Below are 114,985 nucleotides of genomic sequence, written 5' to 3' on the forward strand. Positions count from 1 at the left end.
GCGCCGCCTGCGTCGAGGTCGCCTTTGCGCCGAAGACCGTCCACGTACGCGACTCGAAGGACAGGCAGAGCCCTCAGCTCAGCTTCCGGCCGCAGGGGTGGGCAGCGTTCATCTCTTACGCCACCGATCACTGACGAGAGTCTCCGGCCTGCCCGGGGAAACGTGCGGGGAGAGAGGGAATGCCCGGCCGCGGTCCCCGGTTGACGATCTCCGTACGCGATCGACGACTGGGGGGCTGTGCGCATGGCGCAGGACGTACGGGGAACGGTGGCCGACGGATTCGAGGGTGTGCGGGAGGAGTTCGCCGCGTTTCTCGGTGAGGAACGGGACTCGCCCGAGGCGCAGTTGGCGGTGTACCACCACGGGCGCCGGGTGGTGGATCTGTGGGCGGGGGAAGGCGTCGACGGCTCCTCGCTCACCAGTGTGTACTCCCTCACCAAGGGTGCCGCGCATCTGGTGGTGGCGTTGCTCGTGCAGGACGGCGTCCTCGACCTGGACCGGGAGGTGGCCGCCCACTGGCCGGAGTTCGCGGCGGAGGGAAAGGGTGCGCTGACGCTGCGTCAGCTCATGTCGCACCAGGCCGGACTCGTGGGTGTGGACGGCGGGTTCAGCATCGATGAGCTGGCCGACGACCGGGCGATGGCGGCCCGGCTGGCCGGGCAGAAGCCGTGGTGGGAGCCCGGGACCGCGTACGGGTACCACGCCTTCGTGATCGGCGCGCTCACCGGTGAGGTGGTGCGGCGGGCGACCGGCCGGTCGGTCCGGCAGTGGTACGAGGAGCGGGTGCGCGCGCCGTACGGGCTCGACTTCTACGCCGGGTTCCCCGAGGCGCTGGAGCCGCGGTGGCGCGAGGTGCTGCCGCTGGTGCCCACGCCCGAGGAGGCGGAGCAGCTGGCGGCGCGTGCCGTGGCACCGGACAGTGTCCCCGGGATCGCGTTCAACGCGCACGCCCCCGAGCCGACCGATCTGGTCGCCTTCGGCAACAGCCGCCGGGTCCGGGCGCTCGGTCCGATGTCCTCCGGCGGGGTGGGCAACGCGCGCGGCGTCGCCCGCATGTACGCGGCGGCCATCAGCACGGTGGACGGCAGGGCGCCACTGCTCACCCCGGCGACGGCGGCGGAGTTCGCGCGGCTGCAGAAGCCGGGGACCGACCTGGTCACCGGCGGCGAGGACGCCATCGGCCTCGGTTTCGAACGCCCGTCCGCGGTGTTCCCCTTCCTGGACCCCGGTGCCTTCGGGCACAGCGGTGCCACCGGCTCGCTGGGCTTCGCCGACCCGGCGACCGGGATCGCGTACGCCTACACGCGGCGGCGCTTCGCCTTCCCCACGCCGGGGCAGGGCGCCTCGCCCGAGAACGGCCGTCTGGCCCAGTCCGTCCTGCGGGCCGCCGTCCGCGTGTGACACGGTGCTGAGGAGGCACGCGGCGCGGGAAGGGACGGCGGGCGTGGGTGATCTCTTTCTCGTCCGGCACGGGGAGACCGAGTGGTCGCGGTCCGGGCGGCACACCGGCCGGACGGACGTGCCGCTCACCGAGCGGGGGCGCCAGGAGGCGCGGCGGCTGGTGCCGCTGATCCGCTCGCACCGGATCGGCGCCGCGTTCGTCAGCCCGCTCCAGCGGGCCCGGGAGACGGCCGAACTGATCGGGATCACGGACGCCCGTGTCGACCCGGACCTGCGGGAGTGGGACTACGGCGGCTACGAGGGCGTCACGACCCCCGAGATCCAGCGCACCCGGCCCGGCTGGTTCCTGTTCACCGACGGGGTGGCGCCGGGGCCGCCGGAGCATCCCGGGGAGAGCGTGGAGCAGGTCGGGGAGCGCGCCGACCGGATGCTGGCCAAGGTGGACGCCGCGTTCGCCAACACCGAGGGGGTCGTGCTGCTGGTGGCCCACGGGCACTTCCTGCGGGTGCTCACCGCCCGGCGCCTGGGTCTGCCCCCGTCCTCGGGCGCGCTGTTCCAGCTGGCCACGGGCACGCTGTGCCGGCTGGGCACGGAACACGACCGGCCGGTGGTCGCGGGCTGGAACATCCGCCCGCCCGCGCCGTCCTGAGCGCGGCCGGGGGCGTTGTCAGACCCGGGTCGTAGTCTTCGAGTGGGCCTGGAGCGCGGTCTTCACGGTCCGCTCGATCAGGCCGTCCGGGTGACTCGGGGAGGGAGGGCGCCGTGGCACGACCGCCGACCGCCGCGCAGCGCCGCGTCATCGACACCGCCGATCCGGTGACCGGCCGGCTGCGGGGCACGGACGCGCAGCTCGCGGCGCTGGTGAAGCGCGGGCTGGCCTTCCGGCATCCGCGTCCGCCGCACGACCACTTCCTGACCCCGGCCGGGCACCGGACTCGGCAGCCGCAGCCCGCGCCCGCGGACCGTGCCGAGGCGGTGGCGCAGCCCTCCCCCGCCGGTGTGTTCTCCGCCCGGACCGGCGGCGAGGACGAGCCGGCGGCAGACGACCGTGCGGCGCGGAGCCGTGAGGTGCACAGCGCGTGGCAGGGGCTGCTGGAGCTGCGCCGGATGACCAATGCGGACGGTGCGGTGGAGCGGCCGTGCGGCTGGGAGCGCGCGCATCTGGTGCGGGCCGCCGCGCTGGCCCTGGAGGCGGCCGGGCACCGTCCGGCCGGGCCCGCGGCCGGCGGCTACCGGGTGCGGGAGACGCCGCAGCCGGAGGCGGTCGCCGTGTACGCGCCGGACGCGGAGTTCCTGCGGGGCTGCGCGCTCACGCTGGAGCGTGCGGGGTGGCAGGCCGGGGAGTGCACCGAGCCGCGGACCCGGGTGCGGTACCTGCTGGCGTCCCCGCGCCGTGCGTGAGGGGCGTGAGCGGCCGTGACGGGGTGACCGGGGAGGCCGGCGTGACCGGCCGGCGTGCCAGGATCGGGGGGTCGGATCATGACAGGCGTGATGGGTGAGAAGAGGTTGCAGTGAGCGAGCCGTTTTCCGTCCCGGTGACCGTCCGGGGGTACGAGACCGACGTACAGGGGCACCTCAACCAGGCGGTCTACCTCAACTACGCGGAGCACGCCCGCTGGTCGCTGCTGCAGGCGGCGGGGATCAGCCAGGCCGGCCTGATCGCCGGCGGGGTGGGGCCGGTGACGCTGGAGACGACCATCAGCTACAAGCGGGAACTGCTCGCCGGTGAGGAGGTCCAGGTGACCTGCGCCTTCGAGTGGGGCGAGGGGAAGACCTTCCGGATACGCCAGAGCGTCCGCAAGGCGGACGGCACGGTGGCCGCCGAGATCACCGCGGTCGGCGGGCTGCTGGACCTGAAGGCGCGCAGGCTGGTCCCCGACCCGCAGGGGCGCTTCAAGGAACTCGCCGCGGACCCGGCGCTGTTCGGGCTCTGACGCGTCGCGCGTCGCGCCCGGGAGGTGCGCGCCCGGCGCCCGCGCAGAGGGGCCCGAGCGGTGCACGCCGCAGGGGCGAGCGCGGCGGACGCCTGGAGGGGCAGGGCACGGGCAGGCCTGCCGGTGCCGTACCCCTCCGGGGCGCCGCCGTCAGTGTGCGGCGGCCGGGTGGGCCGCCTCCGCGAGGTCCGTGCCCGCCTCCATCGGGTGGGTGACGTCCTCCGCGTCGCGGCCCTTGCCGATGTGGTTGAAGAGCAGGTTCAGCAGGACGGCCACCACGCAGCCGGTGGAGATGCCCGAGTCCAGGACGATGCGGGCCGTCTCGGGGAAGGCGTGGTAGAACTCCGGGGCGGTGATCGGGATGATGCCGGCGGCCAGCGACACGGCGACGATCAGGACGTTGTTGTCCTTGTCGAGACCGGCCCGGACCAGGGTCTGGATGCCGCTCGCGGCGACCGAGCCGAACAGCACCACGCCCGCGCCGCCGAGCACCGGGCGCGGCACGACGGCGATGAGGGAGGCGGCCGTCGGGCACAGGCCCATCAGGACCAGGAAGCCGCCGCCGGCCGCGACCACGTAGCGGCTGCGGATACGGGTCATGGCGACCAGGCCGATGTTCTGTGCGAAGGCGCTGCACATGAAGCCGTTGAACAGGGGGCTGAGGGCGGAGCCGAGGGTGTCGGCGCGCAGGCCGGCGGCGATGGTCTTCTCGTCGGCCGGGCGTTCGACGATCTCACCGAGCGCGAGCATGTCCGCGGTGGACTCGGTCATGCAGACCACCATCACCACGCACATGGACAGGATCGCGGCGAGCTGGAACTGCGGGCCGCCGAAGTGGAACGGGGTGGGGAAGCCGACGACCTGGGCGTCGGCGACCGGGCTGAAGTCCGTGGCGCCGAACGGTATCGCTATGACGGTGCCCGCCACCAGGCCGATCAGCACGGCGATCTGTTTGACGAAGCCGCGGGTGAAGCGGCGCAGCAGCAGGACCAGGGCCAGGGTGATGCCGGCCAGGGTCAGGTTGGTCGCGGACCCGTAGTCGTGGGCGGCCGGATTCGGGCCCTGGGCCCAGCCGAAGGCGACGGGGAGCAGGGAGACGCCGATGAGGGTGATCACGCTGCCGGTGACGACCGGCGGGAAGAAGCGGATGGCCTTGCAGAACAGGGGGGCGAAGAGGAAGCCGAGGAGTCCGGCGACGATCACGGCGCCGAAGATGACCGGCAGCGCGTCGGACTTGTCCTTGGTGGAGGCGACGATCGCGGTCATCGGGGCGACACCGGCGAAGGTGACGCCGTTGACGAAGGGCAGCCGGGCGCCGATCTTCCAGATGCCGAGGGTCTGCAGGAAGGTGGCGAGGCCGGCGGTGAACAGGCAGGCGCCGGTGAGGAAGGTGAGGTCGGAGGCGGACAGGCCGATGGCCGCGCCGACGATCAGGGGTGGGGCGACGACACCCGCGTACATGGCGGCCACGTGCTGCAGGCCGCTGGTCGCCATCTTGAGGGCGGGAAGTTTCTCGTCGACTGGGTGGACCAGTTTCTCGTCGACGGGCTGTGCGGTCACGGCGGCTCCTCCGGTCGGTTTTCACGTCGGCTCTGACGTGGGTGTCAAGGAGGTGGTGCGTGGTGCGGTGGTCGTGCGGGACCGTGGCGGGCCCCGGGGAGGGGTCCTGGGCGGGCCTTTGACGCGGGCAGCCCTGGCCGGGCCCTCGACGGGGCCCGGGAAGTGAACGGATACCGTTCCGGGGCGTGCGCGTCCACGCACGCCCCGGAGCGGCCACCGCGGACCCCGCTCGGGTCCACGGCTACCGGCCGGGAGCCGTCCCTCCCGGCCGGAGTTCTTCCTGCGGGTCGCCGCCGCGCCCGGCCGCGGTCGGCGCGGTGCGGCGAGCGCAGCGGCGCTCGGCCGCGGCCCGCTCAGCCCTGGGCGGCGATCCGCGCCAGGCGCCGGGCCTCCTCGCGGGTGGAGTGGGCGATGGCGTCCTCGTCGGCGTGCAGCAGGCGGCCGTCCTCGACGATCTGCCGGCCGTTGACGAAGGACGCCGTGACCGGTGCCGCCGCGCCGAAGACCAGCGCGGTCACCGGGTCGGCGATGGAGGCGTGGGCGAGGGTGTCCAGCTTCCACAGCACGAGGTCGGCGAGCTTGCCGGCCTCCAGCGAGCCGGTCTGCTCGGCCCGGCCCAGCACCTGGGCGCCGCCGTACGTGCCCAGGCGCAGCGCCTGGCGGGCGTTGAGGGCCGCCTCGCGGTGCGCGCCGAGGCGGTTGATCAGCAGGGCGTTGCGCAGTTCGGTGTGGAGTTCGCCGGACTCGTTGGAGGCGGTGCCGTCGACGCCGAGGCCGACCGGGACGCCCGCCTTGAGCATGTCGGGGACCCGGGCGATGCCGGCGGCGAGGCGGGCGTTGGAGGACGGGCAGTGCGCGACGCCGGTCCTGGTCCGGCCGAAGGCCTCGATGTCGGAGTCGTTCATGTGGACGCAGTGCGCCATCCACACGTCCTCGCCGAGCCAGCCCGTCGACTCGAAGTAGTCGGTGGGGCCCATGCCGAACAGCTCGTGGCAGAACTTCTCCTCCTCCACGGTCTCCGAGCCGTGGGTGTGCATCCGCACGCCGAGCCGGCGGGCCAGCTCGGCGCCCTGGCGCAGCAGTTCGGTGGAGACGGAGAAGGGTGAGCAGGGGGCGACGGCCACCTGCGTCATGGCGTCGAAGGAGGCGTCGTGGTGCTTCTTGACGGTCTCCTCGGTGGCGGCGAGCGCGCCCTCCAGGGTCTCGACGGCGAAGTCCGGCGGCAGTCCGCCGTCCTTCTCGCTGCGGTCCATCGAGCCGCGGGCCAGCGTGAAGCGGACGCCCATCTCGGAGGCGGCCCGGATGATCGCGCCGGACAGGTCGCCGGAGCCCTGCGGATGGACGTAGTGGTGGTCCATGGCGGTGGTGACACCGCCGCGGGCCATCATCGCGAGCGACCCCTGGGCCGCCGCGTACACCATCTCCTCGTCGATGCGCGCCCAGGTGGGGTAGAGCGCGACGAGCCAGTCGAACAGGTTGTGGTCGGTGGCCAGGCCCCGGGTGATCCACTGGTAGAAGTGGTGGTGGGTGTTGACCAGACCGGGCGTGACCAGGTGGCCGCCGGCGTCGATGCGGCGCGCCACGTTCTCCAGGCCCGCGGGGGCCCGGCCGGCGCCGATGGACTCGATCCTGTTCCCGGCGATGACGAGGTGACCGGACGCGTACTCGGTGTCGTCCGCGTCGACGGTCGCGATCGCACAGTTCTCGATGACGATGCGCTGGGCTGCCGATGGTGCCATGGCGCTTCCTTGTCTGTCAGTGGCGGCCCGTGGACGGGGAGTCCACGGGGAGGGCACGGCAGGACCCTAGGAGGATTTGAGTGCCGGAGCCGTGCGGCCCCGGGTGCCGAGATGGTGGAAGAACAGGTTGAGCAGGACCGCGACGATCGCTCCGGCGCTGATGCCGGAGCCGAGGACGGTCTGTGCCCAGGCCGGGAACTCCTCGTAGAAGGTGGGGGCGGCGAGCGGGATGATGCCCGCGCCGAGGGCGACGGCCACCAGGATGATGTTGGAGCTGTCGTCGAGTCCGGCCTCGGAGAGCGTGCGGATGCCGCTGACCGCGATCGAGCCGAACAGGACGATGCCCGCGCCGCCGAGGACCGGCATGGGGACCAGGGAGACGACCGCGCCGAGCACCGGGAAGGCGCCGAGGACGAGGAGGGCGCCGCCGGCGACCGCGACGACGTAGCGGCTGCGGACCCGGGTCAGCGAGACGACGCCGACGTTCTGTGCGAAGGCGGAGGTGGGGAAGCCGCCGAAGACGGGGCCGAGCAGGGTGGCGATGCCGTCGGTGCGCAGGCCGCGGGTGATGATGCGGGCGTCGGCGCGGCGGTCGCAGATCTCGCCGAGGGCGAGCATGCCGGCGCTGGACTCGGTCATCAGCACCAGCATCACGATGCACAGCGACAGGATGGCCGCGGGCTGGAAGACGGGGGCGCCGAAGGCGAACGGGGTGGGCAGTGCCGCGACGGGCGCCGAGGTGATGCCGCTGAAGTCGGCCATGCCGAACGGGATGGCGACCAAGGTGCCGACCAGCAGGCCGAAGAGCAGGGCGACTTGCTTGACGAAGCCCTTGCCGAAGCGCTGGATCAGCAGGATGACGACGAGGGTGAACGCGGCGAGGCCGAGGTTCTTCATGGCGCCGAAGTCGGCGGCGCTCTTGTCGCCGCCCTGGGCCCAGCCGACCGGCACGGGCATCAGCGTGACGCCGATGAGGGTGATCACCACGCCGGTGACCAGCGGCGGGAAGAACCTGAGCAGCCGTCCGAAGAACGGACCGACGGCCAGGCAGAAGACGCCGGCGACCATCACCGCGCCGTAGATGGCGGGGAGTTGGTGCCCCTTGGAGTTGGTCTCGGCGATCGCGAGGATGGGCGCGATGCCGGCGGAGGAGGCGGCGTTCACGAACGGCAGGCGGTTGCCGACGAGACCCTTGACGCCGATGGTCTGCAGGATGGTGGCCACGCCGGCGATGAGCAGCGAGGCGGCGATCAGCCGGGTGCGGGCCGCGATGTCGAGGCCGCAGGCCTGGCCGATGATGAGCGGAGGAGTGACAACGCCCGCGTACATGGCGGCGATGTGCTGGAGAGCGGCGGGGACGAGCCGCGAGGGGTGGAGCTTCTCGTCCACCGGGTGCACGGACGTGACGGCGTCCTCGGTGTGCACCGGCGGGGTGGAACAGGAGCCCTTCGCCGGCTCCGTTGCAGGCTGTGCCATGGTGTTCCCTCCGGTGTGGCGCACCACCGGCCCGGGTGGCAGGGCCGGTGGTGCGCGTCCCGCGTCAGAGGTTGGTCATGTCGACCGGGATGAGTTGCTCGGCGCCGTCGCGCAGGATGGTGGCCTCGATCAGGCCGTAGGGCCGGTCGGCGGCGTAGTAGACGGCGCCGTCCTTGGCCTCGTTGTCGATCCCGAAGGGCGACAGGTCCGAGCGGAAGTGGTGCTTGTTGGGCATCGAGAAGCGGATCTCGTCGACCTCGTCGCGGGAGTTCAGCACCCGCACACCCATCTCGAAGAGGGTCTGCTGGAGCGAGTACGAGTAGGTCTCGGCGAACGCCTGGAGCGCGTGCTTGCGCACTCCGCTGTACGAACGGTCCCAGTCCGGGGCGTGCGAGTCGATGCCGTCCCAGTTGTGCCGCCACCAGGTGGAGACGGTGGTGGCGAGGATGCGGTCGTGGTCCTCCTGGAGGGTGGTGTACTTGTCCTTGAGGAACCCGAAGAACTCGGAGTTGGTGGAGTTCAGGACGGTGAGGTCCTTGAATCCGGAGAGCACCTGGATGCCGTGGCCGTCGTAGGTGATCTGCGCGACGCGGGTCTCCTGGCCCTTGCGGACGAAGGAGTGGGCGATCTCGTCCGAGCCGACGAAGCGGGCGCCGCCCTTCGAGGTCTCGATCCGCTCCCAGGAGTACTCCTCGATGCGGATGCGGGCCCGGTGGATGGGCTCGTTGTTGTCCACGAAGTGACGGGCGAGCTTGACGCCGAGGTCCTCGGCGCTCTGGATGCCGTGCTCCTTGGCGAAGGCGAACACCGTGTTCTTGGTGGTGTCGGTGGGCAGGACGTTCGCGTTCGAACCGCTGCGGTGGACCTCCTCCATGTCGCCGGAGAGGGCGACGGAGACGTTCAGGTCCTTGATGTGGTGCGTGTCGCCGTCACGCGTGATCTTGACGACTCGGTTCTCGGCCTTGCCGTACTGGTTCTGTCCCAGGACGAAACGGGTCATGGTGTCGGTCAGCTCCCTCGGTAAACGGAGTAGCCGAACGGGTTGAGCAGCAGCGGAACGTGGTAGTGCTCGCCGGGCACCACCGCGAAGGCGATGGTGACCTCGGGGAAGAACACGGGCCGGCCGTTCTCGCTGTCCCGGAGCGCGGGGGCGTCCTGCTGGGCCGCGGCTTGTTTCTTGGCGAAGTACGTCTCGGTCTCGAACACGAGCCGTACGTGGGTGGTCCCCTCCGGCAGTGCCGGGAGGTCCTTGCACCGCCCGTCCGCGTCGGTCGCGGAGCCGCCGAGCGTCTGCCAGTCCGCTTGCCCGCCCGAGCGGGCGGAGAGCTGGACGGCGACGCCCTCGGCGGGGCGGCCGGCACTGGTGTCCAGGATGTGCGTGGACACTGAGGCGGTGGTCTCGGTGCTCATGGTTTCCTCTTCGGGCGTCTTCGAGCAGGTGCTCAGGCGTCTTCGAGCAGGCGCGCGAGCCGGATGCGGTTGATCTTCCCCAGCTCGGTGCGGACGATCTCCCGTTCCTGCTCCGGCGTGTTGCCGATCCGCTCCTTGACCGCGTCCCGCATCTGCTCGCCGGTCCGGCCGGTGGCGCAGATGAGGAACACGTGGCCGAACTTCTCCTGGTAGGCCAGGTTCAGTTCGAGCATGTCCGCCTTGAGGTCCTCGGAGGCTCCGGCCATGCCGCTCTGTTCGCGGGCGGAGGCCGGGTCACCGGGCCTGGGCCGGCCGATCGGCGGGTGGCCGGCCATGGCCTGTGCGAGGTCCGCCGCCGTCAGTTCGGCCATGGCGGCGTCACTGGCGGTGTAGAGGTCCTCGGCACGGGCGTAGGGTCGGGCGGCGAGCAGCCGCTCGGCCCAGGCGGTGGAGGCGCATGCCTCCAGGAGCGCGGAGCGGGCCGCGGCATCCGGGAGGGTGTTGAAGCGGGCGAGGCCCGACGGCGTGGAAGTCGTGGTCACGGGAGCCTCCGTGGCCGTTGAACGGCCTGTGTGCTGAACGGGCTGCGGATAGCTAACGCCCTCCGAAACATCACGTCAACAGTTTGTTGAAAATTCTGGGGAAACCCTGGAACACCCTGTCCGCGCCGCTCCCGCTGCGGGTGTTTCAGCCTTCCTTCTCCCGGTTGAGGTAGTTGTAGACGGTGAAGCGGCTCACGCCCAGCGCGCTCGCCACGGTCTCCACGCCGTGCCGCACGGAGAAGGCGCCGCGCGCCTCCAGGATCCGTACGACCTCCTGCTTGGCCCTGCGGTCCAGGTCCGCGAGCGGCATGCCCTTGCGGCGCTCCATGGCGGCCAGGATGTGGTCGAGGGAGTCGGCGAGCTGGGGCAGGCGCACCCCGACGGCGTCCACCCCGTCCCAGGCGAGCACGATGTCGTCGGGTCCGGCCTCGTCCGGCGGGAGCAGTTCGCCGCCGATCGCGTCGACCAGCGGTTTCACTGCCGCGATGAACGGCTCCTGACCGGTCACCTATCACCCTCCCCGATCACGTTGACCTGGAGCGAGATCCGGGTGGCACCGGCCTGCAGGCTCCTGCGCAGCAGGGTGTCCACGGCGGTCAGGACGGCGTCGGCGGCGCCTTCGGCGGTGTTGCCGAACGGGCCGACGTCCACCGCGTCCAGTTCGGCGGCCTCGACGACCTCGCGGGCGACCAGCGCGTGCGCGGGTGCCTCGTCGAGGTCGAAGGGTTCGGTCGTGAACTCCACTCTCAATCGCACGCGCTCAACCTAACGCGCAAGGCCGGTTTTCGGGCAGGTTCCGGCGGCCCGTACGCCGCCGGCGGGCGGTCCCCCTTGACAAGGCGCGACACCCGACGGCACTCTTCCATTACGCAGAAACGAACTTCCGTCATACGGAATAGCGACACGGAAGGGAGCGCGACCCCGATGGGATTCGCAGACCAGCGCTTCAACGTCAACCTGTCGATCCTCTTCACGGAACTCCCGCTCCTGGAGCGTCCCGCGGCCGCCGCCGCGGCCGGCTTCACCGCGGTCGAGCTGTGGTGGCCCTGGATCGACACCCCCACCCCCGAGCAGTCCGAACTCGACGCGCTGAAGAAGGCGATCGAGGACGCGGGCGTCCGGCTCACCGGGCTGAACTTCTACGCCGGCAAGCTGCCGGGCCCCGACCGCGGCGCCCTGTCGGTCCCCGGTGAGGAGTCCGAGCGGTTCCGCACCAACATCGACGTGGCCGTCGCCTTCGCCGACTCGCTCGGCTGCAAGGCGCTCAACGCGCTGTACGGCAACCGCGTCGAGGGCGTGGAGGCGGCCGAGCAGGACGCCCTCGCCCTGGAGAACCTGGTCCTCGCGGCCCGTGCCGCCGACCGGATCGGCGCGATCGTCCTGATCGAGGCGCTGAACAAGCCCGAGTCGCCGCTGTGCCCGCTGGTGAGCGCGCCCGCCGCGATCGAGGTCGTGGACAAGGTGAACGAGGCCACCGGCCTCGGCAACGCCAAGTTCCTCATGGACCTGTACCACCTGTCCATGAACGGCGAGGACCTGCCGCGGGTGATCGAGCAGTACGCCGCGAAGACCGGCCACGTGCAGATCGCCGACAACCCCGGCCGCGGCGCCCCCGGCACCGGCTCCCTCCCGCTGGAGGAGCTGCTCGACCAGCTGAAGAAGGCCGGTTACGAGGGCTGGGTGGGCCTGGAGTACAAGCCGGGCGACCGGCCCAGCGCCGAGGCCTTCGACTGGCTGCCGGCCGGGGCCCGCGCGGCCCGCTGACCCTCACCCGTACCGAAGAGCTTTCCAGAGAGGCATCCCTGTCATGAGCAACCTCCCCAAGATCGCGTGGGTCGGCCTCGGCATCATGGGCTCGCCCATGTCCGAGAACCTGATCAAGGCGGGTTACCAGGTCACCGGCTTCACCCTGGAGCAGGAGAAGCTGGACCGGCTGTCCGCCGCCGGCGGCACCGCGGCCGGCTCGATCGCCGAGGCCGTCGGGGACGCCGACGTCGTCATCACGATGGTGCCCGCCTCCCCCCAGGTCGAGGCCATCGCCTACGGCCCGGACGGCATCCTGGAGAACGCGAAGCCGGGCGCGCTGCTGATCGACATGTCCTCGATCACCCCGCAGACCTCGATCGACCTGGCGAAGGCCGCGAAGGACAAGGGCATCCGCGTCCTGGACGCCCCGGTCTCCGGCGGCGAGGCCGGCGCCGTCGAGGCCGTACTGTCGATCATGGTCGGCGGCGAGCAGGCCGACTTCGACCAGGCCAAGCCGATCTTCGACGCGCTCGGCAAGACCATCGTGCTGTGCGGTCCGCACGGCTCGGGCCAGACCGTGAAGGCCGCCAACCAGCTCATCGTCGCCGTGAACATCCAGGCGTGCGCCGAGGCCGTGGTCTTCCTGGAGAAGTCCGGTGTGAACCTCCAGGCCGCCCTGGACGTCCTCAACGGCGGCCTGGCCGGCTCCACCGTGCTGACCCGCAAGAAGGACAACTTCCTGAACCGGGACTTCAAGCCGGGCTTCCGCATCGACCTGCACCACAAGGACATGGGCATCGTCACCGACGCCGCCCGCAACGTCGGCGCGGCCCTGCCGGTCGGCGCCGTGGTCGCCCAGCTGGTCGCCTCGCTGCGCGCCCAGGGCGACGGCGGCCTGGACCACTCGGCCCTGCTGCGGGCCGTGGAGCGCCTGTCCGGCGCCCAGGTCTGACCGCCCGGCCGACCGGTCCCACAGCTCCGGGGGACGCCGCCGCCGACACCTGTCCTGTCGCGCCCAGGCGGCGGCGTCCACCCGGTCCCGGTCCCGGCAGCAGCCCCGATCAGGAATTCAACAAACTGTTGACGTCCCGATCGCCCAAACCTAGGCTCCACAAAGCGGAAACAAGTTTCCGCTGCCCCCGCATGGAAGGTCCACGATGTCGCAGCGCGTGCTCACGACAGAGTCCGGCGCCCCGGTCGCCGACAACCAGAACTCCGCCTCCGCCGGCGTCGGCGGCCCGCTCCTCCTCCAGGACCAGCACCTCCTGGAGAAGCTGGCGCGCTTCAACCGCGAGCGCATCCCGGAGCGCGTGGTGCACGCCCGCGGGTCGGGCGCCTACGGCCACTTCGAGGTGACCGACGACGTCACCGGCTTCACCCACGCCGACTTCCTGAACACGGTCGGCAAGCGCACCGAGGTGTTCGTGCGCTTCTCCACCGTGGCCGGCAACCTCGGCGCCGCGGACGCGGTGCGCGACCCGCGCGGTTTCGCGGTGAAGTTCTACACCGAGGAGGGCAACTACGACCTCGTCGGCAACAACACCCCGGTGTTCTTCATCAAGGACCCGATCAAGTTCCCCGACTTCATCCACTCGCAGAAGCGCGACCCGTTCACCGGCAGGACCGAGCAGGACAACGTCTGGGACTTCTGGGCCAACTCCCCCGAGGCCACGCACCAGGTGACCTGGGTGATGGGTGACCGCGGCATCCCGGCGTCCTACCGCCACATGGACGGCTTCGGCTCGCACACCTACCAGTGGACGAACGCCAAGAGCGAGGGCTTCTTCGTCAAGTACCACTTCAAGACGGACCAGGGCATCCGCTGCCTGACCAACGAGCAGGCCGCCGAGCTGGCGGGCAGCGACGCGGACTCGCACCAGACCGACCTGCTCCAGGCGATCGAGCGCGGGGTGCACCCCTCCTGGACGCTGTACGTGCAGATCATGCCGGCGGCCGAGGCGGCGGACTACCGCTTCAACCCGTTCGACGTGACCAAGGTGTGGCCGCACCGGGACTACCCGCTCCAGCGCGTGGGCCGCATGGTGCTGGACCGCAACCCGGACAACGTGTTCGCCGAGGTCGAGCAGGCCGCGTTCTCCCCGAACAACTTCGTGCCGGGCATCGGTCCGTCGCCGGACAAGATGCTCCAGGGCCGCATGTTCGCCTACGCGGACGCCCACCGCTACCGCCTGGGCGTCAACCACACCCAGCTCGCGGTGAACGCCCCGAAGGCGGTGCCGGGCGGCGCGAACAACTACGGCCGCGACGGCTTCATGGCGTCCAACGCCCAGGGCCGTGACGCCAAGAACTACGAGCCGAACTCCTACGACGGCCCGGTCGAGACCGGCCGCCCGCTGTCGGCCCCGCTGCCGGTCTCCGGCCACACCGGCACCCACGAGGCGCCGCTGCACACCAAGGACGACGACTTCTTCCAGGCGGGCGAGCTGTACCGCGTCATGTCGGAGGAGGAGAAGGAGCGTCTGGTCGCGACCATCGCCGGCGGCCTCTCGCAGGTCTCCCGCAACGACGTGGTCGAGAAGAACCTGGCCCACTTCCACGCCGCCGACCCGGACTACGGCAAGCGGGTGGAGGCGGCGGTCCGCGCCCTGCGCGAGGACTGACACGAGCGGCGTCCGGTGTCCTGACGGGGAGGTCGGGACCCGGACGCGTACGCCCCGCGCGGGCGTCGGACGACTCGGATGAGGGGTGGTCGGCCGACGGCCGTGCGGTCAGGGCGAGGACCGCGGTGGGGGTCCCCCGTGTCCGGGCGAGGCCCGGAACCCGGGGGAGTGCGAGCCAGTGCGGTGGTGAAGGTCCCGGGACCCGTCTTCTCGACCAGAGGGAAGACCTTCCGGACCGTCGCACCCACCGCGGTCCCAGCCAAGAACCCGCCTCGCCGACGGCGAGGCCCCCGAACTCCGTCCGGCGGCGCGAATGTCCTGTCGCGCCCAGTCTCGCGTCGTCGGACGGGATCCACCACCGAACACCCTCACCGGCCGGACGGCGCCGGATGCGGACGGTCCCGCATCCGGCGCCGTCCGGCTCCACGCGTTGCGGGGACACGGTACGGGCCGCCTCCGCGGGCCCCGCGCGTCCGGTGCCGTCCGCCTCCGCCGCCCTCCGCCGCCGGGCCGGCGCCGGCGCCGCGGGGTTCCGCCCGTCCGGCACGCGCCGGCAGCGGGGCCCCGGGGTGCGGTGCGGGCCCGCCCGCAGGACTCTGGTGGCATGGAGCACAGCACCCGGCATCCGCACATCGTCGTGCACTCCCCCGCGCTGGACGGTTCCCGGCGCGTCACCGAGGACGACGTGACCCTCGGGCTCGCCTCCCACCTGGACGACGTCGTCGAGATCCTCCGGCTGGCCGACCTGGACCGCATCGAGGTCGAGGAGAGCGACCTGATCGAGTGGCAGGGCGGCGGCCCGGACGACTGGCCCGGCCTGTCGGAGCACGGGGAGGCCTGAGCACCCGCGGCGGCGGGGCGCCCCGGTGAGGCCCCCGCCCGCGTGATCGGCCCCCGCCCGCGTACGGCACGAGGCGTAGGGCCGCTACGGCATGCTCAAATCAAGCTCTGAACCCTGCCCCCGCCTGCATGGGGCACCCCCGCGGGCGGGCACAGTGCCTGACGCGGGGCCCGCCGGCACGGGGGCGGCGGGCACCGTGCGGGACAGCGGGGGCATCGATGGACAGCACGGGAGCGCACCGGCCGGAGCCGCACGAGGTCGCCTGTCTGCGGGGCGGGCCGAGGGCCGCCGTCACGGTCGCCGTCCTCACCCTGCGCCTGCGCGGCGCGGTGGGACCGGCCTGGGGCGGCGCACTGCTGCGCACGACGGGACCGCTCGGCGGTCCGGGAGCGGACCGCGGCGCCGATGCCGACCCTCCGCTGCTGCCGGCCGTGCACGAGGCGCTCCGCACTCCCGCGAGCCTGCGGGACCTGATGGTGCGCGAGGGCGTCGCCCTCGCTCTGATCGACCTGCGGTACGACCTCACGGTGGCCGGGCTGACCCGGATCCGCCTGCCCGGCCGGACCCGGGCCGGGCGGCGCGCCCTGAGATCCCTGCGGGAGCGGCACCCGCTGCCCGAAGGTCCCGAAGGGCTCTCGTCCGAGGACCGGCTGCTCGCGGTGGCCCTGTACGGCGACCGGGCGCTGGCCCGGCTCATGCCCCGCTTCGCGCACGAGGGCGGCCTCACCGGCCGTCGCGGCAGACCCGTCCGGCGGGAGCACGGATCCTCCTGGGACGGCGGCGCGGGCGGCTTCGGCTGCGGCACCGAGTGAGGGCGCGGGTACGGTGAAGGGGCGGCCCTCCCTCCCGGGCGGGCCGCCCCTGTACCGCGGACGGCGGTCGCCTGCCGGCGGACCGCCGGCAGTGGACCGTCAGGCCTTCAGGGCCTTGATGGCCGTCGGTGCGTGGCCGGGCTCGGTGGCCAGTTCCTCGAACTCGACGACGTTGCCGATGTCGTTCGTGCCGGACATCGAGATGTTGGTGACGCGCTCCAGGATCGCCTCGACGACGACCGGGACCCGGAACTCGGCGGCCAGCTTCTTGGCCTCCTCGAAGGCGGCGCCCAGCTCGTTCGGGTCGGTGACCCGGATCGCCTTGCAGCCCAGGCCCTCGGCGACCTTGACGTGGTCGACGCCGTAGACGCCCAGCTCGGGCGAGTTGATGTTCTCGAACTCCAGCTTGACCTGGAAGTCCATGTCGAACCCGCGCTGCGCCTGACGGATCAGGCCCAGGTAGGAGTTGTTCACCAGGACGTGCACGTAGGGGATCCTGTGCTGCGCGCCGACGGCCAGCTCCTCCAGCATGAACTGGAAGTCGTAGTCGCCGGACAGGGCGACGACCGGGGACTCCGGGTCGGCCTTGGCGACGCCGAGGGCGGCCGGGATGGTCCAGCCGAGCGGGCCGGCCTGGCCGCAGTTGATCCAGTGCCGCGGCCGGTAGACGTGCAGCATCTGCGCGCCGGCGATCTGGGAGAGGCCGATGGTGGAGACGTAGCGGGTCTCCGGGCCGAAGGCCTTGTTCATCTCCTCGTAGACGCGCTGCGGCTTGATCGGGATGTCGTCGAAGTGCGTACGGCGCTGGAGCGTGGCCTTCTTCTCCTGCGCGGCGGCGGCCCAGGCGGAGCGGTCGGGGAGCCTGCCGGCCGCCTTCAGCTCCTTGGCGACCTCGACGAACAGCTCCAGCGCGGCCTTGGCGTCGGAGGCGATGCCGTAGTCGGGGGCGAAGATCTTGCCGATCTGGGTGGGCTCGACGTCGACGTGGACGAACGTGCGGCCGGCCGTGTAGACGTCCAGCTTGCCGGTGTGGCGGTTGGCCCACCGGTTGCCGATGCCGAGGACGAAGTCGGACTCCAGGAAGGTCGCGTTGCCGTAGCGGTGCGAGGTCTGCAGGCCGACCATGCCGGCGTTCAGCTCGTGGTCGTCGGGCAGGATGCCCCAGCCCATCAGGGTGGGCACGACCGGGGTGCCGGTCAGCTCGGCGAACTCCACCAGGAGGTCGGCGGCGTCGGCGTTGATGACACCGCCGCCCGCCACGATCAGCGGCCGCTCGGAGGCGTTCAGCAGCGTGATCGCCTTCTCGGCCTGGGCGCGGGTGGCGGCCGGCTTGTAGACCGGCAGCGGCTCGTAGGTCTCCGGGTCGAACTCGATCTCCGTCATCTGGACGTCGATCGGCAGGTCGATCAGGACCGGGCCGGGGCGGCCGGAGCGCATCAGGTGGAAGGCCTGCTGGAAGACGCCGGGGACCTGCGCGGCCTCCAGGACGGTGACCGCCATCTTGGTCACCGGCTTGGCGATGGAGGCGATGTCGACGGCCTGGAAGTCCTCCTTGTGGATCACGGCGGTCGGGGCCTGGCCCGTGATGCACAGGATCGGGATGGAGTCGCCGATGGCCGAGTACAGGCCGGTGATCATGTCGGTGCCGGCCGGCCCCGAAGTGCCGATGCAGACGCCGATGTTGCCCGGGTGCGTGCGCGTGTAGCCCTCGGCCATGTGCGAGGCGCCCTCGACGTGGCGGGCGAGCGTGTGGCCGATGCCTCCGGAGGCCTTGAGCGCCGCGTAGAAGGGGTTGATCGCCGCGCCCGGCACACCGAACGCGTCGGTGACGCCCTCGCGCTTGAGGATCTCAACTGCCGCGCGGGCAGCGGTCATACGAGCCATCGAGTACTCCTGCTTCGGCTGTCTTCTGCTGTCTCGGCTGCCGGATTCGCACTCCGTCGCGCCCCGCGGTGAGCTTCTTCCGTACTTCCGTATAGCGGAAAGTAGTTTCTACGATCTGGAAGCAATGTAAGGGGGTGCCCGGAGGCCGTCAAGGGAGCCGGACGGGGAAGGCCGCCGGAGGGCATGCGGGAGCGCCCGCCGGACGCGGTGCGCGGCGGGTCGTCGAGGGAGCGGCCGGACAGGGACCGGCGTCAGGAGGGTCTGGTAGGCGTGCCGTACAGGGGCAGGCCGGGCGACGGTCGCCACGCGCCCGGCCTGCCCCTTTCGGTCCCGCCCCACACGGCGGGACACACGTCGGGCCCGGTCGGAACCGGGTGTCAGGAAACTTTCCTAACAGAAAAGGAATACTGAAGCTGACCATGTCCCGTCAAGGGAAACGACGGGATGCCGGCGGGATCGGGCGGGACCGTTGACAGGCGTGCGCGGCGGGGCGTACGTATTCCGTCGGCGGCCTGGCGCGGACGTTCCGAACCCGACGCGCTCACCCCTCCGTCCCCGACGGACCCGGGTGCCCCGGCCGTCCGCGGTCCCATGCCGCTTCCCGCCTGTTGCCGCACGCGCACGTCCCGCGACGCGCCCCACACCGCGTCGCGCCGGACGGGCCTGCTGCAAGTCGCCCAGGCGCTGCTCACCTCTGTGTTCGAGGGCACCAACGCGCCCTTCCTCAAGGAGATCAGCATGACGCCTACCCCACCTCCGAGGCCTCCTGCGCGCCCCGGCCGCCGCACCCGGCGGACCGCCGTCGCCGCCGGGACGAGCATCGCGCTGGCCTTGCTCGGCCTGACCGCCGCGGCCGGCACCGCCCCCACCACCGCCCAGGCGGAACCGTCCGCCGCCGTGCCCGCGACCTTCACCGCGAGCGGGGTCCCGAAGTTCGACCACGTCGTGGTGGTCATGGAGGAGAACAAGTTCTACGAGGACGTGATCGGCAGCTCCCAGGCGCCGTACATCAACTCCCTCGCCAAGCAGGGCGCCTCCTTCTCCGACTTCCACGGTGTCGTCCACCCCAGCCAGGGCAACTACGTGGCGCTGTTCTCCGGTTCCACGCACGGGATCAAGGACGACGACTGCCCGCACGACTACTCCTCCGACAACCTCGGCAACCAGCTCCTCACGCACGGACGCACGTTCACCGGCTACTCCGAGGGCCTGCCCGCCGACGGCTCGAAGGACTGCGGGGACGACGGCGACAGCGGGTACGCGCGCAAGCACAACGGCTGGGTCGACTTCAAGAACGTCCCGGCCTCGTCCAACCTGCGCATGAGCCGCTTCCCGACGGACTACTCCAAGCTGCCGGACGTGGCGTTCGTGACGCCCGACCTGACGAACGACATGCACGACGGCACCGTGCGCCAGGGCGACGACTGGCTGCGCAAGAACCTGGACGGCTACGTCCAGTGGGCCAGGACCCACAACAGCGCGCTGGTGCTGACCTGGGACGAGGACGACAGCGACGACGACGTCAACCACATCCCCACCCTGGTCGTCGGCGCCCACGTCAAGCAGGGGTACAAGTCCAAGGACCGCGGCGACCTCTACTCGCTGCTGCGCACCCTGGAGGACATGCACGGGCTGCCGGCCCTGGGCGAGGCGGCCTCGCGCCGGCCGCTCACCGGCCTCTGGGACGACGGCGGCTCCACACCGCCCGGCTCCTCGGACGACCTCGCGCTGAACCGGCCCGTCAAGACCTCGTCCGCCGAGAGCAGTTCCCTGTCCGGGGCGAAGGCCGTGGACGGCGACCCGGCCACCCGCTGGGCCAGCAAGGAGGGGACCGACCCGCAGTGGATCCAGGTCGACCTGGGCGCCGACACCGACATCAACCGGGTGAAGCTCACCTGGGAGGACGCCTACGCCAAGGCGTACACGGTGCAGACCTCCCAGGACGGCTCCTCCTGGTCCACCGTGTACTCCACGTCGGCCGGTGACGGCGGCACCGACGACCTCACGGTGAGCGGGCACGGCCGGTACGTGCGCGTGAACGGCACCAAGCGCGGTACGTCGTACGGGTATTCGCTGTACGGCTTCGAGGTGTACGGCAAGGCGAGCACCTCCACCCCGCCGCCGGCGGAGTCCGGCGCCGACCTCACCGACCCGGCCAAGAAGGAGATCGCGATGGAGCTGGTCTCCAGCGCGGAGAACTCCTCCCTGGACTGGAAGGCCCAGTACACCTACATCGAGGACATCGGCGACGGCCGCGGCTACACGGGCGGCATCGTCGGCTTCTGCTCGGGCACCGGCGACATGCTCGACCTCGTCGAGCACTACACGGACCTGAAACCGGACAACGTCCTAGCCCCGTACCTGCCCGCGCTGCGCAAGGTGAACGGCAGCGACTCGCACTCCGGGCTCGGCTCGTCGTTCGTCTCCGCCTGGCACACCGCGGCCAAGGACGCCCTCTTCCGGCAGGCGCAGGACGACGAGCGCGACCGGGTCTACTTCGACCCGGCCGTCGCCGCGGCCAAGGCCGACGGGCTCCAGGCGCTGGGGCAGTTCGCGTACTACGACGCGATCGTGATGCACGGCCCCGGCGACGACGCCACCAGCTTCGGCGGCATCCGCGCGACCGCGCTGCGGCACGCGAAGCCGCCGTCCCTGGGCGGCGACGAGACGGCGTACCTCAACGCCTTCCTGGACGCCCGGGTGGCGGCCATGAAGACCGAGGAGGCGCACAGCGACACCAGCAGGGTCGACACCGAGCAGCGCGTCTTTCTGAAGGACGGCAACCTGCGCCTCGACCCGCCGCTGCGCTGGAAGGTCTACGGCGACCCGTACGAGATCGACGGCTGACCCGGCCGCCCGCAGGGCCCGCCGGCCACCGCGCCGGCGGGCCCCTGACCGCGCGAGACCCCCCACCACGGGCCAGGCCCCGAGAGGACACCCCCCGCCATGTACATCTCATCGAGCCGGGCGGCGACCCCGCGCTCCCCCGCCCCCGGAACCGGCTCCGGCCACGATCCCCGCGCCGCCGACCCACCAGCCCCCGCCGCCCCGCAGGCACCCCCGGGTGCGGGGCGCCGGGCGCGCGCGACGGCCCGGGTCTCCCCCACCGTGCTCGCGCTCGGCTCGGTCAGCCTGGTCACCGACGTCTCCTCCGAGATGATCACCGCCGTGCTGCCGATGTACGTCGTCTTCACGCTGGGCCTGAGCCCCTTGCAGTTCGGCGCGCTCAACGGCATGTACGTCGGCGTGACCGCCCTGGTCCGGCTGGCCGGCGGGCACGCGGCGGACCGCTGGCAGCGCCGCAAACTGGTGGCGGGCAGCGGCTACGCCCTCTCCGCGGTGTGCAAGCTGGGCCTGCTGGCGGCGGGCTCCTCGGTGCCGGTGCTGGGCGCGGTGATCGCCGCCGACCGCACCGGCAAGGGGCTGCGCACCGGCCCGCGCGACGCGCTGATCTCCCTGAGCAGCACACCGGCGACACTGGGCCGCTCCTTCGGCGTGCACCGCGCGCTCGACACCGCGGGCGCCTTCCTCGGCCCGCTGGTGGCGTTCGCCCTGCTGCTGGCCACGCCGGGCCGCTACGACACCGTGTTCGTGGTGAGCTTCGGCATCGCCGTCCTCGGGGTGCTGATGCTCGCCCTGCTGGTCCAGGAGCGGCGGGCGCCGGTGACGTCCGGGGAGCCCGAGCGCCGGGCCGGCCTGCGCGACGTGCTCGCGCTGCTGCGCCACCGCGCCTATCTGCGGGTGGGGCTGGCCGCGGTGCTGCTGTCCGCGGTGGTGATCGGCGACTCGTTCGTCTACCTGCTCCTCCAGGAGCGCCTGGGCGTGCCCGAGCAGTACTTCCCGCTGCTGCCGCTGGGCACGGCGGGCGGCTATCTGCTGCTCGCGGTGCCGGTGGGGCGGCTGGCCGACCGGGCCGGGCGGCTGCGGGTCTTCGCCGCCGGCCACCTCGCCCTGCTGACGGGCTGTCTGCTGCTGTTCCTGCCGTGGTCGGGACCGGCGCCGGTCGTCGTCGTGCTGGCGCTGCACGGGGTGTTCTACGCGGCGACGGACGGCGTGCTGATGGCTGCCGTGGGACCGCTGGTGCCCGAACGGCTGCGGGCCGGCGGCCTGTCCCTGATCCAGACCGCCCAGTCGGTGGCCGCGCTGGCCTCCTCGGTGCTGTTCGGGGCGTGCTGGACGCTGTGGGGGCTGCGGACGGCACTGGCCGCCGCGCTGGCCGCGCTGGCGGTGGCGAGCGTGCTCGCGGTGTGGATCCTGCCCTGGCGCGCCGAGCGGCCGGGCCCGGTGACGGCGGACGAGCGCGCGGAGGTCACCGGATGAGCACCAGGGCGAGGCTGCTGGCCGTCGTCGCCGCCGTGCTGCTGGTGGCGGGCGCGAGCACCGGGTACGTGTGGCACGTGCGCGGCGGCGCGGGCCCGGGCACCGCGGGCGGCGCGGTCCGGCTCGACGCGGCCGGGCGGATCCTGTTCCGCAACACCGCGCCGGGCGCCGGGTTCGGCAAGGTGGCGACGGTGCCGCTGGACCGGCCGGGCGCCGGCCGCACGGTCGGCGCCACGCGCTGCGACCGCGTCTACGCGGCGCACGGCACGGGTGTGTGCCTGCAGCGCACCGGTCCCGTCCCGGGCACCTACGTCACGGTGCTCGACCGCGAGCTGCGCCGGGTCCGCCGGGTGCGCACCGAGGGCTTCCCCAACCGGGCCCGGGTGTCGGCGGACGGGCGGATGCTGTCGTGGACGATGTTCGTGCGGGGCGACTCCTACCTGCGCGACGACTTCTCCACCCGTACCGGCGTGCTGGACACCCGCACCGGCCGGCTGACCGGCGACATCGAGCGGATCCCGCTGACCCTGGACGGCCGCCCCTACCAGGCCGCCGACGTCAACTACTGGGGGGTGACGTTCGCGCGGGACGACAGCACCTTCTACGCCACGGTGCGCACCGCCGGCCGCACCTACCTGGTGCGGGGCGACTACCGGAAGTGGACGGCGCGCACCCTGCGGGAGAACGCCGAGTGCCCGTCGCTGTCGCCGGACGGGACCCGGCTGGTGTTCAAGAAGCGGGTCAACGCCGGCAGCGGACGCCCGTGGCGGCTGTACGCGCTCGACCTGGCCACGATGCGCGAGACACCGCTCGCCGAGGCCCGCAGCGTCGACGACCAGGCGGCCTGGCTCGACGCGCGGACCGTGATGTACGCGCTGCCCCGGCACGGCGGCGGCTGGGACGTGTGGTCCGTCCCGGCCGACGGGAGCGGGGCGCCGCGCCTGCTCATCCGTGACGCGAGTTCTCCGGCGGTGCTGCCGCGCTGACGGCGGCGGGGGCGGTGTCCGGTGCCGGGCCGGTGCCGCCCCCGCTGTGGCCGCGGCGCAGTTCGACCTTGCGCACCTTGCCGGAGACCGTCATCGGGAAGGAGTCCAGGACGCTCAGCCGGCTGGGGATCTTGTAGTGCGCCAGCCGGTCCCGGCAGAAGGACCGCACCTCGTCAAGGGTCGGCGGGTCGTCCTCGTCGAGCGGGATGACGCAGGCGAGGACCTCCTCGCCGTACCGCTCGTGCGGCACGCCGACGACCTGGACGTCGCGGATCTTGGGGTGGCCGTACAGGAACTCCTCGATCTCGCGCGGGTAGATGTTCTCGCCGCCGCGGATGATCATGTCCTTGATGCGGCCGGCGATCTCCACGTACCCGTCCTCGCGCATCACGGCGAGGTCGCCGGTGTGCATCCAGCGGCCGGGGTCGACGGCCTCGGCGGTCCGCTCGGGCTCCTCCCAGTAGCCGAGCATGACGCTGTAGCCGCGGGTGCACAGTTCGCCCGCGGTGCCGCGCGGGAGGGTGACGCCGGTGGCCGGGTCGACGACCTTCACCTCCAGGTGCGGCAGCACCCGGCCGACCGTGGCGGTGCGGTGTTCGAGGTCGTCGTCCACGCGGGTCTGCAGGGACACCGGGGAGGTCTCGGTCATGCCGTAGCAGATGGAGACCTCGGCCATGTGCATCTCGGCGACCACCCGTTTCATCACCTCGACCGGGCAGGGGGAGCCCGCCATGATGCCGGTGCGCAGGGTGGAGAGGTCGTACCCGGCGAAGCCGGGGAGGCCGAGTTCGGCGATGAACATGGTCGGGACGCCGTACAGCGACGTGCAGCGTTCCCGCTGGACGGCGGCGAGGGTGGCCTCCGGGTCGAAGGACGCCGCCGGGACGACGATGCACGCGCCGTGCGAGGTGGCCGCGAGGTTGCCCATCACCATGCCGAAGCAGTGGTAGAAGGGCACGGGCACGCAGATGCGGTCCTGCTCGGTGTAGGCGACCAGTTCCCCCACGAAATAACCGTTGTTGAGGATGTTGTGGTGGGAGAGGGTGGCGCCCTTGGGGAAGCCGGTGGTGCCCGAGGTGTACTGGATGTTGATGGGGTCGTCGCAGGACAGCTCCGCCTCCCGCGCCCGCAGTTCGTCCGCGTGGCCGGGTGTGCCGCCGGCGATCAGCTCGTCCCAGGTCGGGTCGCCGATGTAGACGGTCCGGGTCAGCAGCGGGCAGTTGCCCCGAACCTGTTCGACCATCGCCCGGTAGTCGCTGCTCCTGTGCCGCGCGGAGGCGAAGAGCAGGCGTACGCCGGCCTGTTTCAGGACGTACTCGGCCTCGTGGGTGCGGTAGGCGGGGTTGATGTTGACCATGACGGCGCCCACCCGGGCGGTGGCGTACTGGACCAGGACCCACTCGGCGCAGTTCACGGCCCAGATGCCGACCCGGTCGCCCTTGGCCACGCCGGTCGCCAGCAGCGCGTGCGCCAGCCGTTCGACGTCGGCGGCGAACTCGGCGTACGTCCAGCGGCGGCCCGAGGGCACGTCGACGAGTGCCTCGCGATCGGGCCAGGCGGTGACGGTCCGGGCCAGGTTCGCACCGATGGTGTCGCCCAGCAGGGCCGTGCCGCCGGTCCCGTGGCTGTACGAGAGTGCCGGACTCACCGGAAGTCCTCCTCGCGGTACTCGTGGTCGGAACCCTGGGCCGTGGCCTCGCGCAGTTCGATGCGGCGGATCTTGCCGGAGACCGTCTTGGGCAGGTCGCCGAACTCCAGGCGGCGCAGCCGCTTGTAGGGGGCGAGGACCCGGCGGGAGTGCTCGAAGAGGACCTCGGCGGTGCCGGGTCCGGGCTCCCAGCCCTCGGCCAGCACGACGTACGCCTTCGGTACGGCCAGGCGCAGTTCGTCGGGGGCGGGCACGACGGCCGCCTCGGCCACCGCCTCGTGCTCCAGCAGCGCGCTCTCCAGCTCGAACGGACTGATCTTGTAGTCGGAGGCCTTGAAGACGTCGTCGGAACGCCCGATGTAGGTGAGATAGCCGTCCGCGTCGCGGGAGGCGACGTCGCCCGTGCGGTAGTAACCGCCCGCCATCGCCTCGGCGGTGCGGTCGGGGTCGCCGTGGTAGCCGGCCATCAGGCCGACGGGCCGGGCGGAGAGGTCGAGCGCGACCTCTCCCTCGTCGGCGCCCGGCGCGCCGGAGACCGGGTCGAGCAGTTCGACGCGGAAGCCGGGGCTGGGCCGTCCCATGGAGCCGGTCTTGAGCGGCTGGCCGGGGCTGTTGGAGACCTGCACGGCCGTCTCGGTCTGCCCGAACCCGTCGCGGACGGTGACCCCCCAGGCCCGCCGGACCTGCTCGATGACCTCGGGGTTGAGCGGCTCGCCGGCGGCCACGGCCTCGCGGGGCGGGGTGCCCAGCAGGCTCAGGTCGGCCTGGATGAGCATGCGCCACACGGTCGGCGGGGCGCAGAAGGTGGTGACGCCGGCCCGGTCCATCTCGGCCATCAGACGGGCGGCGTCGAAGCGGGTGTAGTTGTGGATGAAGACGGTCGCCTCCGCGTTCCACGGGGCGAACAGGTTGGACCAGGCGTGCTTGGCCCAGCCCGGCGAGGAGATGTTCAGGTGCACGTCGCCGGGCTTCAGGCCGATCCAGTACATGGTCGCCAGGTGCCCGATCGGGTACGAGGTGTGGGTGTGCTCGACCAGCTTGGGACGGGCGGTGGTGCCGGAGGTGAAGTAGAGCATCAGCGGGTCGTCGGCGAGGGTGGGGCCGTCGGGGAGGAACTCCGCCGGGGCCGCGTGGACGTCCTCGTAGGGCTCCCAGCCCTCCTCGGGCAACCCGCCGACCGAGATGCGAGTGTAGGCGCCGGGCACGTCGGCGAACTTGGCGGTGTCCTGGGCGCGCACGACGACGTGCTTGACCCGGCCGCGCTCCACGCGGTCGCGCAGGTCGGCGGGGCCGAGCAGCGGGGTGGCGGGGATGACGACCGCCCGCAGCTTCATCGCGGCGAGCGCGGTCTCCCACAGTTCGGCCTGGTTGCCGAGCATCACCAGGACCCGGTCCTCGGCCGCGACGCCGCGCGAGCGCAGCCAGTTCGCGGCGCGGTCGGAGCGCTCGGACATCTCGGCGAAGGAGACGCGGACCTCGCTGCCGTCCTCCTCCACGATGTGCAGGGCGGTGCGGTCGTTGTTCTCGGCGATGACGTCGAACCAGTCCAGCGCCCAGTTGAAGTGCCCGGGGCGGGGCCACCGGAACCCGGCACAGGCCGTGGCGTAGTCCTCACGGTGTTCCAGCAGGAAGTCCCGTGCCCCGCGGAAGGTCTCCGTCGCCGTCGTCATCTGTCCTCCATGTGCGGTCCGGCATCCGGACCATTGCCGTGCGGCTCCGCTCCATCGTGTAATCCGTGATGCAGGTCTCACTACCCCCGAACGGGGGTGTGGTGAGCGCGGGACCGTGACGAAGGGGCGAGCGGGTGACGGCACAGGCGTCCGGGGCGGCGGAGATCAGGGGAGCGCTGGTGGCGCTGCGGCGGGCGACGGGTCTGCCGGTCGCCTTCGGCGGCCTGGTCGAGCCGGGACGGCCGCGGGTGCGGATCAGCGAGCTGACCGGCACGGCGACGCCCGCGCTCAGCGCGCTCGCGGTGACCGCCGGCAACGGGCTCGGCGGCCGGGCGGTGGCGCTGGCCCGCCCGTGCGCGGTGACGGACTACTCGCTGTCCCGGCAGATCAGTCACGAGTACGACACGGCGGTGGCCGCGGAGGGACTGCGCTCGGTCCTCGCGGTACCGGTGGTGGTACGGCGCCGGGTGCGGGGCGTGCTGTACGGCGCCCTGCGGACCGCCCAGCCGCTCGGTGACCGCACGCTGAACGCTGCGGTGGCGGCGGCCCGCGACGTGGAGCAGGCGCTGCTCGTACGGGAGGAGGCCCGCGAACTGCTGGCGGCGGCCGCCGCACCGGAGGCCGAGACCGAGGGCGCGCAGACCGCCGGGCCCGGCTGGGCGCAGGTGCGCGAGGCGCACGCGGCGCTGCGCGCCCTGGCCCCGCGGATCACGGACCCCGCCCTGCGCGCCGAACTGCTGCAGGCGTGCGGCCTGCTGACCGCGGCGCCCGCTCCTCGGCCGGGCGTGCGCCTGGCTCCCCGGGAGGTCGACGTCCTCGCCTGCGTGGCCGCGGGCGCGACGAACGCGGCCACCGCCGCCCGTCTCGGCCTCGGCACGGAGACGGTCAAGGCCTACCTCCGCTCGGCCATGCGCAGGCTCGGCGCCCACACCCGGGGCGAGGCGGTGGCGGCGGCCCGCCGGGCGGGGGTGCTGCCTTAGAGCTGCGAACAAGAGAGGGTTCCGATCAGCGGGCGGTGTCCGGTGCGTGCGATCGCCAGGCGCCGGGAGGCCCTGGTAGCGCCGCTACAAGGGCCTCCCGGCAACACGGCGAGGGCGCGTGCCGGGCGCCGCCCGCCGGGGCCCGCTTCTGTCCGCAGCTCTCAGGAGCGGGCCTTGTCCTGTCGCGGGGCGGTGGGGGACGCTGCCGCCCGCGGCAGCGTCCGGGTGCCGGCCGCGGCGGGGACGGGGCGGGGGCTTGTCGGGCCGGACGGTCCGTGGTGGGAGTACCGTCGGCCGGGTGGCCGGGGTACCGTCGGAGGGCTGTGCGTGCGGGGTGCGTATTCGATCGGCGCCGCTTTGAATTCCGTCATGCTTCGGCTGCTGTTATTTCCCTCACGACGCCGACAGACCGGAATTCATCGGCCGGTTGCCTAGAATTTGGCCCGGACACGACACACGAGGGGAGCGGTGACCGTGCTACGGGACTTCAAGGGCCCTGCGGGCTGCCGCTCCGAGCTGGTCATCGGCCGGGAGGAGCCGTCCGCGGCGGCGCGCGAGCAGCTCGGCCGCGGCGGCAGTGTGCTGCTGCACGGACCGGCCGGAATAGGAAAGTCGACCGTGCTGCGGGCATTGGCGGCGGAATACGCCCCCGCGGCCCGCACGGTGTTGCGCTGCTCCGCCACCGAGTCCGAATCCCATCTGCCGTTCCTGGCCCTCGCCGACCTCTTCGGACTGGTCCTTCCGGAGGTGGCCGGCGAACTGCCCGCCGCCCAGCGCACCGCCCTGGAGTCGGCGCTCACCGGCCGCGGCGAGTCCACCCTCCAGCGCGACGGTCTCGCCCTGCGCCTCGCCGTGCTCTCCACGCTGCGCGCGCTCGCCGCCCGCGGCCCGGTGCTGATCGTCGCCGACGACCTGCAGTGGCTGGACCCGGCCAGCGCGGAACTGCTCGGCTTCGCCGCGCGCCGCCTGGCCGGCACCCCGGTGCGGATGCTGTGCGCCGTGCGCACCGAGGACGAGGACTACGGCCGTCATCTGCGCTCCCCCGCTCTCGGCGTCGCCCGAGCGGGGGGACCCCCCTGCCCGCCCGACACCCTCTCGGTGCGCCTCGGTCCGCTCTCGCGCGCCCAGGTCTCGGCCCTGCTCGACCACCGCGGCCACACCGGCCTGCCGCGCTCCACGGTCCGTGAGATCCACCGCACCAGCGGCGGCAACCCGCTGTTCGCGCTGGAACTGGGCCGGGCGCTGGCCGAGAGCCCGGCCCGGCCCCGGCCGGGCGAGCCGCTGCCGGTGCCGACGTCGCTGCGCGCCCTGGTGCTCAGCCGGCTGGAGATGCTGTCCGAGGAGGCCCGCCGGACCCTGCTCGTCGCCAGCGCGGGCGCCCGCCCCACCCCGGCGCTGCTGCACGCCGCCGGCCGGGAGAACGCCGAGGCCGAGTGCGCGCAGGCCGCCCGGCTCGGGCTGCTGGCGACCGAGCCCGAGGGACCCGCCGTACGGTTCGCGCACCCCCTCATCTCGGCCGCGCTGTACGCCGAGGCGCCCGCCGGGGAGCGGCGTGCCGCGCACGCGGCACTGTCCACCGCGGCCTCCGACCCCATCGAACGCGCCCGTCACCTGGCCCTGTCCACCACGGGCACCGATCCGGGCGTGGCCGCCCGCCTCGCCGGGGCCGCCGCCCTGGCCCGCGACCGCGGAGCGCCGTCGGTGGCCGCCTCGCTCGGGCTGCTCGCCGCCCGGCACACCCCGGCGGACGGCGAACCGGGGCCCGACGAGCGGCGGTTGCTCGCCGCCGAGGACGCCATCACGGCCGGCGAGGTGGACCTCGCCCGGGACATCGCGCGGGACGTGCTGACCCGGGCCACCGTGCCCGCCCAGCGGGTGCGGGCGTGGATGGTGGTGATCGAGGCCGCCGGGCAGGCCCTCGGCGAGGTGGACGCGGTCTTCCCGCAGGCGCTGGCCGACGCCGGGGACGACCCCGGGCTGCTCGCCCTGGTCCACTACCAGCTGGCCTGGCGCGGGCTGGTCGTCGAGGGCGACTTCGGCGTGGCCCGCGAGGAGGCCGCGCACGCCGCGGAGCTGGCCGCGCGCGGCGGGGACCGGCGTACCGAGCTGATGGCGCTGGCGTTCCGGGCCTCCACCGAGACGCTGATGGGGCACCCCGACGCGCCCTCGACCATCCGGCGCGCGATGAAGGAGCCCCAGGACCCGTACGTCGCCTGCCACCACAACGGCGTCGGCGCGGCCCGCTACCGCTGGCTGCTGATGAGCGACCGGCTCACCGAGGCGCGCGCCACCATCACGGCGCTGCTGCGCGAGGTGCGGCGGCGCGGCATGGTCGAGAGCGAGGTGCACTTCCTGCGGCTGCTCGCCGAGACCGAACTGCGCGCCGGGCACTGCGGGCGCGCCCTGGACCTGGCCCGGGAGAGCCTGCGGCTGGCCCGGGACACGGGGATCGGCGAGGGCGCCTCGGCCATGCTGGCCTGCTTCGCGGAGGCCTCCGGCGGGGACACCGGCCGGGCGCTGGCGCTGGCCGGTGAGGCGGTCCGGCTCGCCGAGGAGGACGGCGACCAGATGTACCTCTCGCGTGCCCTGGCGGCCCTCGGGTACGCGCAGTTCGTGTCCGGGGACGCGCAGGCCGCCGTGGCGACGCTGCGCCGGGTGCGGGAGCTGGAGACGCAGCTCGGCATCACCGACCCGGCGCGCGGGCGCTGGCACGGCGACCTGGCGGAGGCGCTGGTGCTCGTCGGCGAGCCGGGCGAGGCGCAGCAGGTCGTCGACACGGCCCGTGAACACGCGCTGCGGCTGGGCCGCGAGAGTGTGCTGGCCGTCCTGGACCGGGCCGAGGCGCTGGTGGTGGCGGCCCGCGGCGACACCGAGGCCGCCGTCGACCGGCTGACGTCGGCACAGGACCGGCTCGCCGGGCTGGGCAACGGCCTGGAGGAGGCGCGGGCCGCCTTCGCGCTGGCCCGGCTGCGCGCGCCGCGGCCGGGCCCGACGTCGTACGACGAGGCGGCGCGGCTCTTCAGGCGCTGCCGGGCGCTGCCGTGGCTGCGCCGGGTGGACGCGGCGGCGCTCGCCCGTCCGGCGCAGCCGGAGCCGGAAGTGGTCCCCGCGGTCCTGGACGGGCTGGCCGCGATGGAGCGTCAGGTCGCGGCGCTGGTCATGGAGGGCGCCACCAACCGGGAGATCGGGGCGCGGCTGTTCATCAGCGTCAAGACGGTGGAGGCGACCCTGACCCGGGTCTACCGCAAGCTGGGGATCCGTTCGCGGGTCGACATCGTCCGATTGGCGGCCGGCCGGCGCGCGAAGTGAGCGCGGCCCGGGTTGACTGACCGGGTGGATCTCCGTGCGGGTGGCTGCCGTGGCCGGTGCGTCGTCGCGAACCGACGGGAGACGACGGCACCGGTCGCTCCCGCCCGGCCCACGACCGCGCCCGCCGCCCCCGCCCGACTCGCGACCGCACGGGGTGCCTTCGTGGCCGCACGGGTCGCCACCACCGCGGCCGCGGCCGCACGGGTCGCCACCACCGCGGCCGCGGCCGCACGGCTCGCGACCGCACGGCTCGCCGCCGCCCGGCCTCGCACCGCACGGGGCGCCGTCGTGGCCGCACGGGTCACCCCCTCCGCGACCCCGGCCGCTGCGGACGCGCCCGCCCGGCTCCCGGCCCCGCGGTTCGCCCCCGCCCGGCTCGCCCCCGCGTTCCCGCGGGGCGTCGCCACCCGCCCTCCGGCCTCGGCCGCCGCCCCCGCCCGGCTGCCGTCCGTACCGGCCGCCCCCGCTGCCGCGTCCGCCGCCCCCGCCCGGCTCCCGGCCCCGCGTGTCGCTTTCGCCCCTTCCCGTTCGCGGGTTCCGGGCGGGCGGGGGTGCCCGGTGGGCGTGCCGTGGGTGCCGGGGGGCGGGCGGGCGTCCGCTGCCCACGGTCCGCCAGGGGCGGGCCTGGCGCCCGCAGATGGCGGGCCGTACGGGGCGTGTGCCGGGGGTCACCGAGGGTTTTCCCTGCGCGGGCGCCCTAGGGGGTTCCCTCATTGGGGGCGGGCGGGGTGGGTCCTAGCGTGAGGGACGTGCCGCTCGCCCGGGCACGTGGGAGTCCGAGCACCGGTTCCCGTACCGACCGGCTCAGCCCCCCCCCAGCCCGCGCGATCCCCCACCGGCCAGCCCACGAGGAGACGCATGTTCGGCCTCACCCGCGCCAGACCCGGCCGTCGCGGACGGACCGCCGCCGCACTGTCGGCCGGCGCCGCGACCGCGCTGCTCACCGCGCCCTGCGCCCACGCCGCCGACCGGCCCGGCACCGGCGTACCGGAGTCCGTCGTCGGCGGTACGCCGACCACGACGAGCGCGTACCCCTTCGTCGTCCAGCTCACCGACACCACCGGCAACCAGTTCTGCGGCGGCACGCTCGTGGCCGCCCGGAAGGTGGTCACCGCGGCGCACTGCGTGTCCGGCGAGACCACCGGCGGCGTGCGGGTCGTCGGGGGCCGCACCTACCTCGACGGCACCGACGGGACGGTCAGCGAGGTCAGCGGCATCTGGGTCGACCCGGACTACACGGACGCGGCGAGCGGCGACGACGTGGCCGTCCTGACGCTGGCGACCGCGATGCCGTACGCCCCGGCGAAGTACGTCTCCCCCGCCGACACCGGTGCGTACGCGGCCGGGACCACGGCACGCGTCCTCGGCTGGGGCACCACCGCCGAAAGCGGCAGCCCCTCCAACCAGTTGCGGACCGCGACCGTACCGGTCGTGTCCGACAGCGGCTGCGCGGGCGCCTACGGCTCCGACTTCGTCGCGAGCGACATGGTTTGCGCCGGATACGAATCCGGCGGCACAGACACCTGCCAGGGCGACAGCGGCGGTCCCCTGCTAGTCGGGGGCGTCCTGGCAGGGATCACTTCCTGGGGCGACGGCTGCGCCGAGGCGGGCCGTCCGGGTGTGTACACACGGCTGACCACCTTCTCGGACCTGGTCACGGCGCAGGTCGGCTCCTGAGTCCCCCCGGGGGTTCCCCCGGGGCGCGTGCCGGGGGGCGTTGCGGGCCACCACGAGCGGCCCGCAGCGCCCCCTTTCCACCCGGCGCGGCCCGCTGCCTGTCGGCGGCGAGCCTCCCGGCCGTGCCCACCCCGGCTGCCCCGGCTGCCGGCGGGGACCTCACCCTGCGCGGCCGGCGCTCTCCTACGGGTTCGCCGACCAGCCCGTCCAGCGCCGGACGGACAGCGCGACCACCGCGCCGTCGGGGGGCCGGCCGGTGTACTGCGGGTACTTGCGGCGCAGCAGCGCCAGCGCCTCCTCACGCTCCCGCCGCCGGCCGGCGTCCGCCGGCTCGTCCGGGCGGCCGGCCGGCAGGATGCGCGCGCGGCAGTCGGCGCGGGCCCACCACAGCCGGGTCCAGTCCTCGTCGTACGCGTCGGCCAGCAGGCACACCCAGGGGTGGGCGGCCATGTTGCGCAGCCGCTTCAGGCGGGTGGTGCTCTTCGGTTTGCGGTCGACGGCGGTCACGATCGTGCCGCCGTCCGGGACGGCGAACACCACGGGCACCAGGTGCGGCCGGCCGGCCGGATCCACCGTGGCCAGCCGCGCCACGCGCGCGGCGGCGAACCGCCGCCGGGCCTCCTCGGCGTCCATCCGCGGCACCTCGGCGCCTCCTTCCCCGGCACGTGAGCGCGTCCGCGGGCCGGGTACCCCCTCCCCGCCGTGCCGGACCCACAATGGGCGGCAGGGCCGGAAGGACACCGACGAAGGGAGACGCATGCCGGGGCTCGCGGTTCCGCTGTGGGACGTGGCCAATGGACAGGGCCTGCGCCAGCTCGCCGAGCTGGGGCTGGCGCTGCTGCTGTCGAGCCTGATCGGCTGGGAGCGGGAGGCCCACCAGAAGAGCGCGGGACTGCGGACCCACACCCTGGTCGGCGTCGCCAGCGCGCTGATGATGGAGGTGTCGCAGCACGGCTTCACCAACGTGCTGGGCCTGGACCACGTGTCCTTCGACCCGTCCCGGGTGGCCGCCCAGATCGTCTCCGGCATCGGCTTCATCGGCGGCGGTCTGATCTTCGTACGGCGGGACGCGGTGCGCGGACTGACCACCGCCGCCACCATCTGGCTGACCTGCGCCGTCGGCATGGCCTGCGGGGGCGGGCTGCCGATCCTGGCGCTCGCCACGACCGTGCTGCACTTCCTCGTCGTACGCGGCTACCCCCGGCTCTCGGGCCGGCTCACCCCGGGCCCGGTGCCGGCCACCGTCGAGGTGCGCCTGACGTATCTGACGGGCCGGGGCCTGCTGCCGCGGCTGATGGAGGCGTGCACCAGCCGGGGCTTTCGCATCCTGGAGGTGAAGGCCGACCGGCTGCCGGGCCGCACCGACGCCGCGGCCCGGGTCCTGCTGCGCCTGGAGGGCACCGCCGACGCCGGACGGCTGGCCTCGGAACTGTTCCACGACGACGGCGTGGTGGACGTCGAACTGAGCCTCGGCACGGCCGAGGAGGAACAGGACGCGTAGACCGGCGCGGCCGGACGGGCGGTGCATGGGGGCGGGGCGGGCGGGCACTCGGGGGGCACTGTGCATCAGGGACACCACGGGGCACGCGTGCTGCTCACCGGCTGGTTCAGCTTCCCGGACGGGGAGGCGACCGCCGGGGACGTGCTGGCACTGCACCGGGCCGAGGACGTGCTGCGCCGGGCAGGACTGGCGTACGACGTCGCCTGGAGCCCCGGCTTCCGGCCGGACGCCCTGCATCTGGACGACGTGGTGCCCAGACGGTACGGGCAGCTGGTGTTCGTGTGCGGGCCGCTGCACGGGCCCCAGGTGGAGGAGCTGCACCGGCGGTTCGCGCACTGCGTGCGGATCGCGGTGGGCACCTCGGTGCTCGACCCGGGCAGCCCGGCCGTCACCGGCTTCCACCGCGTACTGCCGCGCGACGCGCCCGCCACCGCTCCCGCCCTTGACCTCGCGGCCGGCGCCCCCGCCCGGCCGGCGCGGCCCGTGGTCGGGGTGGTCCTGACGCACGGGCAGCACGAGTACGGGCCCGCGCGCCGGCACGACGCGGTCGCCGGGGCGGTGACGTCCTGGCTGCACGGCAAGGACTGCGCCCGGCTGGAGCTGGAGACCCGGCTCGACACGCACGACTGGCGGCTGTGCGCCACCCCCGCCCAACTGGAGTCCGTGCTCCTGCGCCTGGACCTCGTCGTCACCGACCGGCTGCACGGCATGGTGCTCGCGCTGCGCGCCGGCACACCCGCGCTGGCCGTGGACCCGGTCGCCGGGGGCGCGAAGGTGAGCGCCCAGGCACGCGCCTGCGGCTGGCCCGCGCTGGTGCCGGCCGAGCACCTGGAGCGGTCCGGGACGGGTGAGCTGGACCGGTGGTGGGGCTGGTGCCTGACCTCGGGCCGGGTGGCCGCCCGGCAGATACGCGACGACTGGGCCGCTGGGACCGGGCGGGACGCGGCCCGGGAGCTGACGGCGGCGCTGGGGGCGGCGGGAGCCTCTCCGGCGGCGGGAGCGGCGGGGGCCACCTCGGCTCAGGCTGCGGGGACAGCGGGGGCGGCCGGGACGGCGGGAGCGGCGGGGGCCTCCTCGGCGGAGGAGGCGTCGGGGGCGGTGCGCCGGGGCCGGACCGGAGCGCCCGGCACCAGCCCGTCCCAGGCGCCGTACGGGCGCTCGGCCGGTGCCCGGCGCGATTAGGCCGAGGGGCGGCCGGGCACCCGGAACGGGACGCGGCAGGCAGCTCGGTCCCCGTAGGAGCAACAGTGTCGACAAATAGACTTCCCGAACACGAACAGCGGATCCTGGACGAGATAGAACGCGCACTGAGCCGTGACCGCCGGCTCGTCCGGCGGCTGAGTTCCACCCGGCGCCGCAGGCGCCCCGACCCCGCCAGGGTGGCGGCCTACGCCCCGCGGACGTGGACCGTCGTCCTGCTGCTGGCGGTCGCCGTCGCGCTGCTGACGGCCGGTGCCGCCACCGCCGAGCCGGGGGTGATCTGGGCGTTCGCCGCGGTGTGGCCCATGGCGCTGTTCGCCGCGCTGCGGCTGTGGTGCGGGCGCTCCCGCTCCGTCTGAGGCGCGTGGCGGCGCGGGCGGGGAACCTCGCGCGAGGGCCGTGGGACGCCCTGGGACGGCGCGGGCCACGGGAAGCCCTGGTCAGGCGGGGCGGGCGGAGGCCGAGGTGAGCAGGCGCAGCGCTTCGTGGGACGGGCTGCCGGCCTCGGCGGTGAGGACCATGAGCCGCTGCCCCGAGCCGTCCGGGCTGTCCCAGGTGTCGCAGTCGAGGGTGAGGTCACCGGCCAGGTGGTGCCGGTAGTGCTTGGTGCCGTAGCCCGCGGTGATCACCCGGTGCTCGGCCCACCAGGTGCGGAAGTCGGCGTCGGCGGCGGAGAGGTCGGCGACGAGCCGGGCGAGTTCGGGGTCGTCGGGCCCGCCGCCCATGCGCAGGGCGGCGACGGCGTCGCGGGCGTCGTGCCGCCACTCCCGGTGCAGGGCGCGGACCACGGGGTCGGTGAACAGCAGGCGCACGTAGTTGCGCCGGTCGGGCGGCACCCGCGAGAAGTCGGTGAACAGGGCCGCCGCCGCCGCGTTCCAGGCCAGGACGTCCAGCCGGTCGCCCAGGACGACGGCGGGGGTGGCGGTGAGCTGGGCGAGCAGGCGCCGCATGGCGGGCCGCATGCGCTGGGCCGGGCGCGGCCCGCGCGGCCGGGCGTCGGCTTTCCCCGCGAGCCGGTACAGGTAGGTCTGCTGGTCGTCGTCCAGGCGCAGCGCGCGGGCCACGGCGGCGAGCACGGAGACGGAGGCGGGGACGCGGCCCTGTTCGAGCCGCGTGTAGTAGTCGACGCTGATCGCGGCGATCCGGGCGACCTCCTCCCGGCGCAGCCCCGCCACCTTGCGGCGCGAGTCGGTCCCGGGCAGTCCGAAGTCGTCCGGGGCCAGTTCGGCCCGTCGGGCCTTCAGGAACGCCCCGAGTGCTCGGGGGTCGGATGCCGCGGTCATGGCACCCATTGTCGCGCATGCGCACCGGTGCGCGGGGAGCGGCGGTGCGCGCGGGCGGGGCCGGGCACACGCGACGCGCGCACGCGCGTGACTGCGGGTACGCACGGCCGCTCGTGCGCGGGCTAATGAGCACCTACGCGACCTACGCGTGGATTGCCGGCATCTACCTGCGGGCTTCGGATGTAAGCGCGTGGCTGCGGGTGCGCGTAGCGGCGGGCGCGCACGGCCGCTCGTGCGCGGTTGTGAGCACCTACGCGCGGGCTGCCGGCATCTACGTGCGGGCTTCTTCGGGCGTACGCGTGTGGCTGCGAGTGCGTACGCCCCGGCTGCGGGCTCGTACGCGCGGGCTGCGGGGGCGTGCGGCCCCACGCGCGGCGGGCGAGGGCCGGGTGCGTGCGGCCCTCGCCTCGACGGGCGGGCGCGTCCGTCTCCCGCGCGTAGGCGGGTGTTCGCCGTGCGCATCACCCCGTGTAACGGCGGGCCTTCGAGCGGCGCTGGCCGGCCTCCAGGAGCCGCAGCCGTGCCTCCACCTCGGGCGGGAGCACCCGCCGCTCGCGCACGATCCAGGGCAGGGCGCCGGCCGCCTCGGCGAAGGCGTGCAGGGACGTGGTGTCGCGCGGCACCGTGCGGGCCAGGTACAGGGTGCGGCGCAGGGCGGGCCCCAGCGGCCTGCGCAGCCAGGTGAACCACAGGGTGTTGCGGATGCCGTCCCGGCGGCGGCGCGTGGAGTCCCTTACCGCCGACGGGTGGTGATGGATCGTCAGCTCCTCGGCGTAGGTCAGCCACCAGCCGTCCGCCGCGAGGTCGGCGGCGAGCAGTTCCTCCTCGCCGCCGAGCCACAGCCGGGGGTGGAAGCCGCCCGCGCGGCGGAACGCGTCGGTGCGCAGCACGGTCGCCGCGGCGAGGAAGGAGCCGAGCGCCGGGCCGGGCAGCCAGCGGGGGCCGGGGAGGGGCGAGTTGCGCAGTTCCTCGACGATCGGGTCCTCGGTGCCGTCCGGTTCGACGACGATGCGGGCGGTGACCGAGCCGAGTGCCGCGTGCCGGTCGAGCAGGTCGGCGGCGCCGGCGAGCGCGCCCGGCGCCCACCAGGAGTCGTCGTCGCAGAAGGCCACGTAGGGGGTGCGGACCCGGCGCACGGCCAGGTTGCGGCCGACGGCGCCGAGGTTGCGGCCGGGGCTCAGCAGCCGTACCTGCGGGTGGTGGCGGGCCACGGCGGCGGAGGTGCCGTCGGTGGAGCCGTTGTCGGTGACGATCACCTCGGGGCGTTCGGGGAGTTCGGCGAGCCGGTCGAGGGTGCGCAGCAGTTCGGGGCGGCGGTTGTGGGTGATGACCACGACGGTGGTGCGGGGATCGGTCACGGGGTGTCTCCCTGGTCCGGGCGGGACGGCCGGGGGACCGGTTCCGCGTCCAGCAGCCGGGCGGCGCGCTCGACGTACGGCGGCAGGGGGCGACGGGCGCGAACGGCGCCGGGCAGCCGGGCCAGGGCCTCGCGCAGGGCGCGCCGGGCGTGGGGGTCGTGGCGGGCGTCGGCGGCCAGCGCGCGGGTGCGGGCGAGGGCGTACGGGAGCGGGCGGCGCAGCCAGGCGGTGAGGAGTTCGTTGCGGCGCACGACGGCGGGGCGGTCGGTTCGCGGGGCGGGGTCCGGGTGGTGGTGAGCGACCACCTCGGGGCAGTGGGTGACGCCCCAGCCGCGGGCGGCGAGGTCGTAGGCGAGCAGGGTCTCCTCGGCGCCGAAGAACAGCAGCGGGTGGAAGCCGCCGGCGTCGAGGTAGGCGGTGCGGCGGGTGACGGCGGCGCACGCGAGGAAGCCGAGGACCTGGGTGCCGGGCAGGTCGGTGGCCGGGCCCAGCGGGGAGTCGGCGAGCACCTTGTCGAGCGGGTCGGGTTCCTCCTCGGGGCCGACCAGGGTGCGGGCGGCGAGCAGGCCGAGCCGGGGGTGGCGGTCGAGGAGCCGTGCCGCCTCGGCCAGCGCGCCCGGCTCCCACCAGGAGTCGTCGTCGCTGAAGGCCACGTAGGGGGTGCGCAGGGCGCGGACGCCGTGGGTGCGGGCCGGGGCGCCCCGGTTGGAGGGCAGCGCCAGGACCCGTACCTGCGGGAACTCGCGGGCGAGCAGGGCCCGGGTGCCGTCGGTGGAGGCGTTGTCGGCGACGACGATATCGGGGTGCTCGGGCAGGGCCAGCAGGTGCCGGAGGGTCACGGCGAGGCGCGCGGAGCGGTTGCGGGTGGCGATGACCACCCCGACGGGCCCGTGCTCGGATGCGTGTGCGTGTGCCATGGTGCCGGCCGTCCTTCGTCAGTGCGACGGCTCGGGGAGCGCGTCGAGGGCGTCCAGTGCCTCTTGGGTGGTGATCCTCAGCAGCGCCGGGTCGGGGCGGCGGCCGTGCGGGTCGCCCTCCGGGCCGTGCCACAGGGCGCGGTGGCGGGGGTCGTCGGGGGGCGGCCCCCAGCGGCTGGGCGGGACCGGGCCGCACAGGGTCACCGAGGGGGTGGCGTGGGCCACGGCGAGGTGGGCGATGCCGGTGTCGCCGCTGAGGACGGCGCGGGCGCCCGCGACCAGCGCGGAGAACCGGCCGAGGGGCAGGCCGCCGCCGAACACGTCCGTGTCGGGCAGCCCGGCGCGTTTGGCGAGCGTGGCGACGAGGTCGCCCTCGTCCGGTCCGCCGGTGACGACGACCCGGTGGCCGCGGGCGCGCAGCGCTCGCGCGACGCGGGCGAACCGGTCGACGGGCCACCGCCGTGCGGGGGATCCGGCGCCGGGGTGCACGACGACCGCGCCGGGGGCCGGGCCGGGGCCGGCGGGGCGGGGCAGCCGCAGGTCGGCGGGGTCGGCCGGCACGCCGTACCAGCGCAGCAGCCGGCACCAGCGGTCCCGCTCGTGCTCGCCGGCGTACCAGGGCGGCCCCTCGACGTCCGGGGTCCCGGGGTGCGCGAACGCGAACAGGCGCCGGGGGCCCAGGGCGGCGAGCAGCCGGTGGCTGGGCGGCCCGTTGCCGTGCAGGTCGGCGGCGACGTCCGGGGGCGGTCCGGTCCAGGCGAGGGTGTCCGGTACGGCCCGCCCGGGCGCGGCGGCCGGCAGCAGCCGGTCGACGGCGCCCGTCGCCTCGACGAGGGGCCGCAGCTCCTCCGGCGCGGCGAGCACGGTCTCGTGCGCCGGGAATGCCCGCCGCAGCGCGCGCAGGGCGGGCACCCCGGCAAGCAGATCACCGAGCCCGAGGGCACGCAGGACCAGGAGGCGGGGGGTGTCCCCTCCCCCGGGGCCGCCGGGGCCGGTCACCGGGCTCCCTCCGCCGCCCTGGCCATCAGGGCTGTCGAGGAGCGGCCGTCGAGGTAGGGCAGCAGGACGGCCTGGCCGCCCCACTCCTGGAGGAGGGCCGCCTCGGGGAGGTCGGCGCCGGCGTAGTCGCCGCCCTTGACCCAGACGTCGGGGCGGAGTTCGGCGAGGAGCCGTTCGGGGGTGTTCTCGTCGAACACGGCCACGGCGTCGACGCAGGCCAGGGCGCGCAGGACGCGCAGCCGGTCGGCGAGCGGGTTGACGGGCCGGCCGTCGCCCTTGCGGCGGCGTACGGAGGCGTCGGAGTTGACGCAGACGACGAGGCAGTCGCCGATCCGCCGGGCGGCCTGGAGCAGCCCGACGTGCCCGGCGTGCAGCAGGTCGAAGCAGCCGCCCGCGGCGACGACGGTGCCGCCGGTGGCGCGGACCCGGGCGATCAGGCCGGCGGGGTCGTCGCCCGATGGCACGGCGCCCGCGGGGTGCGCGGTGCCGGGCAGGCCGCCGGCCCCGCCGGCGCCGACGAAGGCGCTCGCCGCGGTGACGGCGCCCTCCACGGCCTCCCCGACGAGCGCGCCGTCCGCGAGCAGTCCGGCCGCCGTGGCGGCGAACCGGTCCCCCGCGCCGCACGCGTCGCCGTGATGGGCGGCGGTGACCGGCACCAGGAGCGGGTGTTCGCCGTACGACAACAGGGCGCCGCGGGCGCCGAGGGTGACCGCGACGGCGGCGACCCGCCAGTGCCGTACCAGCGCGGACGCCTCGTGGGCGACGGTGCGCAGTTCGCCGACGCCGGGGCCGCCGCCGGCCTGCGGTCCTCCCGTCTCCCCGGCCGCCTCGCGCAGGGCTCCCGCGAAGGTGCGGGCCTCCGAGCGGGCCGGGGTGGCCAGACGGGTGCCCGGGACCGGCGGACCGCCGCGCGGGTGCGGGTCCCAGACGACCGGGGGCCGCCTGAGCAGTTCGGGCCGCAGGGCGTCGGCGGCGCCCCGGCCGTAGTCGGAGACGAGGACGGCGGACGCGGCGGCGAGCACCGCGCGGGCCTCCTCGGTGGCCTCCAGGGTGCGGCCGCTGCCGTGGTCGAGGCGGACCACCGGGCGGCCCTGGGCGAGGACGCGGGTCTTCTCGGGCACCTCGCCGGTCATGGGGAGCGGGACGAGGGTCAGCCACGGTTCCAGGAGGCGGCGCAGTTCCCGCCCGGCCGGTCCGTCGTCCAGGCCGGCGACGAGGGTGACGTCACGGCCGTCGCGGGCGGCGAGGTACGCGGTGAGGGCGGCGCCGCCCGGCCGTACCCGTTCCGCGCAGTCCGCGACGACGGGTACCGGCGCGTCGGGTGCGAGCCGGTCGGCGTGTCCGGTGAGGTCGCGGTCGAGCAGAGCGTCACCGACCACGACCAGGGGTGCCTTGCCCGTCATGTCACCTCCCGCCCCGTTCGGGGGCGTCCCGTTCGAGGGCCGCGTCGAACGCGGCGCAGATCATGTGCACGGCGACCAGGTGCAGTTCCTGCACGGTGGCCGTGGAGGCACCGGCCGCGCACAGCGCCTCGTCGCTGCCCGCGCTCAGCGGGTTGGGCGCCGGACCGGTGAGCGCCCACACCCGCAGGCCCGCGGCGCGGCCCGCGGCGGCGGCCGAGAGCAGGTTGGCGCTGGCGCCGCTGGTGGAGAGCAGCACGAGGACGTCGCCGGGCCGGCCGTGGGCGCGCACCTGGCGGGCGAACACCTCGTCGACGCCGTAGTCGTTGGCGATGGCGGTGGTGCTGGAGGTGTCGGCGTGCAGGGCGATCGCCGAGTACGGCGGGCGGTCGTCGCGGTAGCGGCCGACGAGTTCGGCGGTCAGGTGCTGGGCCTGGGCGGCGCTGCCGCCGTTGCCCGCGGCGAGCAGCCGTCCCCCGCCGCCGAGGACGGCGGCGAGCCGTTCGCCCCAGCGCTGGGTGATGTGCGCACAGCCGCGGAACTGTCCGAGGGCGACGAGGAGTTCGTCGCAGTGTCCGAGGACGGACGGTGTTCCGACACTCATGGGGTCACCTCCGGGTACGGGAAGCCGGTGCGGGGAAGACCGTGTCCATCACACGGTCTCCGTCTCGACGTTCATCACGCGACCTCCGTCTTGACCTCGTGGTCGGCGGTGACCCGCCGGTAGACCTGTTCGGCGCCGTCGGCCACGCGCCGCCAGGTGAAGCGGCTGAGCACGCGTTCGCGGCCGGCGCTGCCGTAGCGGCGGCGGGTGCGCTCACTGCCGAGCAGGTCGCGTACGGCGGCGGCGACCGCCGCGGTGTCGCCCTGGGGGACGAGCCGGCCGGTGCGTTCGTCGGCGACGGAGTCGCGGTGGCCGCCCACGTCGGTGGCGACGACGGGCACGGCGCACGCCATCGCCTCCAGCGGGACGATCCCGAACGGTTCGTACGCCGGGGTGCACAGCACCAGGTCGGCGCTGCGCATCAGCGCGGGCATCCGGGCCGGGTCGACGGCGCCGAGCAGCCGGACCCGGTCGCCGACGCCTTCGCGGGCGGCCAGGTCGAGGAGCCGCCGGGCCTCGGGGTCGGTGTGCAGCAGGGCGGGCGGCGGGCCGCCGGCGAGCAGGAGTTCGGTGTCGGGGATCCGGGTGAGGGCGCGGATCGCCTGGTCGTAGCCCTTGCGGCGGACCAGCCGGCCGCAGGAGAGCAGCCGGTGCCGGTGGGTGCGGGCCGGGGCGGGCGCGGTGGCGGGGTCCGCGGCGGGGTGGAAGTGGGCGGAGTCGACGCCGCAGGGGACGACGGAGACGCGGTTCGGGGAGATGCCCATGGCGGCGAGTTCGTGGACCTCGTCGGAGCAGGTGGCCAGCACCCGGTCGCAGGTGCGGCCGATCTGCCGTTCGATGCCGATGCGTTCGAGCGGGCTGGTGTCCTCGCGGCCCTGGTGGCGGCGCTTGACGGTGCCCAGGGCGTGGAAGGTCTGGATGACGGGGACGCCGTGCGGGCCCGCGCCGAGCAGGGAGGCCATGCCGGACATCCAGAAGTGCGCGTGCACCACGTCGGGCCGCTCGTGGCGCCAGACGCGCGCCAGATGGGCACCGAAGGACGGCATGTGCGCGAAGAGGGCGTCCTTGGGGATGACTTCGGGCGGCCCGGCCGGTACGTGCTCGACGACGGCGCCGCCGGGCAGCGGCACCCGGTCGGGCAGGTCCGGGTCGTCGCGCCGGGTGTGGACGGTGACGTCGTGTCCGCGGCGCGCCAGTTCCTCGGTGAGGCGGGCGACGTACACGTTCTGGCCACCGGCGTCGACCCCGCCGAGCGCGGCGAGCGGGCTCGCGTGCTCGGACACCATGGCGATCCTCATCGGGTGACCTCCTTCAGCAGCCGCTCCCAGTCGTCCAGGAAGCGGGTCAGTCCGTAGCGGGCGAGCGCGGCGGAGCGCGCCGCCTCGCCGGCCGCGCGGGCGTGCGACGGGTCGGCGACGAAGTCCCGTACGGCGTCGGTGAGTACGTCGATCCGGTTGGAGACCACCCCGGCGCCGGGCGGCACCGCCTCGGTGACCTCGGTGGTGGCGAGGGCGACCACGGGCATGCCCAGGTGCATCGCCTCCAGCAGGGACAGCCCGAGGGAGGTCCAGCGCACCGGGTGGAGGTAGAGGCGGCGCCGGGCCATCTCCCGGTGCAGTTCGCGCTGGACGAGTTCGTGGGTGCGGCACCGGCCGGGCGGCAGGCCGAGGTGGGCGGCGAGGGCGTCGGTCCGCATGCCGAAGACGTCCAGCGGGGCGGCGTGCGCGAAGGCGGGCAGCAGGTCGGTGCCGGTGGTGCGGCCGCGCCGGACGGGTTCGTTGACGACGACGGCGGCGTGCGGGACCTCGCCGGTCCACAGCGGGCCGGGGTCGACGATGCCGTGTTCGACGACGGCGGTCTCGGCGCGGCCCGCGTCCCACATCAGCCGGTTGAAGTGGGTGACGTGGACGAGCGGGATGCCGGCGGGCAGGTCGGCGACGGGATGCCGGGTGTCGGGCACGTCGCCGTCGGGGGCGTTGTGCTCCAGGTAGACCATCGGCGGGGTGCGGCCGAGCCAGCGCCGTACGAGGTCGTACTCGTGGGGGCGCTGGAGGACCACGAGGTCGATGCCGGCGTCCCGCAGCCGCTCGGGCGCGAGTTCGACGACGGAGTCGGGCCAGTCGAAGGTGCGGGCGCGGCCGAGACCGTCGGGGCCGCGGTCGGGGGTGACGGGGACGACGTAGGTGTGCGGGCCCTGGACGAACGCGGTGGTCCAGGAGCCGTGCACGTGCCAGATGAGGATCCTCACGGCTTCATCACCTTCTCCACGGCGGCGAGCACGTCGGTGGCGGTCACCGACTCCAGGCAGGGGTGGCCGGGCACCGGACAGGTGCGGGCGCGGCTGCCGGCGCACGGGGCGTCCTGGTCGCCGAGCAGGACGTACGGGACGCCGTAGGGCCGCCAGCGTCCGGCGGGCACCACCGGGGCGAACAGGGAGACGACGGGGGTGCCGACGGCGGCGGCGAGGTGGGCGGGGCCCGTGTTGCCGGTGACGACCGCGCGGGCCCGGGCCAGGACGCCGGAGAGTTCGGCGGCCCCGGTGCGGCCGCCGAGGTCGAGGCCGTGGCGGCCGGCCACGTGCGCGGTCAGGTCCTTCTCTCCCCCGCCCCCGGTGACGACCACGCGGTGGCCGGCGGCCGTGAGTTCCCGTACGGCCTGCGCGCAGCGCTCGGGGCTCCAGGCGCGGGCGGGGACGCTCGCCCCCGGGTGCAGGACGACGTACGGCCCGCCGCCGGTGAGGTGGGCCGTCGCGGGCGGGGGCAGGACGCGCAGCCGTCCGTCGTCGGGGGGCGGGAACCCCGCGGCCCCGGCGAGGTCGAGGGCGGCCTCGGCCTCGTGGGCGTGCGGGCGGCGGCGGTGGCGTACGTCGAGCAGGGAGCCCGGGTAGTCCACGCTGTCGGCGGCGATGTGCCGTACGCCGGCCAGCCGCAGCAGCAGCGCGGTGGGCAGCGGGGACTGGTGGAAGGAGGTGAGGACGAGCGCGGTGTCGGCGTCGATGGCGTCGAGCAGCTTCTCGATCTCGGCGCGGTCGACGGGCGGCGGCTCGAAGCCGGCCCAGGGCGCGTCCCACACGAGGATCTCGTCGACCCCGGGCAGCAGCCGCGCGGCGGGTTCGCCGCGCGGCCCGCACAGCAGGGTGACCCGCTCGGCCCGGGCGGCGACGGCCCGCACGGCGGGCCCGGCGAGCAGCACGTCGCCGAAGCTGTCGAGGCGGGTGACGATCGCCTTCATCGCGGCCACCGCCCCGGGTCCGCGCCGGCGGGGGCGGCGGGGCCCTCGCCGGCCGGGGCTCCCGCCGGCGGGAACGGGCCGGCCGGGGCCTGGGCCAGGAGGGAGCGGACGGCTGTCAGGAGGCCGGGGGCCACGTTTCCGGCGGCGGCAATCTCCTCGGGGCGGGTGACCGGGGTGGGGACGAGGATGGCGCGGGCGCCCGCGCGGCGGGCGGCCTCCACGTCGCTGCCGATGTCGCCGATGACCACGATCGCGGCGGGCTCGGCGCACAGCTGTCCGGCCGCCCGGAGGATCAGGCCGGGTTCCGGCTTGCGGCAGCGGCAGCCGTCGCCGGGGCCGTGCGGGCAGACGGCCCACACGTCGAACGGGCCGAGGAGTTCGTCGACGCGGTCGTGGACGCGGCGGACGTCGGCGGCGGTGATCAGGCCGCGGGCCACGCCCGACTGGTTGGTGACGACACCGGTGGCGATGCCGTGCTGCCGCAGCAGCCGCACCGCCTCGCGGGCGCCCTCGACCGGGCGGACCCGGGCGGGGTCGCCGTTGTAGGGGACGTCCTCGACGAGGGTGCCGTCGCGGTCGAAGAGCACGGCCCGGAGCGGCTTCACGGGGCCACCTCCGGCCAGGCGGGCGCCGCCCGGTGGCGCCACCGTCCGCTGAGCCAGTGCCAGGTGGCGGCGGGCGGGATGAGGACGCTGGTGACGGCCATGGTGGTCACCTCGTCCCGGGTGCGCGGCCCGGGGACGATCCGCGCCCGGGCGAACTCGGCGGTGCCCGCCGCCCAGCCGAGCGCGGCCAGCGCGGCGAGCCGGGGCCGGCCGGCCGCGGCGAGGACGCAGGCGGCGGCGCCCGCGGCGGTGACGGCGAGGTGGGTGCGGATGCGTCCGCGCGGGGCGACCGCCTTGTGCCACCAGTCGGGCCCGTGCAGGCGCAGCATCAGCGCGTCGTCGGCGTTGCCGCGCTGGGCGCGCAGCGACACCCAGCGGTCGGCGGGGCGCACGGGGTGGCGGGTGGTGCGGCGGCCCTGGCGGATGCGCCATCCGGCGTCGAGGACGCGCAGCGCGAGGTCGGCGTCCTCGCGGAAGGCGCGCCGGAAGCGTTCGTCGAAACCGGCGACCTGCTTGAGGGCGTCGGTGCGGTAGGCCATGTCGGCGGTGATCCAGCGGGCCCGTGCCAGTCCGGCGGTGCCGCGCTCCCAGTCGGTGGGACGCCGTTCACCGGGCAGGGGTACGGCGATGACGCCCTGGACGGCCGCGGTGTCGGGGCTCGCCTCGGCGAGGTCCTCGGCCAGCTGGTCGCACCAGTGCGGGCCGACCTGGACGTCGTCGTCGAGGAAGGCGACCCAGGGGGCGGTGACCGCGCGCAGGCCGGTGTTGCGGGCGGCGGCCGGGCCGCGGCCCCCGCTGGTGAGCACGGTGGTGCGGGCCCGCAGGTCGCCCAGCACGGCCAGCGCGTGCTCCAGCGCCGCGGGTTCGGGCTCGGGCCGGTCGTCGACGAGGACGATCTCCTCGGGCCGCGGCCCGTGCGCGGCGGCGAGCGCGGCCAGGCAGTCCGCCAGGGTGTCCCGGGCGAGCGTGGGGACGACGACGGCGTAGGCGGGGCGGGCGGCGGCGGCGTTCATGCGTACGCCCTCGTCCTGCGCACCGCGTACGGGCCGATGGCCAGCAGGTCGACGGGTGCGGAACCGAAGCACTCCAGCGCGTCGCGCGGGTCGTCGACCATGGGCCGGCCGGCGGTGTTGAGGCTGGTGTTGACGACGACGGGCAGCCCGGTGCGGCGTTCGAAGCCGCGCAGCATCCGGGCGACCAGCGGTTCCTGCCGCTCGTCGACGGTCTGGATGCGGGCGGTGCCGTCGACGTGCACCACGGCGGGGATGCGGTCGCGCCAGTCGCGGTGGACGTCGTGCACGAAGAGCATGTACGGGCTGGGCAGCGGCCCCTCGAACAGTTCGTGGGCGCGTTCGGCGAGCACCATGGGGGCGACCGGCCGGAACTCCTCGCGGCCCTTGACCCGGTTGAGCCGTTCGAGGTTCTCGGCGCGGCCGGGGTGGGCGAGCAGGGAGCGGTGGCCGAGGGCGCGCGGCCCGTACTCGCTGCGGCCCTGGAACCAGGCGACGACGCCGTCGCGGGCCAGCTCCTGCGCGACCTCCTCGGCGATGTCCTCGGGCCGCTCGTAGGGGACGCCCGCCTCCTCCAGCCAGACCCGCAGCTCCTCGTCGCTCCAGCCCCGGCCCAGGTCGGCGCCGGGCATCGGCGCGGGGGCGCCGCCCTCGCTCGCGGCCAGGTACAGGGCGCCGCCGAGCGCGGTGCCGGCGTCACCGGCGGCGGGCTGCACCCACACGTGCCGGTACGGGCCGCGCGCGGCGATCTTGGAGTTGGCGACGCAGTTGAGGGCGACGCCGCCGGCCAGGGCGAGCGCGTCGCCGCCCGCCTCGCGGTGCAGCCAGTGCACGAGTTCGAGCAGGACCTCCTCCAGGACGGCCTGGCAGCTGGCCGCGAGGTCGGCGTGGTCCTGGGTCCAGGCCTCGTCCTTCGCGCGCGGCGGGGCGAGGGCGCCCCAGTCGACGCCGTGGGCGCGGAAGCCGCCGTCGCCGGTGGCGTGGACGTACTGGCGCAGCTGGGGCAGGAAGCGCGGTTTGCCGTAGGAGGCGAGCGCCATGACCTTGTACTCGTCGCTGCTGCGCAGGAACCCGAGGTGGGCGGTCAGCTCCTCGTAGAGGAGGCCGAGGGAGTGGGGCAGGGCCTGCGCGGCGAGGGTGTCGAGCTTGCCGTCGTGGAAGCGGCCCGCCAGGTGGGAGGCGGCCTCGCCGCGGCCGTCCAGGACCAGGACGGCGCTGTCGGGGTGCGGGGAGGCGGGTCCGGCGGAGGCGGCGTGCGCGATGTGGTGCGGCACGAACACGACCTTGGCCGGGTCCAGGCCGGGCAGCGCCTCGGCGAGGAACTCGGGGGCGCGGCGCGCGTACTCCAGGCGCAGCGGGTCCCACGGGTCGGACAGGCCGAGGTCGGCGGCGGGCCGGGCGAGGGCGGGGTCGAAGGAGTAGGTGACGGCGTCCAGCTCGCCGGGGCGCAGCCCTGCGTGGTCGAGGCACCAGCGGGCGGAGAGTTCCGGCAGTTCCCACGCGGAGAACGGCACCGGACGCTTGCCGTGCTTGCGGCGGCTGAAGCGCTCCTCCTCGCCGGCCGCGACCGTGCGGCCGTCGACGACGAGGGCGGCGGCGGGGTCGTGGAACAGGGCGTTGATGCCAAGGATGCGCATGGGGTGGGCTCCGTCCCGTTGCGGCGGGGGCCTTCCGGCGGGGACCTGGGGTCGGGGGAGGTTCGGTGCGATTCGGGGATGTGGGACATTCCGGGCTTCTGGGTGCCGCGCCACAGCTGTCTCAAACACATGAAGCCAACTGGCCCGCGTGAGGGCGCAGTGGTCACAGGGGCAGGAGTGGGTGTTCACGGTGCGTGAACGTTGCTGGCCGCGCCGGTGCGGCAGGGTTCAGATCCCGGGGGCAACTCGGGTGGCAACTCGGGTCCGGCCCGGAGGAAAGTCCGGGTTCGGACGGCCTTTTCCGTCACGGCCGCCTCGGGGCCACGATCGCCTCTGGGCCGCGACCGCCTGACCCGGGGCCGCGCCCTGGCGGCGGACGTTGTCAGGCCGCCGCGGCCCGCGTGAACCAGCCGATGGTCCGTTCCAGCCCCTGACCCCAGGGCACGCGCGGCTGCCAGCCCAGGCGCTCTTGGGCCAGGCGGGTGTCGGGGCGGCGGCGGCCGGGGTCGTCGACGGGGCGGTCGACGAAGCGGATGCGGGAGGCGGAACCCGTCAGTTCCACGATCCGGCGGGCCAGCTCCAGCACGGTGATCTCGTCGCCGCCGCCGATGTTGACCGGCCCCGGCTCGTCCGAGGCGGCCAGGGCGAGGATGCCGTCGACGGTGTCGTCGACGTAGCACAGGGACCGGGTCTGGCTGCCGTCGCCCGCGACTGTCAGGGGCGCGCCGTCCAGGGCCTGCGCGATGAAGGTGGGCACGGCCCGGCCGTCGCCGGTGCGCATCCGGGGGCCGTAGGTGTTGAAGATGCGCACGATGGCGGTGTCGGTGGAGTGGACGCCGCGGTGCGCGGTGACCAGGGCCTCGGCGAAGCGCTTGGACTCGTCGTAGACGCTGCGCGGGCCGACCGGGTTGACATTGCCCCAGTAGGTCTCGCGCTGCGGGTGTTCGAGGGGGTCGCCGTAGACCTCGGAGGTGGAGGCGAGCAGGAAGCGGGCGCCGTCGGCACGGGCGCGTTCGAGGGCGTTGCGGGTGCCGGTGCTGCCGACGTCGAGGGTCTGCAGGGGCAGCCGCAGGTAGTCGGCGGGCGAGGCGGGACAGGCGAAGTGCAGGACCAGGTCGAAGCGGCCGGGCAGGCCGCGTACGGCGTCGGGGTCCGTGGCGTCGGCGCGAACGAAGCGGAAGCCGCGCCGTCGCTCCAGTTCGGCCACGTTGGCGTGGCTGCCGGTGGACAGGTCGTCCAGGCAGACGACGCCGGTGCCGGCGTCGAGCAGCCGTGCGCACAGGTGGGATCCGACGAAGCCGGCACCGCCGGTCACCAGGGCCCGGCGCCAGTCGCGTCCGCTCACGGGACTCTCCTCCCTCTCGCCCTCCCCGCGTTCACTCAGGTGTCGGCTTGAGTAACCCGGTGACGGAACGGCACACATCACCCCGTTCCGGTGGCCGAACATCTCGACCACGTGTGCGACGGCCGTGTATTCGACCCCGCTATACACCGCGTACATACGCCCTCTGTAAAGTCCCGCGCATGCCTTCCTTGACCAAGAAGACCAGGAAAAACGGGAGAACGGGGAGAACCGGAACGGGATTCCGCGCGATCACCGCACTGGCGGCCGCGGCCGGCCTGGCACTGGGCCTGAGCGGCTGCACCAAGGTCGACGCGACCAGCCCGAGCACCGCCCGGACCCAGGCCGCGGCGGGCGCCCCGGGCCGGTTCGGTTCGGTCGACTGCCGCCAGGCCAAGTGCATCGCACTGACCTTCGACGCCGGGCCGAGCGAGAACTCCGCGCGCCTGCTGGACATCCTGAAGGAGAAGAAGGTTCCCGCGACCTTCTTCCTGCTCGGGGCGCGGCACATCGACAAGTACCCCGAGCTGGTCAAGCGGATGGCGGCCGAGGGCCACGAGGTGGCCAGCCACACCTGGGACCACAAGATCCTCACCGAGATATCCGAGGCCCAGATACGCGAGGAACTGCGGCGCCCCAACGAGGCGATAGAGCGGCTGACGGGCCGCAGGCCCACGCTGATGCGCCCGCCGCAGGGCCGGACCAACGACACCGTCCAGAAGATCTCCGGGGAGATGGGCATGTCGGAGGTGCTGTGGAGCGTGACGGCGAAGGACTACACCACGACCGACTCCGACCTGATCGAGAAGCGCGTCCTGGACCAGGCCTCCCGCGACGGGATCATCCTGCTGCACGACATCTACGCCGGCACGGTGCCCGCCGTGCCCGGCATCATCGACGCGCTGAAGGAGCGGGGGTACGTGTTCGTCACCGTGCCTCAGCTGCTGGCGCCCGGCAAGCCGGTCCCGGGCAAGGTGTACCGCCCCTGACCTCCGGGAGGAACCGCCGGACGCGGCCCGCTGTGCGCGAGGCGGGCCGCGCCGCTGTCAGTCCGAGGGCGTGAGCGGGCGCCGGAAGCCCAGGGCCGGCCGGCCGCTGATCGTCAGCGCGCCCTCCTCGGTGAACCCGTTGCGGGCGAGCACGGTCCTGGACGCCTGGTTGTCGAGGGTGGTCCGCGCGGTGAGCACCCGCAGTCCGTACGTCCCGGCGGCCAGCCGGCACACCTCCCGCACGGCGGCCGTCGCGACACCCCGGCCGGCGGCGCGCTCCCCGATCCGGTAGCCCAGCTCGGCCGACCCGTCGGCGACGTCGACGAGGTTCACCCGGCCCAGCAGCGTGCCCTGTTCACCGAGGACCAGGTGGAAGTGGCAGACACCGGCGTCCTGTTCGGCGAGCAGCGCGCGGTGGCGGTCCGCGAAGTGCGTGAAGTACGCGTCCCCGCGGTCCGGGATGGAGCGGGCGAAGTAACTCCGGTTCTCCCGCTCGAAGGCCAGCACCGCCTCGGCGTGGTCGGGCCGCAGCCGCTCCAGGGTCACCATGAACGCAGCATACGGCCGGGCGGGTGCGGGCCGGAGGCGAAGCCGCCGTTTCGGGGCCCGCGCTGTCTACGATCGTGCCGTGGCCACCTTCCGCCTGGAACGCACACCGCCGCTGCCCGTCGACGAGGCCTGGCGGCGGCTCACCCGGTGGACCCGGCACGGCGGCGCGGTGCCGCTGACCCGCGTCACCGTCCTCACCGCCGGGCCCACCCGCGAGGGCACGCGTTTCGTCGCCCGCACCGAAGCGGGCCCCCTGCGCTTCGCCGACCCCATGGAGGTGACCGTCTGGCGCCCGCCCGCCGACGGCGGACCGGGCCTGTGCCGGCTGGAGAAACGGGGCCGTACGGTCCTGGGCCGGGCCGAGATCGAGGTACGGCCGGGCCCCGGTGGCCGCGCGTGCGTGCGGTGGCGGGAGGAGCTGCGGGTGCGCTTCCTGCCCGCCGCCTTCGACCCGCTCCTGCACCTCGTGGCGCGGGCGGTGTTCGGCCGCGCGATGGACAGACTGCTGCGGCAGCCGTGACGACGGGACGCGCCGGGCGGCGGCGGGCGACGCCCGGGCCCGGCGACGGGCGGCCGCGGGCCTCGGTCCTGCGGGCGGGCCCCCTTCGGTGCCGGGCAGCGCGGCGGTGCCACCAGGCGAGACCCGGGGTGCCTCGGCCCGGGAGCCGGCAACGGTTCGCCCGAGGCGGTACCCGGGGGTGCTGCGGCCCGGAAACCGGCAGCGGCTCGGCGGGCCTCAGTCCTGCGGGCGGCCCTCGCTCGGTGGCGGGTCGTCCGGCGGTTCCACCAGGCGGGACCAGGGCGTGCGTCCGGCGGTGGCCAGCAGGAGGCGTTCGCGGGGTGGTTCGGGGCCGACGGGACGCCAGACGAGGTCCGTGTCCGCGCTCGAGCCGGACCGGGGGCGCAGCGCCACGACGTCGTCGTGGGCGAGGAGCGCGTGGCGGAACAGGGTGTGGCTGCCCGTGTCCTCGACGAGGATCGCCGGATGCCAGCCGTGTTCCGCGAGCCGGGCGAGGACGGCGGACGCGTAGCCGGGCGCTCTGCGTGCGGGGAACCAGAGCAGCCGCTGGCCGGCCAGGTCGCTCCAGGTCAGTTCCGTGCGGACGGCGAGGGGGTGGTGGCGGCCGAGCACGACGCCCAGGGGTTCGTCCCCCACCGTCCGCAGCTCCAGGCCGGCCTCGTCGTCCACCGGTGCGCGCAGGACGCCGAAGGCCAGCGCTCCGCTGCGCAGCAGCTCGCCCTGGCGCCCGGAGTCGACCTGTTCGTAGACCGGGCGCAGCGGGCGGGCGGCCGTCACGATCCGTTCGGCACGGCGCAGCACGTCGTGCGGTACGCCGCGGCACACGCCGACCGTCGCGGTCACCGGCACGGCACGGGCGGCGGCGACCGCCGAACCCAGCGCGTGCTGCGCCTGGCGGACGCCGGTCAGCAGGAGCCGGCCCGCTTCGGTGAGTTCCATGCCCCGGGGCAGCCGCCGGAACAGCGGTGCGCCGACGCGCCGTTCGAGCAGCCGCAGCTGCTGGCTCAGGCTGGGCTGGGCGATCCGCAGCCGGCGGGCGGCCTCCGTGACGGTGCCCGCCTCGGCGACGGCGGCGAAGTAGCGCAGGTGGCGCAGCTCCAGGTCGGGGAACTCCAGCGGCGCAGCCATAGGTGCCAGCCTATAGGTGCCTCGGCGGCCGGTCCTGGTGCGCCCGGGCCCGCGTGCCCTTGAGTGGGGTCATGTACGTCATCGTGTTCCGATACCAGGCACCGCTGGAGACCATCGACTCCCTCAAGGAGGCCCACTACACCCATCCCGAGGGGGTGTTCGCGCAGGGCCTGGTCCGGCTGGCCGGGCCGCTGGAGCCCCGTACGGGCGGGGTGGTCCTGGCGGAGGGCCCGCAGGCGGCGGTGGAGGCCGCCGTCGCCGCGGACCCGTTCGTCACCAGTGGCGCCGCCACCGCGGAGATCCTCCGCTTCCACCCCACATGGCAGCCGGAGGAGAGCCCGACCTCACGCTGACCGGCCCTCGGAGGAGAGCCCGGCGTCGCGCTGACCGGCCTCCCGAGGAGAGCCCGGCGTCGCGCTGACGGGCCGTCGGGGGCAGCGGCACGCGGCCGGCGCCGGCGCGGCCGGGCGAGGGCGCGGGCGGTGCTGCCGGACGAGGGCGAAGGCGAGGCCGAGCGCCGCGTCGCGTGCCGGGCGGCGTGCCGGGAAGCGCCCGTACGTCCCCTGCTCCCGCCGGGGGGACGCCACCCCGCAGGCCGAACAGGCCGAACAGGCCGACGACCGTACGCCGCCCGAGGGGGCGCGCCGCCCCGCAGGCCGTGCAGGACGACGTCCCGTACGCCGGCGGGGACGCACCGCCCCGGCGGACGGGAAGGACGACTCCCGGGACCACGGCGAGGCGGCCGGCGCGGCACGCAGCCGGCGCCTGCGCGGCCCCGGCCGGCGGAACCGACCGTTCAGGCCACCGACCCGATCCGCTGGGCGGGCACCGGCGCCGGGTCGTGGTGGATCGGGGTGTGCGCGCCGGTCAGGGGGACGCCGCTGCCGCCGCGGCGGCCGGCGACGATCTCCGCGGCGATGGACAGGGCCGTCTCCTCCGGGGTGCGGGCGCCGAGGTCGAGGCCGATGGGCGACCTGAGCCGGGCCAGTTCCAGTTCGGTGACGCCGACGTCGCGCAGACGTGCGTTGCGGTCGAGGTGGGTGCGCCGGGAGCCCATGGCGCCGACGTACGCCACCGGCAGCCGCAGCGCGAGTTCGAGCAGGGGCACGTCGAACTTGGCGTCGTGGGTGAGGACGCACAGGACGGTGCGGCCGTCGACCTCGGTCTTCTCCAGGTACCGGTGCGGCCACTCGACGACGATCTCGTCGGCCTCCGGGAAGCGGGCCCGGGTGGCGAAGACCGGGCGGGCGTCGCAGACCGTCACCCGGTAGCCGAGGAACTTGCCCATCCGCACCAGCGCAGAGGCGAAGTCGATCGCGCCGAAGACGATCATGCGGGGCGCCGGCACGGACGACTCGACGAGGACGGTGAGCGGGGCGCCGCAGCGCGAGCCCTGCTCGCCGATCTCCAGGGTGCCGGTGCGGCCGGCGTCCAGGAAGGCGGCCGCCTCGGCGGCCACCTTGCGGTCCAGTTCGGGGTGGGCACCGAAGCCGCCCTCCCGGGAGCCGTCCGGGCGCACCAGCAGGGGCCGGCCGAGGAGTTCGGCCGGGCCGGTGACGATCCGCGCGACCGCCGCCGCCTCCCCACGGGCGGCGGCGGCCAGCGCGGTCGCGAACACCGGACGGGCCGGACCGTCGGCCCGTACCGGTGCGACCAGGATGTCGATGACGCCGCCGCAGGTCAGGCCCACGGCGAAGGCGTCCTCGTCGCTGTACCCGAAGCGCTCCAGGACGGTCTCGCCGTCCTCCAGGGCCTGCCGGCACAGTTCGTAGACCGCGCCCTCCACACAGCCGCCGGAGACCGAGCCGATCGCCGTGCCGTCGGTGTCCACCGCGAGGGCGGCGCCGGGCCGGCGCGGGGCGCTGCCGCCGACGGCCACCACGGTGGCGACGGCGAAGGTGCGGCCCTGCTCGACCCACCGGTTCAGTTCCTCGGCGATGTCCAGCATCTGTCGGTCTCCTTACAGCGGTCGTGTGAGGGGCGGGGCGGCTCGGTCAGTGGACGCCGAGCCAGCCCTCGATCGGGTTGAGGGCGAAGTACACGAGGAAGACGGCCGTCAGGGCCCACATGAAGGCCCCGATCTCCCGGGCCTTGCCCTGGGCGACCTTGATGATCGTGTACGAGACCACGCCGGCGGCGACACCGGGCGTGATGGAGTACGTGAACGGCATGATGACCACGGTCAGGAAGACCGGGATCGCGGTGGCGCGGTCGCCCCAGTCGACGTGCCGTGCGTTCATCATCATCATCGCGCCGATGACCACCAGGGCCGCGGAGGCGACCTCGGAGGGGACGATCGCGGTGATCGGGGTGAAGAAGAGGCAGGCGGCGAAGAACAGGCCGGTGATGACGGAGGAGAAGCCCGTGCGGGCCCCCTCCCCCACGCCGGTGGCGGACTCGACGAAGACGGACTGGCCGGAGCCGCCCGCGACACCGCCGATCACACCGCCGGCGCCGTCGATGAACAGGGCCTTGGACAGGCCGGGCATCCGGCCCTTGTCGTCGGCGAGGTTCGCCTCGGTGCCGACGCCGATGATGGTGGCCATCGCGTCGAAGAAGCCGGCCAGGACCAGCGTGAAGACGATCACGGTGATCGTCATGACGCCGACGTCCCCCCAGCCGCTGAAGGAGACGTGCCCGAAGAGCGAGAAGTCGGGCATCGACACGGGGCTGCCGTGGAGTTCGGGAGCGCCGTTCACCCACTGCTTGGCGTCGATGACACCGGCCGCGTTCAGGACCGCCGCGACGACGGTGCCGCCGACGATGCCGATGAGGATGGCGCCGGGCACGTTGCGGGCCTGGAGGGCGAAGATCAGCAGCAGGGTGGCGGCGAAGAGGAGCACCGGCCAGCCGGACAGCTCACCGCCGGGGCCGAGGACCACGGGACCGCCGCCGGGTGACGGGTTGCGGCCGACGAACCCGGCCTTGACGAGGCCGATGAAGGCGATGAACAGGCCGATGCCCATGGTGATGCCGTGCTTGAGCGGCAACGGGATGGCGTTCATGATCATCTCACGCAGGCCGGTGACGACCAGCAGCATGATCACGACGCCGTAGGCCACGCACATGCCCATGGCCTGCGGCCACGTCATGTTCGGCACGACCTGGGTGGAGATGACCCCGGACACGGACAGGCCGGCGGCGAGGGCGAGGGGCACCTTGCCGACGAAGCCCATGAGCAGGGTGGTGAACGCCGCGCCGAGCGCCGTCGCGGTGATCAGGGCCTTCTGGCCCAGGGTGTCCCCGGCGACGTCCTTGCCGGAGAGGATGACGGGGTTGAGCAGCAGGATGTACGCCATCGCCATGAAGGTCGTGACGCCGCCGCGCACCTCACGCGCGACCGTGGATCCCCGCCGGGATATGTGGAAGTACCGGTCGAGCCAGGACCGTCCCGCCGGGACGCGGCTGCCCGCGCCCGCGTCTTCGGCGGCGGTCCTCGGCTCCACTGACTGCTGGGTCATGGGGCCAACTCCCAAGGTTCATAGGGACACCCGTGAAAGCCCTTCCTGGGCACGGGATTTGGGAATGGACGGCCCGGGGGACGGCCCGAGACGAACCTCGTTGCTGGTGCTTCAAGGGCCGCGAGCGGAGCGGATCTCGAAGAGATGGGGGGAGTGCTCCGGGCGGCGCGGAAGGTGTGACGTTCCGGTGCGCCGCCCGGAGGGACGTGCCTACGCCTTGCCGGTGAGGTGCTCCGGCCGGACCGGCGTGCGGGGGAGTTCCAGCCCGGTCGCGTTCCGGATCGCCGCGAGGACGGCCGGGGTGGACGACAGGGTGGGGGCCTCGCCGATGCCGCGCAGCCCGTAGGGGGCGTGGTCGTCGGCGAGTTCGAGCACGTCGACCGGGATGGTCGGCGTGTCGAGGATGGTGGGGAGCAGGTAGTCCGTGAAGGAGGGGTTCCTGACCTTCGCCGTCTTCGGGTCGACGATGATCTCCTCCATGATGGCGATGCCCAGGCCCTGGGTGGTGCCGCCCTGGATCTGCCCGATGACGGAGAGCGGGTTGAGCGCCTTGCCGACGTCCTGCGCGCAGGCCAGTTCGACGACCTTCACCAGGCCGAGTTCGGTGTCGACCTCGACGACGGCGCGGTGCGCGGCGAAGGAGTACTGGACGTGGCCGTTGCCCTGTCCGGTGCGCAGGTCGAAGGGCTCGGTCGGCCGGTGCCGCCACTCCGCCTCGACCTCGACGGCCTCGTCCTCCAGGACGTCCACCAGGTCGGCGAGGACCTCGCCGCCGTCGGTGACGACCTTGCCGCCCTCCAGCAGGAGTTCGGCGGTGGCCCACGCGGGGTGGTAGGAGCCGAACTTGCGCCGGCCGATCTCCAGGACCTGCTCACGCACGAGTTCGCACGAGTTCTTGACGGCGCCGCCGGTGACGTACGTCTGCCGGGAGGCCGAGGTCGAACCCGCCGAACCGACCTGGGTGTCGGCCGGGTGGATGGTCACCTGGGTGACGCCCAGTTCGGTGCGGGCGATCTGCGCGTGCACGGTGACGCCGCCTTGGCCGACCTCCGCCATCGCCGTGTGCACGGTGGCGACCGGCTCACCGGCGACGACCTCCATGCGCACCTTGGCCGTGGAGTAGTCGTCGAAGCCCTCGGAGAAGCCGACGTTCTTGATGCCGACGGCGTACCCGACCCCGCGGACGACGCCCTCGCCGTGCGTGGTGTTGGACAGGCCGCCGGGCAGCTGCCGTACGTCCGAGCCCTCGCTGGACTCCCACTGGCGCTCGGGCGGCAGCGGCATCGCCTTGACGCGGCGCAGCAGTTCGGCGACGGGCGCCGGGGAGTCGACCGGCTGCCCGGTCGGCATGATCGTGCCCTGTTCCATGGCGTTGAGCCTGCGGAACTCCACCCGGTCCATGCCCACCTTGTCGGCGAGCTTGTCCATCTGCGCCTCGTAGGCGAAGCACGCCTGCACCGCGCCGAAGCCGCGCATGGCGCCGCAGGGCGGGTTGTTGGAGTAGAGGGCGATGGCCTCGATGTCCACGTCGTCGATGACGTACGGTCCCGCCGACAGCGAGGCGGCGTTGCCGACGACCGCCGGGGAGGCGGAGGCGTAGGCGCCGCCGTCCAGGACGATCCGGCACTTCATGTGGGTGAGCTTGCCGTCCTTGGTGGCGCCGTGCTCGTAGTGGAGCCGGGCCGGGTGGCGGTGCACGTGCCCGAAGAAGGACTCGAACCGGTTGTAGACGATCTTGACGGGCTTGCCGGTGCGCAGGGCCAGCAGGCAGGCGTGGATCTGCATCGACAGGTCCTCGCGCCCGCCGAAGGCGCCGCCGACGCCGGCCAGGGTCATCCTCACCTTGTCCTCGGGCAGGCCGAGGACGGGCGCGATCTGGCGCAGGTCGGAGTGGAGCCACTGGGTGGCGATGTAGAGGTGGACGCCGCCGTCCTCCTCGGGTACGGCCAGGCCGGACTCGGGGCCGAGGAAGGCCTGGTCCTGCATGCCGAAGTAGTAGTCGCCCTCGACGATGAAGTCGGCCCTCTTCGCGGCCTCGTCGGCGTTGCCGCGGACGATCGGCTGGCGGTGGACGATGTTGGGGTGCGGGACGTGCCCGGCGTGGTGGTCCTCGCGCCGCTCGTGGACGAGGATCGCGCCGGGCGCGGTGGCGGAGGCCTCGTCGGTGATGACGGGCAGCTCCCTGTAGTCCACCTTGATCTTGGCGGCGGCGCGGCGCGCGGTCTCCGGGTGGTCGGCGGCGACGATGGCGACCGGTTCGCCGTGGTGGCGCACCTTGCCGTGGGCGAGCACGGGGGTGTCCTGGATCTCCAGGCCGTAGTGCTTCACCTCGGCGGGCAGGTCGTCGTAGGTCATCACGGCGTACACGCCGGCCATGGCGAGGGCCTCGGAGGTGTCGATCGAGACGATCTCGGCGTGCGCGACGGTGGAGCGCAGGATCTGGCCCCAGAGCATGTCCTCGTGCCACATGTCGGACGAGTACGCGAACTCGCCGGTGACCTTGAGGGTGCCGTCGGGGCGGAGCGTGGACTCGCCGATGCCGCCCTTGGTCCGGTAGCCCTGGGTGATTTTGGTGGGAGCACCGTTGGCCGTGGTCATGCTCAGACCCCCTCGGACTGGCGGGCGGCCGCCAGGCGGACCGCGTCCATGATCTTCTCGTAGCCCGTGCAGCGGCACAGGTTGCCCGACAGCGCCTCGCGGATGTCCGCGTCGGTCGGGTTCGGGTTGCGTTCCAGCATCTCGTCGGCGGCGACCAGCAGGCCGGGCGTGCAGAAGCCGCACTGGACGGCGCCGGCGTCGATGAACGCCTGCTGGACGGGGGAGAGCCCGGTGCCCTCGCCGGTCTGCGAGTCGGTGCCCTCGGCCCGCCAGCGCTTGGCGCCGTCGAGCGTCGTGCCGTGGGCGGCGGAGCCGTCGGCCGAGCCGCAGGCGCCGCTCGCGCAGCCGCCCTCGGCGCGCTGCCTGGCGAAGTCGGCCAGGCCCTCGACGGTCACGACCTCGCGGCCCTCGGCCTGTCCGGCGGCGACCAGGCAGGAACACACCGGCACGCCGTCCAGGCGCACCGTGCACGAGCCGCACTCGCCCTGTTCGCAGGCGTTCTTCGAGCCGGGCAGGCCCATGCGCTCGCGCAGGACGTAGAGGAGGGACTCGCCCTCCCAGACGTCGTCGGCCTCCTGCGGACGTCCGTTGACGGTGAAGTTGACGCGCATCACGCAGCTCCCTCGGTGGTGCGGCGGGCGCCGCGGTACGACTCCCAGGTCCAGGTCAGCGTCCGGCGGGCCATCACACCGACCGCGTGGCGGCGGTAGCTCGCGGTGCCCCGGACGTCGTCGATCGGGTTGCAGGCGGCGGAGCACAGCTCGGCGAACTGCTTGGCGACCGACGGGGTGATGATCTTGCCGTTGTCCCAGAAGCCGCCCTCGTCGAGGGCCGCGTTCAGGAACTCCTCGGCCGCCCGGGCGCGGACCGGGGTGGGGGCGGCCGAACCGATGCCGGTGCGGACCGTGCGGGTCTCGGGGTGCAGTGCGAGACCGAAGGCGCACACCGCGATGACCATCGCGTTGCGGGTGCCGACCTTCGAGTACTGCTGCGGGCCGTCGGCCTTCTTGATGTGCACGGCGCGGATCAGCTCGTCCGGGGCGAGCGCGTTGCGCTTGACGCCGGTGTAGAACGCGTCGATCGGGATGCGGCGGGTGCCGCGCACCGATTCCGCCTCGACCTCGGCGCCCGCGGCGAGCAGGGCGGGGTGGGCGTCACCGGCGGGAGAGGCCGTGCCGAGGTTGCCGCCGACGCCGCCGCGGTTGCGGATCTGCGGGGAGGCGACCGTGTGCGAGGCGAGCGCCAGGCCGGGCAGCTCGGCACGGAGATGTTCCATGATCTTGGAGTACGGCACCGAGGCGCCCAGCCGCACGCTGTCCTCGCCGACCTCCCACTCGTAGAGGTCGCCGACGCGGTTGAGGTCGAGGAGGTACTCGGGCCGGCGGTGGTCGAAGTTGATCTCGACCATCACGTCGGTGCCACCCGCAATCGGCACAGCGGTGGGGTGCTCGGCCTTCGCGGCGAGCGCCTCCTCCCAGCTGGCGGGGCGAAGGAAGTCCATGACCGGCTCTCTTCTTCGTCTCGGAGGGTCGTACAGATTGAGCCAATCCGTGTGCGGCGGGCGAGGCTCGTTCATGTGCTGTTCACGTGGAGTGGAGTCAGTACACAACCGAGTACTCCGGCGGGGTCAGTCACCGAAACCATGAAGGGTTTGGCTGGCCGCGCCGTGCATCTTGTAGATTCGTATGAACGAAGGTCGTCACCCGCCTCTTCGCTTCCCCCGGGAAACAGAGGTCACGGCCCGGCAGGGCCCCGCCATCGGCGAAGTCGCCGGCCGGCCACGGGACCGGGCCCCTCGCCACAAGATTCATCATAGATTTCGAGACAAGAACGGCGGCGACGAGACATGCGGCTGCGCGCACTGCTGGACACCGATGCGCTGGGCCTGAAGCTGCTCGGCGGCGAGGACGAGCTGGACCGGACCGTCCGCGGGGTCATGACCACCGACCTGCGCGATCCGAGCCGCTACCTCTCCGGGGGCGAGCTGGTGCTGACCGGTCTGGCCTGGCGCCGGGACGCCGCCGACGCGGAGCCGTTCGTGCGGATCCTCGTGCAGGCGGGGGTCGCCGCGCTGGCCGCCGGCGAGGCCGAGCTGGGCGCGGTGCCCGAGGACCTGGTGGTGGCCTGCGCCCGGCACCGGCTGCCGCTGTTCGCGGTGCACGAGTCGGTGGCGTTCGCGACGATCACCGAGCACGTGGTGCGGCAGGTGTCCGGCGAGCGGGCCGGTGACCTGGCCGCCGTGGTGGACCGGCACCGCCGCATGATGACCTCCGGCCCGGCCGGCGGCGGCCCGGACGTGGTCCTGGACCTGCTCGGCTCCGACCTCGACCTGCGCGCCTGGCTGCTCTCCCCCACCGGGCGGCTGATCGCCGGCCCCAAGGCGGGCGGCCCGGTGCTGTCCGCCCCGGCCTGCGGGCGGCTGGCCGCCGAGCACCTGGCGGCGGGCCGGACCGCCCGGCGCGGCCCGCACCGGATCACCCTGGACGGCACGACGTACTCGCTCTTCCCCGTCCGCAGCGGCGCCCGCTCCCCGCGGGCCGGGCGCGACGTGCGCGAGACGGGGCTGTCGGACTGGCTGCTGGCCGTCGAGGCGGACGCGAGCGACTGGCCGGAGGAACGGCTCGACCTGCTCCAGGGGGTCACCCAGCTGATCGCCGTCGAGCGGGACCGGCGGGACGCGGCGCGCACGGTGCGCAGGCGGCTCGCGCAGGAGGTGCTGGAGCTGGTGCAGAGCGGCGCGCCGCCCGCCGAGATCGCCGCCCGGCTGCGGGTCGCGGCGCCGGTGCTGCTACCCGGCCTCGGCTCGGCCCCGCACTGGCAGGTGGTCGTGGCCCGCGTCGAGTGGGACGCCGGGCCGGCCGGCAGCGGCGCGGTCGCCCAGTCGCTCCTGGAGGAGATCCTCGCCGACCCGCAGAGCACCGGCACCGAGCCATCGGACCGGATAGCCGTCGCGCACTGGGGCGACGAGGCGATCGCCCTGGTGCCGCTCCCCGCGGTCTCCACCGAGCACGACGGCCCCGAGGGCGGCATCCTCGCCGACGCGCTGCTGCGCTCCGTGCACGACCCGCTGGCCGCCGGTCTGGACGGCGACGGGCGGCTCACCCTCGGCGTCAGCGCGGCCGTGCACTCGGCGGAGGGCCTGCGCGGGGCGCTGGAGGAGGCGCGGCACGCCCGGCGCGTCGCGGCGGCCCGCCCCGGCCGGGTCTGCGCCGCCGGCCACCAGGAGCTGGCCTCGCACGTGCTGCTGCTCCCCTTCGTCCCCGACGACGTGCGCCGCGCCTTCACCGCGCGGCTGCTGGACCCGCTGCGCGAGTACGACCGCCGGCACCGCGCGGAACTGATCCCGACCCTGGAGGCGTTCCTCGACTGCGACGGCTCCTGGACGCGCTGCGCGACCCGCCTCCACCTGCACGTCAACACGCTGCGCTACCGGGTCGGGCGGATCGAGCAGTTGACGGGACGCGACCTGTCGCGCCTGGAGGACAAGCTGGACTTCTTCCTGGCCCTGCGCATGAGCTGAGGTCAGCGGGGACGGAGGCGGCGCGGCGACGGGCCGTCCGCCGTCCCACGACTTTGTGAAATCCTTCACCCGCCCCCTTGGCCGGGCCGCCGGATCCGTGCTGAGATGCGGCCACCACTCAAGGCTCGAAGGCGTGCTCGGGGAGGGCAACGTGGCGCATACCGCCATGTCTGGTAACGGAACGACCGCTGGTGACGATCCACTCCAGACCGCGGTATGGCGGCTGCGCTCACGCGCGTGCTGGGCCGACGCGGCGGCACTGCTGCCGGCGGCCACCGCCGCCGCCGCGCTGCAGCGCACCGCCCTGCTGGTGGAACGCTGCCTGTACACCGAGGCGGGCTGGGAGGAGGCCGAGGACGCGCTGCGCACCGCGGAGGCGCTGGCCCACTCCGACGAGGAGCGCGGCGCGGCCGCTTGTGAACGCGGGTACTTGGCCTACTCGGCGACCCTGCACGGCGTACGGGACCGCGCCGACGAGGCGCGCTCGGCGCTGGGCCGCGCCGCGGCGCTGATCCCGCCGGGGGCGCCCGGGCGGGCCCTGCTGGACTTCCGGCGCGGACTGATCGCGGAGAACCTGACCCGTTCCGCGCAGGCCGCGCGCGCCGCCTACCGCCGCGCCCACGCGGGCGCCACCGCCCGCCCCGACCCGCTGCTGCTCTCCTTCACCTGGCGCCATCTGGCCGGACTCGCCCTGCGCGAGGGCGAGTTGGCGGAGGCGCGGCACGGCTTCGCCGAGTCCCTGCGCATCCGCGAGGAACTGGGCTACCTCGTCGGCACGGCCCCCGCGCTGGTGTCCCTGGCCGACACCGAGGAGGAACCGGAGGCCTCCCGCCTCCGCGAGGAGGCCCGCCGCCTGATCCGTCTCCTCGGCGGGGTCCCCACCTGGCTCACCCGCCAGCTGGCACCGCCGGGGGCGGCCACGGCGTGAAGGCGCCGAAGGAGCCGGGGGGCGTCCGCGTGCGGGCGGGGCGGGCGTCGGATGCGGGGCGTGCGGGACGGAGGGGCGGGGCGGGGCGTCAGGCCGTGGCGGTGAAGTGGGCGGCCAGCAGCGCGCCCACCGTTTCCGTGTCGCGGGCGATCAGCGCGTCCAGCAGTGCCGCGTGCTGCGCCGCCTCGGCCACCAGACCCGCGCGCGCGGCACGGCCGAGGACGCCCGTCAGCGGCCACTGGGCCCGCCGGTGCAGATCCTCGGCGACCCGCACCATCTGCTCGTTGCCACAGAGCGCCAGCATCGCGCCGTGGAAGGCGCGGTCGGCCTCGGCGTAGGCGGCCCGGCAGCCGGAGGACGCGGCCCGGACGGTGGCCTCGGCGAGCGGGCGCAGCGCGGCCCACCGCTCGGCGGGCACGGTGCGGGCCAGCCGCAGCAGCACGGGGACCTCGATCAGGGCCCGCACCTCGGCCAGTTCGGCCAGTTCCCGGGCGTCGCGTTCGACGACCCGGAAGCCGCGGTTGGGCACGACCTCGACGGCGTCCTCCAGCGTGAGCTGCTGCATGGCCTCGCGCACCGGGGTCGCGGAGACCCCGAGCCGTTCGCCGAGCGCGGGCGCGGAGTAGATCTCGCCCGGCCGCAGTTCACCCGTGACGAGCGCGGTGCGCAGGGCGTCGAGGACCTGGCCGCGCACGGAGGAGCGCCGTACCGGGGTGCGGGGATGCGGCTCGGGCCGTTCGCCGTGCGGGGGCTCGCCGCGGGTGGCGTCGTCGTCCGGCGGGATGTCCTGCTCCCGCCGTGTCCGCGGGCCGGGGCCCGCCGGCGCCGCGGCGTCCGCGTCCGTCTCCGGTCCCGAGGGGGCGGTCCGAGGGTCCCGGTCCCCGGGCCACCGCCGGCCGTCCCCGGCGAGCGCCGCGGGTGCGCCGGGCCCCGGCGGACCGGCCGGGCCGTCCTCCGGGCACGGTCGCGCGGACGTCGCGGGGCCGGGCTCCCGGCGGTCCGGCCGGGCACCCTCGGCCTCGCGGTCCGGGCGCGGCCCGGGGCCGCTTCCGGGGCGGACCTGCGGGGGCCGGGGCGGGAGCGGCTGCGCGGCGCGCGGCTCCTGGCGCCGCGGTTCCGCGGCGCGCGGCAGGCGGGGGGCGGCGGTCTCCGGCCGGGGCCGCGGCACGGGCCCGGCGGCCCCCTCGGCCGCGGCGGAGTCCTGCGCGCCCTGCTTCACGGTGCTCCTCCGGGCTTGGGGGTGCTTGGGGTCATTACGACGGGTTGCTGTCCGTCCGTCAAGCACCTTACGGCGCAACTGGCCACGGGTTCACATTCCGTGGACGTCGAGTAAGGTAAGGCTTACCTGAAAACGCACCTTCGGACGTGGATCGGCGGTTCGGCATGCCCCTGCTCGCTTCGGCCGTGGCGGACGCCTACGCCCGCCTCACCGAGGTCTTCCCCGGCCTCACGGTGACGGAGTCCCACCCGGCGGACGGGGTCCCGCCGGGCGGCGCCTGGGTACAGGCCGCCGCACTCGCCGAGGGCGGCCCCGGCCTGGAGGCGTTCCTGGCCTGGGACGAGGCGCAGGTCCTGCGCGACTACGGCACCCGGGCGCGCCCCGACGTCGTGGCGAGCTTCGGCCTGCACCGGTACGCCTGGCCGGCCTGCCTGCTGTTCACCGTCCCCTGGTTCCTGCACCGCCGCGTGCCGCGCCTGCCCGTGACGCACGTCTGGTACGACCGCGCCGCCGGCCGCATGACGGTGCGTCCCGTCTCCTTCGCCTGCCTGCCGGACGACCCGGCGGCCGCCCTGCCCGGCGCCCGCGTCGTGCCCGGCGAGGAGGCCCTGCGCGCCGAGGTGCGCGCGGCCGTCGCCGAACACCTCGACCCCGTCCTCACCGGCTTCGGTCCCCGCATGCGGCGGCGCGGCCGGGCCCTGTGGGGCATGGCGACCGACGAGGTGGTCGAGGGTCTGTGGTACGTCGCCCACCTGCTCGGCGAGCAGGAGCGGGCGCGGCACGAGCTGGAACTGCTGCTCCCCGGCGCCACCCGCCCCTACGTCGGCTCGGCGGCCTTCCGCGAACTGACCGGCCCGGACGGCGAGGCGCTGCCCACCCGCGACCGGGCGAGCTGCTGCATGTTCTACACCGTGCGCCCCGAGGACACCTGCGCCACCTGCCCGCGCACCTGCGACGCCGACCGGATCACCAAACTGACCGCCACGGCCGCCGCCTGACCTTCCGTCACCCCGCCGCCCCGGTCCGGCGGACCGCCGTACGTCCCGTAAGATCGTCCGCGAATGGGGCGCCCTCACGGGTGCGGCGGCGACAGGAAGTTCACAACTCCCTCACCCGTCGCGGGAACTTTCCGCGGAACCACTCGTACGGGTAGTCTTATTCGAACTCAACTCCCGCCCCTCATGCGGCAGTTCGAGCAGAACGCCGTCCGCGGGCATCCCCTTGCACCTCCTTGGCGGCCTCTTGCCCCGAAACCCTCTGAGGGCCGCTGGGATTGGGCCACTATGGCGGGCGTCACGCCCTATCCCCATGCAAGGGACCCCAGATGAGACTGACCGACATATCGCTGAACTGGTTGCTTCCGGGCGCCGTACTGCTCCTGGGCGTGCTGGCGGCGGTGGCGGTGCTCGCGCGCGGCAAGCGGTCCAACGGGAGCACGAGCACCGACGACTCGTGGGAGCGCAGCGAGGAGCGCCGCAGGCGCAAGGAGGCCGTCTACGGCACCGCCTCCTACATCCTGCTGTTCTGCTGTGCCGCGGTCGCCGCGGCGCTCTCCTTCCACGGCCTGGTCGGCTTCGGCGAGCAGAACCTCGGCCTGAACGACGGCTGGCAGTACCTGGTGCCGTTCGGCCTGGACGGCGCGGCCATGTTCTGCTCCGTGCTCGCGGTGCGCGAGGCCAGCCACGGTGACGCGGCCCTCGGCTCCCGGATACTGGTGTGGATGTTCGCCGCCGCAGCGGCCTGGTTCAACTGGGTGCACGCGCCCAGGGGTGTCGACCACGCGGGCGCTCCCCAGTTCTTCGCCGGCATGTCCCTGTCGGCCGCGGTCCTCTTCGACCGCGCCCTGAAGCAGACCCGCCGGGCCGCGCTGCGCGAGCAGGGCCTGGTGCCGCGTCCGCTGCCGCAGATCCGTATCGTGCGCTGGCTGCGGGCCCCCCGGGAGACCTACCGCGCCTGGTCGCTGATGCTCCTGGAGAACGTGCGCAGCCTGGACGAGGCCGTCGAGGAGGTCCGCGAGGACGCCCGGCAGAAGGAGGCGAACCGCCGTCTGCGGCGCGAGCACGACCGTGTGGAGCGCGCCCAGCTCAAGGCGATCAGCCGGGGCCACCGCGGCTTCGCCGGGCGCGGCGGCCGGCAGGGCGAGGCACAGGCCCTGGAGCGCGGCTCCTCGCAGGTCACCGCGGAGCCTGCCCTACCGGCGGAACCGCTGCCGGTACGCGCCCGTCCCTCGCTCCAGCCCGTCCGCAAGGGCACTGACGCCCTCACGGTCGACCTCACCGCCGAGGACGACACCCAGGCCCTGCCGCGCCTGGACTCGCTGGAGCGCAAGCTCAAGGATCTGGAGCAGCAGTTCGGCTAGGTCCTGTCGTCACATTCCCGTCGTCCGCCCGGAGGGCGGGCCTCGCGGCGTCAGGTGCGTGCTCTCGGCGTGCCGGGCCCTGACCCTCGTACTGGACGTACTCGGGTCTGGGCCCGGTGCGGCGAGAGTGCGTGCATGGCGTCGCGAGGCAGGCGGGAATTTGACGACAGGGCCTAGGCCGACAGCGCCCGCGGGCCGCGAGGCTCCGGGCGGGCGCGCGGCCGAGGGGAGGGCGGGGAAGGGAGACCTTCTCCGCCCTCCCCTCTTCTCACTCCCGCGGCCTCACGCCGCCTGCTGCGCGCCCAGTTCGAACCACACGGACTTGCCGACCTCGTGCGCGCACACGCCCCAGTCGTCCGCGAGCGACTCGATCAGGAACAGCCCCCTGCCGTTCGTGTCCTCGGCGGCGGCCGGGCCCCGCGGACGTGGTCCGCGGGCCACGAAGTCCCGTACCTCCACGCGCAGTCCGCTCGGTGAGACCGTGGCCGTCAGGATCGCGTCGTCGTCCGTGTGGACGAGGGCGTTGGTCACCAGCTCGCTGGTGAGCAGTTCGGCGACCTCCGACCGCTCCCCGGGTCCCCAGCGGTGCAGCAGCTCGCGCAGGGCCCGGCGCGCCTCGGGCACCGCCCGCAGATCCGCCCGGCCCAGCCGGCGTCTGAGCTGGGGCCCCGACGCCCTTGCCGCCGCCCCGTCGGCCTCTTCCTCCACCGTCCTCACCGAGGAGGCCCCTGTGGTCACGGGACCGCTCCCTCGCGTCTGACTCTTCATCTCCCCCGCCCGCGTGCCGATGTCGGTTCCCCTCCAGCTCGAACACGTTCACGGGGATCCATGCCCAGCGGGATCCGCGGCAGTCCTGCCGGATCTTCGGCGACCAAGGGTTCGGCCACGGCCCCACCGGCGCGCGAGGGACCGCCGCGCTGCCGGACGCCCGCGGGGGCCGGGGCGTCCGGGCCCTCCGGGGCCCCGGACGCGCCGCCGTCGGCGCCCTGGGTACGTCGCCGGCCGTACGGCGGACGTACCCAGGGCGTACGGGGCGCGTACGGCACCCGCGCGCAGGACGTACGGCGCGCGTACGGCCGGCCGCCCCGCCCACCCCGAACTTGGCCGGAGTACGACGCTTTCCGCGCGCCCCGACGCCCTTTCCCGGGCGCCCGGTCCGTGCGCGTCCTCACGGCCGCGGCACGTTGCGCAGGTTGGACCGGGCCATCTGCACCATCCGCCCCACCCCGCCGTCCAGCACGATCTTGGACGCGGACAGGGCGAAGCCGGACACCATCTCGGCGCTGATCTTCGGCGGGATGGACAGGGCGTTCGGATCGGTGACGACGTCCACCAGCGCCGGTCCCTTGTGCCGGAATGCCTCCTTCAGCGCTCCCGCCAGGTCCCTGGGCTTCTCCACCCGTACGCCGTGGGCTCCGCAGGCGCGGGCCACGGCGGCGAAGTCCGGGTTCTTGTTCGTCGTGCCGTACGAGGGCAGGCCCGCGACCAGCATCTCCAGCTCCACCATGCCCAGCGAGGAGTTGTCGAACAGCACCACCTTCACCGGCAGGTCGTACTGGACCAGGGTGAGGAAGTCCCCCATCAGCATGGCGAAGCCGCCGTCCCCGGACATGGAGACGACCTGCCGGCCGCGGTCGGTGAACTGGGCGCCGATCGCCATCGGCAGCGCGTTCGCCATCGAGCCGTGCGAGAAGGAGCCGATGATCCGGCGGCGCCCGTTCGGCGAGATGTACCGGGCGCCCCACACGTTGCACATGCCGGTGTCGATCGTGAACACGGCGTCGTCGTCGGCCACTTCGTCGAGGACGGCCGCCACGTACTCGGGGTGGATCGGGATGTGCTTGTCGACCTTGCGGGTGTACGCCTTGACCACCCCCTCCAGGGCGTCCGCGTGCTTCTTCAGCATCCGGTCGAGGAAGCGGCGGTTCTTCTTCTCCCTCACCCGCGGGATCAGGCAGCGCAGCGTCTCCTTCACGTCGCCCCACACCGCCAGGTCCAGCTTCGACCGGCGGCCCAGCACCTCGGGCCGCACGTCGACCTGGGCGATCTTCACGTCGTCGGGCAGGAACGCGTTGTACGGGAAGTCCGTGCCGAGCAGGAGCAGCAGGTCGCACTCGTGGGTGGCCTCGTAGGCGGCGCCGTAGCCGAGCAGCCCGCTCATCCCGACGTCGTACGGGTTGTCGTACTGGATCCACTCCTTGCCGCGCAGGGCGTGTCCGACCGGCGACTTGATCCGCCCGGCGAACTCCATCACCTCCGCGTGCGCGCCCGCCGTGCCGCTGCCGCAGAACAGGGTGACCTTGCCGGCCTCGTCGATCATCCGGACCAGCCGGTCGATCTCCGCGTCGCCGGGCCGGACGGTGGGGCGGGAGGTGACGATGGCGGTCTCGGCGGCCTTCTCCGGGGCCGGCTCCGCCGCGATGTCACCGGGCAGCGTCACGACACTGACCCCGCTGCGGCCCACCGCGTGCTGGATGGCCGTGTCCAGCAGCCGGGGCATCTGCTTCGGGCTGGAGATCAGCTCGCTGTAGTGGCTGCACTCCTGGAACAGCCGGTCGGGGTGGGTCTCCTGGAAGTAGCCGAGCCCGATCTCGCTGGAGGGGATGTGCGAGGCGAGGGCGAGGACCGGGGCCATGGAGCGGTGGGCGTCGTACAGGCCGTTGACGAGGTGCAGGTTGCCGGGACCGCAGGAGCCGGCGCAGGCCGCCAGCTTCCCGGTGATCTGCGCCTCGGCCCCGGCCGCGAACGCGGCCGTCTCCTCGTGGCGCACGTGGATCCAGTCGATGGCGGCGTTGCGGCGGACCGCGTCGACGACCGGGTTGAGGCTGTCCCCGACGACGCCGTACAGGCGTCTGACCCCGGCGCGGACGAGGATGTCGACGAACTGCTCTGCGACGTTCTGCTTGGCCATGCTCCCGGTACCCTTCGGTCTCCGGCCGACGGCCGCGGCTGCCCCGCGGCCGCTCCGCCTGCTCGCCTGCCGCTGCGGACTCCTGGGTCCATGAATTCACAGCCCCGCCGCTCACGCCTCCCAAACGGCGGCGGCCGTACGGTCGTCCGCGTAGCCCTTGACCCGTACCTGGGCGTCCGCGAGGAACGCGGCGAGGCCGGGCGGGAGGGGACCGGACCACCGGCGGGCGAGGTGCGCGCGCAGTTCCTCCTCGCCGCGCAGGGGCTCGGCGAGGCCGGCGGTGCACATCAGAAGGGTGTCACCCGGCCGGGCTACACAGGCACGGAAGCGGAAGGGTTCGTGAGGCGGCCCCGACCCGGCGTCCGTGCCCGGAGCCGGGCCCTGCGGGACCGGTGGGGCGAGGAGGCCCAGGTCCCTCGTGAGCCGGTCGCCCCGCGGGGCGTCGGCCGGAGCGGACAGCCGGGAGGCGGGGGCGTGCGGCCGGGACGGGCCGGGCTGCCCCGGGGGCCGTCCGGCGGCGTCGGACCCGCTGCTCCGGGGCCCGGCGTCGCGGGATCCGGCGTCGTGGGGCCCGGCGTCGCCGGATCCGGCGTCGTGGGGCCCTGCGTCGTGGGGCTCGATGTCCTGCCAGGTGCCGTCGCGCAGTCTGAGGAGTCCGCCCCCGCCGGTTCCGAAGAAGACCCGCGTACGGCAGGCGGGGTCGGCGGGCAGCAGCAGGCAACGCAGCGTGGCCGTGTACTCCTCGGGGGCGATGCCCAGCTCCGCGGCGCTCGCCCGGAGCCTGCCGAGGCTGCGGTCGGTGAGGCGGTGCAGGCCGGACTTCAGTTCGCCGCGCCGTGCCGCCCGGATGTCCTCGGCCAGCCGGACGTGGCTGCGGCCGACGGCGCCCGCGATCCACCGGCACACCTCGGCCGCCGCCCGGTGGGCGCCCGGTCTGGCGCGGGCCCCGGTGGCCATCGCCACGAGGACCAGCGCCTGCTCGCCGGCGCCGAAGCGGGCGGTGAGCAACGCGTCCCGGCGCGGCTCGCCCCGGTAGCGCGGCGAGTCCCCCCGGACGGAGACGGCCCGCAGGGTGCAGACCCCGTACCCGGCGCCGTCCAGGACCGTGTCCGGCACCAGGTCGTCGAGCGCGTCGGGATCGGCGAGCGGGAGCGCGGTGGGCTCCGCTTCGTAGGTGGGCGGCCCGGAACCCACGTGGGTGACGGCGAGGGGCGGCGGGCAGCGGCCCGCCGGGCCGTCGCCGGAGGCGGAGGTTGAAGCCGGGCCGGGAACGGGCTCTTCGGACTGCGGTTCGTCCGTGCGGGAGGTCTCCGGGCCGCCCGGGCGGGACCCTCCGGGCGGGCCGGGCGGGGAGGCCGGGCCGGACGGGAACGTCTTCGGGCCGGGCGAGACGGACGGTGGGGGTTCCCAGGGGGCTCGCTGCCACCACGGGGGCGGGGTGTCCCCGGGGGCCTCGGCCGCTTCCGGCGGGCGCGGGGCCGGGGGCCGGGCGGACGCGGATTCGGGTACGGACCGCGGGGCCTGGGCGGGTGCCCGTTCCGGGCTCGGGGCCGGTGGCGGGGCGGGGACGGGCGGCGGAGGGCCGGCAAGAGGCGGGGGCGGAGGCGGTGACGGTGGCCTGGGCGGAGGCGGCGGTGAGGGGCTGGGCGAAGGGGGTGATGAGGGGCTGGGCGAGGGAGGTGGCGGGGGCGCGGGCGCGGCCGTGGGGCGGCCGAACCGGATCCACTCCTCCTCCCCGTCGTCCACCGGGGCTTCGTCCCAGCCGTCGTATCCCGGGGCTTCGCCGTCGCCGTCGCGCACCGGCGCTTCGCCGTAGTCCTCGTACACCGGGCCTTCGCCGTAGTCCTCGTACGCCTGGGCTTCGTCCTTGCCGACCGGGGCGTCCGGTCGCTCCGCCGACCGGTCCCCGGGCCGGCCGGGGCCGCTCGGGCGGGCGCCAGGGTGTCCGGTACGCGGTGCCCGGCCCACCGCGCCGGCCGCCGAGGCGAAACGGTCGTCCAGGGAATCGGCCGCGGCCGTGGGGCCCGTGTCCTCGGTGGAGTCGTCGTACAACTGCCGCCACCAGTCGTCCTCATGACCGGTGGGCCTTCCCCCCTGCTGGCTCATGCCCTCGATTGTCCACCGCACAGCCCGGAGGAAAACGGGGCATCCGGAAAATCCGGCGCCGGAACGCACCAGGAACGGCCCACCGGACGACCCCTCGTACACCCGTACGGAACAATGCCGCCGGGCGGTCCCACCCCCCACGGGAGAACCGCCCGGCGACGCCTGGGTGCCCCGGAGCCGGGTCCGGGGCAGGTTCGGGCCGGGTCGCGCGCGGCCGGGACTCCCCCCGTCCCGCACGCCGGCGCACACGTCCGCCTCCGCGCCCTGCGCGCCCCCCGCCCGCCTGCCGGCCGCGGCGGCCGGGGCGACCTGACCCGGCGGGGCGACCGGGTGCGCGTGCCCGCCGGGCACCGCCCGGCAGGGACGTCCGGCCGCCGTACGCCGGTGACCCCGCTCATCGGTGCAGGCCGCGGGCCCGCGGCCGGCCGTCGGGGCCGTCCGCCGGCGCTTCGGTGGTGCCACCTTGTCAGGATGACCCGGGGTACGGCGATGATGTCGGACGGCGGGTTTGCGCCGTGGCCGCTTTCCGCCACGTCCGGCCCGCCGCCGGTCGGTGACGTGGGCCTGAAGGGGAGGAACGGCAGCTGATGCTGGCAGCGATAGGGCTGGACGAGAGACACGAGTCGGCGTACCGGGCCCTGGTGACCGTGGGCGCGGCCGACGTGCCCGATCTCGCGCAACGGCTGATGCTCGGCGAGCGCGACACCGAGCGCGCCCTGCGCCGTCTGGAGCGGCACGGCCTCGCGGCCCAGTCCTCGGCCCGGCCGGGCCGCTGGGTCGCCGCGCCGCCCGGTGTGGCGCTCGGCGCGCTGCTCACCCAGCAGCGGCACGAGCTGGAGAAGGCGGAGCTGGCCGCCGCGCTGCTCGCGGAGGAGTACCGGGCGGCGGCGGCCGAGCCCTCGGTGCACGATCTGATCGAGGTGGTCACCGGGGCCTCGGCGGTCGCGCAGCGCTTCGTGCAGTTGCAGCTCGGTGCCGTCGACGAGGTGTGCGCGCTGGTCACGGGCAACCCGATGGTCGTCTCCGGTATGGAGAACGACGCCGAGGAACAGGCGGCGGGCCGCGGGGTGCGCTACCGGGTGGTGGTCGAGCGCGCGGTGCTGGACCTGCCGAACGGCATCACGGAGCTGACCGCCGCCCTGGGCCGGGACGAACAGGTCCGCGTGGTCGACGAGGTGCCGACCAAACTGGTGATCGCGGACCGGGCACTGGCCATGGTGCCGCTCACGTCCCGGATGGCGGAGCCCGCCGCGCTGGTCGTGCACTCCAGCGGCCTGCTGGAGCTGCTGTCCGGCTTGTTCGAATCGGTGTGGCGGGGCGCGCTGCCGCTGCGGCTGGGCGCGGCCGGGGTCAGTGAGCAGGGCCCGGAGGGACCCGACAGCACCGATCTGGAGGTGCTGTCCCTGCTGCTGGCCGGTCTGACGGACGCGAGCGTCGCCAAGCAGCTCGACCTGGGCCTGCGGACCGTGCAGCGCCGGGTGAAGCGGCTGATGGAGCTGACCGGTGTGGCCACCCGGCTGCAACTGGGCTGGCACGCCTACGAACGCGGCTGGGTGGCCCGGGAACGGCACGACGGCTGACCCCCCGCCCCGCCGACGCCCCGGGGCTGCTGCCGTACCGGCCGCGCCGGAGTGGTTGGCTGCTGCCATGACTGCCGACACCGGATTCACCGAGGCCGAACGCGCCTATCTGAGGACCCAGCGGCTGGGGCGGCTGGCCACCGTCGACCCGCGGGGGCAGCCGCAGGCCAACCCCGTCGGCTTCTTCCCGCAGGACGACGGCACCGTCCTGATCGGCGGCGCGGCGATGGGCCGTACGAAGAAGTGGCGCAACCTGCTGCACAACCCGCGGGTCGCCCTGGTGGTCGACGACATCGTCAGCCTCGACCCGTGGCGGGTCAGGGGCGTCGACATCCGCGGCGAGGCCGAACTCCTCACCGGCCCGCACACGTTGGGCCCGCTGTTCAGCGAGGAGGTGATCCGCATCCATCCGCGGCGGATCCACAGCTGGGGGCTGGAGGAGGGGTGAGGGGCGACCGGGAATCCGGCGGCCGGGCCTACGGCAGCGGCACGCCCTCCAGGGCGAGCAGCCGCACCTTCCGCTCCAGGCCGCCCGCATAGCCGGTGAGCGAGCCGTCCGCGCCGATCACCCGGTGGCAGGGGCGCAGCACCAGGAGGGGGTTGGCGCCGATGGCGCCGCCGACGGCCCGGACGGCCGCCCGGGAGGCGCCGATCCGGGCGGCGATCTCGCCGTACGTCGTGGTCGTGCCGTACGGAACGCTGCCGAGGGCGGCCCACACCCGTTCCCGGAACGCGGTGCCCCGGCTGCGCATCGGCAGGTCGAACTCCGCGAGTTCACCGGCGAAGTAGGCCCGCAGCTGCTCCTCGGCCGCGCGGAAGGGGCCCGGGTCGTGCCGCCACCCCTCCTCCACCGTGCGGCCGCCCTTCTGGCCGGGCACGGACAGGGAGGTGAGGACGCCGTCCGCGCCGGCGGTGAGGAGCAGCGGCCCCAGGGGGCTTTCGCACCGCGTCCAGTACGTCGCGTCCACGGCCGCCCCGGCCGTCGTCGTCCCGGTGGCCCTGCCGGTGGTCGTGCCGGTGAGCACGTCGCTGGTCGTGCCGGTGAGCACGTCGCTGGTCGTGCCGCTGGTCATGTCGGTGGTCGTCTCGGTGGTCATCGGATCTCCAACTCCTTCGCCGCACGCAGGTGGTGCAGGGCGTACGAGCGCCAGGGGCGCCAGCTGTCGGGGGCGGCCACGCCGGGCGGGGCCACGTCGGGGTCGCCCAGGGCGCGGGTGCGGACGGCGGCGGCCGTGGCGGCGTCCAGGCCGGGCAGGGCCATCAGCGCCCGGTGCGCCTCGTCACGGTCGGCGCCCGGGTCCAGCCGCAGGGCGCCGTCGGCGAGGGCGGCGGCCAGCGCGCCCAGGGTGCCCCCGGGTTCCGCCCCGGCGAGCACGGCGGGTTCGGGGAACAGGTGGGTGAGGGTGCCGCAGGGCGCGTCCAGCAGCTTGCCGTAGCGCCGTACCAGTTCCCCGGCCGTCCCGGGGCCCACCAGCACCCGCACCGCGGCCTCCTCGGGGTCCGCGGCGCCCGGCGAGCGCAGCCCCGGGCGGGCCGCGACCAGCGGGGCCAGCCGTGGGTCTGCGCCGAGCCGGTCGTCGACGGCGTACGGGTCGGCGTCGAGGTCGAACAGCCGCCTCAGCCGCTGCACGGCCGTCGTGAGGTCGCGGGGGTCGGTCAGGTGCAGCCGGGCCTCCAGCCAGCCGCCCGGGTGGGCGCCGGACGCGGTGCGCGGTCCGCCGGGGCGCTCGTCGACGGCGACGATCCCGGTGCCGTAGGGCAGCCGCAGGGTGCGCCGGTAGGTCCGTGCGCCCGCCGCGCCGCTCACCTCCTCGACGCCCGGCACGGCCTCGCGCTGGAGCAGGTCGAAGACGGGCCCGGCCTGGTACGGCCCCCGGTGGGCGAGCCGCAGCGGTATCCCGGCGGTCGGCACGGCGGCCCGGCGGTGCCGGGTGCGGGGCGCGGCGGCCCGCAGTTCGCTCGGGGTCGCCGCGTACACCGCGCGGACGGTGTCGTTGAACTGCCGCACACTGGCGAACCCGGCCGCGAAGGCGATCTGGGTCACCGGCAGGTCCGTGGTCTGCAGCAGGACGCGCGCGGTGTGCGCGCGCTGGGCGCGGGCGAGGGCGACGGGCCCGGCGCCCACCTCGGCGGTGAGCTGCCGCTGCACCTGCCGCGCGCTGTAGCCGAGCCGCGCGGCGAGCCCGCCCACACCCTCCCGGTCGATGACGCCGTCGCCGATCAGCCGCATGGCGCGGCCGACGACGTCCGCCCGTACGTTCCAGGCGGCGGAGCCGGGCACCGCGTCCGGCCGGCACCGGCGGCAGGCCCTGAAGCCCGCGCCCTGGGCGGCGGCGGCCGTGGCGAAGTACCGCACGTTGTGCTGTCTCGGGGTGACCGCCGGGCAGCTGGGACGGCAGTAGATGCCAGTCGTCTCGACGGCGAAGAAGAACTCGCCGTCGAACCGGCCGTCCCGGCTGCGCACCGCCTCGTACCTGGTGTCTTCGTCCATCACGTTCTCCAGTGTCCGCCCGCGGCCCGGGTGGTGCTGGCGGAAATCGGACACCGGCCTGGGGCTGCCGCGCCGCCGACGACCGGACGGGCGGCTCCGGGTGGCCCCGGCCCCTGAGAGCGGCGGACGGAAGTCGGTTCCGGTCAGCGGGCGGCGTCCGGTGCGTGCGATCGCCAGGCGCCGGAAGGTCCTCGTGGCGGAGCTGCCAGGGCCTTCCGGCCAACGCGGCGAGGGCGCGTGCCGGGCGCCGCCCGCCGGGCGCTCCTATTGTTCGCAGCTCTAAGCCCAGCGGCCTCGTTTCGCCTCCATGGCGGCCCGGCCCTCGGCGCCCTTGCGCTTCCAGTCGCGCCGGATCTCCGCGCGCAGCCGCGCGTCGGTCTTGGCGACGATCCGCTGGTTCTCGCGCAGCAGTTTGCGGTAGCTCTCCAGCCGCCGCTCGGGCAGGTCGCCCGCTTCGACGGCGGCGAGCACCGCGCAGCCGGGTTCGCGCAAGTGGGCGCAGTCGTGGAACCGGCACCCGGCGGCCAGCTCCTCGATCTCGGAGAACACCTGCCCGACGCCGCTCTCGGCGTCCCACAGTCCGACCCCGCGCAGCCCCGGTGTGTCGATCAGTACGCCGCCGCCGGGCAGGGCGATCAGGTTGCGGGTGGTCGTGGTGTGCCGGCCCTTGCCGTCGACGTCCCGGGCGGCCTGCACCTCCATCACGTCGTCGCCGCAGAGCGCGTTGGCGAGGGTCGACTTGCCGGCACCGGACTGCCCGAGCAGCACGCAGGTGCCTTCCCGGACGGCGACGACGAGCGCGTCGAGCCCGTCGCCCGTCCTCGCGCTGACCGGCAGCACGGGCACGCCGGGCGCCGCCGTCTCCACGTCCCGCACGAGGTACGACAGCGTCACCGGGTCGGGTACGAGGTCGGCCTTGGTCAGCACGACCACCGGCTGGGCGCCCGACTCCCAGGCCAGTGCGAGGAACCGCTCGATGCGGCCGAGGTCCACCTCGACGGCCAGCGAGACGGCGACGACGGCGTGGTCGACGTTGGCGGCGAGGATCTGCCCCTCGGACCGCTTGGAGGAGGTGGAGCGCAGGAACGCGGTGCGGCGCGGGAGGTACGTGCGGACGTAGCGCGGGTTGCCGCCGGGTTCGACGGCGACCCAGTCGCCGGTGCAGACCACCCGCATCGGGTCGTGCGGGGTGACGAAGGCGGTGTCGGCGCGCAGCACCCCGCCGGCGGTGGCGACGTCGCACTGCCCGCGGTCGACCCGCAGCACCCGGCCGGCCAGCAGGCCCTGCTCGGCGTACGGGGCGAACTCCGCCGCCCAGCCCTCGTCCCACCCGAACGCGGCGAGCGGGTGCGCCTGCGGGGAGGAAGGGGACGCGGGGGAAGCGGACGCGGAAGAAGAGGGGAGAGACAAGGGGAACCCTTCACAAGGGCGGCCCCGACTGCCCGCGACGAAGGGTGCGGGCGTATGGAAAAGGTGTGTCAGCCGGAGACCGCGGAGGTGGTGTGGATGCTTCGGTGGTTGCGGGCAGCGCCCATCACGGAGACAGCCATGGGTCACACCTCCTGTTTCCCGTCGGGCCGGCGGCGGCGGCCGACGGCCCCCGCCTGATGTGCCCCTCACCCTAGAGAGGTCCTCTCCACGGCGCCACGGATTTTCTTCCGCCCCGCCGCCGGCCCGGCCGCGTCTCAGACGTACGGCAGGATCACCACGATCAGCAGCACGACGATCACGACCGCCGCGACCCCGAGGCCTACGAGCACCCAGCCCGCCACCTGCGACCAGGGCCGGCTGTCCGCCGCGGGGTGCTGCGAGGGCACCGGGTCCGCCTTGGCGTCACCGGTCCGCTTGAGCACGTCCTCCAGGATCTGGCGCCACAGGTCGGGCGGCAGGTCGGGCACCGGGCGGCCGGGGGGCTTGAGCAGCGCTCCGCTGAGCCAGTTGCCCGCGGCGGCCCCCGGGGCCTGGTTCATGCTGTGCATCAGCTCCCGCAGCGCCCGCTGCTCCTCCGGGTGCTCCGTCCTGGCCCGCGGGGCGACGGCCCAGTGGAACAGCTCGACCGCCCGGTCGGTCATCTGCTTCAGCGACACCTGTTCCGCGCCCGGGCCGTGCGGGGCGAAGTACAGGTGCTTGTGGAGCGCCTCCAGGAACAGCCGGTGATGCATCTCCTCGCTCCGCGCCCGGTACCGGTCGGGTCTGCCCAGTTCGGTCAGCACCAGGCCCAGTGATTCCTGCGGGAGTTCACCGGAGCGCAGCTCGTCCAGGAGGAACGCGTCCGGCTGCCTGCCCAGTTCCGCCGTCAGGGTGTTGCGCCGCAGGCCGTCGCCGGGCCGGTGGTCGCGCAGCACCCGGCGCAGCTCCTGCGTCCCGGCACCCGCCGTGCTCCCACTCCCCGGGACCGCCGCCTGCCGGCCCGCGTCGGAGGCGAGCGGCGGGTGAGGGGGCTGGGGGGTGCCGGCCGCCGGGAGGTCCGGCGGGGCCGGGGGGCGGGCGGCCGGCGTGGGCCCCAGGGGCGGTCGCGGAGGCGGGGGCGGCGCCACCGGTCCGGGCTGCGGCTGCGGCGCCTGGCCCGGCTCCGTCCTCTCCGGTACGGGCGCCTGGGGGCTCGTACCGGTCCAGTGGGTACGGCTGATCCAGTCGGTCCGGGCGGCCTGGGTGGCTCGGGCGTCGCGGTCGTCGCGGTCGTCACGAGGGGCCTGGGGACTCCAGGGGGTCCGGGGAGCCCGGGGGGTCTGGGCCTCGTGTTCCTCCCAGGCGGTCTCGGGGGCCGGGGTTTCACGGGCCTCCCGGCGGTCCCGGCCGTCCCGGTTGTCGCGGCCGTCCCGGCGGTCCTCGCCGCCCGCGGGGGTCCGGACGTCGCGGGGGTCCTGGGGGGCCCGGATGCCGTGCTCCTCCCAGGGGGCCTGGACGGCCCGGGGTGCCCGGGTGCCGCTGCCGGTCCGGCCGGCCGGGGGGTCGTGGGGATCGCGGCCGATCCAGTCGTCCCCGCCGACCTGGGCCCCTCGGCCGGCCGGGGCGGCCCCGGCGGTCCGCTCGTCCGGGCGGGAGGGGCGGGCGCCCCCGCCCGCCCCGTGGAAGCCGGTGGCCCCGCCGCTCCGGTCGGTGCCCTCGGTACGGGCGGCCCGGCCGGGCCCATCAGCGGCTTCGGTCCCGTCGGCCCAGTCCCGTCCTTCGCGTCCGGCGGCCGAGTCCCGACCGTCCGACCCCGCTGACCAGTCCCGCCCAGCGGTCCCGGGTGCCCGGTCCCGCCCTTCACGCCCGGTGGCCGGGCCTCTGCCGTCCGACCCGGCAGCCCAGTCCCGCCCATCGGCCCGAGCGGCCGAGTCCCGACGGTCCGAACCGGCAGCCCAGTCCCGACCGTCCGACCCCGATGGCCAGTCCCGCTCATCGGCCCCAGCGGCCCAGTGCCGCCCATCGGTTCCGGGTGCCCGGTCCCGATCTCCACGTCCGGCGGCCCAGTCCCGGCCGTCGCTCCCGGGTTCCCGGTCCCGCCCTTCACGCCCGGTGGCCGGGCCCCGGCCGTCGGTCCCGGCGGCCCAGGCAGGGCCGTCGGGGTGGGCGGGTCCGGCGGGCCGGTGGGGCTGGTCCGGCTGCCATGCGTTCCGGTCGGCTGCGGGGGCCGGCGCGGTCCGGTCGTCGGGTCCGGTGCGCTCGGGCCGGGTGGTGCGGGCGTCCCCGACGGCCCGGGACGGTGGTGCGGTGCGCGCGGTCGGGTGGTCGGTGTCCAGGATCTCCTGGAGGCGGGCGCGCCGCCGGTCCCAGTCCAGGGCCGCGCCGCCGGGCAGCTCCTCGACGAGCTGCGGTACGCCGGCGTGCGCCTCCGGGTGCGCGTGCGCGAGGAGATGCTTCACCAGCTCGGCGGCGGCCGCGAGTTCGAAGCGGGGCCGGTCCGGTGTGCGGCCCATGACGCGGGCCAGCGGACCGGAGCCCGCCGTGTCCGTCTCCCAGCGCGGGACCGCCGTCAGCAGCAGCGGATGGCTGTCCACGGTGTCGTACGTGGCGAACGTCCAGTCGTGGGGCAGCCAGGAGCCGAAGAGCAGGAAGAGCCCGAGGTAGACCAGCGGCACCTGGGACCGGTCCGGCCAGGTGAGCGGGGTCCGCTCCTCCAGGAGCAGCGACACCCGCTGGGAGGGGTCACGCAGCAGTTCCGCCGTGACCAGGGTCAGCGCGTGTTTGACCGCGGGCAGCTGGCCGACCATGCGGGGCAGTTGCTCCCGTGCCAGCGCGTCGAGCCGGACACCGTCGACCTCGGGCTGCGGCCCGGACGCCTGCTCCGCCTTCTGGGGGGTGCCCCAGCCGAGGTGGGCCAGGCCGAGGCACTGGCGGGTCTTCAGGGTGCCGGGCGGCCCGACGAGGGCGTGGCTGACCGTGCTGGGCCGGCCGCCGCGGTCGGTGGTGGGCCAGCGCTGGACGAGCATGACGTGGCCGTCGCGGGAGACGGCGCGCACGACACTGGGCCGGGCCGCCCCGGCTCCGGACATCCACAGCAACGGGCCGAGTTCGCGGCCCAGTTCGGCGGCCCGCTCGGGTGAACAGGAGTAGGCGACGGCGTTCATGCCGGTGCCCTGCCGTCCGTGGTTGCCGTCCCAGCGGAAGACGACCTGGTGCACGGGGCCCCGGTCCTGGAAGTCGCTCACTGAAGTCCCCCTCCGGCCGTTCCTGTGGCCGTCGTTCCCCCGGCCGTCCCGCCGGGTCCGCCGGATCCTGTCGCCCGCTGCCCGGGCACCGTCTCGAAGCCGGGCGTCTCCCCCACCGCGAACGCCTCGGCGCCGCCCGGCACCTCGATCAGCCCGTGCATCGCGAGCAGCGCCAGCAGGGGTTCCAGCACCCGTCGCGGCCCCGCTCCCGCCGGGTAGCGGCCGCGGTCCTCCTGGCCGCCGGTGGCGGACGCGATGTGCAGGGTGCACCGGCGCATCGTGTCGAAGGGCCGCAGCCAGGCCTGGCCCGCGTACCGGCGCAGCAGACTGTGGACGTCCCGGCTCTCCGCCCGCACCAGCGCGGGGTCGAGGGAGGTGGCCGGCGGCCGGGTCAGCCAGTGGTCGACGGGCGTCCTGAAGCGCAGCAGGTCCGCCTTGCCGAGGACCATCGCTGCCGGGACCTCCAGGTACGGGCCGTTCTTCGGCAGCCGGTCCAGGACGGTGCCGAAGGCCAGGTCGCCGTCCCGGTTCACCTCCACCCCCCAGCGTTCCCTGGCCTGGTCCAGTTCGGGCAGCGGGAGGGCCAGCGCGGGGTCGACGACGAAGATCAGGGCGTCGATCCCGAGCAGGAACCGCAGCGCCGCGTCGGTCCGTACGAGGTCCTCGCCGCCGAGGTCGAAGAAGGCGACGGGACGCACCTGGCCGCGGGCGTCGGTGATCAGCAGGGACTCCACGAAGCGGGCGAAGTCGTCCAGGCCCAGCGCGGCGGTGTGGTCGAGGACGTTGCCGTTGCGCAGGGGCTGCACCCGTTCGCGGACGAACCGGGCGTGCTGCTCCGGGTTGACCGACTGCCAGGTCAGGCCGAACGGTTCCAGACCGCCGTCGGTGATCGCGGCGATCATCTGGGTCAGCAGGTGGCTCTTGCCGGTGGAGGACTGGCCGACCATCGCGACGGTCAGCGGACGGCCGTTCGTCAGGTAGGGAACCGGGATGACGTGCTCGGGGAAGGCCGGGTCCGCCGCGCACTTCTGGACGGCGCCGCGCATGACGTCGTCCAGCACGACGGGGTTGGTGATGCCGGAGACGTCCAGCGGCTGCTTGTACTGCATCGTGTTGTCGGCGACGAACAGTTTCGACAGGTCGAGCTGGATGGTCTGCAGGCAGTAGGGGCAGAGCACTTCACCGTTGCCGCGCTCGGCCTGCGCCCCGGAGCCGTCGCGGCTCCGGGCGAGGGGGGCCTGCCGCTTGAGCCGCAGCGCGTCCTCGAACGCCTCCCGGTGCGGGCGCGTCTCGTCGGGCGGGACGGCGAGCCGGATGCGGTCACCGGCGCCCGGCGCCACCAGGTCGAGCACCTCGGCGGGCGTCGGCCGGGCGGCGGCCCGCGGGGCGAAGGCGCTGCGGAACATCCGGTCGAGCACCCGGTGTTCGCCGAGGTCGGTCGGCGCCCCGTCGGCGGGGCCGGCCCGCCCGGTCACCAGCCGGTAGAGCAACTGGGCGGCGCTCCACACCGCGTCGCGCCCGTCGGCGAGCCCCTCGCCGCGGCGCTGTTCGGGCGAGCAGAACGGCAGCCGGCCCCACGGGCTGCGCGGCCGGCCCGCCCGGGTCACCGCCTCGAGCCCCCACAGCTGGGCCCTGGCACCGTCCCACAGGACGGTCGCCGGGGTCAGGCCGCGGTGCACCAGGCCCTGCCCGTCCAGCAGGCACAGGGCCGTCATGAGGTCCCGGGTGAAGCGCTGCTGGTCGCTCGCGGCCATGACGTGGGTCCGGGCGGCGGCGATCCCGCGCGGCGCGGCGTACAGCAGGTACGGCTCCGCCGTGTCGAACTGGTGGCCGACGACCTCCGGGAAGAGCGGCGCGTACTCCGAGTCCTCGAGCAGCCGGTGCAGGTGCAGGGCGGTGTCGGTCTCCGTCTCCAGCAGGTCGCGGGCCGCCGGGTTGGCCGCGTCCGCGGCGGTCAGGCGGACCTGCACGCACTGCTGGCCCTCGTCGTCCAGCAGGCAGTTGCGGATCAGCTGGGGCAGCAGCCGGTCCCGGCGGGACTCGCGGCCGAAGCGGGCGGGGGTGACGCGGCGCCCGCCCGAAGGGGTGGTGAACACGAGCTTGCCGGGCGGCGCACCGCCCTGCCCGTTCCCGGCGGAGTGCGTGGGGCTGGTCACCGGCGGTCCTTTCCTTCGTACGGGTGCACCGGTGGGTACGGGTGCGGGAAGCCGCGCCCGCTGGATCCGGGGAAGCCGTGGCGACCGGGGAAACCCGGTGAACCACCGGCACGGACACGGGTCATGGGCGTTCACCCTCCCCGCGACCGTCCTCACGGTCGTCCCACCGGCCGCGCTCAGGGGCGTCCCACCGGTCATCGCCCCGGTCGTCCTCCACTGGCCTGTCGTCCTCTACAGGGCGGTCGTCCTCGACGGGGCGGTCGTCCTCCACGGGCCGGTCGTGGGTGTCGTCCCTGCCGCCGTACGCAGCATCTCCGCCGCACGAGCCGTCTCCGCCGTACGCGCCGCCCCCGTCGTACCCACCGCCTCCGCCGTACGTGTCCGTCACGTCGTGCGCGTCGGGCGTCCCGTACGGATTCCTGGCCTCGTACGGGTTCCTGGCCTCGTACCTGTCGTACGTGTCCTGGCTGTCGTACGTATCGCGGCTGTCGTAGCTGTCGTACGGGGACGTCGCGCCGGCGGGCGGGGAGGTGCGGCGGGAGCGGACGGTGAACACCACTCCCGAGCGCAGCGGTGTCAGCCGGACCAGGCCGGCGTACCGCCCCGACGACGTCCACAGCACGTCCTCCGGCTGGGCCGAACCGCCCCCGTGCCAGGCCTTCTGGACCTCGTCGCGCACCGCGCGCGGCGCGAACCTGATCCACACCGCGTCCGCCGGGTCGCGGCTGAGCAGCGCGCCCTGTTCGGGCGAGGACAGCTGGACCACGGCCTGCCGTTCGGCCTCCGCGCCGACCAGCTGGGCCGGCCGGTAGGGGTCGGTGCCGAGCAGGCTGGCCGAGCCGGCCCGGACCCGGCCGGGGGCGGCGAACGGCGGCGCGGCCAGCACGCCGTTGCGCCGCAGGTGGTGGCGGGCTGTCGAGAGCAGTTCGCGGACCCGTTCCTCGGTGCGCCGGACGGCGCGGGTGCCGGCCTGGCCGCGTTCGGCACGCCAGTAGGGTTCCAGGGCCTCCGTGGCGGCGTCCGTCAGGTCCGCGGCGAGCGTGGCGACCAGCTCCGGGCCGCCCTCGCCGCTCTCGCGGTCCAGCCAGCGCGGTGCCACCCTGGCGCGGTCCGCCCAGGCGGTGCCGTCCTCGTCCGGGTCCTCCTCGCGCCCGTCGAGCCATGCCGCGTCCGCCGCTTCCGCCGCGTGCGTCTGCGTCTGCGTCTCCGGCTCCTCCCTGAAGGCGTACATGCGCGCCCAGTCGACGTCCCCGTCGTCGGACCCGGCGGTGTCGTCGTCCGTCTCCAGGACGGAGGCGCTGAAGAGCCATTCCTCGGTGGGCTCCGGGGTGCCGCGCCCGTCGCTTCTCCCGCTCCCGTGGGCGGCAGGCGGGGGGCCGCCGGCGCCCGGCGCCCCGGCCGGGCCCGGGGCACCGGTGGCCGCGGCCCGTTCCCGCTCGGGCGCCGCCTCCGCCTCGGCCGCGGCGGCCGTCGCCCGGAGGACCCCGGCGACGGACCGCGCGGCGTCCGCGCACTCCAGGCGCTCCTCGACGGCCCAGTGCTCCCTGACCGCCTCGGCGAGCAGCGCGTCGACCTGGTCCAGGGACTGCCGCAGTACGGCGGTCATCCGGCCCGGCGCCCAGGAGGCCGCCGCCGCGCGCCAGAGCCGGCGTGCCGTCTCCACCGCGCCACCGAGCCCCAGCACCAGGGCGATGGTGCCCAGCCAGACGGGCGGCTCGGCCGCGTACGCCACCGCCGCGCCGGCCACCGCGCCGCCGGCCGCCGCGGCCTGGTGGGGCACGGCCCAGCGGCCCGGGCGCCCCGCGTCCCGCAGCCGGGACGTGCCGAGCGCCGCCGTGGCGGCGAACAGCAGCGGGACGACCAGTGCCAGGGCGAGCAGCGGCCCGGTCCACAGGGCGCCGAGCAGTCCGGTTCCGGCCGCGGCGAGGGCCGCCGGCAGCGGGCCGGGCTGCGCGCCGCCGCCCGGCAGGTCCTCGCGCGAGCCGGGGCGCGGGAGCGCGGCGAGCCGGGGCAGCAGCGCCGAACCCGGCACCGGCTCGACCCGCCCGGCCAGGCCCGTGAAACGCTGCGCCACCGACCGCAGGGGCAGCCCCTGGGCCAGCAGCTTCCCGGCGAACTCCTTGAGCCCGTCGCGGATCGGGTCCTTGACGCCGTCCGCGGACGGCACCCGCAGGCCGAGGGCGGCGAGCCGGGCCCCCGAGTCGGCGGCCGAGGGCGCGGAGCCGCCGCTGCGCAGGGCCGTCCCGGCGAGGTCCCGGTACTCGTCGAGGGCGATGCGCGCCTGGTCGACGTCCGCCTCGAAGGCCGCACGGCGCGCGGCCCGCAGCAGGCCCGGCAGGGTCTGCAGCCCGGTCAGCTCCTCCTCGGCGCGGTCGAGGGCGTCCGTGCAGGCGCGGTAGGCGCCGTCCGCCACCCCGCCCGGTGCCCGGTGCGGCTGGTCCCGGGCGCCCCGCGCCGCCACCAGCCGGCCCAGCGGCTGGGGCAGGTCGGCGCCGGAGGAGGCGGTCAGCAGCACGTCCGTCGGCAGTTCGGTGTCCTCGCCGGCGAACCGGGTGAGCGCGTCGCGCCAGGCCCGGTCGCGCACCTGCGGCGGCAGGTCCTGCTCCAGCAGCCGCACGCCGGGCGCGGCGACGGCCTCGGGCAGCGCGCGGACGCCGTCCAGGACCCGCAGGTACAGGTCGGGCACCGACAGCACGTCCACGAGGACCGCCAGGGCGTCCGGGTCGTCCGGCGCCGGCTGCTCCAGCGCGGTACGGGCGGAGCGCAGGTCACCGGCCCACAGCAGGCCGGTGACCGAGGACCGCAGGACAGCGGGCCGCACCAGCCTGCGGTCGGGCTGGAAGGCCTCGTCGTCGCCGGCGTACGAGCCCGGCGCGCTGCCGACCAGCAGGACCAGGAGACTGACCTGGCCCACGGTCCGGTAGCCGGTGAGGAGTTCGTACTGGTGCTGGTGGTCGGTGAGCCCGGCCGGGGTGTCGACCACCAGGAACAGCGGGTCGTCGGGTTCCGGCAGTCCGGCTGCGCCCAGCTGCCGGGCGACCCTGGCGTGCAGCGCGGACGGTGTGTCCAGCTCGGCCGCTCCGGCGCGCAGGTCCAGGTGGATGACGCAGCGCGCCTCCTGATGAGGTGTGCTCACTGCGCGTCACCGTCCCAGGGAGTGTCACGGTGCTCGTCGCGTCCGCCGTCACCGGCACCGGGGTACGGCCCCGGGTCGCCGGGCTCGTCCCAGGGCGCCCGCGGCCGGTCCTCACGGCGGGCCCGGCCGGCGTCGCGGTCCTCGCGGCGGGGGCCGTCACGGCGCGGGCCCTCACGGCGGCCGGCGTCGCGTTCCTCGGCGTCGCGGTCGCCGGCGTCGGGCTTGTCGAAGGAGGGGCGGCCCTCGGGGCGGCTGCGTTCGCCGTCGCGCCACTCGGACCGGCGGTCCCGGTCCCGCTCCCGGTCGTTCGCGTGATCGCGGTCGCGGTCACCCGCGTAGGGGCGCTCGCGGTCGTCCTCCCGGTCACCGGCGTGGGCGCGCTCGCGGTCCTCCTCGTGGGCGCGATCCCGGTCGCCGTACCGTCCGCCGCCGAACCGGTCCTCCCTGCCGCCGTCCTCCCTGCTCCGGTCGTCGCGGGGGCCGTCACCGTCGTACCGGTCCTCGCGCCGGCCGCGCCAGGCGTCACCTCCGTCGCGGGGGTCGCGGGGATCACGGGCGCCGTGGGGGTCGCGGGCGTCATGTGCGTCGCGGGAAGCGCGGTGGCCGCCGGAGGCACGGGCGTTCCGCCCGGTGCCGTACTCGTCGGCGGGCTCGTCCCACACACCGCGCTCGTCCCGGTCGTCCCGGTCGCTCCGCACGCGCCGCTCGTACCGCTGCTCCCGCTCGTGCCGCTCGCTCCGCTCCTCCCGTCCGTTCTCGCGCCCGTAGGAGCCGCGGGGGGTGAAGGGCGTCGTGCCGAAGTCGTCGTCCTCCGGTGCCGGGCGCCGGGGTGCGGAGGCCTCCTCGCGGGGCCGGGCCGGCGAGCCGCCGCGTACGTGCTCCAGCAGGGTGCGCAGGGTCGGCTGGACCGCGCGCTGGTCGCCGAACTCCTTGTCCAGGGCGGCCGGAAGGGTCTCCGCCCAGAACTCCCACAGGGGACGCACCCAGCCCTCGACCCGGCGGCCGCCCCGCTCACGGCGCTCCTCCAGCAGCTCGAGCTGGCGCGGGGCGATCTCCTCGACCAGTTCCACGAAGAGGGGGTGCGGTGTGCTGCCCGTGCGGGACAGTCCGAGCGGCTGAGCCGCCATCAGCTCGTAGCAGTAGTCCTCCACGGTCGCCTCGTCGTCGAGGACCGTCCAGCGTTCGTAGGAGCGCAGCAGTTCCGCCCAGCTCGAGACGCCGTCGGGGAAGTCACCGAGGCGCAGCCGGACGCCGGGCACGTCGGGGCTGGTGTCGGGGAAGAGCCGCAGCCTGATCCGGCGCGGGGAGTCGGTGCCGCCGTCCAGCACGTCGACCTGGCCGTTCCACAGGCAGCACAGCAGCCGGTGCAGGATGGTCTGCCGGTCGTCCTCGGTGCTCACCATCCAGGTGTCCCTGAAGCCGAGCCGCTGACGCCAGCGCAGCACGTCCTGGGCCTGCTCGTTCTCCTTGGCGCGGGCCCACTGGCGCAGCACCTTGCGGGCCTCGGGCACCTGGGTGAGGCTCATCTCGCTGCGGAAGAGGACCACGGTGACGGAGTCGCTCTCCACGCCCCGGTACTCGACGGAGTTCTTCGCGTCCGAGGGCAGCCGCAGCGTCTTGCCGAGGAACTCCTGCACCTCGTCCACGGCCTGCACCCGGGGGTAGGTGACCAGGACCCGCAGCGGCCCGGTGCCCTCCGGGGTGAAGCCCACCGGCAGCAGCCCGGCCAGCTTGCGGCTGAACACGTCGAGCGCGTCCTTGCTGACCTGGTCGCGGGCGTCGGCGTCGCCCGCGGCGGCGGCCAGCAGCGTGCCCATGGCCGGCAGCAGCGGACGCTCCTCCAGATGGGTGCCGCTCTCGGCGAAGAGCCGGGTGACACGGCCCTCCAGCTGGCTCTTGATGCGGGCGACCGCGCCCTCCGGGTCGCGGCGGCTGAGGGTGTGGACCTGGCGCCAGGCGTCGCCGTCGATCAGCTTGAGCAGCAGCGCGGAAACGTGGTCCTGCTCGCGCAGGTTCTCCCGGTGCCGCAGCCGGGCGACCACGTCCTCGTAGAAGTGGTTGAGGGTGCGCTGCGGCGGCAGCAGGTAGGAGATGCCGGTGCGGTCCTCGTAGAGTTCGCGGCCCTTCTGCTGCGAGGCCTTGCGTTCCTGGTCGCTGTGGCCGAGGAAGGCCCGCACCAGGCGGTCGAGGTCGATGCCGGCCACGTCCGCCTGGGGCTGCCAGTGCTGCTGCTGTTCGCGCCAGGCCTCGTGCCAGATCGAGCGGCAGCGCCACTGGTACCAGGTGTTCTGCTCCTGGAGGGCGGCCTGGACGTCGTCGTCGCCCCAGCGGGCCGGGGCCAGGCCGGCCAGCTGGCCCTTGATGCGGGGGATCTTGGGCGGCTGCTCCGTGACGCCCGGCGGGCGCTGCGGGGCGCGGGCGCGGCTGTCCAGCATGCCGAGGAAGCCGAGCCGGGCGATCTGTTCCTCGCTGTCCGGGACGCCCCGGACGACGCGTTCGACGAGGAAGGGGTCGGCGCTCTGCAGGAGTTTGTCGATGGCGGGGCGCGGGGCGAACCGGTCGGCCATCACGGCGGCCTGCCGGCTCGCCTCGGCCCGCAGGTCGGACAGCAGCGCCTGCATGTCGGTGATGCGCTGGCCGAGGGCCTGCTCGATGTTGCGGCCGCCGCGCGGCAGCGGGTCGGGTTCCGGCACCGCCAGCTGCCGCCGCTCCCAGAGGTCTTCGAGGTGGGAGTCGGCGAACAGCTGCCGGATCATGGGGACGGCGCCCTCGCGCAGTTCGGCGCGCGGCCGTTCCACCAGGTCGGTCACGGCCTCCCGCAGCATCCGGCCGGCCACCAGGTCGGCGAGCTGGTCCATCGGCGCGGTCATGGACGCCACCAGACTGGTGGACACGCCGCGCCTGCCGATGCCGGTGGGCGAGATGGAACTGCGGGCCACGCCGCGGTTGATGAAGCTGGCGGCGAAGGTCTGGTAGTCGTCGTCGGCGGCCATCTTGCGGCCCTGCGGGCGGCCGTCGCCCAGTTCGGTGCCGACCAGCGACATCACCAGGGAGACGATGGAGCGGCGCAGGTCGTCGGCGCGGATCCCGGCGGTCGGGCTGAACAGGAAGGCCGTGGGCAGGATGCCGGTGCGCAGCCGGACCGGGGTGATGCCCGGGTAGCGGATGCCGAACTTGGCCTCGTGGTCGAGGTCGCCGATGTCGGGTCGTTCGACCGGCGCGTTCTGCTGGTCCACCAGCCGGAACAGGTCGACCAGGGCGCGGGCCGCGTTCAGTTCGGCCTCGCGTCCGCCGCCGGTGGCGGCGGAGAACGACGACGGCATGACGACGAGCGGGTAGATCTTCACCCCGTCGAAGCTGCGCAGCCGGAAGGCGTGGTTGATGAGGTGCAGGTAGTCCAGGAAGATGCCGGCGCCGGTGCCGCCGGCCACCGAGAAGGCGACGAACACGTCGCAGCCGTTGACCTTGCCGCCGCCCAGCTCGCTCAGTTCGCCCGCCGACTTGGCGATGGCGTCGATGGCCTGGAGAAGGGGCTCGAGGACCGGGGCGAGGCTGTGGCGCAGGGTGGCGAAGAGGGCGGCGCGGCCCACGGTGGGCAGTTGTCCGGCGCCGTTGTGGAGCGGGGTGACCTCCGGTTCGCCGGTGATCGGCGGCAGCCAGCCGGCCACCTCCTCGCGGAGGCTGGCGCGGAGCATCTTGGTCACTTCGGGTGAACTGTCGAAGTTGGGCAGCAGGTTGTGGGTGGCCCGCGAGGTGCGGGCGTAGGCGGCGCGCAGCGAGGGGTCGACGTTGAACTGGGGCAGGCGCTGGAGGTCGCTCTCGCTGTAGTCGGCGTACACGAACTGGAGGCAGTCGGGCAGCTGGAAGGGGGCGTGGCCGTTCATGCGGCTCAGGGCCATGCCGTCCGGCCCGCACAGTTCGACGCGGAGCCGGCGTTCCAGTTCGGCACCGACCAGTCCTCCGGTGCCGCCCAGGCCGACGAAGAGCATCGGCTGGAAGATCTTCATGGTTTCCTCCCCGCTCGCGGCCGGACCGGCCGCGGTTCGTGCTCGGTGCGTTCGTGGATTGCGTGCGGTGCGGCGACCGCGGCGCGCGGCAGGGCCGCGGCGGCGTGCGCCGCGACAGCCCCGTCGTGCGCCGCGACAGTCGCCGTGCGCGGTACGGCCGCCACCTCGTGCGCCATGACGGCCGCCACCTGGTGCGGCATGACGGCCATCGCCCCGCGCGCCATGACGGCGACCGCCTCGCGCGCCGCGACGGCCACCGCCTCATGCGCCATGACGGCCGCCGCCCCGCGCGCCGTGGCGGTCACGGTGTGCGGCGGGGTCCGGCCGGACGTCGTGCCGGTCACAGGTAGTCGCCGTAGGCGCTGTTGCCGCCGTCGCCGTCGCCCGGGGTGGGCACGGCGGTGGGCGTCTGCGGTGTCCCGCCCGGGTGCGGGTCCTCGCCCAGCTCCAGGTACAGCCTCTCGGTCAGTGCGACGCGGCTCCCGGCGCGCAGCGGCATCCGGCCGCCCTGTTTGCGCAGGACCGCTCCGCCCTCGGGGTTGCGCCGGACGGCATACGGGCCGTGCGGGCGCTTCTCCAGGCGGGGACTGCGGTGGGCCTCGGCGACCGCGAACTCGTACCACTGCTTCTTGTTGCCGTGTCCGGCCTTGTGCTCGCCCAGTACGTCACCGTCCTCCGCCACCAGGCGCAGCTTCAGCCCGTACGGGTCCCGGCGGCGCCGGCGCAGCCGGACCCAGGCGGCGGTGACCACGACGAGCGCCACGAGCACGAGGACCGCGATCAGGAACGCCCACCAGTACTGGTCCCAGATGCCGGGCGCGGGCGTCACCCGCAGGGAGAGCGGGGTGGCCGTCAGCGTCCGGTTGCCGTCGGTGGCGTCGGTGACCTTGACGGTGGCGGCGAGGCTCAGCCCGTCGCCGAGGCGGTCGCCGAAGACGCCCGCGGGCGCGACCTCGACGCTCACCTTCCGGGTGCCGGACTCGCCCGGCGCGAGCGTCACCGTGGCCGGGCTGACGGACAGCAGCCCGGCGCGGACGTCGGCGACGGACAGGTGCAGGGTGTGCGGGGTGGAGCTGCTGTTGTGGACGTCGAGGGTGCCGGTGACGGTGGCGCCGGGGTGGACGTCCGCGGCGGGCAGGTCGAGCGGCGCGGTGACGGGCGGGGGCCCGGGCGCCACGTCGATGCCCAGGTCGCGGGTGTCGGCCTTGAGCCCGGAGGCGGTGAGGGTGGCGCTCACCTTCAGCGTGCCCCGTGCGCCGGCGGGGATCTGCACGGTGCCGGTGAAGAAGCCGTCGCCGGCCGTGCGGTCGGCCCCGGACCCGTCGTCGGTGAGTTGCAGCGTCTGCGGGCCGACGCCCTCGCCGGTCAGCCGACCGGCGACGCGCAGCCCGGCGTAGTCCCGCGGGTCCTTTATCTGGTAGCCCTCGCGGGTCTGCAGCCGCATGGCGACGGTGACCTTCTCACCGGCCTGCGGTGAGGGCGGGTCGGCGGTGAGGGCGCCGCGCAGTTCGCCCTGCCACAGCACGCTGACGGCGACGGGCAGCGAGCGGTGGCCTTCCGGTGCCTCGGCCTTCACCTTCCAGGTGCCGGGCAGCGGGTCGACGACCTTGAGCGCCTCCACGGTGCCGGAGCCGCCGGCCAGTTCGAAGCTGGACTTCTCGTACGTGCCGTGCGTGGGGACCTTGTTGCCCCGCGGGTCGTAGTACGTGATCTCGACGGCGGGGTCGCCCTTGTCGACGACGATGCTGCCCACGGTCGCCAGCGGGGAGATGCCGATCCGGAGGGTGGCCGGCGGGCGTTGGCTGGGGCCCTGTTCGTGGCGCAGGCAGTGGGCGGCGGCGAAGATCTCCTCCAGGGTGCTGCCGATGTCCTTCGCCCCGGAGACCTTGTGCGCCTTCGGGGCGGCGGAGGGCAGGGCGACGCAGCCCTTCTGGTAGCCGCCCGCGGCCATCCGGTCCAGTTGGCCCTTGTCCGGGTCGGCCCCGAAGCCGAGGGGCCAGATCTGCACCCCGTGGGAGGCGGCGTTCGCCAGTTCCTGCTTCAGCTGGCTCTCGCCCTCCGCGGTGCGGTGCGCGGGGTCGCCGTAGGCGGGGCTGCCGGTGACGTCGAGCTTCCCGTCGGTGAGCAGGAACAGCACCCGCGGCTGGGAGGGGTCGGTGCCGTCGGTGAGGTCGTGCACGCCCTGCCGTATCGCGCTCGGGAAGTCGGTGCCGGTGCCCTCGTCCTTCTTGCGGCCGCGCAGCTTGCCGACGCACGCGTCGATCGTCTCGCGGCCCGCCGCGTCCAGTGCGGTGCGCGGGCAGACCGGGTCCACCGCGCGCTGGTCGGCGGACTCCGCGGCGGCGAATCCGTAGACGGTGACGTGGGAGTCGGAGGAGACGTCGCCGAGCGCGATCCGGGCGGCGGCGGCCTTCTCCGCCTTCATGTCGTCGGCCGTGAGACTGGCCGACTCGTCCACGGCGACCGCGTAGTTGACGGCCGGGAACGCCGGGGCGGTGTCCGCCACCGGCACGGCGTCCCGGCCGGCCGGTGCCAGCAGGGACACGAGCACCGCGGCGCCGCCCAGCACCGAGACCGCGGCGCGGCGCGCCCGGCCTCTCCCCGTCTGCCGTCTTCCCGTGACTCTTCCCACGGCATCCCCTGTTTCCTGGTGCGTGTCGGTGGTTCTTGGTTCGCGAGGTGGTTCTTGGTTCAGACGTGCTGCTTGGTTCGTGACGTGCTGCTTGGTTCGTGACGAGCTGCTTGGTTCGTGACGTGCTGCTTGGTTCGTGACGTGCTGCTTGGTTCGTGACGAGTTGCTTGGTTCGTACCGGTGACCCGTGATCGGTGTTCGGTGACCGCGGGCCGGTCGTTCGGCGGTCGGTAACGGTCGATTGCCAGTGATCGGTCGTCAGTTTGTGGTCGTAAGTCGTCAGTTGGCAGTCGTTCAGTGCGAGGTCAGGCCCCAGATCAGGGCGAGGGCCGAGGACGGGGCGAGCGCGCCCACCCCCCAGCGGATGGCCCGGTACTTGGCGGACAGGATCGAGCTGACGTCCACCGCCTGGACGAGCAGCCACCGGGTGGGGTCGAGGCCGGCCTCGGTGACCCGGGCGGACAGCCCCGCGAGGTCGCGGGGCGCCACCAGGTCACCGAAGTACGTCACCCCGTCCCCGCCCCGGACCGTGCCGGTCCGCGGCAGCAGCGCCCCGACCAGCGCGCCCACCGCGACGGCCCAGAACACCCCGGCGAGGACCAGCGTCACGTCCGCCGGCCCGTGCCAGCCCGGGGTGCCGTGCCAGCCGGCCAGGAACGCGGGCAGCGCCAGCGTCCCCGACAGCAGCACGGCCGCCTTGGAGTCGGCGCGCCCGAGGTCCTCGCGGACCGTGCTCAGCAGGCGCTCGGCGATGCGCTCCTCCGCCCGGTCGTGGCTGTGCCGACCCCCGTTCGGCACGGGCACGACCGGGTCGGAGGAGGTCTGTGACCCGCCCTGGGCGCTCATCGGTCCTCGTCCACCCAGGACCAGCCGTCGTCCTCGGCGCGGCTGCGGCGCGGCGGCGCGGGCTCGGGTTCCTCGTCCTCGGGGTGGTAGGGCTCGGGCCGGTGGACGCGCTCGGGCGGCGGATCGTGCCGGACGTCGTCCGCCGGCCGGCGCCGCGGCCGGTCGGGTCCGGGCTCGTCCCAGGGCGGCTCGGGCCGGTGGGGCCGGCGGCGGGGCGGTTCGTCCGACGCCCACTCCGGGGTGAACGGCCGGTCGCCGGCGGCCGGTTCCAGCTCGCGCGGCTCGCGGCGGGCGGGCAGTGAGCCGATGGGGCCCTGGATGGGGCGGCGCTGGTCGCGGTTGAGGAGGTTGAGGACCTGCGTCTCCACGTCGGCGGCGTGGAGTTCGCCCGCCATCGCCATGGAGTACAGCCGGTCCAGCCGGTCCTTCTCGTCCTGCCGGCCCTCCTGCCGGATCTTCTCCAGGAAGTCCTTGGCACCGGCGGGGTCGGCGGCCAGCATGTAGGTGAGCTGCTCCATGTCGCCGCCGCGCAGCATCCGCCGGAACTCGTCCTGGCGGACCCGGGTCACCTCGGCGTCGGCGTGCACCTCGCGCTTCTTCTGCGCGTACGCGATGGCCTCGTCGTCCACGCCCAGCCGGACGTAGAGCCTGACGCGCAGCCCGAGTTCGGCGCCCAGGTCGCTCCAGCGTCCGCCGACGCACTCCTGGGTGATGACGCGGTTGGCCTGGTCGGCCTCGGTGACGCGGTAGCCGAGGGTGACCTCCCGCAGCCGTTCCAGCACCGGTGAGGTCAGCCGTGCGGCGACGTCGGTGACGACATTGACGGCGACCAGGTGCGGGTCGGTGACCTCCCATTCGATGTCCACCTCGGCCTTGAAGAAGCTGGTGCCGCCGGAGGCGGGCAGGTCCATGTCGAGGGTGGTCACGAAGGTGCCCTGGGCGATCTCGCACACGGTGTAGGGCCGGGCCAGGGCGCGTTTGCCGACGTGCTGGATCCCGGAGACGGTGATCACGCTGTAGCCGCCGTTGCGGTAGAACACCACGGAGGCCCGCTGGGCGCTGACCGGCGGGTAGCCGCCCGTCGGCGCGTACTCCCGCAGGAAGGGCCCCGCGGGCGCCGCGCCCCCGGTGCCGGCCCGGTTCTCGTCCTCAGCCATGCCTCTCCTCCTCGCGCGTGCTCTCCCGGCGGGTCCGCTCCTGGCGCGGTGGTTCGTGGCGCGCCGGTCCCTGGCGCGGGGCTTCCTGACGCGCCGGTTCGGGGCGCGGCGGCCGCCGGCTCGCGGGTTCCTGGCCCGCGCGCCGGGCCGGGGTGACGGCGAGCCACCACAGGTCGCGCGCCCGTGCGTCGGACAACGGCTTCTCCGGGTCGTTCATCATGCGGCGCAGCAGCCAGTCCAGCCGCCGCCGGTCGTACTCGTCGCCGGCGAGCGCGGGCAGCAGCGCCGCCAGTCCCCGCCGGGTCCACTCCGTGCCGTCCTTGCGCACCGCCGACCGCAGCAGGGTCTCCAGCGCGTCCGTCGCCACGTCCTTGGAGCGGGCGGTGTTGAGTGCCGTCCACATCAGGTCGGCCATGGGGCCGACGAGTTCGGGCCGGTCGGCGGCGAGGGCGAGCGGCAGCGGCCAGTCGCCGCGGTCGGCCAGCGGCGAGTCCGGGTCGTCCGTCAGCACCTCGTCGACGGTGGTCAGGGCGAGCCGGACGGTGGTGACCAGGCCCATGTCCTGGTAGGGCGGCCGCTTGTGGTGGGTCCAGTCGGCCATCCGCGCCAGCACGCGGCCCCCGTCCCGCAGTGCCAGCAGGCGTACGACGTTGAAGGAGGCGACGGCGAGCTGGTCGCCGTCCTGGTGGATGCCGATGCGGGCCAGGGCGTCCAGGGTGTCGTCCGTGGTGGCGGCGGCGTTGCCGTAGCCGAGGGCCATCGCCGCCGTCCAGCGCAGCGTTTTGTTGCCGTGCCGGCTCCACTCGCCGACCAGCCGGTGCACGGCCGCGCGGTGCGAGTCGTGCCGTGCGGCCTGGTCGAGCGTGGTGGCCGCGAAGATCCGCCGCAGTGGTGTGGCCGCCTCGGCCAGCGGGCGGACCAGCTCGGTGTAGCCGTGGTCGAAGTCGCGGACGCACAGTTCGCCGGCGGCGACCGCGGCGCGCATCCACACCTGGGGGCGCGGATCGTCGGCCAGCAGCCGCAGCCAGCGCATCACCGGCGCCCGAGCCGGGAAGTGCCGGTCCCACAGCTCGGTCAGCACGGCGGACGGCAGTGCGGAACCGCGGTACCAGATCAGCCGGGCCGGCACCTGCGCGCCGGCCACCTCGACCTCGCCGTCGGTCAGTTCGGCGCGCGAGAGCGCCAGGTCGGCGTCCGGGTCGTCGCAGAACAGGGGGCGGGCCGGGGTGTGGTCCGGGTCGCTCTGCACGGACAGTTCCCAGGTGAGCAGGTGGGCGGCGGAGGCCACCGCGCTGTGCGGGGCGCCGCCGAGCACGGCCAGCGCGATCCGGAACGCCACCGGGTGGAACAGGGTCGCCGTGCCCGGTCGTCCCGTCTTCCCGTCCGCGTCGGCCGCCGGTGCCGTCAGCGCGCGGTCCACGCCCGCGAACCACTCCTGGGCCTGGGCCGCGGCCAGGCTCCGGCAACCGGACAGCAGGTCCTCGTGGGTGACGTCCCCGAGCACGTGCCCGGCCAGCAGGGAGGCGAGCAGTTCGGCCTCGGCGGGACGCAGGTCCTTCAGGCCGACGGCGTCCTTGACGTCGTCGCGTTCGGCGAGTTCCTCGGCACGGGCCAGCAGCCCGGCCGGGCCGGCGTCGTCGCCCTGCGGTGCCGTGCCCGCGTGGCGCTCCAGGCGCTCGCGCAGCCGGGTGCGCAGCAGTTCCCCGGTCGGCGCGGGCGGGCACAGCATGCCGTACCGGCCGGCGAGCAGGGGGTTGGCCGCCGCCCCGACGGCGACGACGACCACCGCGAAGGCCTCGCTGCGGTCCAGGGCCGCGGCCAGTTCGTCCAGGTCCATCTCGGCGGGGGGCAGGACGCCCGGCCGGGTGAGGGAGACTTCCAGCAGGTACCCGCCCCCGGTCCGGCCCTCCTCGTCCTCCTCGGCGCGCGGCCCGGCAAGGGAGGCGGCGAGCTGGCGCACTCCGTCGTCCGGGTCGACCCGGCGCACCCGGTGGCCGGAGGCGGACCCGGGGCGGCTGCCGCGGGCGGCACCGGTGGTTACCTCGTCGAGCAGGGACAGCGCGGTGCTCGTCCGTCCGGTGCCCGGAGCGGCGCCGAGCACCAGCAGGCGGCGGGACCTGAGCGCGTTGCGCAGTTGTACGTACCCGTCGGGCTCCACGTGGATACGGCGCAGCCGGCGCAGTTCCTCGTCGGGCACCGGTCCGCTGCGCATGCCCGCTGCCGTACGGCGGCTGTCCAGCAGCAGGTTGACGTCGCCGATGTGGGCGTTGCGGAAGTAGTTGCGGTCGAAGCTGGTGTGGTCGCGGCCGACGTCGAACAGCCGGTGGGTGGCGCGGCGGGTGCGGGCGGCGGCGGCGAGGTCGGTGGGGCCGTCCTCGCTCTCCTCCTCGGCCAGGGGGTCGCGGGTGTGCTCCTTGAACCGCCCGGCGGCGCGCTCCCGTTCCTTCTCCCGCTCCCGTTCCTTCTCCCTTTCCTTCTCCCTTTCCTTCTCCTTCTCCTTGTCCCGTTCCCCGGCCTTGTCCGGGTCGTCCTCGTCGTCGGCCCGGGACGGGCGTCCGCCACCGCCGGCCCCGTCGTCGCGGGGCCTGTCGCCCTTGTCCCGCTTCTCCTCGTCCTGCGGCGGGCGCGCCCGCTCCGGCTTCCGGTCCCGGTCGGGCTGCTCGCGCCGCTGCGGCCTGTCGGGGCCCTCCCCGGCCGGGCCGTCCGCCTGCGCTTCGTCGCTCACGCGGCTCAGCCCTTCCGCTGCTCGGTGTCGCGGCCGCTGATCCGGCCGATGTGCACGGGCTGGTGGTAGACGTTGTCGTGGTGCTCGGACATGTCACCGTGGACGGTGTACCGGGCCCCGGCCGGGCCCGCGATGGAAGAGGCGGCGCCGGACGGGCCGCCCGCGGACGGCTCCTCGGCGGTGGGCGGCTCTTCGGCGGGGTGCGCGGGGACCCCTGCGGCGGCCGGGGCGGGTGCGGCTTCGGGGATCCGGGGAGCGGGCCGGCCGGGCAGGTGGAACCAGGCGGTGACCTCGCCCTCCTTGAGTTCCAGCCGCGCGGGGGCGTAGCGCTCGGGCTCGATGAACTTGCCGCCGCTCCTGACCACGTCCTCGTACAGGGACGAGGAGGTCACCAGGACGAGGTCGGCGTCCTCGGCATCCAGGAGCTGCCGGGCGAGGGGGGAGTCGGCGAGCCGGCAGGCGAGGTCGACGGCGCGGCCGCTGACGCCCCGGTCGTCATGGCGGACCGGGCCGACGTGCATGCCGATCCGCAGCCCGAGGGGGACCCGCAGACCGCGGTTCTCGTCCCGCAGCTTCTCGTGCACCTCGATCAGCCACAGGCCGAGCATGCGGTCGGCCGCGATCCGGCCCTGCACCGCGAGCAGCACGCCGTCGCCGCGGTCCTCGGTGTGCAGGGCGTCCGGCGGGACGGCGGCGTGCGTGAAGGCCGTCTCCAGCACGCGGTAGATCCGGGCGCGCATCCGCTGCTTGTCGACGTCGTCGTACTGGCCCGACCGTCTGGCGTCGACGCTGACGACCAGCTCGTAGTGCGCCTCGGTCGGTTCGGTGGCGTCGTGGTTCACCCGTGTCCCCCTGCAGGTCCTGTGCGCTTGCCGAAGAGGTGGTGGTTCTGGTCGTGCTCGTGGTGCCGGTCGCTCCGGGGGCCTTCGTGGCCCTGGTGGTCCGTCCCCAAGAGCGTGTCCTGCGGGGCGGGAGACGTCTGTAGCCGTTTACACACGTGGGGGCGGGATCTCCTCGTGATGGCCGTCCGCGAGGAGTGCGAGCAGGTCCGGGTCGAGGATCTCCACCATCCGGTTGCCGGTGCGCACGATGTCCTGGGAGCGCAGCAGCCGCAGGGCCTTGGCGACGGCCTCGCGGGTGGCGCCGACCGTGGCGGCCAGTTCGTCCTGGGCCAGGTGGACGACGGGGCCCGCGGGTCCGGGGCCGCCGGGCGCGGGGCCTGCCCGGGAAGGGGCGTAGGGGCCGGAGGGGGCGGCCGCGGACAGCTCGGTGAGCCGGCTGGCCAGGCGTTGCAGCACGGTGAGGGAGGCGAGCGCGGACCGTTCCTGGTCGGCGCTGCGGAGCCGGAAGGTGAGCTGGCGGATCACCAGGCCGCTGACGCGCGGGTGCAGGGCGAGGAAGCGGCGGAAGGCGTCGCCGGGTATGAGGCGGGCGTCCACGGGTCCCAGGGCGCGCACGGTCGCGCTGCGCGGGTGCGGGTCCAGCGCGGCCATCTCGCCGAGCAGTTCACCGGGGCCGCGCAGGCCGAGTATGAGCCGGGTGGCGCCGCGGTCCGTCGACACCGAGACCGTCACCCACCCGCGGTCGAGGATCATGACGTGGTTCGACCGGTCCCCCTCCGTCAGGAGATGGGTGTCGGCCGGGTAGTGCCTGCGGCTGCCGAGCGCCATCACGCTCTCGCGTTCCTGGGCAGTCAGGGCATGCGCGAATGCCAGCTCACCGCCGAGCAGCCCCATGCCACGCCCCCCGCCGCAGTCCGGATGCCTGTGCCTCGTTGGCGATGATGGTGACAGAGAGTCGATTTAGGGCGAGTGAATTACGCCACATTGTTGTACTGGCCAGTAGGGTACGAGCTGGCAGGTGGGCCGCCCGGTCGTCTCACGGCCCTGCGGCACGGCGCCGGTCAGGGTCTGCTCGCGGCCCCTCGGCGCCGCACGGCCCGTACGGACGAGGGTGAGGTCAGACCCGGCCCGGCGGCGGCGCCGGCCCCCGGCGGCGCGAGGCGGGCGGTGAAACGCTTTTGGCGAAAACTCAGGTTTCCCCGCCGCGGAGGCGGTGACGGCTCCGTGGTGAGGTCGTGAGAGTACGGTGACGCCCCGCCCGCCCGGCTCGTTCCGCTTAGAGCTGCGAACAAAAGTGGGTTCCGATCAGCGGGCGGTGTCCGGTGCGTGCGATCGCAAGGCGCCGGAAGGTCCTTGTAGCGGCGCTGTCAGGGCCTTCCGGCAACGCGGCGAGGGCGCGTGCCGGGCGCCGGCCGCCGGGGCCCACTTTTGTTCGCAGCTCTTACGCCCACGCCCCGCGCACCCGCCCGCGTGCTCCGCCCCGCACCCGCCCGCGCACCCGCCGGCGTGTCCGGCCCGGAACCCGGCACGGCGCCTGCCGCCGCCCCGCGGCCGCCCGCGCACACGCTCGCGCGGTCGGTCGGTCGGTCGGTCGGCCGGGCGGTCGGTCGGTCGGCCGGGCGGGCGGCCGGTCGGCCGGGCGGTCAGGCGGCCGGGCGACGGAGCGCGGCAGGGGCGCGGCGGGGCCCGGCCGGCGGTAGGGGCTGCCCGAGCGCGGCAGGGACGTGGCCGGCCCCGGCCGGCGGGGAGGGCCGCTCTGACGCGGGCGCCCGCCGCCGTGCCTGGCGGCCGCGGGGGCGGGCGTTCAGTTCAGGTGGCAGGGGTGGCCGTCGAGCGTGAAGCCGTACGGCCCGCCGCCCGCGGCGTCCCCGGCGCCCGAGGGCCCGGCCGGTCCGGAGGCGATGAAGCCGAAGGAGAGGGTGCCGCCCGCGGCCACCGAGCGGTTGTAGGCGACGGAGGTGGCGGTGACCCGGGAGCCGCTCTGCGCGACCGTGGCGTCCCACATCTGCGTGATGCGCGGCCCGTCGCCGAAGCTCCAGCCGATCCGCCAGGTCTCCAGCGCGCGGCTGGTGGTCACGGTGACGGCGGCCTGGAATCCGCCCGGCCACCGGTCGACGAGGTCGTAGCGGACCCGGCAGCCCCGCGCGGTCGCGGCGGGGCCGGAGACGCCGCCCGCGGCGGCGGCCGAGGGGGTGCCCTGCGGCTCCGGGCCGGGGGCGTGGCGGCCGGGGCCGTGCGCCGCACCGCTCGCGGTGGACCGTCCGGACGGGGACGCCGTGGCCCGGCCGGGGGCCGGTGGACGCCCGGCGGACGGCGGGACGGCCGTGGGGTCGGCGACCGTCCGCCGGTCCGCGTCGTCGTGGGCGGCGTCGCCCGCCGCGCCGCCGAACGGCATCAGCGAGACGGCCAGGGCCAGCGCCGACAGCGCGACGGCCGTGGCGAGCAGACCGCCGCGCACCAGCCGTGCCCGCCCCGCGCCGTCGGCCCGCGGATCCCGGTCCGCCGCGCCGGCCGCCGGCCGCGCGCCGAGGCGCACGTCGGCCGCCCGGCGGCGGCGCTCCAGGTAGGCGAGGCCGCCCCAGCCGATCACCCCGCCGGCCAGCGCGGCGGGCAGGGTGCCCGCGTGCAGCCGCAGGCAGGCGGCGGCCTCGGCGCACCCGGGGCAGGTGGCGAGGTGCCGGGAGAGGTCCTCGGGGGTCTGGACGGGCGCCGCCGGCCGGGTGACGGCGTCCAGCAGCCGCGCGTAGCCGCGGCACTCCGGCTCCATCGGCGTGTCGAGGTGGTCGCGCCGGCAGCGGTCCCGGAACAGGCCGCGCACCTGCTCCAGTTCGTCGGAGACGCGGGCCGGGTCGAGCCCGAGCCGGCGGGCCACGACGACCAGCGGCAGCGCCTCCACCTCCGCCAGCCACAGCAGTGCCGCGTCCGCCTCCTGGAGGTCGCGCAGCGCGCGCAGCGCCAGCGGGCGGTGGAGCGGCGGGCCGGAGTGGCGGGCCGCCCGCGGGGAGTTGAGCCACAGCCGCAGGTCGGGGTCGAGCCGGTCGCCGAGCCCGGCGGCCTCCCAGGCCGCGGCGGTGGTGCGTACCGCGGTCAGCATCAGCGGGAGCGCGGGCAGCCGGGGCGTGCGGCGGCCCCGGGACGCGCCCGCGTCCGCGGCGCGCACCTCGCGCAGGCCGAGCGCGAAGGCCTCCGCGGCCAGTTCCCCGGCCGCGGTGGACCCGGCCGTGCACAGGCCGGCGTAGGAGAGCACCGCGTCCCAGCACTCGGACAGCAGCGCGGCCTCGGCGGTGTCCCGGGGACTCGGCTGGTCGGGCATGGCTCTCCTGCGTCCACGGGCGGGGGGTCAACCGACCCCGTTCAGAACGGAGTTGAGGCAACTCTCGCGGTGGACGCCGAGCTTTTCACGTGTTCGACACAACTGACAAGCCACGTCTCCACATCGCGCGCAGGACGTGGCCCGCACTCAGGACGGGGTCAGTTCCTCTCCCCCGCCGCCTCCCTGGCGCCGCCGTCCGCGCCCGCGGCCGCGCTCGCGTCCGCGTCGTCCTGCGCCGGCAGGCTGTCCATGAAGGAGCTGACCGAGAAGACGGCGCGGCCGGGTCCGGGCGGGCCGTAGCCGGGGGGCGAGGAGAGACCGAAGTCGTCCATGGTGGCGCGGTAGGCCTCCAGCAGCCGGATGTGGTACTCCAGCGGCGCGCCCTGCGGGTTGGCCTTGCCGAGCGGGGTGGTGGGCTCGGGGCACCAGGTGGTGAAGCGCGGCGTGATGCCGTGCGACATGAAGAAGCGCAGGCCCTCGGTGGTGGAGGCGATGGCCTCGTCGACGGTGGTGAAGCCGAACGGCTCGGCCATCTCGACGCCCGCCACGAAGTTGGGGATCACGTTGCGCGCGCCGAAGACGTCGGCGGAGTCGAGGATGCGCTTGTGCCACTCGTCCCGGCCGACATAGCGCTCCTTGCCGGGGCAGTACAGCTCGAACAGACGGCGGTCCCACACCTCGAAGTTGGGGTGGTAGATCTGCACGCCGTAGTCCTTGAACCGCTGCACGTCGTCCTTGGGCAGCGCCTGGGCGACGACCTTGCCGATCCAGCGGCCCGGGAAGCGCTCCTCGATGGCCTTGGCGTAGTGGCCGTAGAAGTCGGCCTCGTCGCGGCCCGCCACCTTCGACGTGATCGCGCCGCCGGTGAGCGTGTAGGCGGTGGAGGCCTTCTGGGTGTCGTACCGGTCGATGATCTCCAGCGCCTCCAGGACCTCCTCGACGTCCTTGACACCGGTGTAGGGCCGGCCGGCCGCCTTGTGCTGGCGCCAGTTGTGGTTGATGTCGCAGTACTGGCACTCCTCCTTGGCGCCGAAGTACTGGCAGACCCGGAAGACGGTGAGGTAGATCAGGTAGCCCCACTGGATGGTGGGCGCCACCTCCATCACGGACTTCCCGCTGGCCAGGGTGTGCCGGTAGTACTCCGGCATGGGCGGCACGCCGACGTCGGCGATCCGCCTGCCGTCGAGGTAGAGCCCGAGCAGGCCCTCGCCGTCGGCCGCCACCCGGTAGGGCGAGGCGGGGTTCACCCGTACGGAGACGACGGTGCGCCGCAGGTCATAGGGTCCGCCGGTGAGGATGATCTCCTCGGGCGGGCGGCGCAGCGCGGCCTCGCCCAGCTCGGGGAGGGTGCCGTGGTCGAAGGAGAAGATGAAGTACGACTTGGGTTTCACCTCCCCGCCCTCGTTGTCGCTGAGCGCGGAGGGGTCGAAGGCCACACCGCCTCGCAGCAGGTCCTCCTTGAAGACCGCTTCCCTCGGCACGTGCGGGAAGCGGTCCATCAGATCCTCGACCAGCGCGGTACGGCTGCCCATCCCGTCTCTCCTCCTGGCTCGTACGTACGACTCCTCACGGTATGCCCCCGCGCCCCGGCGGGCGGTGCCGGGTCCCCCACTCGCGGGTGGCGCCGGCGGACGACGGGCCCCGGGACGAATTAGTATTGTCAATTGACAAATTACATGGCACCGTCGGCGGTCGGACGGGGCCCCGCTGCGGCCGGGCCCGGAGCGCTGGAGGGACGACACGATGACCGAGGCCGTGACCAACTGGGCGGGCAACATCACCTACACCGCCGGCCAGGTGTGCCGGCCGGAGTCGGCCGGCGCGCTGCGGGCGCTCGTCGCCTCCAGCGCGAAGGTGCGCGCCCTGGGCAGCGGGCACTCCTTCAACACGATCGCCGACCCGGGCGCCGGCGGCGTACTGCTCTCGCTGGCGGCGCTGCCGGCCGAGGTGGAGGTGGACACCGCGGCCCGCACGGTCCGGGCCGGCGGCGGTGTGCGGTACGCGGAGCTGGCCCGCCGGGTGCACGCGCACGGGCTCGCGCTGCCCAACATGGCCTCGCTGCCGCACATCTCGGTGGCCGGGTCGGTGGCGACCGGCACCCACGGTTCGGGGGTGGCCAACGGCCCGCTCGCCGCCGCCGTGCGCGAGGTCGAACTGGTCACCGCGGACGGCTCCACCCTGCGGATCGGCCGGGGCGACGCCCGCTTCGGCGGGGCCGTCACCTCCCTCGGGGCACTGGGCGTCGTCACCGCCCTCGTCCTCGACCTCGAACCCGCCTTCGAGGTGGAGCAGCACGTGTTCACCGAACTCCCGCTGGACGGCCTCGACTTCGAGACGGTGGCCGCCGCGGCCTACAGCGTCAGCCTGTTCACCGACTGGCGGGACCCCGGTTTCCGGCAGGTGTGGCTCAAGCGGCGCACCGACCAGCCGCTGCCGGACTTCCCGTGGGCCGTGCCCGCCCAGGTCGCGCTCCACCCGGTGCCGGGGATGCCGGCGGAGAACTGCACCGAACAGTTCGGCGTGCCGGGGCCCTGGCACGAGCGGCTGCCCCACTTCCGGGCGGAGTTCACCCCCAGCAGCGGCGCCGAACTCCAGTCCGAGTACCTGCTGCCACGCGGTGACGCCGTGGCGGCCCTGCACGCCGTCGACGCGGTCCGCGAGGCGGTCGCCCCCGTGCTGCAGACCTGCGAGGTGCGCACCGTCGCCGCCGACGAGCAGTGGCTCGGCCCGAGCCACGGCCGGGACACCGTGGCCCTGCACTTCACCTGGATCGAGGACACCGCCGCGGTGCTCCCGGCCGTACGGCGGCTGGAGGAGGCCCTGGAACCGTTCGGCCCGCGGCCGCACTGGGGCAAGGTGTTCACCGTGCCGGCCGCCGCGCTGCGCGAGCGCTACCCGCGGCTGGCCGACTTCCGCGCCCTGGCGCGCGAGCTGGACCCCGCCGGGAAGTTCACCAACGCCTTCGTACGGGACCTGCTCACCGGCTGACAGGCGTACGGAACCCGCTCGCCGCCCGGCGCTCGTACGAGACCTGCCCGCTGCTCTGCGTCCGCACGGAACCCGGGGCGGGCTGATGGCCACCACCCCTTGATTCCTACCCTCCCCAGGCGGCATCCTAGAGGCTCTAGGAAACGTGAAGGCGGGGCGGCGCCCCGGACAGCCGAGGAGACGGGGACCGCATGGCCCGAGCCGGACTCACCGCGGACCGCATCGTCGCGGCGGCGGCCGAACTCGCCGACGAGGCCGGGCTCGACGGCGTCAGCCTGTCGGCGCTCGCGCGGCGCTTCGGCGTCAAGGACGCCAGCCTGTACTCGCACGTCAGAAGCGTCCAGGACCTGCGCACCCGGCTCGCGCTGCGGGCCGGCGGCGAGATGATCGACGCGATCGCCGCCGCGGTGGCTGGCCGGGCCGGGAAGGACGCGCTGGCCGCGTTCGCCGGTGCCTACCGGGCGTACGCGCACCGCCATCCCGGCCGGTACGCCGCCACCCGGATCCGCGTCGACCCCGCGACGGTGACCGACGCGCCGGCGATGCGGCGCACCGCCGAGATCACCTACGGGATGCTGCGGGCCTACGGCCTCCAGGAGCCCGATCTCACCGACGCCGTCCGGCTGCTGCGCAGCACCTTCGACGGCTTCTGCGCCCTGGAGGCGGCCGGCGCCTTCCACGCGGGCCGGGACGTGGACGCCTCCTGGGACAAGGCCGTCGAGGCCCTGCACACCGCACTCAGCAACTGGCCACGGGAGACTCCACGACATGCACGACACGACTGACTTCCACCACGACGTGCGCGGCGACGGGCCGGTGCTGCTCGTCCTGCCGGGCGGGGCGGGGCACCCGATGGGGCTGGAGGCGATGACGGCCCGGCTCGCCCGGCGTTTCACCGTCGTCACCTGCGACCCGCTCGGCCTGGCCCACGGCCGCCTCGGGCGGCCCGTCGCCGACCAGCGCGTCGAGGACTGGAGCGAGGGGGCGCGGCGGGTGCTCGACGCGGTGCTGCCCGAGGACGGGTCGGCGTACGTGCTCGGCACCAGCGCGGGCGGCGTCGTGGCGCTCGACCTGCTGGCCCGGCACCCGGAGCGGCTGCGGCACGTGGTCGCGCACGAGCCGCCCTGCGTGGGGGTGCTGCCGGACGGGACGCGGCAGCGGGCCAGGTTGCGCGAGGTGTACGACGTCTACCGCGCGGCGGGCCCGCGGGCCGCCGGTGCGCGCCTGGCCGCCGTGCTCGCGGACCGCGAGGCGGACGACGCCGGGGAGCCCGGCGCCGAGGGCACCGCCCCGGGGTCCGGCCCCCTGTCCCGCGAGGAGGAACTGTCCTCCCCCATGGCTCTCTTCCTCGCCCATGTGCTGGTGCCGTTCACCGGCTACGTCCCGCCGCTGCCGGGGGCGGAAGCGGGCCCGGGGGCGGCAGGCCCCGGGGAGGCGGCCCCGCGGGGCGGTGCGGCGCTCGTCACGCTGGCCGCGGGCGAGGACCCGCACAGCCGGCTGCTGCACCGCACCGCGACCGCCCTCGCCGAGCGCCTGGGCGCGGGGTTCGCCCGCTTCCCGGGCGGTCACATCGGCGCCGTCCAGCAGCCGGAGGCGTTCGCGGACCGGCTCGCCGAGGTGTTCGACCGGGTCCCGGGAGGTCAGGACAGGTCGCCCACCGCGTCGGCGTAGTACGTGGACTCGGCGAGGTGGCGGGCGAGTTCGCGGAAGGTCCAGCCCTCGCCCGGCGAGCGGTCTAGCTGGTCGGCGGTGAGGGCGTCGAGCCGGACGGCCCAGATCCTGGCCAGCCGGGTGAGGCGGTTGCGGGCCTCTTCGAGGTCCTGCCGCGTGAAGGGCGCGAGGTCGGCCGCGGTCGTGATCGTGGAGGCGTGCCAGTGGTCGGGCTGCGGTGCCTCGCCCGCCAGCCGCGCCTCCAGCTCCGCGAGGTGGTCCACCATGTGGTCGGCGACCCGGCGGACCGCCTTGTGCGGGGTGTAGAGCCGGTCGTCGGCGGGCAGCGGCGTGCCGTCCCAGGCGGTCCAGGTGGCGGCCAGGGCCAGCACGTGGTCGACCATGCCGGTCACGGCCGCGGCGGGCGTGTCGTCAGGGGTGATCTCGCTCATGCGGCCACCGTAGGAGCCGGTCCGTTCGGTACCGGCCGAACTGTGGGAGACGCGGCCCGCCCGCCGCCGGACGCGCCCCGCGCCGCGTCCCGCCGGCCGCCCGCCTTCGCAGGGGCTCAGTCGCCGCGCTCGGCGGCGCTGCGCTCGACGCAGAACTCGTTGCCCTCCGGATCGGCGAGGACGGCCCAGCCGGTGCCGTCGGCCCGGCGGCGGTCGTCGACGAGCGTGGCCCCCAGACCGAGCAGCCGCTCGACCTCCTCGTCCCGGCCGCGGTCCTGCGGCTGGAGGTCGACGTGCACCCGGTTCTTGACCGTCTTGGCGTCCGGCACGGTCACGAAGAGCAGGCCCGCGCCCTCGATCAGCACCTCCTCGTCACCCGGCCGGTCGTCCTCGTGCACGGGCAGCTCCAGGACGCGCGACCAGAAGCCGGCCAGGCCGTACGCGTCCGAACAGTCGATCGTCACATGGCGGATCCTCGAAGTCATGCCCGTGATCCTGCCAGGCGCCCCGCCGACGGCGGTAGGGCATGTCGCGGCGGCACGCCGGCCGGTGCCGCGTCCCGAGCACGTCGTGCCGCGCGCCGGGGGTGTGCCGTCGAGGAGGTACGTGTCGACGGCCCTGGTCACGCAGGAGGTGTACGGGCAGGAGCCGTGGCCCTCGGCCCGCACCGTCAGCAGGACGCCGGCCTCCTCGCCCAGCTCCGCCGCCATGCGCCGGCCGCCCTCGAACGGAGTCGTCGGGTCACCGGTGCCCGCGACGACGAGGATCGGGTACGCGCCGTCCGTACGGACGCCGGGGGCGGTCCGCTCGCCCGCGACCGGCCAGTCGTAGCAGAGGGGCGGGCGAAAGCCCGAGTACGCCCGGTACGAGGACTTCCGCCCGGCACACCGAGCACTCGCACCGGACGCCGCAGGCCCGCCCTCCGGGCGACGACGGGAATTCGACGACAGGGCCTAGCGTCGTGGCATGACACAAGGTACGAACGGCGCGCCCCCCACCGGACTCGCCGAGGCGCTCGCCGCCGGGACGGTCGTGCTCGACGGCGGGCTGTCCAACCAGCTGGAGTCGGCCGGGCACGACCTCGGGGACGACCTGTGGTCGGCCCGGCTGCTGGCCGAGCGGCCCGAGGCGATCACTCAGGCGCACCTCGCCTACCTCGACGCGGGTGCCGACGTGGTGATCACCGCCAGCTACCAGGCCACCTTCGAGGGGCTGGCGCGGCGCGGGTTCGGCCGTGACCGGGCCGCGGCGCTCATCACGTCGAGCGTCGCCCTGGCCCGGGAGGCGGTGGCGCGGGTCCGGGAGAAGGGCGTCGCCCGCCCGCTGTGGGTGGCGGCCTCGGCCGGTCCCTACGGCGCCCTGCTCGCGGACGGTTCGGAGTACCGGGGCCGCTACGGGCTCACCGTCGACGAGCTGGAGCGCTTCCACCGGCCCCGCCTCGAGGTGCTGGCCGCCGCCCGGCCCGACGTACTGGCCCTGGAGACGGTGCCGGACGCCGACGAGGCGACCGCGCTGCTGCGGGCCGTACGCGGGCTGGGCGTGCCGGCCTGGCTGTCGTACACGGTCGAGGGTTCCCGCACGCGCGCCGGGCAGCCCCTGGAGGAGGCGTTCGGGCCGGCGGCCGAGGCGGAGGAGGTGATCGCGGTCGGCGTGAACTGCTGTGCCCCCGCGGATGTGGAAGCCGCCGTGGAGGTAGCCGCCCGGGTGACCGGCAAGCCGGTCGTGGCCTATCCCAACAGCGGTGAGGTCTGGGACGCCCGGTCCCGTTCCTGGACCGGGGACCGCACGCTCACCCCGGCCCAGGCCGAGCGGTGGCGCGCCGCCGGCGCCCGTCTGATCGGCGGCTGCTGCCGGGTCGGTCCGGCGACGATCGCGCAGCTCGCCCGCACGCTGCGGGCGGGGTGACGGGACTCGCGCACCCCGACCTCACACCTCGAACTCACACGCCGGACCCAGGCGGCACCGTCTCACGCACCCCGAAGCCACACGCCCCGCGTCAGGCTGTCCGAACCCACGCGGCCCCGGACTCCCGCGCCCCGGTCAGGCGCCCCGGACGCCGCCGGAGCGGCGCAGGCGCCGTATCACCGCGCGCAGTTCCGCCGCCCGGGCCGGGGCGGCGGCGGCCGCCGTGTCCACGGATGCCCCGGCCGCCGCGCCGGCCGGTGCGGCGGGCGGCCGCGACAGCGGCAGCGGGCCGGTGGCGGCCGGGCCGGTGGCGGCGGGCGGGGCGGTCCACAGGGCGAGTTCCGCGTCCCGCGGCCCGTACGCCGTGTGCGGTGGCCCGTCGCCGAAGACGCGGACCGGATGGGCCGGGTCCCACGCCTCCCAGCCGGGGTCGCCGTCCGTGGCGAAGCGGACCCAGGCGGCGTGCATGGCGTCGGCGAGTTCCTGCGGGGCGCCCTCGCCGGCGAGCCGGCGCGAGTCCGGCACGTCGCCGGTGTCGAAGACGAAGCCCAGTTCGAGCGCGTGGCAGGCGCCCAGGTCCGGCAGCAGGGACGGCCACGCGAACTCGTACACGTACGCGGACCCGGCGCGGGCGTCGGCCAGCCGGTGCAGGGGGCGGCGCAGCAGGTGGTCGGTGACCAGCTGGCCGACGATCTCGGCGGCGCCCGCCCGGGGCCGCAGGGAGCGGTAGCCGCGGACCACCTCGTGCCCGCAGTGGCAGCGGGCCATCGCACCGGCCAGGGCGACCGGGCCGAGCCGGTCGACGCGCTCCAGCAGACCGCCGGGCACCAGCCACAGCCGGTACTCGTCCCGGGTCCAGCCCATCAGGAGGCCGGCGCCGCGGGCGGCCTCCCCCTCGATCAGCGCCTCCAGCGGGTCGCGGGGTACGAGGTCGCCGTCGACGACGATGCCGAAGGCGGGGCCGCCGAGGACCGGGCTGCTGAGCCGGCCGACCTCGGCCTGGGTGCGCAGCAGCAGGTCGCGGTCGACGGCGGCGAAGGCCTCGGCGGTGGCGGGGACCTTCAGCCGGGCCGCCATCCGGCGCACCATCCGCCGCACCTTGTCGCGGTCGGCGGCCTCGGGCGGCCCGCTCTGCAGCACGGCCCGCCGGAAGAGCCCCTGGGCCTGCGGGGCGGCGATCAGGGCTCCGGTGCTGATGGCACCGGCCGACTGGCCGCACAGGGTGATCCGGCCGGGGTCGCCGCCGAAGGCCGCGATGGCCTCGTGGACCCAGCGCAGCGCGGCGAGCTGGTCGCGCAGGCCGGGGTTGGCGGGGGCGTCCGGGAACAGCCCGTAGCCCTCGACGCCCAGGCGGTAGTTGACGGAGACGAGGACGACGCCGTCCCGGGCGAAGGAGTGGCCCTCGTACACGGGCACGGCCGACGAGCCGCGGGTCAGCGCCCCGCCGTGCAGCCACACCAGGACGGGCAGCCGGGCCGCGGGGCTCGGGTCGGGCGTCCACACGTTCAGGTTGAGGCAGTCGTCGCCGGGCACGGAGGGGTCGGACAGGTACTGCGAGAAGGCCTCGGAGTACGGCGGTTTCGGCGCGGTCGGCCCGTAGGCGCCCGCGTCGCGCACCCCGTCCCACGGCTCGGGCGGCCGGGGCGGCCGGAACCGGCGGGGGCCGAAGGGGGGTGCCGCGTACGGGATCCCCCGGAAGGCGGCCACCCCGTGCTCGTACCTTCCGCGTACCGCCCCGTGCGGCGTTCTGACCACGGGATCCGTCCGGTCCGACGTCATGTGCCCACCAGCCCTTCAGCGCGCTCGCTGCACCCCGCTCGCGCCCGGCCGACCGCGCACGAGTCCCGGTAACCCAAGAGCACCACGGCGCCTCGTGGTATTCCTCCGCGGCGCCCCGGCCGGACCGCCGGGCGTACCCGGGGAGGCGGGGCGGGGCCACGGAAGGCCCCGCCCCGCCTCTGCGCCGACCGCCTGCCGGTCACCGGTCGCCCGCCGCCGCTGCGCGCGGTCGGCGGGTGGCCGGCGAGGTGACCGGGGGTGCCGGGGCGGTCAGGCGCCGTCCTCCTCTCCCGCTTCGCCGCGCGACGCCCCCACGAGGGCCTCCATCAGGTCGACCGCGCTTCCGTCGTGGTCGCTGCCGGCGGTGCCGCTGCCGGTCTGGAGGTTCGCCGTGCGGTCGACCTCGAGGATGGAGTCGGCGTGCGAGTTGTCGAGGACGGTGATGAGGCTGCCGGCCGCCGCGACGGGCGCCGGACCGGCGACCAGGGCCACCGCCAGCACGGCCGCCGTGCGCAGCCGGGGCGGACGGACGCTCACGCGCCGACGCCCGCGACCTCGCCGGCGCCCGCGCGCTCGGGCCGCCGGTGGGCCATGTTGCGCTCCAGCAGGCTGGTCGCCGCCCGTACGCCCACTCCACCGGCCGGGTCCACCTCGGGCAGCCGGCCGTCGGCGCGCCGCAGTTCGGCGAGGGCGCTGTCCATCGCCTCGTGCGCCGCGAACAGGCACGGGGTGGAGTAGATCGCGACGTCCACGCCCAGGTCGGACAGTTCGCTCAGCGACAGCCGCGGCGACTTGCCGCCGGCGATCTGGTTGAACAGCAGCGGCTTGCCGCCGACCACCTCGCGCACCCGCCGGATCCAGTCCACGCTGCGGATGCCGTCGACGAGGATCACGTCCGCGTCGGTGGCCGCGAGCGCCTCGGCCCGGCGCAGGATGTCCGCCTCGTCGGTGGCGTCCGTACGGGCCACGACGACCAGGTCCTGCCGGGTGGCCAGCACCTTCTCCAGCTTGGCGAGGTACTCGTCGAGCGGCAGCACCTGCTTGCCGTCGGCGTGCCCGCAGCGGCGGGGCCGCTTCTGGTCCTCCAGGATCACCCCGGAGGCGCCGATGCGTTCCAGTCCCTCCACCACGTGGCAGGCGACCTCGGGGTCGACGTAGCCGTCGTCGATGTCCACCAGCAGGTGGTGCGCGGGGAAGGCGCCCCGCAGCCGCTGGACGAACGCCACCATGTCCGGCCAGGCGATGAAGCCGATGTCCGGCAGTCCGTAGTAGGAGGCGGCGAAGCCGAAACCGGAGACGAACATGCCGTCGTAGTGTTCGGCCGCGATCGACGCCGAGTACATGTCGTAGACACCGATCAGCGGGGTGGTACCCGGCCCGGCGATCTGCTGGCGCAGCTTCTTGCCGTAGGTCAACGTGACTCCTCTGATGGGGGGTCGGGCGCGCGCGGCGCCCCCAGGGGCGGCTGCGTGCCGGTGAACGGCGGCCCGCTGCCCTTTGCCGAGACAAAAGGATCCCTAGACCGAGCCGAGATCGGGACTTGGTGCGTCCTTTACTCACCCGGACGGCGGAACGCCTTCACCGGAGAAACGTCACTGACCGGCGTGTCACGTCGCGGGGTTGATCCGGGCCGTCCGTTTTCTTCAAGACCGCCGGCCGCGGCCGTGCCACGGTGGCGGCATGACCCCACGATTCGCCGTGGTCGGCCTGGTCGCCTCGGACCTGGCCGCCTCCCTCGCCTTCTACCGCCGCCTCGGTCTCGTCTTCCCCGAGGGCGCCGAGCAAGAGCCGCACGCCGAGGCCGAGTTGCCCGGCGGCCTGACCCTCGCGCTGGACACCGAGGACACCGTGCGCTCCTTCCACCCCGGGTGGCGGCCCCCGGCGGCGGGCGGCCGGGTCTCGCTCGCCTTCCGCTGCGCCACGCCGGCCGGCGTGGACGCCGTCTACGAGGACCTGGTCGGCGCGGGGCACCACGGGGAGCTGAAGCCGTGGGACGCGTTCTGGGGGATGCGGTACGCGGTCGTCCACGACCCCGACGGCAACGGCGTCGACCTGTTCGCGCCGCTACCCGCGGACGCCGAGTAGTCCGCCCAGCGGCACGTCGGCCAACTCCCGCACGTCGCGGGAGAGATGAGCCTGGTCGGCGTATCCGGCACGGACCGCGGTGTCCGCGAACGGCACCCCGCTGCGCGCCAGCGCCAGGGCCCGCTGGAGCCGCAGCACCCGGGCCAGCGTCTTGGGCCCGTAGCCGAAGGCGGCCAGGGAGCGCCGGTGCAACCAGCGGGCGCCGACCCCGAGTTCGTCGGCGGTCGCGGCGACCGGGCGTCCCGCGTCCAGGGCCGCGACCAGGCGGCGCAGCAGCGGGTCGGGCGGTCCGGCCGCCTCCGCCCGCTCCAGCGCCGCCTGTTCCAGGGCGGCGGCCGGGTCCCGCGCCGCCTCCAGGCGGGCACGCAGCCGCCGTACCGCCGGGGCGGGCCACAGGTCGGCCACGTCGACGCGCCGGTCGCGCAGTTCGTGCGCGGGCACACCGAGGAGGGCGGGCGCCGTACCGGGGAAGAAGCGCAGGCCGGCCCAGTACGCCGACGGCCCGTCGGGGGCGTACGCCCGCGTGTCGGGCCCGGCGACCAGCAGCCGCCCCTCGCTCCACAGCAGGTCCATGCACCCGTCCGGCAGGACGAGTCCGGCACCGGCGCCGGACGCCGCCGGGCCCTTCGTCCAGAGGACCGCGCCGGGCAGCCGGGCGGGCCGTTCCGTGTATCCGCCGGGCGCGGGGACCGCGTCCGCGGGCCGGGGCGGCGCCCGGTGCGCGCCCGGCGCGCCGACCGCTCCCCCCGTCCTGCGTGCCCCGCACGCCCCGCTCGCGCCCTTCACACCGCTCATTCCGCTCACACCACTCACGCCGCTCACCTCCCTCGCGCGCCGGAGTGCGGGACCCGCGTGCGGTGTTCCTGCGGACTGACGCCGTAGGCGCGTTTGAACGCGGTGGAGAGCGCGAAGGCGCTGCCGTAGCCGACCTGGCGGGCGACGGCGGCGAGGGGCTCGTCGGTGTCACGCAGCCGGTCGGCGGCCAGTGCCAGCCGCCAGTTCGTGAGGTACGCCATCGGGGGCTCCCCCACCAGGGCGGTGAAGCGCCGGGCGAGAGCCGCCCTGGAGACGCCGGCCCGCGCGGCGAGCGCCGCGACGGTCCAGGGGTGCGCCGGCTCGTCCTGGACGAGCCGCAGCACCGGGCCGACGACCGGGTCCGCGAGCGCTCCGTACCAGGCGGGCGCCGCCGCGTCGGGCCGGGCGAACCACGCCCGCAGCGCGGCGATGACCAGCAGGTCGAGCAGGCGGTCCAGGACCACCTCCTGACCGGGTTCGTCCCGCACGATCTCGTCCGCGAGCAGCGGCGTGAGCGGACACTGCCACACGTCCGAGGTGAGGGTGAGCAGCGGCGGGAGCGCGTCCAGCAGCCGGTTGCTGATCTCGCCCTTCATGAGGTAGGTCCCGATCAGCATGACCGTCCCGCCGTCGATCCGGTCGCCCCACGTGCGCACCCCGAGGTCCATGGAACCGTTCAGGGAGCGTCCGTCGGGGTGACTGCACTCGCCGCCCGGCAGGATCAGCGCCTGCGGGGCCGTGCCGGGGTCGTCGGCGCAGGTGTACGGGCCGGGGCCGCGCGCGATGGCGAGGTCCCCGGGGTCGATGCGCACCTTCTCGCCGCCGTCGGGCACGATCCAGGCGTGGCCGCGGGCCATCAGCATCACCGTGAGCGGGGCCTCGTCCTCGACGCGTACCGCCCACGGCGGCTCCAGGCAGGCACGGATCAGGAAGGCGCCGCGCGCCCGGGGGCCCTCCAGGAGGCCGGCGAGTGCGTCCATGCGGACAGCGTAGACGGGCGCTTATGCGCGTGAGCGGTTCGGCGATGGTTCCCGTACGGGGCCGGGCAGTTGACTGTCCGCATGACACAGAACACGCGGAACGCACAGGACGTACAGAACGCGCAGGACGCCCAGAAGGCGCAGGACGCACGGAAGACCCGGGCAGCGGGGAACGCGCCGGGCGTGCGGACCGGCGCGCGGCCGGCGCGGGAGACGACCGTGGTGGTCACCGGCGCCTCCGGCCGTACGGGGAGCAGGGTCGCCGCGGCGGCCGCGGCGGCGGGCCTGACGGTGCGGGCGGCGTCCCGGGCGCACGGCTTCGACTGGCGGGACGCGACGACATGGGCGCCGGTGCTGCGCGGCGCGGACGCGGCCTACCTGGTGCACCCGTCGGACGTCGGCGCGCCGGACGCGGCGGACACGGTCGGGCGGCTGGCCCGTGAGGCGGTCGCGCTCGGCGTACGGCGGCTGGTGCTGCTGTCGGCGCGGGGCGAGGAGCAGGCGCTGCCCACGGAGGAGGCGCTGCGCGCGTCGGGGGCGCGGTGGACGGTGGTGCGGGCCGCCTGGTTCGCACAGAACTTCAGCGAGGGCCCGCTGGCGGAGGAGCTGCGGCGAAGCGGGGAACTGGTCTTCCCGGCCGGTGACGTGCGTGAGCCGTTCGTCGACGTGCGGGACATAGCGGACGTCGTGGTGGCCGCGCTGACCTCGGGCGACCGGTACGCCGGACAGGTCATCGAGGTGTCCGGGCCGCGGCTGCTGACGTTCGGCGACGCGGTCGCGCAGGCCGCCGCCGCGGCGGGGCGCGCGCTGACGTACCGGTCGGTGCCGGCGCCGGCGTACGGGGAGGCGCTGGCCGGGTTCGGGGTGCCCGCCGAGGAGGTGGAGTTCCTGGTGGAGCTGT

General features: G+C 74.8%; 91 protein-coding genes and 4 pseudogenes (2 of these 95 running past the window's edge). 35 read left to right on the plus strand and 60 right to left on the minus strand.

The window, feature by feature from the left end:
* From AC6I72_RS06145 to AC6I72_RS06165, 5 genes are all read left to right on the plus strand, one after another.
* Positions 1-134, plus strand: partial view of a DUF397 domain-containing protein gene (locus AC6I72_RS06145; protein WP_497999845.1) — the 3' portion only. 73 nt of this gene lie to the left of the window's left edge; only the last 134 of its 207 coding nucleotides appear in the window; its start codon lies off the left edge, out of view; it ends in the stop codon at positions 132-134.
* Between the two features lie 109 nt (positions 135-243).
* Positions 244-1,401 carry a serine hydrolase domain-containing protein gene (locus AC6I72_RS06150; RefSeq protein ID WP_497999846.1) on the plus strand — a complete coding sequence of 386 codons (1,158 nt, stop codon included), beginning with the start codon at positions 244-246 and terminating at the stop codon, positions 1,399-1,401.
* Positions 1,402-1,444: 43 nt separating this feature from the next.
* A complete protein-coding gene (locus AC6I72_RS06155; RefSeq protein WP_497999847.1) occupies positions 1,445-2,050 on the plus strand; it encodes a histidine phosphatase family protein in 606 nt (201 codons plus the stop codon).
* Positions 2,051-2,163: 113 nt separating this feature from the next.
* Complete coding sequence (locus AC6I72_RS06160; RefSeq protein ID WP_497999848.1) at positions 2,164-2,802, plus strand: hypothetical protein; 639 nt, start codon at positions 2,164-2,166, stop codon at positions 2,800-2,802.
* A gap of 110 nt (positions 2,803-2,912) precedes the next feature.
* Positions 2,913-3,335: an acyl-CoA thioesterase gene (locus tag AC6I72_RS06165; protein WP_497999849.1), complete on the plus strand. Its 423-nt coding sequence runs from the start codon at positions 2,913-2,915 to the stop codon at positions 3,333-3,335.
* 150 nt (positions 3,336-3,485) lie between these two features.
* Here AC6I72_RS06165 and AC6I72_RS06170 read toward each other — a convergent pair whose 3' ends face one another.
* From AC6I72_RS06170 to AC6I72_RS06205, 8 genes are all read right to left on the minus strand, one after another.
* Entirely contained in the window at positions 3,486-4,895 is a 1,410-nt protein-coding gene (locus AC6I72_RS06170) for a nucleobase:cation symporter-2 family protein (protein ID WP_366725418.1), read from the minus strand.
* A gap of 353 nt (positions 4,896-5,248) precedes the next feature.
* Entirely contained in the window at positions 5,249-6,634 is a 1,386-nt protein-coding gene (locus AC6I72_RS06175; RefSeq protein WP_497999850.1) for an 8-oxoguanine deaminase, read from the minus strand.
* A gap of 66 nt (positions 6,635-6,700) precedes the next feature.
* Positions 6,701-8,110: a nucleobase:cation symporter-2 family protein gene (locus AC6I72_RS06180; RefSeq protein WP_497999851.1), complete on the minus strand. Its 1,410-nt coding sequence runs from the start codon at positions 8,108-8,110 to the stop codon at positions 6,701-6,703.
* A gap of 64 nt (positions 8,111-8,174) precedes the next feature.
* Positions 8,175-9,110 (minus strand): factor-independent urate hydroxylase, encoded by a 936-nt coding sequence (gene pucL / locus AC6I72_RS06185; RefSeq protein WP_497999852.1) that lies wholly within the window; start codon positions 9,108-9,110, stop codon positions 8,175-8,177.
* Positions 9,111-9,118: 8 nt separating this feature from the next.
* Entirely contained in the window at positions 9,119-9,520 is a 402-nt protein-coding gene (uraH, locus tag AC6I72_RS06190; RefSeq protein WP_497999853.1) for a hydroxyisourate hydrolase, read from the minus strand.
* Positions 9,521-9,552: 32 nt separating this feature from the next.
* The gene (gene uraD / locus AC6I72_RS06195; RefSeq protein ID WP_497999854.1) at positions 9,553-10,062 is read right to left on the minus strand and encodes a 2-oxo-4-hydroxy-4-carboxy-5-ureidoimidazoline decarboxylase; all 510 of its coding nucleotides are present in this window, start codon (positions 10,060-10,062) and stop codon (positions 9,553-9,555) included.
* Positions 10,063-10,207: 145 nt separating this feature from the next.
* Complete coding sequence (locus AC6I72_RS06200; protein ID WP_497999855.1) at positions 10,208-10,570, minus strand: helix-turn-helix domain-containing protein; 363 nt, start codon at positions 10,568-10,570, stop codon at positions 10,208-10,210.
* A complete protein-coding gene (locus AC6I72_RS06205; RefSeq protein ID WP_037858769.1) occupies positions 10,567-10,818 on the minus strand; it encodes a YkoF family thiamine-binding protein in 252 nt (83 codons plus the stop codon). Before AC6I72_RS06205 ends, AC6I72_RS06200 begins: the two co-directional genes overlap by 4 nt.
* Positions 10,819-10,986: 168 nt before the next feature.
* On the opposite strand from AC6I72_RS06205, the gene AC6I72_RS06210 reads away from it, so the two are divergent.
* From AC6I72_RS06210 to AC6I72_RS06230, 5 genes are all read left to right on the plus strand, one after another.
* Complete coding sequence (locus tag AC6I72_RS06210) at positions 10,987-11,826, plus strand: TIM barrel protein (protein ID WP_497999856.1); 840 nt, start codon at positions 10,987-10,989, stop codon at positions 11,824-11,826.
* Positions 11,827-11,869: 43 nt separating this feature from the next.
* A complete protein-coding gene (locus AC6I72_RS06215) occupies positions 11,870-12,760 on the plus strand; it encodes a 2-hydroxy-3-oxopropionate reductase (protein ID WP_497999857.1) in 891 nt (296 codons plus the stop codon).
* A gap of 205 nt (positions 12,761-12,965) precedes the next feature.
* The gene (locus tag AC6I72_RS06220) at positions 12,966-14,429 is read left to right on the plus strand and encodes a catalase (protein WP_497999858.1); all 1,464 of its coding nucleotides are present in this window, start codon (positions 12,966-12,968) and stop codon (positions 14,427-14,429) included.
* 604 nt (positions 14,430-15,033) lie between these two features.
* Complete coding sequence (locus tag AC6I72_RS06225; RefSeq protein ID WP_497999859.1) at positions 15,034-15,270, plus strand: hypothetical protein; 237 nt, start codon at positions 15,034-15,036, stop codon at positions 15,268-15,270.
* Positions 15,271-15,488: 218 nt separating this feature from the next.
* Entirely contained in the window at positions 15,489-16,082 is a 594-nt protein-coding gene (locus AC6I72_RS06230) for a TIGR04222 domain-containing membrane protein (protein ID WP_497999860.1), read from the plus strand.
* 99 nt (positions 16,083-16,181) lie between these two features.
* Here AC6I72_RS06230 and gcl read toward each other — a convergent pair whose 3' ends face one another.
* The gene (gene gcl, locus AC6I72_RS06235; RefSeq protein ID WP_497999861.1) at positions 16,182-17,966 is read right to left on the minus strand and encodes a glyoxylate carboligase; all 1,785 of its coding nucleotides are present in this window, start codon (positions 17,964-17,966) and stop codon (positions 16,182-16,184) included.
* 954 nt (positions 17,967-18,920) lie between these two features.
* On the opposite strand from gcl, the pseudogene AC6I72_RS06240 reads away from it, so the two are divergent.
* The 4 genes and pseudogenes from AC6I72_RS06240 to AC6I72_RS06255 form a co-directional block, all read left to right on the plus strand.
* Positions 18,921-20,033 (plus strand): annotated as a pseudogene (locus tag AC6I72_RS06240) (alkaline phosphatase family protein); the annotation flags it as partial.
* Positions 20,034-20,108: 75 nt separating this feature from the next.
* Positions 20,109-20,813 (plus strand): annotated as a pseudogene (locus AC6I72_RS06245) (chitosanase); the annotation flags it as partial.
* Positions 20,814-20,912: 99 nt separating this feature from the next.
* Positions 20,913-22,286, plus strand: coding sequence for an MFS transporter (locus AC6I72_RS06250; RefSeq protein WP_497999862.1), 1,374 nt, complete (start codon positions 20,913-20,915; stop codon positions 22,284-22,286).
* Positions 22,283-23,272, plus strand: coding sequence for a TolB family protein (locus AC6I72_RS06255; protein ID WP_497999863.1), 990 nt, complete (start codon positions 22,283-22,285; stop codon positions 23,270-23,272). The genes AC6I72_RS06250 and AC6I72_RS06255 overlap by 4 nt, the downstream gene beginning before the upstream one ends.
* Here the strand turns inward: AC6I72_RS06255 and AC6I72_RS06260 are convergent.
* Together AC6I72_RS06260 and AC6I72_RS06265 are read right to left on the minus strand one after the other, a co-directional pair.
* Complete coding sequence (locus AC6I72_RS06260; RefSeq protein WP_497999864.1) at positions 23,232-24,920, minus strand: AMP-binding protein; 1,689 nt, start codon at positions 24,918-24,920, stop codon at positions 23,232-23,234. The genes AC6I72_RS06255 and AC6I72_RS06260 overlap by 41 nt on opposite strands.
* Positions 24,917-26,590, minus strand: a complete 1,674-nt coding sequence (locus tag AC6I72_RS06265; protein ID WP_497999865.1) for an AMP-binding protein — start codon at positions 26,588-26,590, stop codon at positions 24,917-24,919. Before AC6I72_RS06265 ends, AC6I72_RS06260 begins: the two co-directional genes overlap by 4 nt.
* A gap of 134 nt (positions 26,591-26,724) precedes the next feature.
* Between AC6I72_RS06265 and AC6I72_RS06270 the strand changes: the two genes are divergently transcribed.
* The 3 genes from AC6I72_RS06270 (at position 26,725) to AC6I72_RS06280 (ending at position 32,556) form a co-directional block, all read left to right on the plus strand.
* Entirely contained in the window at positions 26,725-27,570 is an 846-nt protein-coding gene (locus AC6I72_RS06270; protein ID WP_497999866.1) for a LuxR C-terminal-related transcriptional regulator, read from the plus strand.
* 468 nt (positions 27,571-28,038) lie between these two features.
* Positions 28,039-30,879, plus strand: a complete 2,841-nt coding sequence (locus tag AC6I72_RS06275; protein ID WP_497999867.1) for a helix-turn-helix transcriptional regulator — start codon at positions 28,039-28,041, stop codon at positions 30,877-30,879.
* Positions 30,880-31,737: 858 nt separating this feature from the next.
* Positions 31,738-32,556 carry a S1 family peptidase gene (locus AC6I72_RS06280; protein WP_497999868.1) on the plus strand — a complete coding sequence of 273 codons (819 nt, stop codon included), beginning with the start codon at positions 31,738-31,740 and terminating at the stop codon, positions 32,554-32,556.
* 183 nt (positions 32,557-32,739) lie between these two features.
* On the opposite strand, the gene AC6I72_RS06285 is transcribed toward AC6I72_RS06280, so the two are convergent.
* Complete coding sequence (locus AC6I72_RS06285) at positions 32,740-33,198, minus strand: TIGR03668 family PPOX class F420-dependent oxidoreductase (protein ID WP_497999869.1); 459 nt, start codon at positions 33,196-33,198, stop codon at positions 32,740-32,742.
* A gap of 115 nt (positions 33,199-33,313) precedes the next feature.
* Here AC6I72_RS06285 and AC6I72_RS06290 point away from each other — a divergent pair, with 115 nt between their 5' ends.
* The 3 genes and pseudogenes from AC6I72_RS06290 to AC6I72_RS06300 all read left to right on the plus strand — a co-directional run bounded on the left by AC6I72_RS06290 (position 33,314) and on the right by AC6I72_RS06300 (position 35,616).
* Positions 33,314-34,057 carry an MgtC/SapB family protein gene (locus AC6I72_RS06290; protein ID WP_497999870.1) on the plus strand — a complete coding sequence of 248 codons (744 nt, stop codon included), beginning with the start codon at positions 33,314-33,316 and terminating at the stop codon, positions 34,055-34,057.
* Positions 34,058-34,117: 60 nt separating this feature from the next.
* Positions 34,118-35,032 (plus strand): annotated as a pseudogene (locus AC6I72_RS06295) (polysaccharide pyruvyl transferase family protein); the annotation flags it as partial.
* Between the two features lie 272 nt (positions 35,033-35,304).
* Positions 35,305-35,616 carry a DUF3040 domain-containing protein gene (locus AC6I72_RS06300; protein ID WP_497999871.1) on the plus strand — a complete coding sequence of 104 codons (312 nt, stop codon included), beginning with the start codon at positions 35,305-35,307 and terminating at the stop codon, positions 35,614-35,616.
* An 81-nt stretch (positions 35,617-35,697) separates the two neighbouring features.
* Here AC6I72_RS06300 and AC6I72_RS06305 read toward each other — a convergent pair whose 3' ends face one another.
* The 13 genes from AC6I72_RS06305 to AC6I72_RS06365 all read right to left on the minus strand — a co-directional run bounded on the left by AC6I72_RS06305 (position 35,698) and on the right by AC6I72_RS06365 (position 49,646).
* Complete coding sequence (locus tag AC6I72_RS06305; protein WP_497999872.1) at positions 35,698-36,540, minus strand: helix-turn-helix domain-containing protein; 843 nt, start codon at positions 36,538-36,540, stop codon at positions 35,698-35,700.
* Between the two features lie 461 nt (positions 36,541-37,001).
* The gene (locus tag AC6I72_RS06310) at positions 37,002-37,898 is read right to left on the minus strand and encodes a glycosyltransferase family 2 protein (RefSeq protein ID WP_497999873.1); all 897 of its coding nucleotides are present in this window, start codon (positions 37,896-37,898) and stop codon (positions 37,002-37,004) included.
* Positions 37,895-38,815, minus strand: coding sequence for a glycosyltransferase family 2 protein (locus AC6I72_RS06315; protein WP_497999874.1), 921 nt, complete (start codon positions 38,813-38,815; stop codon positions 37,895-37,897). The genes AC6I72_RS06310 and AC6I72_RS06315 overlap by 4 nt, the downstream gene beginning before the upstream one ends.
* 18 nt (positions 38,816-38,833) lie before the next feature.
* Positions 38,834-39,814 carry a glycosyltransferase family 9 protein gene (locus AC6I72_RS06320; RefSeq protein WP_497999875.1) on the minus strand — a complete coding sequence of 327 codons (981 nt, stop codon included), beginning with the start codon at positions 39,812-39,814 and terminating at the stop codon, positions 38,834-38,836.
* Positions 39,811-41,217, minus strand: a complete 1,407-nt coding sequence (rfaE2, locus tag AC6I72_RS06325) for a D-glycero-beta-D-manno-heptose 1-phosphate adenylyltransferase (RefSeq protein WP_497999876.1) — start codon at positions 41,215-41,217, stop codon at positions 39,811-39,813. Before rfaE2 ends, AC6I72_RS06320 begins: the two co-directional genes overlap by 4 nt.
* Before the next feature lies 1 nt (position 41,218).
* Complete coding sequence (locus AC6I72_RS06330) at positions 41,219-41,818, minus strand: D-sedoheptulose-7-phosphate isomerase (RefSeq protein WP_497999877.1); 600 nt, start codon at positions 41,816-41,818, stop codon at positions 41,219-41,221.
* 74 nt (positions 41,819-41,892) lie between these two features.
* Positions 41,893-43,116, minus strand: coding sequence for a glycosyltransferase (locus AC6I72_RS06335; RefSeq protein WP_497999878.1), 1,224 nt, complete (start codon positions 43,114-43,116; stop codon positions 41,893-41,895).
* The gene (locus tag AC6I72_RS06340) at positions 43,113-44,066 is read right to left on the minus strand and encodes a glycosyltransferase (RefSeq protein ID WP_497999879.1); all 954 of its coding nucleotides are present in this window, start codon (positions 44,064-44,066) and stop codon (positions 43,113-43,115) included. The genes AC6I72_RS06335 and AC6I72_RS06340 overlap by 4 nt, the downstream gene beginning before the upstream one ends.
* On the minus strand, positions 44,063-45,049 hold the full coding sequence (locus AC6I72_RS06345) for a glycosyltransferase family 9 protein (RefSeq protein ID WP_497999880.1): 987 nt from the start codon (positions 45,047-45,049) through the stop codon (positions 44,063-44,065). The genes AC6I72_RS06340 and AC6I72_RS06345 overlap by 4 nt, the downstream gene beginning before the upstream one ends.
* Positions 45,046-45,654 (minus strand): D-glycero-alpha-D-manno-heptose-1,7-bisphosphate 7-phosphatase, encoded by a 609-nt coding sequence (locus AC6I72_RS06350; protein WP_497999881.1) that lies wholly within the window; start codon positions 45,652-45,654, stop codon positions 45,046-45,048. Before AC6I72_RS06350 ends, AC6I72_RS06345 begins: the two co-directional genes overlap by 4 nt.
* Positions 45,651-46,667, minus strand: a complete 1,017-nt coding sequence (locus AC6I72_RS06355; protein ID WP_497999882.1) for a glycosyltransferase family 2 protein — start codon at positions 46,665-46,667, stop codon at positions 45,651-45,653. Before AC6I72_RS06355 ends, AC6I72_RS06350 begins: the two co-directional genes overlap by 4 nt.
* On the minus strand, positions 46,664-48,301 hold the full coding sequence (locus AC6I72_RS06360; RefSeq protein ID WP_497999883.1) for a carbamoyltransferase family protein: 1,638 nt from the start codon (positions 48,299-48,301) through the stop codon (positions 46,664-46,666). The genes AC6I72_RS06355 and AC6I72_RS06360 overlap by 4 nt, the downstream gene beginning before the upstream one ends.
* A gap of 382 nt (positions 48,302-48,683) precedes the next feature.
* A complete protein-coding gene (locus AC6I72_RS06365; protein ID WP_497999884.1) occupies positions 48,684-49,646 on the minus strand; it encodes an NAD-dependent epimerase/dehydratase family protein in 963 nt (320 codons plus the stop codon).
* 179 nt (positions 49,647-49,825) lie between these two features.
* Here AC6I72_RS06365 and AC6I72_RS06370 point away from each other — a divergent pair, with 179 nt between their 5' ends.
* Entirely contained in the window at positions 49,826-50,632 is an 807-nt protein-coding gene (locus AC6I72_RS06370; protein ID WP_497999885.1) for a polysaccharide deacetylase family protein, read from the plus strand.
* 57 nt (positions 50,633-50,689) lie between these two features.
* Here the strand turns inward: AC6I72_RS06370 and AC6I72_RS06375 are convergent, their stop codons facing one another.
* Positions 50,690-51,181 (minus strand): GNAT family N-acetyltransferase, encoded by a 492-nt coding sequence (locus AC6I72_RS06375; RefSeq protein WP_497999886.1) that lies wholly within the window; start codon positions 51,179-51,181, stop codon positions 50,690-50,692.
* 79 nt (positions 51,182-51,260) lie between these two features.
* On the opposite strand from AC6I72_RS06375, the gene AC6I72_RS06380 reads away from it, so the two are divergent.
* Positions 51,261-51,701, plus strand: a complete 441-nt coding sequence (locus AC6I72_RS06380) for an SRPBCC family protein (RefSeq protein WP_497999887.1) — start codon at positions 51,261-51,263, stop codon at positions 51,699-51,701.
* A 216-nt stretch (positions 51,702-51,917) separates the two neighbouring features.
* On the opposite strand, the gene AC6I72_RS06385 is transcribed toward AC6I72_RS06380, so the two are convergent.
* Positions 51,918-52,829 carry a LysR family transcriptional regulator gene (locus AC6I72_RS06385; RefSeq protein ID WP_497999888.1) on the minus strand — a complete coding sequence of 304 codons (912 nt, stop codon included), beginning with the start codon at positions 52,827-52,829 and terminating at the stop codon, positions 51,918-51,920.
* A gap of 71 nt (positions 52,830-52,900) precedes the next feature.
* Here AC6I72_RS06385 and AC6I72_RS06390 point away from each other — a divergent pair, with 71 nt between their 5' ends.
* Positions 52,901-53,182 carry a YciI family protein gene (locus AC6I72_RS06390; protein WP_497999889.1) on the plus strand — a complete coding sequence of 94 codons (282 nt, stop codon included), beginning with the start codon at positions 52,901-52,903 and terminating at the stop codon, positions 53,180-53,182.
* Positions 53,183-53,625: 443 nt separating this feature from the next.
* Here the strand turns inward: AC6I72_RS06390 and AC6I72_RS06395 are convergent, their stop codons facing one another.
* The 5 genes from AC6I72_RS06395 to AC6I72_RS06415 all read right to left on the minus strand — a co-directional run bounded on the left by AC6I72_RS06395 (position 53,626) and on the right by AC6I72_RS06415 (position 60,389).
* Positions 53,626-54,777, minus strand: a complete 1,152-nt coding sequence (locus tag AC6I72_RS06395; protein WP_497999890.1) for an XdhC family protein — start codon at positions 54,775-54,777, stop codon at positions 53,626-53,628.
* A 46-nt stretch (positions 54,778-54,823) separates the two neighbouring features.
* Complete coding sequence (locus tag AC6I72_RS06400; protein WP_497999891.1) at positions 54,824-56,290, minus strand: NCS2 family permease; 1,467 nt, start codon at positions 56,288-56,290, stop codon at positions 54,824-54,826.
* Positions 56,291-56,500: 210 nt separating this feature from the next.
* Positions 56,501-58,888, minus strand: coding sequence for a xanthine dehydrogenase family protein molybdopterin-binding subunit (locus tag AC6I72_RS06405; protein WP_497999892.1), 2,388 nt, complete (start codon positions 58,886-58,888; stop codon positions 56,501-56,503).
* Positions 58,889-58,890: 2 nt separating this feature from the next.
* Complete coding sequence (locus AC6I72_RS06410) at positions 58,891-59,499, minus strand: (2Fe-2S)-binding protein (RefSeq protein ID WP_497999893.1); 609 nt, start codon at positions 59,497-59,499, stop codon at positions 58,891-58,893.
* A complete protein-coding gene (locus AC6I72_RS06415; RefSeq protein WP_497999894.1) occupies positions 59,499-60,389 on the minus strand; it encodes an FAD binding domain-containing protein in 891 nt (296 codons plus the stop codon). Before AC6I72_RS06415 ends, AC6I72_RS06410 begins: the two co-directional genes overlap by 1 nt.
* A 345-nt stretch (positions 60,390-60,734) precedes the next feature.
* Between AC6I72_RS06415 and AC6I72_RS06420 the strand changes: the two genes are divergently transcribed.
* Positions 60,735-62,408, plus strand: coding sequence for a PucR family transcriptional regulator (locus AC6I72_RS06420; RefSeq protein ID WP_497999895.1), 1,674 nt, complete (start codon positions 60,735-60,737; stop codon positions 62,406-62,408).
* A 166-nt stretch (positions 62,409-62,574) separates the two neighbouring features.
* A complete protein-coding gene (locus AC6I72_RS06425; protein ID WP_497999896.1) occupies positions 62,575-63,336 on the plus strand; it encodes a hypothetical protein in 762 nt (253 codons plus the stop codon).
* An 88-nt stretch (positions 63,337-63,424) separates the two neighbouring features.
* Here the strand turns inward: AC6I72_RS06425 and AC6I72_RS06430 are convergent, their stop codons facing one another.
* A complete protein-coding gene (locus AC6I72_RS06430; RefSeq protein ID WP_498004611.1) occupies positions 63,425-64,120 on the minus strand; it encodes a GntR family transcriptional regulator in 696 nt (231 codons plus the stop codon).
* Between the two features lie 599 nt (positions 64,121-64,719).
* Between AC6I72_RS06430 and AC6I72_RS06435 the strand changes: the two genes are divergently transcribed.
* Together AC6I72_RS06435 and AC6I72_RS06440 are read left to right on the plus strand one after the other, a co-directional pair.
* Positions 64,720-65,553, plus strand: a complete 834-nt coding sequence (locus tag AC6I72_RS06435; RefSeq protein WP_497999897.1) for a (2Fe-2S)-binding protein — start codon at positions 64,720-64,722, stop codon at positions 65,551-65,553.
* A gap of 326 nt (positions 65,554-65,879) precedes the next feature.
* Positions 65,880-66,914 (plus strand): DUF2637 domain-containing protein, encoded by a 1,035-nt coding sequence (locus AC6I72_RS06440; protein ID WP_497999898.1) that lies wholly within the window; start codon positions 65,880-65,882, stop codon positions 66,912-66,914.
* A 282-nt stretch (positions 66,915-67,196) separates the two neighbouring features.
* On the opposite strand, the gene AC6I72_RS06445 is transcribed toward AC6I72_RS06440, so the two are convergent.
* The 3 genes from AC6I72_RS06445 to AC6I72_RS06455 form a co-directional block, all read right to left on the minus strand.
* A complete protein-coding gene (locus tag AC6I72_RS06445) occupies positions 67,197-67,652 on the minus strand; it encodes an ATP-binding protein (protein ID WP_497999899.1) in 456 nt (151 codons plus the stop codon).
* Positions 67,653-68,082: 430 nt separating this feature from the next.
* Complete coding sequence (locus AC6I72_RS06450) at positions 68,083-69,825, minus strand: pyruvate dehydrogenase (RefSeq protein ID WP_497999900.1); 1,743 nt, start codon at positions 69,823-69,825, stop codon at positions 68,083-68,085.
* A 111-nt stretch (positions 69,826-69,936) separates the two neighbouring features.
* Positions 69,937-71,931 (minus strand): protein phosphatase 2C domain-containing protein, encoded by a 1,995-nt coding sequence (locus AC6I72_RS06455; RefSeq protein WP_497999901.1) that lies wholly within the window; start codon positions 71,929-71,931, stop codon positions 69,937-69,939.
* Positions 71,932-72,518: 587 nt separating this feature from the next.
* Between AC6I72_RS06455 and AC6I72_RS06460 the strand changes: the two genes are divergently transcribed.
* Together AC6I72_RS06460 and AC6I72_RS06465 are read left to right on the plus strand one after the other, a co-directional pair.
* Positions 72,519-73,511, plus strand: coding sequence for a helix-turn-helix transcriptional regulator (locus AC6I72_RS06460; protein WP_497999902.1), 993 nt, complete (start codon positions 72,519-72,521; stop codon positions 73,509-73,511).
* A 67-nt stretch (positions 73,512-73,578) separates the two neighbouring features.
* Positions 73,579-73,959: a PPOX class F420-dependent oxidoreductase gene (locus tag AC6I72_RS06465; protein WP_497999903.1), complete on the plus strand. Its 381-nt coding sequence runs from the start codon at positions 73,579-73,581 to the stop codon at positions 73,957-73,959.
* Between the two features lie 28 nt (positions 73,960-73,987).
* Here AC6I72_RS06465 and AC6I72_RS06470 read toward each other — a convergent pair whose 3' ends face one another.
* The 16 genes from AC6I72_RS06470 to AC6I72_RS06545 form a co-directional block, all read right to left on the minus strand.
* Entirely contained in the window at positions 73,988-74,608 is a 621-nt protein-coding gene (locus AC6I72_RS06470; RefSeq protein WP_497999904.1) for a methylated-DNA--[protein]-cysteine S-methyltransferase, read from the minus strand.
* On the minus strand, positions 74,605-76,002 hold the full coding sequence (locus tag AC6I72_RS06475; protein WP_498004612.1) for an AlkA N-terminal domain-containing protein: 1,398 nt from the start codon (positions 76,000-76,002) through the stop codon (positions 74,605-74,607). Before AC6I72_RS06475 ends, AC6I72_RS06470 begins: the two co-directional genes overlap by 4 nt.
* A gap of 279 nt (positions 76,003-76,281) precedes the next feature.
* Positions 76,282-77,412: a ribosome small subunit-dependent GTPase A gene (gene rsgA / locus AC6I72_RS06480; protein WP_497999905.1), complete on the minus strand. Its 1,131-nt coding sequence runs from the start codon at positions 77,410-77,412 to the stop codon at positions 76,282-76,284.
* 275 nt (positions 77,413-77,687) lie between these two features.
* Positions 77,688-80,636, minus strand: coding sequence for a hypothetical protein (locus tag AC6I72_RS06485; protein ID WP_497999906.1), 2,949 nt, complete (start codon positions 80,634-80,636; stop codon positions 77,688-77,690).
* On the minus strand, positions 80,633-82,792 hold the full coding sequence (locus tag AC6I72_RS06490) for a protein kinase family protein (protein WP_497999907.1): 2,160 nt from the start codon (positions 82,790-82,792) through the stop codon (positions 80,633-80,635). Before AC6I72_RS06490 ends, AC6I72_RS06485 begins: the two co-directional genes overlap by 4 nt.
* Positions 82,793-82,913: 121 nt before the next feature.
* A complete protein-coding gene (locus tag AC6I72_RS06495; protein ID WP_497999908.1) occupies positions 82,914-85,928 on the minus strand; it encodes a hypothetical protein in 3,015 nt (1,004 codons plus the stop codon).
* On the minus strand, positions 85,925-89,935 hold the full coding sequence (locus AC6I72_RS06500) for a tubulin-like doman-containing protein (protein WP_497999909.1): 4,011 nt from the start codon (positions 89,933-89,935) through the stop codon (positions 85,925-85,927). Before AC6I72_RS06500 ends, AC6I72_RS06495 begins: the two co-directional genes overlap by 4 nt.
* Complete coding sequence (locus AC6I72_RS06505) at positions 89,932-90,279, minus strand: hypothetical protein (RefSeq protein ID WP_497999910.1); 348 nt, start codon at positions 90,277-90,279, stop codon at positions 89,932-89,934. The genes AC6I72_RS06500 and AC6I72_RS06505 overlap by 4 nt, the downstream gene beginning before the upstream one ends.
* The gene (locus AC6I72_RS06510) at positions 90,276-92,567 is read right to left on the minus strand and encodes a choice-of-anchor X domain-containing protein (protein WP_497999911.1); all 2,292 of its coding nucleotides are present in this window, start codon (positions 92,565-92,567) and stop codon (positions 90,276-90,278) included. Before AC6I72_RS06510 ends, AC6I72_RS06505 begins: the two co-directional genes overlap by 4 nt.
* A gap of 294 nt (positions 92,568-92,861) precedes the next feature.
* Positions 92,862-93,413 (minus strand): Pycsar system effector family protein, encoded by a 552-nt coding sequence (locus AC6I72_RS06515; protein WP_037858681.1) that lies wholly within the window; start codon positions 93,411-93,413, stop codon positions 92,862-92,864.
* Complete coding sequence (locus AC6I72_RS06520) at positions 93,410-94,570, minus strand: hypothetical protein (protein ID WP_497999912.1); 1,161 nt, start codon at positions 94,568-94,570, stop codon at positions 93,410-93,412. Before AC6I72_RS06520 ends, AC6I72_RS06515 begins: the two co-directional genes overlap by 4 nt.
* On the minus strand, positions 94,563-97,295 hold the full coding sequence (locus AC6I72_RS06525) for a hypothetical protein (protein WP_497999913.1): 2,733 nt from the start codon (positions 97,293-97,295) through the stop codon (positions 94,563-94,565). Before AC6I72_RS06525 ends, AC6I72_RS06520 begins: the two co-directional genes overlap by 8 nt.
* 5 nt (positions 97,296-97,300) lie before the next feature.
* Complete coding sequence (locus tag AC6I72_RS06530) at positions 97,301-98,137, minus strand: nucleotidyl cyclase domain-containing protein (RefSeq protein WP_497999914.1); 837 nt, start codon at positions 98,135-98,137, stop codon at positions 97,301-97,303.
* Between the two features lie 147 nt (positions 98,138-98,284).
* Positions 98,285-99,031, minus strand: coding sequence for a Crp/Fnr family transcriptional regulator (locus AC6I72_RS06535; protein ID WP_497999915.1), 747 nt, complete (start codon positions 99,029-99,031; stop codon positions 98,285-98,287).
* A gap of 910 nt (positions 99,032-99,941) precedes the next feature.
* On the minus strand, positions 99,942-101,450 hold the full coding sequence (locus AC6I72_RS06540) for a cellulose binding domain-containing protein (RefSeq protein WP_497999916.1): 1,509 nt from the start codon (positions 101,448-101,450) through the stop codon (positions 99,942-99,944).
* A gap of 158 nt (positions 101,451-101,608) precedes the next feature.
* A complete protein-coding gene (locus AC6I72_RS06545; RefSeq protein ID WP_497999917.1) occupies positions 101,609-102,982 on the minus strand; it encodes a radical SAM protein in 1,374 nt (457 codons plus the stop codon).
* Positions 102,983-103,193: 211 nt separating this feature from the next.
* Between AC6I72_RS06545 and AC6I72_RS06550 the strand changes: the two genes are divergently transcribed.
* From AC6I72_RS06550 to AC6I72_RS06560, 3 genes are all read left to right on the plus strand, one after another.
* Complete coding sequence (locus tag AC6I72_RS06550) at positions 103,194-104,438, plus strand: FAD-binding protein (RefSeq protein WP_497999918.1); 1,245 nt, start codon at positions 103,194-103,196, stop codon at positions 104,436-104,438.
* Between the two features lie 191 nt (positions 104,439-104,629).
* Positions 104,630-105,223: a TetR/AcrR family transcriptional regulator gene (locus tag AC6I72_RS06555; RefSeq protein ID WP_037858669.1), complete on the plus strand. Its 594-nt coding sequence runs from the start codon at positions 104,630-104,632 to the stop codon at positions 105,221-105,223.
* Positions 105,207-106,109, plus strand: coding sequence for an alpha/beta fold hydrolase (locus AC6I72_RS06560; protein ID WP_497999919.1), 903 nt, complete (start codon positions 105,207-105,209; stop codon positions 106,107-106,109). The genes AC6I72_RS06555 and AC6I72_RS06560 overlap by 17 nt, the downstream gene beginning before the upstream one ends.
* On the opposite strand, the gene AC6I72_RS06565 is transcribed toward AC6I72_RS06560, so the two are convergent.
* From AC6I72_RS06565 to AC6I72_RS06575, 3 genes and pseudogenes are all read right to left on the minus strand, one after another.
* Positions 106,079-106,540: a hypothetical protein gene (locus tag AC6I72_RS06565; protein WP_497999920.1), complete on the minus strand. Its 462-nt coding sequence runs from the start codon at positions 106,538-106,540 to the stop codon at positions 106,079-106,081. The two genes, AC6I72_RS06560 and AC6I72_RS06565, sit on opposite strands and share 31 nt — an antisense overlap.
* 116 nt (positions 106,541-106,656) lie before the next feature.
* The gene (locus AC6I72_RS06570) at positions 106,657-107,025 is read right to left on the minus strand and encodes a VOC family protein (RefSeq protein WP_497999921.1); all 369 of its coding nucleotides are present in this window, start codon (positions 107,023-107,025) and stop codon (positions 106,657-106,659) included.
* Positions 107,026-107,163: 138 nt separating this feature from the next.
* Positions 107,164-107,490, minus strand: a pseudogene (locus AC6I72_RS06575) (alpha/beta hydrolase); the annotation flags it as partial.
* Positions 107,491-107,506: 16 nt separating this feature from the next.
* On the opposite strand from AC6I72_RS06575, the gene mmuM reads away from it, so the two are divergent.
* Entirely contained in the window at positions 107,507-108,445 is a 939-nt protein-coding gene (gene mmuM / locus AC6I72_RS06580) for a homocysteine S-methyltransferase (RefSeq protein ID WP_497999922.1), read from the plus strand.
* A gap of 135 nt (positions 108,446-108,580) precedes the next feature.
* On the opposite strand, the gene AC6I72_RS06585 is transcribed toward mmuM, so the two are convergent.
* The 3 genes from AC6I72_RS06585 to AC6I72_RS06595 all read right to left on the minus strand — a co-directional run bounded on the left by AC6I72_RS06585 (position 108,581) and on the right by AC6I72_RS06595 (position 111,639).
* Entirely contained in the window at positions 108,581-110,224 is a 1,644-nt protein-coding gene (locus AC6I72_RS06585) for a carboxylesterase/lipase family protein (protein WP_497999923.1), read from the minus strand.
* Positions 110,225-110,494: 270 nt separating this feature from the next.
* Positions 110,495-110,761 carry a hypothetical protein gene (locus tag AC6I72_RS06590; RefSeq protein WP_497999924.1) on the minus strand — a complete coding sequence of 89 codons (267 nt, stop codon included), beginning with the start codon at positions 110,759-110,761 and terminating at the stop codon, positions 110,495-110,497.
* Positions 110,758-111,639, minus strand: a complete 882-nt coding sequence (locus tag AC6I72_RS06595; protein WP_497999925.1) for an isocitrate lyase/PEP mutase family protein — start codon at positions 111,637-111,639, stop codon at positions 110,758-110,760. The genes AC6I72_RS06590 and AC6I72_RS06595 overlap by 4 nt, the downstream gene beginning before the upstream one ends.
* Positions 111,640-111,904: 265 nt before the next feature.
* Between AC6I72_RS06595 and AC6I72_RS06600 the strand changes: the two genes are divergently transcribed.
* The gene (locus tag AC6I72_RS06600) at positions 111,905-112,309 is read left to right on the plus strand and encodes a VOC family protein (protein ID WP_497999926.1); all 405 of its coding nucleotides are present in this window, start codon (positions 111,905-111,907) and stop codon (positions 112,307-112,309) included.
* On the opposite strand, the gene AC6I72_RS06605 is transcribed toward AC6I72_RS06600, so the two are convergent.
* Entirely contained in the window at positions 112,289-113,104 is an 816-nt protein-coding gene (locus AC6I72_RS06605; protein WP_497999927.1) for a helix-turn-helix domain-containing protein, read from the minus strand. The genes AC6I72_RS06600 and AC6I72_RS06605 overlap by 21 nt on opposite strands.
* Positions 113,105-113,127: 23 nt before the next feature.
* Entirely contained in the window at positions 113,128-114,084 is a 957-nt protein-coding gene (locus AC6I72_RS06610; RefSeq protein ID WP_497999928.1) for an AraC family transcriptional regulator, read from the minus strand.
* Positions 114,085-114,165: 81 nt separating this feature from the next.
* Here AC6I72_RS06610 and AC6I72_RS06615 point away from each other — a divergent pair, with 81 nt between their 5' ends.
* A protein-coding gene (locus AC6I72_RS06615; protein WP_497999929.1) for an SDR family oxidoreductase crosses the window boundary here: on the plus strand, positions 114,166-114,985 show its 5' portion. It continues 131 nt past the right edge of the window; only the first 820 of its 951 coding nucleotides appear in the window; it begins with the start codon at positions 114,166-114,168; its stop codon lies off the right edge, out of view.

It is taken from the genome of Streptomyces sp. Xyl84, from assembly GCF_059731885.1.

Coding starts and splice junctions, on each gene's coding strand:
- AC6I72_RS06550 (WP_497999918.1), top strand. CDS start 103,194: ATGACCGAGGCCGTGACCAACTGGGCGGGCAACATCACCTACACCGCC.
- AC6I72_RS06370 (WP_497999885.1), top strand. CDS start 49,826: ATGCCTTCCTTGACCAAGAAGACCAGGAAAAACGGGAGAACGGGGAGA.
- AC6I72_RS06440 (WP_497999898.1), top strand. CDS start 65,880: ATGAGACTGACCGACATATCGCTGAACTGGTTGCTTCCGGGCGCCGTA.
- AC6I72_RS06305 (WP_497999872.1), bottom strand. CDS start 36,540: ATGACCGCGGCATCCGACCCCCGAGCACTCGGGGCGTTCCTGAAGGCC.
- AC6I72_RS06475 (WP_498004612.1), bottom strand. CDS start 76,002: ATGGACGAAGACACCAGGTACGAGGCGGTGCGCAGCCGGGACGGCCGG.
- AC6I72_RS06180 (WP_497999851.1), bottom strand. CDS start 8,110: ATGGCACAGCCTGCAACGGAGCCGGCGAAGGGCTCCTGTTCCACCCCG.
- AC6I72_RS06540 (WP_497999916.1), bottom strand. CDS start 101,450: ATGCCCGACCAGCCGAGTCCCCGGGACACCGCCGAGGCCGCGCTGCTG.
- AC6I72_RS06395 (WP_497999890.1), bottom strand. CDS start 54,777: ATGCTGGACATCGCCGAGGAACTGAACCGGTGGGTCGAGCAGGGCCGC.
- AC6I72_RS06265 (WP_497999865.1), bottom strand. CDS start 26,590: ATGACGACGGCGACGGAGACCTTCCGCGGGGCACGGGACTTCCTGCTG.
- AC6I72_RS06610 (WP_497999928.1), bottom strand. CDS start 114,084: ATGGACGCACTCGCCGGCCTCCTGGAGGGCCCCCGGGCGCGCGGCGCC.
- AC6I72_RS06455 (WP_497999901.1), bottom strand. CDS start 71,931: ATGAGCCAGCAGGGGGGAAGGCCCACCGGTCATGAGGACGACTGGTGG.
- AC6I72_RS06355 (WP_497999882.1), bottom strand. CDS start 46,667: ATGAACGCCGCCGCCGCCCGCCCCGCCTACGCCGTCGTCGTCCCCACG.
- AC6I72_RS06210 (WP_497999856.1), top strand. CDS start 10,987: ATGGGATTCGCAGACCAGCGCTTCAACGTCAACCTGTCGATCCTCTTC.
- AC6I72_RS06215 (WP_497999857.1), top strand. CDS start 11,870: ATGAGCAACCTCCCCAAGATCGCGTGGGTCGGCCTCGGCATCATGGGC.
- AC6I72_RS06405 (WP_497999892.1), bottom strand. CDS start 58,888: ATGACCACGGCCAACGGTGCTCCCACCAAAATCACCCAGGGCTACCGG.
- AC6I72_RS06460 (WP_497999902.1), top strand. CDS start 72,519: ATGCTGGCAGCGATAGGGCTGGACGAGAGACACGAGTCGGCGTACCGG.
- AC6I72_RS06330 (WP_497999877.1), bottom strand. CDS start 41,818: ATGAGTGTCGGAACACCGTCCGTCCTCGGACACTGCGACGAACTCCTC.
- AC6I72_RS06565 (WP_497999920.1), bottom strand. CDS start 106,540: ATGAGCGAGATCACCCCTGACGACACGCCCGCCGCGGCCGTGACCGGC.
- AC6I72_RS06250 (WP_497999862.1), top strand. CDS start 20,913: ATGTACATCTCATCGAGCCGGGCGGCGACCCCGCGCTCCCCCGCCCCC.
- AC6I72_RS06415 (WP_497999894.1), bottom strand. CDS start 60,389: ATGGACTTCCTTCGCCCCGCCAGCTGGGAGGAGGCGCTCGCCGCGAAG.
- uraH (WP_497999853.1), bottom strand. CDS start 9,520: ATGAGCACCGAGACCACCGCCTCAGTGTCCACGCACATCCTGGACACC.
- AC6I72_RS06410 (WP_497999893.1), bottom strand. CDS start 59,499: ATGCGCGTCAACTTCACCGTCAACGGACGTCCGCAGGAGGCCGACGAC.
- AC6I72_RS06225 (WP_497999859.1), top strand. CDS start 15,034: ATGGAGCACAGCACCCGGCATCCGCACATCGTCGTGCACTCCCCCGCG.
- AC6I72_RS06360 (WP_497999883.1), bottom strand. CDS start 48,301: ATGCGCATCCTTGGCATCAACGCCCTGTTCCACGACCCCGCCGCCGCC.
- AC6I72_RS06560 (WP_497999919.1), top strand. CDS start 105,207: ATGCACGACACGACTGACTTCCACCACGACGTGCGCGGCGACGGGCCG.
- AC6I72_RS06500 (WP_497999909.1), bottom strand. CDS start 89,935: ATGAAGATCTTCCAGCCGATGCTCTTCGTCGGCCTGGGCGGCACCGGA.
- AC6I72_RS06600 (WP_497999926.1), top strand. CDS start 111,905: ATGACCCCACGATTCGCCGTGGTCGGCCTGGTCGCCTCGGACCTGGCC.
- AC6I72_RS06290 (WP_497999870.1), top strand. CDS start 33,314: ATGCCGGGGCTCGCGGTTCCGCTGTGGGACGTGGCCAATGGACAGGGC.
- AC6I72_RS06345 (WP_497999880.1), bottom strand. CDS start 45,049: ATGAAGGCGATCGTCACCCGCCTCGACAGCTTCGGCGACGTGCTGCTC.
- AC6I72_RS06175 (WP_497999850.1), bottom strand. CDS start 6,634: ATGGCACCATCGGCAGCCCAGCGCATCGTCATCGAGAACTGTGCGATC.
- AC6I72_RS06425 (WP_497999896.1), top strand. CDS start 62,575: ATGTCTGGTAACGGAACGACCGCTGGTGACGATCCACTCCAGACCGCG.
- AC6I72_RS06390 (WP_497999889.1), top strand. CDS start 52,901: ATGTACGTCATCGTGTTCCGATACCAGGCACCGCTGGAGACCATCGAC.
- AC6I72_RS06465 (WP_497999903.1), top strand. CDS start 73,579: ATGACTGCCGACACCGGATTCACCGAGGCCGAACGCGCCTATCTGAGG.
- AC6I72_RS06545 (WP_497999917.1), bottom strand. CDS start 102,982: ATGGGCAGCCGTACCGCGCTGGTCGAGGATCTGATGGACCGCTTCCCG.
- AC6I72_RS06385 (WP_497999888.1), bottom strand. CDS start 52,829: ATGGCTGCGCCGCTGGAGTTCCCCGACCTGGAGCTGCGCCACCTGCGC.
- AC6I72_RS06535 (WP_497999915.1), bottom strand. CDS start 99,031: ATGGGGCTGCTCGGCGGTGAGCTGGCATTCGCGCATGCCCTGACTGCC.
- pucL (WP_497999852.1), bottom strand. CDS start 9,110: ATGACCCGTTTCGTCCTGGGACAGAACCAGTACGGCAAGGCCGAGAAC.
- AC6I72_RS06420 (WP_497999895.1), top strand. CDS start 60,735: ATGCGGCTGCGCGCACTGCTGGACACCGATGCGCTGGGCCTGAAGCTG.
- gcl (WP_497999861.1), bottom strand. CDS start 17,966: ATGGCTCGTATGACCGCTGCCCGCGCGGCAGTTGAGATCCTCAAGCGC.
- AC6I72_RS06450 (WP_497999900.1), bottom strand. CDS start 69,825: ATGGCCAAGCAGAACGTCGCAGAGCAGTTCGTCGACATCCTCGTCCGC.
- AC6I72_RS06335 (WP_497999878.1), bottom strand. CDS start 43,116: ATGAGGATCGCCATGGTGTCCGAGCACGCGAGCCCGCTCGCCGCGCTC.
- rfaE2 (WP_497999876.1), bottom strand. CDS start 41,217: ATGACGGGCAAGGCACCCCTGGTCGTGGTCGGTGACGCTCTGCTCGAC.
- AC6I72_RS06375 (WP_497999886.1), bottom strand. CDS start 51,181: ATGGTGACCCTGGAGCGGCTGCGGCCCGACCACGCCGAGGCGGTGCTG.
- AC6I72_RS06435 (WP_497999897.1), top strand. CDS start 64,720: ATGCCCCTGCTCGCTTCGGCCGTGGCGGACGCCTACGCCCGCCTCACC.
- AC6I72_RS06230 (WP_497999860.1), top strand. CDS start 15,489: ATGGACAGCACGGGAGCGCACCGGCCGGAGCCGCACGAGGTCGCCTGT.
- AC6I72_RS06400 (WP_497999891.1), bottom strand. CDS start 56,290: ATGACCCAGCAGTCAGTGGAGCCGAGGACCGCCGCCGAAGACGCGGGC.
- AC6I72_RS06585 (WP_497999923.1), bottom strand. CDS start 110,224: ATGACGTCGGACCGGACGGATCCCGTGGTCAGAACGCCGCACGGGGCG.
- AC6I72_RS06570 (WP_497999921.1), bottom strand. CDS start 107,025: ATGACTTCGAGGATCCGCCATGTGACGATCGACTGTTCGGACGCGTAC.
- AC6I72_RS06605 (WP_497999927.1), bottom strand. CDS start 113,104: ATGAGCGGTGTGAAGGGCGCGAGCGGGGCGTGCGGGGCACGCAGGACG.
- AC6I72_RS06470 (WP_497999904.1), bottom strand. CDS start 74,608: ATGACCACCGAGACGACCACCGACATGACCAGCGGCACGACCAGCGAC.
- AC6I72_RS06255 (WP_497999863.1), top strand. CDS start 22,283: ATGAGCACCAGGGCGAGGCTGCTGGCCGTCGTCGCCGCCGTGCTGCTG.
- AC6I72_RS06280 (WP_497999868.1), top strand. CDS start 31,738: ATGTTCGGCCTCACCCGCGCCAGACCCGGCCGTCGCGGACGGACCGCC.
- mmuM (WP_497999922.1), top strand. CDS start 107,507: ATGACACAAGGTACGAACGGCGCGCCCCCCACCGGACTCGCCGAGGCG.
- AC6I72_RS06220 (WP_497999858.1), top strand. CDS start 12,966: ATGTCGCAGCGCGTGCTCACGACAGAGTCCGGCGCCCCGGTCGCCGAC.
- AC6I72_RS06515 (WP_037858681.1), bottom strand. CDS start 93,413: ATGAGCGCCCAGGGCGGGTCACAGACCTCCTCCGACCCGGTCGTGCCC.
- AC6I72_RS06555 (WP_037858669.1), top strand. CDS start 104,630: ATGGCCCGAGCCGGACTCACCGCGGACCGCATCGTCGCGGCGGCGGCC.
- AC6I72_RS06150 (WP_497999846.1), top strand. CDS start 244: ATGGCGCAGGACGTACGGGGAACGGTGGCCGACGGATTCGAGGGTGTG.
- AC6I72_RS06520 (WP_497999912.1), bottom strand. CDS start 94,570: ATGGCTGAGGACGAGAACCGGGCCGGCACCGGGGGCGCGGCGCCCGCG.
- AC6I72_RS06315 (WP_497999874.1), bottom strand. CDS start 38,815: ATGGCACACGCACACGCATCCGAGCACGGGCCCGTCGGGGTGGTCATC.